The 114,390-nt window shown below is 46.4% G+C and carries 115 protein-coding genes and 3 pseudogenes (2 of these 118 cut by a window edge); 53 read left to right on the top strand and 65 right to left on the bottom strand.

All coding sequences use genetic code 11. The features are described from left to right. Positions 1-163: the 5' end (the start) of a hypothetical protein gene (locus tag AWQ21_RS10430; protein ID WP_065714482.1), read on the bottom strand. It extends 245 nt beyond the left edge of the window; the window shows 163 of its 408 coding nt (coding positions 1-163); the start codon lies at positions 161-163; the stop codon falls past the left edge of the window. Here AWQ21_RS10430 and AWQ21_RS16650 point away from each other — a divergent pair. Continuing rightward, positions 162-284 carry a hypothetical protein gene (locus AWQ21_RS16650; protein ID WP_257784279.1) on the top strand — a complete coding sequence of 41 codons (123 nt, stop codon included), beginning with the start codon at positions 162-164 and terminating at the stop codon, positions 282-284. The genes AWQ21_RS10430 and AWQ21_RS16650 overlap by 2 nt on opposite strands. A gap of 184 nt (positions 285-468) precedes the next feature. Further along, positions 469-1,299 (top strand): HAD family hydrolase, encoded by an 831-nt coding sequence (locus AWQ21_RS10425; protein ID WP_232314953.1) that lies wholly within the window; start codon positions 469-471, stop codon positions 1,297-1,299. Here the strand turns inward: AWQ21_RS10425 and mreD are convergent. From mreD to AWQ21_RS10390, 6 genes are all read right to left on the bottom strand, one after another. Next, positions 1,272-1,814 (bottom strand): rod shape-determining protein MreD, encoded by a 543-nt coding sequence (mreD, locus tag AWQ21_RS10420; protein ID WP_065714480.1) that lies wholly within the window; start codon positions 1,812-1,814, stop codon positions 1,272-1,274. The two genes, AWQ21_RS10425 and mreD, sit on opposite strands and share 28 nt — an antisense overlap. Continuing rightward, positions 1,795-2,595, bottom strand: a complete 801-nt coding sequence (gene mreC, locus AWQ21_RS10415) for a rod shape-determining protein MreC (RefSeq protein ID WP_065714479.1) — start codon at positions 2,593-2,595, stop codon at positions 1,795-1,797. The genes mreD and mreC overlap by 20 nt, the downstream gene beginning before the upstream one ends. A gap of 32 nt (positions 2,596-2,627) precedes the next feature. Next, positions 2,628-3,677 (bottom strand): rod shape-determining protein, encoded by a 1,050-nt coding sequence (locus AWQ21_RS10410; protein ID WP_012307139.1) that lies wholly within the window; start codon positions 3,675-3,677, stop codon positions 2,628-2,630. 227 nt (positions 3,678-3,904) lie between these two features. Then, positions 3,905-4,174, bottom strand: a complete 270-nt coding sequence (locus AWQ21_RS10400; RefSeq protein ID WP_065714477.1) for a TIGR02450 family Trp-rich protein — start codon at positions 4,172-4,174, stop codon at positions 3,905-3,907. A gap of 51 nt (positions 4,175-4,225) precedes the next feature. Then, a complete protein-coding gene (locus AWQ21_RS10395; RefSeq protein WP_065714476.1) occupies positions 4,226-5,101 on the bottom strand; it encodes an ABC transporter permease in 876 nt (291 codons plus the stop codon). Next, a complete protein-coding gene (locus tag AWQ21_RS10390) occupies positions 5,091-5,549 on the bottom strand; it encodes a hypothetical protein (protein ID WP_065714475.1) in 459 nt (152 codons plus the stop codon). The genes AWQ21_RS10395 and AWQ21_RS10390 overlap by 11 nt, the downstream gene beginning before the upstream one ends. Positions 5,550-5,702: 153 nt before the next feature. On the opposite strand from AWQ21_RS10390, the gene obgE reads away from it, so the two are divergent. Continuing rightward, positions 5,703-6,743 carry a GTPase ObgE gene (gene obgE / locus AWQ21_RS10385; protein WP_065714474.1) on the top strand — a complete coding sequence of 347 codons (1,041 nt, stop codon included), beginning with the start codon at positions 5,703-5,705 and terminating at the stop codon, positions 6,741-6,743. Here obgE and AWQ21_RS10380 read toward each other — a convergent pair. The 39 genes from AWQ21_RS10380 to AWQ21_RS10195 all read right to left on the bottom strand — a co-directional run bounded on the left by AWQ21_RS10380 (position 6,731) and on the right by AWQ21_RS10195 (position 39,297). Beyond that, positions 6,731-7,384, bottom strand: a complete 654-nt coding sequence (locus AWQ21_RS10380; protein WP_315862182.1) for a putative colanic acid biosynthesis acetyltransferase — start codon at positions 7,382-7,384, stop codon at positions 6,731-6,733. The genes obgE and AWQ21_RS10380 overlap by 13 nt on opposite strands. Then, positions 7,374-7,826 (bottom strand): hypothetical protein, encoded by a 453-nt coding sequence (locus tag AWQ21_RS10375; protein WP_065714473.1) that lies wholly within the window; start codon positions 7,824-7,826, stop codon positions 7,374-7,376. The genes AWQ21_RS10380 and AWQ21_RS10375 overlap by 11 nt, the downstream gene beginning before the upstream one ends. A gap of 32 nt (positions 7,827-7,858) precedes the next feature. Then, positions 7,859-8,290 (bottom strand): hypothetical protein, encoded by a 432-nt coding sequence (locus tag AWQ21_RS10370; protein ID WP_065714472.1) that lies wholly within the window; start codon positions 8,288-8,290, stop codon positions 7,859-7,861. Further along, on the bottom strand, positions 8,284-8,913 hold the full coding sequence (locus tag AWQ21_RS10365; RefSeq protein ID WP_065714471.1) for a YdcF family protein: 630 nt from the start codon (positions 8,911-8,913) through the stop codon (positions 8,284-8,286). Before AWQ21_RS10365 ends, AWQ21_RS10370 begins: the two co-directional genes overlap by 7 nt. Before the next feature lie 36 nt (positions 8,914-8,949). Continuing rightward, a complete protein-coding gene (locus AWQ21_RS10360; RefSeq protein ID WP_065714470.1) occupies positions 8,950-9,750 on the bottom strand; it encodes a glycosyltransferase family 2 protein in 801 nt (266 codons plus the stop codon). Next, positions 9,743-10,939: a glycosyltransferase gene (locus AWQ21_RS10355; protein ID WP_065714469.1), complete on the bottom strand. Its 1,197-nt coding sequence runs from the start codon at positions 10,937-10,939 to the stop codon at positions 9,743-9,745. Before AWQ21_RS10355 ends, AWQ21_RS10360 begins: the two co-directional genes overlap by 8 nt. Before the next feature lie 54 nt (positions 10,940-10,993). Then, positions 10,994-11,521 carry a hypothetical protein gene (locus AWQ21_RS15920; RefSeq protein WP_071932285.1) on the bottom strand — a complete coding sequence of 176 codons (528 nt, stop codon included), beginning with the start codon at positions 11,519-11,521 and terminating at the stop codon, positions 10,994-10,996. Between the two features lie 70 nt (positions 11,522-11,591). Next, positions 11,592-11,834: a hypothetical protein gene (locus AWQ21_RS16555; RefSeq protein ID WP_232314952.1), complete on the bottom strand. Its 243-nt coding sequence runs from the start codon at positions 11,832-11,834 to the stop codon at positions 11,592-11,594. A 58-nt stretch (positions 11,835-11,892) separates the two neighbouring features. Beyond that, positions 11,893-12,018, bottom strand: coding sequence for a hypothetical protein (locus tag AWQ21_RS16645; RefSeq protein WP_257784277.1), 126 nt, complete (start codon positions 12,016-12,018; stop codon positions 11,893-11,895). Between the two features lie 67 nt (positions 12,019-12,085). Then, positions 12,086-12,484 carry a glycosyltransferase gene (locus tag AWQ21_RS10340; RefSeq protein WP_315862267.1) on the bottom strand — a complete coding sequence of 133 codons (399 nt, stop codon included), beginning with the start codon at positions 12,482-12,484 and terminating at the stop codon, positions 12,086-12,088. Between the two features lie 125 nt (positions 12,485-12,609). Continuing rightward, positions 12,610-13,935: a hypothetical protein gene (locus AWQ21_RS10335; RefSeq protein WP_065714467.1), complete on the bottom strand. Its 1,326-nt coding sequence runs from the start codon at positions 13,933-13,935 to the stop codon at positions 12,610-12,612. Between the two features lie 17 nt (positions 13,936-13,952). After that, on the bottom strand, positions 13,953-15,056 hold the full coding sequence (locus tag AWQ21_RS10330) for a glycosyltransferase family 4 protein (protein WP_065714466.1): 1,104 nt from the start codon (positions 15,054-15,056) through the stop codon (positions 13,953-13,955). 19 nt (positions 15,057-15,075) lie between these two features. Further along, positions 15,076-16,506 (bottom strand): O-antigen polymerase, encoded by a 1,431-nt coding sequence (locus AWQ21_RS10325; protein WP_065714465.1) that lies wholly within the window; start codon positions 16,504-16,506, stop codon positions 15,076-15,078. A 26-nt stretch (positions 16,507-16,532) separates the two neighbouring features. Beyond that, complete coding sequence (locus AWQ21_RS10320) at positions 16,533-17,771, bottom strand: glycosyltransferase family 4 protein (protein WP_065714464.1); 1,239 nt, start codon at positions 17,769-17,771, stop codon at positions 16,533-16,535. 4 nt (positions 17,772-17,775) lie between these two features. Then, positions 17,776-18,654, bottom strand: a complete 879-nt coding sequence (locus AWQ21_RS10315; RefSeq protein WP_065714463.1) for a glycosyltransferase family 2 protein — start codon at positions 18,652-18,654, stop codon at positions 17,776-17,778. Between the two features lie 66 nt (positions 18,655-18,720). Next, the gene (locus AWQ21_RS10310) at positions 18,721-19,557 is read right to left on the bottom strand and encodes an FkbM family methyltransferase (protein WP_065714462.1); all 837 of its coding nucleotides are present in this window, start codon (positions 19,555-19,557) and stop codon (positions 18,721-18,723) included. An 8-nt stretch (positions 19,558-19,565) separates the two neighbouring features. Further along, positions 19,566-20,507 (bottom strand): glycosyltransferase family 2 protein, encoded by a 942-nt coding sequence (locus AWQ21_RS10305; protein WP_065714461.1) that lies wholly within the window; start codon positions 20,505-20,507, stop codon positions 19,566-19,568. Positions 20,508-20,560: 53 nt separating this feature from the next. Next, positions 20,561-21,511, bottom strand: a complete 951-nt coding sequence (locus AWQ21_RS10300; RefSeq protein WP_157094740.1) for a class I SAM-dependent methyltransferase — start codon at positions 21,509-21,511, stop codon at positions 20,561-20,563. A 26-nt stretch (positions 21,512-21,537) separates the two neighbouring features. After that, a complete protein-coding gene (locus AWQ21_RS10295) occupies positions 21,538-22,737 on the bottom strand; it encodes a glycosyltransferase (RefSeq protein WP_065714459.1) in 1,200 nt (399 codons plus the stop codon). After that, on the bottom strand, positions 22,724-23,686 hold the full coding sequence (locus tag AWQ21_RS10290; RefSeq protein WP_071932284.1) for an NAD(P)-dependent oxidoreductase: 963 nt from the start codon (positions 23,684-23,686) through the stop codon (positions 22,724-22,726). The genes AWQ21_RS10295 and AWQ21_RS10290 overlap by 14 nt, the downstream gene beginning before the upstream one ends. Positions 23,687-23,719: 33 nt before the next feature. Then, the gene (locus tag AWQ21_RS10285) at positions 23,720-24,925 is read right to left on the bottom strand and encodes a nucleotide sugar dehydrogenase (RefSeq protein WP_065714458.1); all 1,206 of its coding nucleotides are present in this window, start codon (positions 24,923-24,925) and stop codon (positions 23,720-23,722) included. Further along, entirely contained in the window at positions 24,922-26,139 is a 1,218-nt protein-coding gene (locus tag AWQ21_RS10280) for a glycosyltransferase family 4 protein (protein WP_065714457.1), read from the bottom strand. The genes AWQ21_RS10285 and AWQ21_RS10280 overlap by 4 nt, the downstream gene beginning before the upstream one ends. 4 nt (positions 26,140-26,143) lie before the next feature. Next, positions 26,144-28,429, bottom strand: coding sequence for a polysaccharide pyruvyl transferase family protein (locus tag AWQ21_RS10275; RefSeq protein WP_065714456.1), 2,286 nt, complete (start codon positions 28,427-28,429; stop codon positions 26,144-26,146). A gap of 28 nt (positions 28,430-28,457) precedes the next feature. Then, positions 28,458-29,297 (bottom strand): class I SAM-dependent methyltransferase, encoded by an 840-nt coding sequence (locus AWQ21_RS10270; RefSeq protein ID WP_083998007.1) that lies wholly within the window; start codon positions 29,295-29,297, stop codon positions 28,458-28,460. A gap of 295 nt (positions 29,298-29,592) precedes the next feature. Continuing rightward, a complete protein-coding gene (locus AWQ21_RS10265; RefSeq protein WP_065714455.1) occupies positions 29,593-30,372 on the bottom strand; it encodes a sulfotransferase domain-containing protein in 780 nt (259 codons plus the stop codon). A gap of 23 nt (positions 30,373-30,395) precedes the next feature. Continuing rightward, positions 30,396-31,643 (bottom strand): ABC transporter ATP-binding protein, encoded by a 1,248-nt coding sequence (locus AWQ21_RS16550; protein ID WP_065714454.1) that lies wholly within the window; start codon positions 31,641-31,643, stop codon positions 30,396-30,398. Between the two features lie 83 nt (positions 31,644-31,726). After that, on the bottom strand, positions 31,727-32,248 hold the full coding sequence (locus tag AWQ21_RS10255; protein WP_065714453.1) for a hypothetical protein: 522 nt from the start codon (positions 32,246-32,248) through the stop codon (positions 31,727-31,729). Then, the gene (locus AWQ21_RS10250) at positions 32,205-32,609 is read right to left on the bottom strand and encodes a nucleotidyltransferase family protein (RefSeq protein ID WP_083998006.1); all 405 of its coding nucleotides are present in this window, start codon (positions 32,607-32,609) and stop codon (positions 32,205-32,207) included. The genes AWQ21_RS10255 and AWQ21_RS10250 overlap by 44 nt, the downstream gene beginning before the upstream one ends. 78 nt (positions 32,610-32,687) lie before the next feature. Then, the gene (locus AWQ21_RS10245; RefSeq protein ID WP_065714452.1) at positions 32,688-33,521 is read right to left on the bottom strand and encodes an ABC transporter permease; all 834 of its coding nucleotides are present in this window, start codon (positions 33,519-33,521) and stop codon (positions 32,688-32,690) included. A 107-nt stretch (positions 33,522-33,628) separates the two neighbouring features. Further along, positions 33,629-33,841: a DUF3368 domain-containing protein gene (locus AWQ21_RS16045; protein WP_198159635.1), complete on the bottom strand. Its 213-nt coding sequence runs from the start codon at positions 33,839-33,841 to the stop codon at positions 33,629-33,631. Between the two features lie 244 nt (positions 33,842-34,085). Further along, a complete protein-coding gene (locus tag AWQ21_RS10235; RefSeq protein ID WP_065715307.1) occupies positions 34,086-34,319 on the bottom strand; it encodes a UPF0175 family protein in 234 nt (77 codons plus the stop codon). A 208-nt stretch (positions 34,320-34,527) separates the two neighbouring features. Further along, the gene (locus AWQ21_RS10230; protein WP_065714451.1) at positions 34,528-34,968 is read right to left on the bottom strand and encodes a DUF29 domain-containing protein; all 441 of its coding nucleotides are present in this window, start codon (positions 34,966-34,968) and stop codon (positions 34,528-34,530) included. 36 nt (positions 34,969-35,004) lie between these two features. Further along, positions 35,005-35,379 carry a hypothetical protein gene (locus tag AWQ21_RS10225; RefSeq protein ID WP_065714450.1) on the bottom strand — a complete coding sequence of 125 codons (375 nt, stop codon included), beginning with the start codon at positions 35,377-35,379 and terminating at the stop codon, positions 35,005-35,007. A gap of 56 nt (positions 35,380-35,435) precedes the next feature. Then, entirely contained in the window at positions 35,436-35,909 is a 474-nt protein-coding gene (locus AWQ21_RS10220; RefSeq protein ID WP_065714449.1) for a hypothetical protein, read from the bottom strand. 123 nt (positions 35,910-36,032) lie between these two features. After that, complete coding sequence (locus AWQ21_RS16235) at positions 36,033-36,347, bottom strand: hypothetical protein (protein ID WP_065714448.1); 315 nt, start codon at positions 36,345-36,347, stop codon at positions 36,033-36,035. 72 nt (positions 36,348-36,419) lie between these two features. Next, complete coding sequence (locus tag AWQ21_RS10210; RefSeq protein ID WP_232314950.1) at positions 36,420-36,611, bottom strand: hypothetical protein; 192 nt, start codon at positions 36,609-36,611, stop codon at positions 36,420-36,422. Positions 36,612-36,714: 103 nt separating this feature from the next. After that, positions 36,715-37,020, bottom strand: coding sequence for a hypothetical protein (locus tag AWQ21_RS10205; RefSeq protein WP_065714447.1), 306 nt, complete (start codon positions 37,018-37,020; stop codon positions 36,715-36,717). Positions 37,021-37,200: 180 nt separating this feature from the next. Next, a complete protein-coding gene (locus AWQ21_RS10200; protein ID WP_232314949.1) occupies positions 37,201-38,406 on the bottom strand; it encodes a glycosyltransferase family 4 protein in 1,206 nt (401 codons plus the stop codon). 525 nt (positions 38,407-38,931) lie between these two features. Then, positions 38,932-39,297: a hypothetical protein gene (locus tag AWQ21_RS10195; RefSeq protein ID WP_232314948.1), complete on the bottom strand. Its 366-nt coding sequence runs from the start codon at positions 39,295-39,297 to the stop codon at positions 38,932-38,934. 569 nt (positions 39,298-39,866) lie between these two features. On the opposite strand from AWQ21_RS10195, the gene AWQ21_RS10190 reads away from it, so the two are divergent. The 4 genes from AWQ21_RS10190 (at position 39,867) to rplI (ending at position 46,011) form a co-directional block, all read left to right on the top strand. After that, the gene (locus tag AWQ21_RS10190; protein ID WP_232314947.1) at positions 39,867-41,270 is read left to right on the top strand and encodes an SLBB domain-containing protein; all 1,404 of its coding nucleotides are present in this window, start codon (positions 39,867-39,869) and stop codon (positions 41,268-41,270) included. Positions 41,271-41,330: 60 nt separating this feature from the next. Then, entirely contained in the window at positions 41,331-43,601 is a 2,271-nt protein-coding gene (locus AWQ21_RS10185; RefSeq protein ID WP_065714444.1) for a polysaccharide biosynthesis tyrosine autokinase, read from the top strand. Between the two features lie 334 nt (positions 43,602-43,935). Next, the gene (locus AWQ21_RS10180; protein WP_065714443.1) at positions 43,936-45,495 is read left to right on the top strand and encodes a diguanylate cyclase; all 1,560 of its coding nucleotides are present in this window, start codon (positions 43,936-43,938) and stop codon (positions 45,493-45,495) included. A gap of 57 nt (positions 45,496-45,552) precedes the next feature. Continuing rightward, entirely contained in the window at positions 45,553-46,011 is a 459-nt protein-coding gene (rplI, locus tag AWQ21_RS10175; protein ID WP_065714442.1) for a 50S ribosomal protein L9, read from the top strand. 94 nt (positions 46,012-46,105) lie between these two features. Here rplI and cysH read toward each other — a convergent pair whose 3' ends face one another. Beyond that, positions 46,106-46,855, bottom strand: coding sequence for a phosphoadenosine phosphosulfate reductase (cysH, locus tag AWQ21_RS10170; protein ID WP_198159722.1), 750 nt, complete (start codon positions 46,853-46,855; stop codon positions 46,106-46,108). Between the two features lie 273 nt (positions 46,856-47,128). After that, entirely contained in the window at positions 47,129-48,025 is an 897-nt protein-coding gene (locus tag AWQ21_RS10165) for a rhodanese-related sulfurtransferase (protein WP_065714441.1), read from the bottom strand. A gap of 131 nt (positions 48,026-48,156) precedes the next feature. Here AWQ21_RS10165 and AWQ21_RS10160 point away from each other — a divergent pair, with 131 nt between their 5' ends. After that, positions 48,157-49,389, top strand: coding sequence for a CCA tRNA nucleotidyltransferase (locus AWQ21_RS10160; RefSeq protein ID WP_065714440.1), 1,233 nt, complete (start codon positions 48,157-48,159; stop codon positions 49,387-49,389). An 87-nt stretch (positions 49,390-49,476) separates the two neighbouring features. Here the strand turns inward: AWQ21_RS10160 and cysC are convergent, their stop codons facing one another. After that, positions 49,477-50,010, bottom strand: coding sequence for an adenylyl-sulfate kinase (gene cysC, locus AWQ21_RS10155; protein ID WP_065714439.1), 534 nt, complete (start codon positions 50,008-50,010; stop codon positions 49,477-49,479). 345 nt (positions 50,011-50,355) lie between these two features. On the opposite strand from cysC, the gene AWQ21_RS10150 reads away from it, so the two are divergent. From AWQ21_RS10150 to AWQ21_RS10135, 4 genes are all read left to right on the top strand, one after another. Further along, the gene (locus AWQ21_RS10150; RefSeq protein WP_065714438.1) at positions 50,356-51,345 is read left to right on the top strand and encodes a hypothetical protein; all 990 of its coding nucleotides are present in this window, start codon (positions 50,356-50,358) and stop codon (positions 51,343-51,345) included. 42 nt (positions 51,346-51,387) lie between these two features. Then, the gene (locus tag AWQ21_RS10145; RefSeq protein ID WP_065715304.1) at positions 51,388-52,845 is read left to right on the top strand and encodes a phosphoglucomutase/phosphomannomutase family protein; all 1,458 of its coding nucleotides are present in this window, start codon (positions 51,388-51,390) and stop codon (positions 52,843-52,845) included. A gap of 98 nt (positions 52,846-52,943) precedes the next feature. Beyond that, the gene (locus AWQ21_RS10140) at positions 52,944-53,471 is read left to right on the top strand and encodes a hypothetical protein (protein WP_083998004.1); all 528 of its coding nucleotides are present in this window, start codon (positions 52,944-52,946) and stop codon (positions 53,469-53,471) included. A 350-nt stretch (positions 53,472-53,821) separates the two neighbouring features. Beyond that, on the top strand, positions 53,822-54,739 hold the full coding sequence (locus AWQ21_RS10135; RefSeq protein ID WP_157094738.1) for a hypothetical protein: 918 nt from the start codon (positions 53,822-53,824) through the stop codon (positions 54,737-54,739). Positions 54,740-54,908: 169 nt separating this feature from the next. Here the strand turns inward: AWQ21_RS10135 and AWQ21_RS10130 are convergent, their stop codons facing one another. Continuing rightward, the gene (locus AWQ21_RS10130) at positions 54,909-57,812 is read right to left on the bottom strand and encodes a hypothetical protein (protein ID WP_065714436.1); all 2,904 of its coding nucleotides are present in this window, start codon (positions 57,810-57,812) and stop codon (positions 54,909-54,911) included. A 53-nt stretch (positions 57,813-57,865) separates the two neighbouring features. Here AWQ21_RS10130 and AWQ21_RS10125 point away from each other — a divergent pair, with 53 nt between their 5' ends. Continuing rightward, positions 57,866-58,126: a hypothetical protein gene (locus tag AWQ21_RS10125; RefSeq protein ID WP_065714435.1), complete on the top strand. Its 261-nt coding sequence runs from the start codon at positions 57,866-57,868 to the stop codon at positions 58,124-58,126. Positions 58,127-58,143: 17 nt separating this feature from the next. Here the strand turns inward: AWQ21_RS10125 and AWQ21_RS10120 are convergent, their stop codons facing one another. Further along, complete coding sequence (locus AWQ21_RS10120; protein ID WP_157094737.1) at positions 58,144-58,488, bottom strand: hypothetical protein; 345 nt, start codon at positions 58,486-58,488, stop codon at positions 58,144-58,146. Positions 58,489-58,977: 489 nt separating this feature from the next. Here AWQ21_RS10120 and AWQ21_RS10115 point away from each other — a divergent pair, with 489 nt between their 5' ends. Continuing rightward, positions 58,978-60,150, top strand: a complete 1,173-nt coding sequence (locus tag AWQ21_RS10115) for a hypothetical protein (RefSeq protein ID WP_065714433.1) — start codon at positions 58,978-58,980, stop codon at positions 60,148-60,150. After that, a complete protein-coding gene (locus AWQ21_RS10110) occupies positions 60,140-61,057 on the top strand; it encodes an oxidoreductase (protein WP_065714432.1) in 918 nt (305 codons plus the stop codon). Before AWQ21_RS10115 ends, AWQ21_RS10110 begins: the two co-directional genes overlap by 11 nt. 56 nt (positions 61,058-61,113) lie before the next feature. On the opposite strand, the pseudogene AWQ21_RS10105 reads toward AWQ21_RS10110, so the two are convergent. After that, positions 61,114-62,252, bottom strand: a pseudogene (locus AWQ21_RS10105) (RNA-guided endonuclease InsQ/TnpB family protein). Positions 62,253-62,464: 212 nt separating this feature from the next. Between AWQ21_RS10105 and grxC the strand changes: the two are divergent. The 12 genes from grxC (at position 62,465) to AWQ21_RS10040 (ending at position 71,969) form a co-directional block, all read left to right on the top strand. Then, the gene (grxC, locus tag AWQ21_RS10095) at positions 62,465-62,770 is read left to right on the top strand and encodes a glutaredoxin 3 (RefSeq protein WP_065714431.1); all 306 of its coding nucleotides are present in this window, start codon (positions 62,465-62,467) and stop codon (positions 62,768-62,770) included. After that, positions 62,767-63,243 carry a tRNA adenosine(34) deaminase TadA gene (tadA, locus tag AWQ21_RS10090; protein WP_232314945.1) on the top strand — a complete coding sequence of 159 codons (477 nt, stop codon included), beginning with the start codon at positions 62,767-62,769 and terminating at the stop codon, positions 63,241-63,243. Before grxC ends, tadA begins: the two co-directional genes overlap by 4 nt. 52 nt (positions 63,244-63,295) lie before the next feature. Then, positions 63,296-63,691: a phosphomannose isomerase type II C-terminal cupin domain gene (locus AWQ21_RS10085; protein ID WP_065714430.1), complete on the top strand. Its 396-nt coding sequence runs from the start codon at positions 63,296-63,298 to the stop codon at positions 63,689-63,691. A gap of 33 nt (positions 63,692-63,724) precedes the next feature. Next, positions 63,725-64,054, top strand: a complete 330-nt coding sequence (locus tag AWQ21_RS10080; protein ID WP_065715300.1) for an iron-sulfur cluster assembly accessory protein — start codon at positions 63,725-63,727, stop codon at positions 64,052-64,054. Positions 64,055-64,136: 82 nt separating this feature from the next. Continuing rightward, positions 64,137-64,511 carry a 30S ribosomal protein S12 gene (gene rpsL, locus AWQ21_RS10075; protein WP_012307672.1) on the top strand — a complete coding sequence of 125 codons (375 nt, stop codon included), beginning with the start codon at positions 64,137-64,139 and terminating at the stop codon, positions 64,509-64,511. 220 nt (positions 64,512-64,731) lie between these two features. Further along, positions 64,732-65,202, top strand: coding sequence for a 30S ribosomal protein S7 (rpsG, locus tag AWQ21_RS10070; RefSeq protein WP_012307671.1), 471 nt, complete (start codon positions 64,732-64,734; stop codon positions 65,200-65,202). A gap of 214 nt (positions 65,203-65,416) precedes the next feature. Beyond that, positions 65,417-67,498 carry an elongation factor G gene (gene fusA / locus AWQ21_RS10065; RefSeq protein ID WP_065715299.1) on the top strand — a complete coding sequence of 694 codons (2,082 nt, stop codon included), beginning with the start codon at positions 65,417-65,419 and terminating at the stop codon, positions 67,496-67,498. A gap of 22 nt (positions 67,499-67,520) precedes the next feature. Then, positions 67,521-68,750: an elongation factor Tu gene (gene tuf, locus AWQ21_RS10060; RefSeq protein WP_012307669.1), complete on the top strand. Its 1,230-nt coding sequence runs from the start codon at positions 67,521-67,523 to the stop codon at positions 68,748-68,750. A 156-nt stretch (positions 68,751-68,906) separates the two neighbouring features. Beyond that, on the top strand, positions 68,907-69,215 hold the full coding sequence (rpsJ, locus tag AWQ21_RS10055; RefSeq protein WP_198016669.1) for a 30S ribosomal protein S10: 309 nt from the start codon (positions 68,907-68,909) through the stop codon (positions 69,213-69,215). A gap of 153 nt (positions 69,216-69,368) precedes the next feature. After that, complete coding sequence (locus tag AWQ21_RS10050) at positions 69,369-70,007, top strand: LON peptidase substrate-binding domain-containing protein (RefSeq protein ID WP_012307668.1); 639 nt, start codon at positions 69,369-69,371, stop codon at positions 70,005-70,007. Positions 70,008-70,050: 43 nt separating this feature from the next. Then, positions 70,051-71,466: a GTP-binding protein gene (locus AWQ21_RS10045; RefSeq protein ID WP_065714429.1), complete on the top strand. Its 1,416-nt coding sequence runs from the start codon at positions 70,051-70,053 to the stop codon at positions 71,464-71,466. Positions 71,467-71,528: 62 nt separating this feature from the next. After that, a complete protein-coding gene (locus AWQ21_RS10040; protein ID WP_065714428.1) occupies positions 71,529-71,969 on the top strand; it encodes an OsmC family protein in 441 nt (146 codons plus the stop codon). Here the strand turns inward: AWQ21_RS10040 and AWQ21_RS10035 are convergent. Then, positions 71,966-72,904, bottom strand: coding sequence for a serine hydrolase (locus AWQ21_RS10035; RefSeq protein WP_065714427.1), 939 nt, complete (start codon positions 72,902-72,904; stop codon positions 71,966-71,968). The two genes, AWQ21_RS10040 and AWQ21_RS10035, sit on opposite strands and share 4 nt — an antisense overlap. A gap of 67 nt (positions 72,905-72,971) precedes the next feature. Between AWQ21_RS10035 and AWQ21_RS10030 the strand changes: the two genes are divergently transcribed. Together AWQ21_RS10030 and AWQ21_RS10025 are read left to right on the top strand one after the other, a co-directional pair. Next, on the top strand, positions 72,972-73,553 hold the full coding sequence (locus AWQ21_RS10030; RefSeq protein WP_065714426.1) for a DUF924 family protein: 582 nt from the start codon (positions 72,972-72,974) through the stop codon (positions 73,551-73,553). 58 nt (positions 73,554-73,611) lie between these two features. Continuing rightward, positions 73,612-74,235 carry a ribonuclease H-like domain-containing protein gene (locus tag AWQ21_RS10025; protein ID WP_065714425.1) on the top strand — a complete coding sequence of 208 codons (624 nt, stop codon included), beginning with the start codon at positions 73,612-73,614 and terminating at the stop codon, positions 74,233-74,235. A gap of 6 nt (positions 74,236-74,241) precedes the next feature. Here AWQ21_RS10025 and AWQ21_RS10020 read toward each other — a convergent pair whose 3' ends face one another. Then, complete coding sequence (locus tag AWQ21_RS10020) at positions 74,242-74,793, bottom strand: phycobiliprotein lyase (protein ID WP_065714424.1); 552 nt, start codon at positions 74,791-74,793, stop codon at positions 74,242-74,244. A gap of 89 nt (positions 74,794-74,882) precedes the next feature. Further along, complete coding sequence (locus tag AWQ21_RS10015) at positions 74,883-75,635, bottom strand: hypothetical protein (RefSeq protein WP_065714423.1); 753 nt, start codon at positions 75,633-75,635, stop codon at positions 74,883-74,885. 153 nt (positions 75,636-75,788) lie between these two features. Here AWQ21_RS10015 and AWQ21_RS10010 point away from each other — a divergent pair, with 153 nt between their 5' ends. Together AWQ21_RS10010 and AWQ21_RS10005 are read left to right on the top strand one after the other, a co-directional pair. Further along, the gene (locus AWQ21_RS10010) at positions 75,789-76,178 is read left to right on the top strand and encodes a hypothetical protein (RefSeq protein ID WP_065714422.1); all 390 of its coding nucleotides are present in this window, start codon (positions 75,789-75,791) and stop codon (positions 76,176-76,178) included. A 24-nt stretch (positions 76,179-76,202) separates the two neighbouring features. After that, on the top strand, positions 76,203-76,628 hold the full coding sequence (locus tag AWQ21_RS10005) for a hypothetical protein (RefSeq protein WP_065714421.1): 426 nt from the start codon (positions 76,203-76,205) through the stop codon (positions 76,626-76,628). Here AWQ21_RS10005 and hisD read toward each other — a convergent pair. Then, positions 76,617-77,930 carry a histidinol dehydrogenase gene (gene hisD / locus AWQ21_RS10000; protein ID WP_065714420.1) on the bottom strand — a complete coding sequence of 438 codons (1,314 nt, stop codon included), beginning with the start codon at positions 77,928-77,930 and terminating at the stop codon, positions 76,617-76,619. The genes AWQ21_RS10005 and hisD overlap by 12 nt on opposite strands. 239 nt (positions 77,931-78,169) lie before the next feature. Here hisD and rpsT point away from each other — a divergent pair, with 239 nt between their 5' ends. The 6 genes and pseudogenes from rpsT to AWQ21_RS09970 all read left to right on the top strand — a co-directional run. Further along, positions 78,170-78,469 carry a 30S ribosomal protein S20 gene (gene rpsT / locus AWQ21_RS09995; protein WP_065714419.1) on the top strand — a complete coding sequence of 100 codons (300 nt, stop codon included), beginning with the start codon at positions 78,170-78,172 and terminating at the stop codon, positions 78,467-78,469. A 75-nt stretch (positions 78,470-78,544) separates the two neighbouring features. Beyond that, entirely contained in the window at positions 78,545-79,324 is a 780-nt protein-coding gene (locus tag AWQ21_RS09990; RefSeq protein ID WP_065714418.1) for a TatD family hydrolase, read from the top strand. A gap of 209 nt (positions 79,325-79,533) precedes the next feature. Further along, the gene (rpoB, locus tag AWQ21_RS09985; RefSeq protein WP_065714417.1) at positions 79,534-82,845 is read left to right on the top strand and encodes a DNA-directed RNA polymerase subunit beta; all 3,312 of its coding nucleotides are present in this window, start codon (positions 79,534-79,536) and stop codon (positions 82,843-82,845) included. A 113-nt stretch (positions 82,846-82,958) separates the two neighbouring features. Beyond that, the gene (locus tag AWQ21_RS09980) at positions 82,959-84,869 is read left to right on the top strand and encodes a DNA-directed RNA polymerase subunit gamma (protein ID WP_065714416.1); all 1,911 of its coding nucleotides are present in this window, start codon (positions 82,959-82,961) and stop codon (positions 84,867-84,869) included. A gap of 91 nt (positions 84,870-84,960) precedes the next feature. After that, a complete protein-coding gene (locus AWQ21_RS09975) occupies positions 84,961-88,956 on the top strand; it encodes a DNA-directed RNA polymerase subunit beta' (protein ID WP_065714415.1) in 3,996 nt (1,331 codons plus the stop codon). A gap of 188 nt (positions 88,957-89,144) precedes the next feature. Further along, positions 89,145-89,451, top strand: a pseudogene (locus AWQ21_RS09970) (transposase); the annotation flags it as partial. A gap of 135 nt (positions 89,452-89,586) precedes the next feature. Here the strand turns inward: AWQ21_RS09970 and AWQ21_RS09965 are convergent. Further along, positions 89,587-91,170 carry an NAD(P)H-quinone oxidoreductase subunit 4 gene (locus AWQ21_RS09965; RefSeq protein WP_065714413.1) on the bottom strand — a complete coding sequence of 528 codons (1,584 nt, stop codon included), beginning with the start codon at positions 91,168-91,170 and terminating at the stop codon, positions 89,587-89,589. 317 nt (positions 91,171-91,487) lie between these two features. Here AWQ21_RS09965 and AWQ21_RS09960 point away from each other — a divergent pair, with 317 nt between their 5' ends. From AWQ21_RS09960 to AWQ21_RS09945, 4 genes are all read left to right on the top strand, one after another. Continuing rightward, positions 91,488-91,844, top strand: a complete 357-nt coding sequence (locus tag AWQ21_RS09960; protein WP_065714412.1) for a rhodanese-like domain-containing protein — start codon at positions 91,488-91,490, stop codon at positions 91,842-91,844. A 113-nt stretch (positions 91,845-91,957) separates the two neighbouring features. Next, positions 91,958-93,004, top strand: a complete 1,047-nt coding sequence (hrcA, locus tag AWQ21_RS09955; RefSeq protein WP_065714411.1) for a heat-inducible transcriptional repressor HrcA — start codon at positions 91,958-91,960, stop codon at positions 93,002-93,004. Between the two features lie 99 nt (positions 93,005-93,103). Then, positions 93,104-93,661, top strand: a complete 558-nt coding sequence (locus AWQ21_RS09950) for a manganese efflux pump (RefSeq protein WP_065714410.1) — start codon at positions 93,104-93,106, stop codon at positions 93,659-93,661. Between the two features lie 311 nt (positions 93,662-93,972). Beyond that, positions 93,973-94,536 carry a manganese efflux pump gene (locus AWQ21_RS09945; protein WP_065714409.1) on the top strand — a complete coding sequence of 188 codons (564 nt, stop codon included), beginning with the start codon at positions 93,973-93,975 and terminating at the stop codon, positions 94,534-94,536. Between the two features lie 26 nt (positions 94,537-94,562). Here the strand turns inward: AWQ21_RS09945 and AWQ21_RS09940 are convergent, their stop codons facing one another. Beyond that, positions 94,563-94,955 carry a DUF3110 domain-containing protein gene (locus tag AWQ21_RS09940; RefSeq protein ID WP_065714408.1) on the bottom strand — a complete coding sequence of 131 codons (393 nt, stop codon included), beginning with the start codon at positions 94,953-94,955 and terminating at the stop codon, positions 94,563-94,565. Between the two features lie 339 nt (positions 94,956-95,294). On the opposite strand from AWQ21_RS09940, the gene AWQ21_RS09930 reads away from it, so the two are divergent. Further along, complete coding sequence (locus AWQ21_RS09930) at positions 95,295-95,789, top strand: hypothetical protein (RefSeq protein ID WP_065714406.1); 495 nt, start codon at positions 95,295-95,297, stop codon at positions 95,787-95,789. 116 nt (positions 95,790-95,905) lie between these two features. On the opposite strand, the gene AWQ21_RS09925 is transcribed toward AWQ21_RS09930, so the two are convergent. Then, complete coding sequence (locus tag AWQ21_RS09925) at positions 95,906-98,566, bottom strand: phycobilisome rod-core linker polypeptide (protein WP_065714405.1); 2,661 nt, start codon at positions 98,564-98,566, stop codon at positions 95,906-95,908. A 279-nt stretch (positions 98,567-98,845) separates the two neighbouring features. On the opposite strand from AWQ21_RS09925, the gene AWQ21_RS09920 reads away from it, so the two are divergent. From AWQ21_RS09920 to AWQ21_RS09910, 3 genes are read left to right on the top strand one after another with little or no spacing between them, the layout of a single operon-like run. Further along, positions 98,846-100,045 (top strand): class I SAM-dependent methyltransferase, encoded by a 1,200-nt coding sequence (locus tag AWQ21_RS09920; protein WP_065714404.1) that lies wholly within the window; start codon positions 98,846-98,848, stop codon positions 100,043-100,045. A 10-nt stretch (positions 100,046-100,055) separates the two neighbouring features. Further along, positions 100,056-100,268, top strand: coding sequence for a type II toxin-antitoxin system HicA family toxin (locus AWQ21_RS09915; protein WP_065714403.1), 213 nt, complete (start codon positions 100,056-100,058; stop codon positions 100,266-100,268). Then, complete coding sequence (locus AWQ21_RS09910) at positions 100,261-100,482, top strand: type II toxin-antitoxin system HicB family antitoxin (RefSeq protein ID WP_065714402.1); 222 nt, start codon at positions 100,261-100,263, stop codon at positions 100,480-100,482. The genes AWQ21_RS09915 and AWQ21_RS09910 overlap by 8 nt, the downstream gene beginning before the upstream one ends. Here AWQ21_RS09910 and AWQ21_RS09905 read toward each other — a convergent pair. Next, positions 100,479-101,291, bottom strand: a complete 813-nt coding sequence (locus AWQ21_RS09905) for a carbon-nitrogen hydrolase family protein (protein ID WP_065714401.1) — start codon at positions 101,289-101,291, stop codon at positions 100,479-100,481. The genes AWQ21_RS09910 and AWQ21_RS09905 overlap by 4 nt on opposite strands. Before the next feature lie 770 nt (positions 101,292-102,061). Between AWQ21_RS09905 and rpoD the strand changes: the two genes are divergently transcribed. The 4 genes and pseudogenes from rpoD (at position 102,062) to AWQ21_RS09885 (ending at position 107,260) form a co-directional block, all read left to right on the top strand. Further along, positions 102,062-103,189: an RNA polymerase sigma factor RpoD gene (gene rpoD, locus AWQ21_RS09900; protein WP_012307623.1), complete on the top strand. Its 1,128-nt coding sequence runs from the start codon at positions 102,062-102,064 to the stop codon at positions 103,187-103,189. Between the two features lie 175 nt (positions 103,190-103,364). Continuing rightward, positions 103,365-106,118 carry a bifunctional acetate--CoA ligase family protein/GNAT family N-acetyltransferase gene (locus AWQ21_RS09895; RefSeq protein WP_065714400.1) on the top strand — a complete coding sequence of 918 codons (2,754 nt, stop codon included), beginning with the start codon at positions 103,365-103,367 and terminating at the stop codon, positions 106,116-106,118. Between the two features lie 2 nt (positions 106,119-106,120). Beyond that, positions 106,121-106,380: pseudogene (locus AWQ21_RS09890) on the top strand (DUF423 domain-containing protein); the annotation flags it as partial. Positions 106,381-106,627: 247 nt separating this feature from the next. Continuing rightward, entirely contained in the window at positions 106,628-107,260 is a 633-nt protein-coding gene (locus tag AWQ21_RS09885; protein ID WP_071932283.1) for a Vat family streptogramin A O-acetyltransferase, read from the top strand. Between the two features lie 14 nt (positions 107,261-107,274). Here the strand turns inward: AWQ21_RS09885 and AWQ21_RS09880 are convergent, their stop codons facing one another. The 4 genes from AWQ21_RS09880 to AWQ21_RS09865 are packed head-to-tail and all read right to left on the bottom strand — an operon-like array spanning position 107,275 to position 109,863. After that, a complete protein-coding gene (locus AWQ21_RS09880; RefSeq protein WP_083998003.1) occupies positions 107,275-107,976 on the bottom strand; it encodes a lipoate--protein ligase family protein in 702 nt (233 codons plus the stop codon). Next, a complete protein-coding gene (locus tag AWQ21_RS09875) occupies positions 107,976-109,004 on the bottom strand; it encodes a mannose-1-phosphate guanylyltransferase (protein ID WP_065714398.1) in 1,029 nt (342 codons plus the stop codon). Before AWQ21_RS09875 ends, AWQ21_RS09880 begins: the two co-directional genes overlap by 1 nt. Positions 109,005-109,017: 13 nt before the next feature. Next, positions 109,018-109,224, bottom strand: coding sequence for a hypothetical protein (locus AWQ21_RS09870; RefSeq protein ID WP_065714397.1), 207 nt, complete (start codon positions 109,222-109,224; stop codon positions 109,018-109,020). Positions 109,225-109,263: 39 nt separating this feature from the next. Further along, positions 109,264-109,863: a tRNA-(ms[2]io[6]A)-hydroxylase gene (locus tag AWQ21_RS09865; RefSeq protein WP_065714396.1), complete on the bottom strand. Its 600-nt coding sequence runs from the start codon at positions 109,861-109,863 to the stop codon at positions 109,264-109,266. A 151-nt stretch (positions 109,864-110,014) separates the two neighbouring features. On the opposite strand from AWQ21_RS09865, the gene AWQ21_RS09860 reads away from it, so the two are divergent. Next, the gene (locus AWQ21_RS09860; RefSeq protein ID WP_065714395.1) at positions 110,015-110,254 is read left to right on the top strand and encodes a hypothetical protein; all 240 of its coding nucleotides are present in this window, start codon (positions 110,015-110,017) and stop codon (positions 110,252-110,254) included. A gap of 16 nt (positions 110,255-110,270) precedes the next feature. Beyond that, complete coding sequence (locus tag AWQ21_RS09855) at positions 110,271-111,116, top strand: alpha/beta fold hydrolase (protein WP_065714394.1); 846 nt, start codon at positions 110,271-110,273, stop codon at positions 111,114-111,116. A 4-nt stretch (positions 111,117-111,120) separates the two neighbouring features. On the opposite strand, the gene AWQ21_RS09850 is transcribed toward AWQ21_RS09855, so the two are convergent. Next, positions 111,121-111,948 (bottom strand): Rpn family recombination-promoting nuclease/putative transposase, encoded by an 828-nt coding sequence (locus AWQ21_RS09850; RefSeq protein WP_065715297.1) that lies wholly within the window; start codon positions 111,946-111,948, stop codon positions 111,121-111,123. An 87-nt stretch (positions 111,949-112,035) separates the two neighbouring features. Between AWQ21_RS09850 and AWQ21_RS09845 the strand changes: the two genes are divergently transcribed. Both AWQ21_RS09845 and ychF read left to right on the top strand, forming a co-directional pair. Next, positions 112,036-113,892, top strand: a complete 1,857-nt coding sequence (locus AWQ21_RS09845; protein WP_232314942.1) for a WD40 repeat domain-containing serine/threonine-protein kinase — start codon at positions 112,036-112,038, stop codon at positions 113,890-113,892. Between the two features lie 38 nt (positions 113,893-113,930). Next, a protein-coding gene (gene ychF / locus AWQ21_RS09840) for a redox-regulated ATPase YchF (protein WP_065714392.1) crosses the window boundary here: on the top strand, positions 113,931-114,390 show its start. 635 nt of this gene lie beyond the right edge of the window; only the first 460 of its 1,095 coding nucleotides appear in the window; it begins with the start codon at positions 113,931-113,933; its stop codon lies off the right edge, out of view.

The raw sequence follows: 114,390 nt of genomic DNA, 5'->3' as shown, positions 1-114,390 counted from the left end.
CCTGGGGCATCTGGGCTAAAAGTTCGTCCTTGATCTGCTGCTGTTGTCGGGGATTCAACATAAACGCAAATTTACGGCGCAACTTTTCAATCTTGCGGGCGTCGGTACTGTATTCTGTTAGTTCATTTTCCGCCATCTGAATCAGTTTCTCTAGCTGAGCCATGGTGCTTTGGGCCTCTATCCTTAAAAATCTCTGTTTATTGTGGCATTCCCTGGGATTTTTCCTCCGGCCCCAAAAAGGCGATCGCCATCACTATTCAGTATCCTTTATGATCAACCCTTAATCTTTTCATCATTCCGACGGTTTTTTCTACCGCTGTTTCGATAAAAATTTGCTATTGTAAAGAAAGTTTAAGTAAGTTATCCAAATTTATAACAAGTCTACAAATCACCAATAAATGTGTGACGCAGACAACAAAACCGCAAAAGTAAATCATGCTAAAGATAGAGCATTGACACAGAAGCACCATGAGTATCCCAGGCTTGTTCCAGAGAACCGCTGCCCGCTTGCAAACTATGAAATCTCCCACCGCAAGACGTCTCCGTTTGACGCTATTTTGTGACTTCGATGGGCCACTGGTCGATGTTTCGGAGCGATACTATGGTACCTACCAAGCGGCTCTCCAGTATACTCAGCAGATTTACGCCCAACAGGGCATCCCTATTCCCCTCAAATACCTCGGCAAAGACCAATTTTGGCAAATGAAGCGCCAACGGGTCAGTGATATTGAAATTGCCATGCAGTCCGGGCTCCAGGAAGAGCAAATCGCCTTTTTCCTTGACCATGTCCGCACAATCGTCAACGACGAATCATTACTCCACCTCGACAAGATGCAGGGGGGCGTGAACTGGTCTTTGGCCTTGCTTCATTCCTATGGAGTAAAACTAGTACTAGTGACGCTTCGGGAAGAACAGCAGGTGCGCAAAATGCTCGACCAATATGGCCTGAAGCGCTTATTTAGTGGCATCTACGGCAGCGACGATCGCCACACGGCCTATGTAAATAATGTAGATGTGAAAACAGCCCTCCTTAAGGAAGCGATCGCCGAACAGGGAGAACTAAGCGACCAATGGCTAATGGTCGGGGATACCGAAGCTGACATCATTGCTGCAAAAAATATGAACATTCCGGCGATCGCCGTGACCTGCGGCATTCGTGATACGGCCTACCTCGAAACCTATCAGCCCGATCATTATTGCAGCGATCTGCTGTCTGTCGCCCATTTCCTGGCGGAACGCTATGGTCATTCCCCCAAGCCCCAGGGCCATCACTACTGCCTGTCGAGCATTCTCACATAATCCCACCAACGCACTAGGGGCGTACAAAGCAGCGGTGCCCATAGGCTGCTCAAAATCGCCGTCGCTAGGCCGATCCGTTGCAGTTCACCCCAGATCATCCCCGGAGAACCCAATCCCCAAAGCAGATATTGAAACGCCATAATCACTTCTGCAGCTAGGGTCATCACAAAAACCAGCAGCGCCAGGATAATAAAGTCTTCTTGGAGATAGCGTTGTTGTCGCCAGCGGGACACAAAATAGGCGACTACCACGAAGCCTGGGAGATGGGAGGGCAAGGCAGTGACCATTAAACTGTCATGGATCCAAGCAGCGGCGATCGCCCCCAAGAGGGCATAAATCATCTCCCGCTTCACACTCCAAGCAATCACCCACATCAAGAGCCACTGGGGACTAAAACCCAGAATCGTCATCCCAGGGATGCGGAGTAACAAGAGCTGGGTACACAGCAGCAGTGAGCCAAGGGTCACCAAAGCATTTATCCAGGGCAAGGCCCCTCTAGGGAGTTTGCGAAACATCTTGCTCCGGTTGCAGCTCAAAATTCAAAGGCTTCGGCTCAAAAGGGGCAACCAAGACCCACTCCAATGACCCAAGCGGAACCGTTAGCTCCACCGTCGCGATGGGGGCTGGCCCCGCATTGAAATCAATTGCCGCAATGCGACCAATGGGGAGACCCGGCGCGTAGAGGGTACTGAGATTTGAAGTGGTGACCATATCCCCTACCTTGACATCCGGTACTTTCTCATAGAAAACCATCTGGGCCTGTTGGGGATCGTTCTGGCCCCGGAGATAGCCTTGGAAACGGCTCCGGGACAACATCACACCGACTTGTTGGTTGAGATCACTGACTAGCGCGACGCGACTACTATGGGGGGTAACTTGCACCACTCTGCCCACCAACCCACCGATGCCGGTCACGGTGTCCCCAATTTTGATCCCGGCTTGACTTCCCTGACCGATGATAATCTGCTGCCACCAAGCATCGGCACTGCGACCAATCACTGGGGCGGCGATCGCCTCTGTTTGGAGCGTCTGGCGATAATCCAATAAATCTTGTAGCTGTTGGTTCTGGGCTTCGAGTTCCTCGACCCGATTTTGCAGTTCCCGCAGCTTACTATTCTGGAGCAAAATTTCCGTTTCAGCGGCAGTGAGATTGCCTTGACGCCGGAAGAAAAGCCCATAAAATTCTTGAATTGCGCTCCCCTGGGTCTGGCGCAAAAATAAAGCAGCCGAAAGGCCAACCCCGATAAAAACCAAGGTCATCCCATAGCGTTGCCACCAACGGCGGAACATTAACATTCACTCAAAAAAACGATGTGATCCATCCTAGGCTATTCGTAACGAGTATGGCTCTTAAATACCCGCTCCATATCCTTATCTTTGAAGTTTTCCAACACACGGCCTGTGCCTAAAGCAACACAGCTTTCGGCATTTGCCGCCACATGGGTAACAATGCCCGTTTCGTGACTGATTAGGGTATCGAGTCCCTTTAGTAGGGCACCACCACCGGCGAGCATAATCCCCCGGTCAATAATATCAGCGGCTAATTCCGGCGGAATCCGCTCAAGGGTGCGCTTCACGGCTTCAACAATGATCGAGAGCGGTTCGGACATGCTCTCACGGATTTCAGGGGCCTTGATGGTGACGGTGCGGGGTAAGCCGGAAAGTAAATGTAAGCCGCGCACTTCCATGATCGGCTCTTCTTCATCGGTGGGATAAGCAGACCCCAGTTGAATTTTGATATCTTCGGCGGTGCGTTCCCCAATGACCAAATTGTGGACTTTCTTCATATAGAGCATAATCGAGTCGCTGAGTTCATCCCCTGCAACCCGTACTGATTCGCTCAAAACAGTGCCCTGTAAGCTCAAAACAGCCACTTCTGTGGTACCACCACCGATATCAATGATCATGTTGCCGGTGGGTTCAGAAACAGGTAATCCCGCACCAATGGCGGCGGCAACGGGTTCATCAATGAGATAGACATCACTGGCTCCAGCTTCTTTGGCCGCTTCTTCGACGGCCCGCCGCTCTACCCCCGTAACGCCACTGGGGATCCCGATTACCATCCGGGGACGAATCAGGGGGTTACGGTTATCGTGGACGCGTTTAATAAAGTGCTTCAGCATTGCCTCAGCGGTGTCAAAGTCCGCAATCACGCCATCCCGAAGAGGGCGAATGGCAATGACATTGTCGGGGGTACGCCCTAACATTCGCTTTGCTTCTAGGCCAACGGCCAGGACTTCTTGGTTATTTTTGTTGATGGCCACAACAGACGGCTCTTGGAGAACAATCCCTTTACCAGAGACGTATACAAGGGTATTGGCGGTACCGAGATCGATACCCATGTCCCGTGAAAATGAAAAGCGACTAAATAAACCCACTTGTACGCTGACCCCTTATCTGCTGTGTGTTGAGCTGGTTTCGAACCTTGAACACATTTACATGATGATGAACATCGATGTCTTGTGTCGGCGGATCTTTAGCGAAAATTATAACTTTTGGATTTTATTATGTTTGTTCACCGGCGTCTAGCGTCCATGGACAGCTCCTGTGGGGATCAAGATTCCAAGGCGATCGCCCATTTCCCAGCGAATTTCATGGGCCATGATTAATCTTGCCAAAATGGGACTTCGGGGGGCTGATTCATCTCTTCGAGGGTTTTCCAGCCCGCTTCCCAGAGTTTTTGATCTTTTAGTTGTTTGGCATTGATCCAAAATCGGGTGTCAGGGTCACAGGAGGAAACCAATTCGGCAAACACCCATTTCCCCTCATTGCGACGGTTCATCACCTGAAAGTGACGCCAACCAAACGTCTTTTGGGTTGCAGTCCATTTAGACCCAAGGAGATGGGGAAAGCGTTGTTTTTGTTTCTTCGCCATGGCTGAATTTATGGTCTCTCACGCCTTGAAATCGGGGTCGTTTATTCTAGCTTAGTGGGAGGAGCTTTTCGGATCAAAGGCATCCCGGAGGCCATCACCAAGGTAATTTAAACTGAGCACCGTCAGAAAAATCGCTAACCCAGGAAATAGCGCCATGTGGGGGGCTGTGGTGACGAAATTTTGGGCATCGTAAAGCATCCGTCCCCAAGTTGGAATGTCCGGTGGAAACCCTAAACCGAGGAAACTGAGGGTCGATTCGGTGATGATTGCATTGCTCACGGACAGGGTGGCGGCGACGGCAATAAGGCTGACCAAATTCGGCAGAAGATGTGTCCTGAGGGTGCGGAGGGGATTGGCCCCCATGGCCTGGGCGGCGGTCACAAATTCTCGGTTTTTGAGGGTTAAGCATTGGGCACGGACTAACCGGGCGATCGCCATCCAATTCAGACTCCCAATCACCAGCACCACAAGGAGAAAGGTGCCCCATTCTGCTCCGGCGATCGCCCGCAGGGATTCCCGAAACAGATAGACCACCAGGAGTAACACCGGGAGTTGGGGGAGGGACAAAAACAGATCCGTCAAGCGCATCAACAGTTGATCGAGCCAGCCACCATAAAAGCCGGCGATCGCCCCGATGACAGAGCCTAAACTAATCGCTACGGCCATCGCTGCCAGCCCGACCGTTAGGGAAACCTTTCCTCCGAATAACACCCTCGCCAATTGATCCTGGCCGAGATCATCGGTGCCAAAGGGATGCTCCCAACTCGGCGCAAGGGCACTTCTAGCAAAGTCAATGCCATCGATGGGGGTCTGATAAATCAGCGGTAGACCAAAAATGAGTAAGGCGATCGCCCCCAGAACGATCCCCCCAAGCACTGCCAAACGATTGCGGCGAAACCGTTGCCAACTGCGCGTCTTATTCCACATCCTCGTTATCGTAATAGAAAGGACGAACGCGGGACGTGAACCCAGACGCCTTGAATTTTTTCAGTTGGAGGGGTTCCGGTTGGTTGGCGGCGACCGATACCGGAATTTGAAACTCACTAATCCCCGGTGGCACTTCTAAAATCGTGCCGACACGACCGCGATTCTCAAAGGTCGGTGAACCATTCGCATCATAAATACGACCAAATACATCCGCATCAACAATATATTTACCCGATGTGTTTGTCGCTTTGCCTTTAATCATGAAACAGTTTGCATCCTCATTGGAGCCACTGGTCACAATCCCCTGCATTTCCGCTGGACAGCGCTCATAACTTAAATCGGACAACTGAATCGGGGTGAGGGCCAAGGCTTGGCTAAAGGGGAATAGTCCCAAACAAAGCCATAAACATCCCGTGAGAAAGCTTACGATGATGCTGCGTCGTTCCATGGATTTCCTTCAATGTCGAAAATTTCCTCTAGCATAACAATTCTATTTTTTTCCCAAGACTTTCACCAGATGACAGTTCCAATCCAGCGCATCAGATAGCGAAAAAGCAGAGTATAATAACTGATTGCCCAAAATCACCAGATTCTGTTTCCCATGCAATTTATTGACCACGCTGAAATTGAAGTTATCGCCGGAAAAGGGGGAGATGGAATTGTTGCCTTTCGTCGCGAGAAATATGTGCCTGCCGGTGGGCCGGCGGGAGGTAATGGCGGCTGGGGTGGCTCGGTGATCTTCCGGGCAGAAGAAAACCTCCAAACCCTCCTCGATTTTCGCTATGCCCGTACCTTTAAAGCCCAGGACGGCGAACGGGGCGGCCCCAACAACTGCACTGGCGCTTCTGGGGAAGATCTGATTGTGGATGTGCCCTGTGGCACGGTGATTTACGACCGAGAAACCGACGAAGAAATTGGTGATTTAGTCTTCCATGGGCAAACCTTCTGCGTCGCCAAGGGCGGTAAGGGAGGACTAGGCAACAAACATTTTCTCAGTAATAAAAACCGCGCGCCAGAATATGCCCTCCCCGGCCTGGAAGGAGAAATCAAGCAACTACGTCTAGAACTAAAATTACTGGCGGAAGTGGGCATTATTGGCCTCCCCAATGCCGGGAAATCGACCTTGATCTCTGCGCTGTCAGCGGCCCGGCCTAAAATCGGTGCCTATCCGTTTACGACTCTAATCCCCAATTTAGGGGTGGTGAAACGACCGACGGGGGACGGTACGGTCTTTGCGGACATTCCGGGGTTAATTGAGGGGGCGCACCAAGGAGTGGGCTTGGGTCACGAGTTTTTGCGCCACATCGAGCGTACAAAGGTTTTGGTGCATCTCGTTGATCTCAATGCAGAAGATCCGATCAAAAATTACGAAACGATCCAGGGGGAATTAGAAGCCTATGGTCGCGGTTTGCCAGAACTTCCCCAGATCATTGCCCTCAATAAACTCGATGCCGGCGATCGCGAATTTGCTGATTTCATCACAGAAGAATTGCGGCAGCTGACCGACGACAAAATTCTGACCATTTCGGCGGTATCCCGAACAGGCTTGGAACAGTTACTACAGGAAATTTGGGACATTTTAGATCATCTCAAAGAGCTAGGCCGGAATGAAGTAGCGGAAAACCTCAGTCATGGATCTTGAACGTCTTCGCCTTTCATCTGAATGATGCGGGGTTTGAGGGCGATCGCCGGATTGCCACCATAGATAGTCATCGGGTCGAGCGATCGCACCGCAACGCTTCCTAGACAAAGCACAGCCCCTTCACCGATGGTGACACCGGGAGCAATGCTGCTCCGAGCCCCCAACCAACTACCCTGTTCAATGTGGATAGAGTGGGTGATTAGTTTAAAGGTGGGGTCGCTCCAATCGTGGTTGCCGGTGCAGAGATAGACCTCTTGAGAAATACAAACGTGGTCAGCAAGGGTGATTGGCGCCAGATTATCAAACCAAGTGTTTTCGCCGATCCAGCAATGGTCACCGATGGTCAGTCGCCAGGGAAATTTAACGCGCACGCCGGGTTTAATGCGCACCCCTTGACCGATGGTGGCACCAAAGCGGCGCAATACCCAAACTTTAAAGGAGGATAGGGGCATTAACCGAGTTCGCACCAAAACGTCACCGATGAAAAACCATAAGAGTTGCCGCAGAAATGAGGCGCCGGGAGTGTAGCCTCCGGTGGTGTAGCGGTCGAGGTGGATAAAACTCACAGCAGAAATTAAGGGTGGGGGTGGTGCCGGGACTATTGATGAAAACAAAAAGGCGATCGCCTTTTTAATCACCATATTCCTGGAGGAAACTGAGGAAATCGGCTAGGGCTGCTCTGGTGTCTGGGCTAGGGGCAAGTTGATGCCGTGTTTGGAGAAGGAAGAATCGATTTTGGATTCGAGCACGGCCAGCCGCTCGTTCTCTTTCTTGAGCTGCTCGGTCTCGTTCTCGATCTGCTTTCGCTCGTTCTTCGTCCGCAAGATCATCGCGTCGAGTTTCGCGTTCTCTTGCTTCAATCTCTCGGTTTCGGCTTTGATTTCCAGCGTGCCACTCAAGGCCGAGATTAGCCAGGAGAGCCGCTGTCCCCAATGCGAACGCCAGGAAGCTCCACTGAAGGATGGTGAGGGGGAGGAGTTGGATTGGGATGGTGTCGGTGTCGGCATAAAACCTCAGGAGGGCGGCAACGGCATAGAGAAAGGTGGTGAGGCCACGGGGCAATAGGGCCAGAAAACTCGTCATGTTTTCATTTTACTCAGGGGGCGATCGCCTTTTTAATCTCCATATTCCTGAAGGAAACTGAGGAAATCGGCTAGGGCTGCTTCGGTTTCTCGGCTAGGGGCAAGTTGATGCCGTGTCTGGAGAAGGAAGAATCGATTTTGGATTCGAGCACGGCGAGCCGCTCGTTCTCTTTCTTCAGCTGCTCGGTTTCTTTCTTGGTTTGCAAGATCATCGCGTCGAGTTTCGCGTTCTCTTGCTTCAATCTCTCGGTTTCGGCTTTGATTTCCAGCGTGCCACTCAAGGCCGAGATTAGCCAGGAGAGCCGCTGTCCCCAATGCGAACGCCAGGAAGCTCCATTGGAGGATAGTGAGGGGGATGAGTTGGATTGGGGTGGTGTCGGTGTCGGCATAAAACCTCAGGAGGGCAGCAACGGCATAGAGAAAGGTGGTGAGGCCACGGGGCAATAGGGCCAGAAGGCTTACCATTGTTCCATTGTAACTTTTGCTGATTTAGTTATTTGTTCGAGGTTGTGAGAATTCAACTGGGAATGCAGGCTGGCCCCGGTGCGGCCGGTGATGATCCAGAGGATTGAGCGCCCAATGTCCCGGGACACATGCCACAGGGTTTCGTTGGGCTGATTGGAGGGAATGGGGACAGGTGTCGTGATGATGCCGCGACTGCCGAAAACAAAGAAGGCGATCGCCTGGGCGCGACGCATGTGAAAGTCCGAGGTGATCAGGTAAACGTGCTGGATCTGGCGATCGCCAAAGTCTTTAACGAGGGTGGTGAAGTTGGTGACGGTATCCACAGCGCGATAATCGAGGTGAATGCGATTTTCAGGAATAGCGGCATGTTGGAAGATAGCTTTGGCTTGGGGCGCGGGAATGCCTGATGAGATCCAGACGTCTAAGGCTGGGTGCTGTTGGGCAAAGTTAGCGGCAAATTCTTCCCGACCTAAACCGCCGCCAAGGGTCAGGATGGCTTGGGGTGTTGGAGATTGAATCTGTGCCAAAATTAAGCGGACAGGAATGAACCCAATGAGCAAAATTAGGGTCATGAGGGCAAAGACCACCAACAGTTTGCGGTAGATTTTTGGGTGGAGAGGCATCAAATTTTAGCTGATAAAGATGGTCAGCAGGCCGCTCTAGTCTAGCTTTTGCGGGGCTTGAGTCGTCGTAGATGGGTCAAACAGTTCGGCTTCGATGAGGCGTAGGCTGAGCAGGGTTTCGGCAAAGACGCGCTGAAAGGCATAGTACCAACCGTGCCAACCGTCGAAAATGCCGCCTTTAAGGATAAGGCAATAGAAGAAGATGATGATAGGCGCGAGGATTTTTCGCTTACGAATGCGATCGCCCCAACTCAATTCTGATAGAGGAGTTTCCTGAAGCTTTTTAACTTCGAGCACCATATAGCGCTCCTGAGCCCAGAGCCAACGGCTGAGCGGTTTGCGATCATCGTGATGAATGGGGTTTGATAAGGACTTAGATTGCCCTTTGACCACTAAAAGCTGGGTATGTCCATCGTCAATGTAATGTGACCGTGTTTTACGAAAGAGGGCTTGACGAGGGGGAAGAATGGTTCCGCGCAATGGTTTTCCAAACACGCAATATTTGAAGGGAACAAAATAACCGTCAATCTCTGGGGAGGGAGACAGGGTTTTTAGTTCAGTAATGAGGGCATCGGTTAGGACATAATCGGCATCAAGGGAAAGTACCCATTCAGATTGGACCTGTTCAAGGCCAAAATTCCATTGGTTAGCGTGGGTGTCAAACTTTCGCTGAATGGTTTCGACTGGCGGATAAGTGTTCAGAATGTCGAGGGTTGTATCGGTGCTAAAGCTATCAATGACGACGATGCGACTGGCCCACTGGAGCTGTTGCAGGGTGCGCTCGATATTTGGGGCTTCGTTATAGGTGAGGATCAGTGGTGTGATTGACTCAAGCATGGAAATGGGGCAAGGGTTGGTTCTGGATAATGGCGTTGTATATCTCGACTAAATTAGTGGCAATGTTGTCCCAAGTGTAGTTTTCAAAAATAAACTGGCGCGCGCGATCGCCTATTTTCTTCGTCATATCCGGTTGATTTAAACAGGTACAAATCGCAGTGGCGATCGCCGCCTCGTCCATCTCTGGAACAATCCCAAGATCCTGTTGTTTAACAACTACTGAGAGGGCAACGCCAGGTGTAACGACACAGGGAAGTCCTGCGGCAAGGGCTTCTAGCACGGCAACGCCAAAGTTTTCAGAGTAAGACGTGAGGGCAAATAGATCAGCGCCTTGCAAGAGTAGATCTTTTTTTTCTCCTTCGATGAAACCCAGCATTCGAGTGCGATCGCCGATTCCCGACTGTTGAAGACAAGCATGAATTTCATTTTCATGATTGGGATCACCACTGCCAGCAATGACAAAGGTAAATCGTTGATCTACCAGTCGTGCTAGAGCCTGGATCAGAATTTCTAGGCCCTTCTTTGGATGAATCCGAGACAAAAATAGAACAATAGGTTCATCATCAGGTAAATGCAGCCATTGGCGAAGCTGAAGGGAAGCAGAGGCAACCTTTGGGGCAATTGTTAAACCGTGGGGAATAATAACCTCCGGTGCTTTTAGCCCTAACTCTTGCGCTTCATCATATTCAGCCTTAGTCGTAAAGTGAATCGCCTTAGCTTGATTCAGATTTGCTTGTTCGATGATCCTTAAATAAAACTGTTTTTTGCGCTGGCTCTGTTGGAGTGACCATTGGCAAAGTTGCCCAAGAGGACGAACGATGTAAGGCACGTTTTTCAAGCGGGCGATCGCCATGGTAGCGGTCGATGTGTAGGAAAAAATGGCATGGACATGAAGCAGGTCATAGTAATCAATGTTTTGCCAAAGCCAACGGGTAAAGGAGGCAGAAAAGGCGAATTCCCGAATCGCACTAATCTTAGGAGAAAATCTCGTAAAAAATCTGACGGGAACTCCTTGATATTCTTGTAATTCTGTTAACGGCACATCTAGCAATGTTTCTCCGTTATCGTTGGTGGTCGCAATTGTGACTTCACAATTTGCATTCTGGAGGCTTTTGACCATTTCAATCACTGCTTTACTTGGCCCACCTCTCACAGCGGCGATCGAGGGAATAATGTGTAAAACCTTCATGTTTTAAGGTCGGAGAACTTGACGGATTTGTAATGTTTTTGGTGAAAGCGAGACTTATTCCCCATATTCCTGGAGGAAGCTGAGGAAATCTACTAGGGCTGCTCTGGTGTCTGGGCTAGGGGCAAGTTGATGCCGTGTTTGGAGAAGGAAGAATCGATTTTGGATTCGAGCACGGCCAGCCGCTCGTTCTCTTTCTTGGTTTGCAAGATCATCGCGTCGAGTTTCGCGATCGCTTGCTCGTCTTCTATCTTTCTCTGCTCGTATTCTCTCTTCCTCTGCTCGTATTCTCTCTTCCTCTGCTCGTCTTCTATCTTTCTCTGCTCGTAGTCTTTCCTCTTCTGTTCGTCTTCTTGCTTCATCTGCCTGAGCTCGGCTTCGATTTCCAGTGTGCCACTCAAGGCCGAGATTAGCCAGGAGAGCCGCTGTCCCCAACGTGAACGCCAGGAAGCTCCACTGAAGGATGGTGAGGGGGAGGAATTGGATTGGGGTGGTGTCGGTGTCGGCATAGAACCTCAGGAGAGCAGCAACGGCATAGAGAAAGGTGGTGAGGGTACGGGGCAGTAGGGCCAGAAAACTCGTCATGTTTTCATTTTACTCAAGGGGCGATCGCCTACCTATTCCCCATATTCCTGGAGGAAGCTGAGGAAATCGGCTAAGGCTGCTCGGGTGTCTGGGCTAGGGGTAAGTTGATGCCGTGTTTGGAGAAGGAAGAATCGATTTTGGATTCGAGCACGGCCAGCCGCTCGTTCTCTTTCTTCAGCTGCTCGGTTTCTTTCTTGGTTTGCAAGATCATCGCGTCGAGTTTCGCGATCGCTTGTTCGTCTTCTTTCTTCCTCTGCTCGTAGTCTTTCATCTTCTGCTTGTGCGCGGCTTCGATTTCCAGTGTGCCACTCAAGGCCGAGATTAGCCAGGAGAGCCGCTGTCCCCAACGCGAACGCCAGGAAGCTCCACGGTCAGATGGTGAGGGGGAGGAATTGGATTGGGGTGGTGTCGGTGTCGGCATAGAACCTCAGGAGGGCAGCAACGGCATAGAGAAAGGTGGTGAGGGTACGGGGCAGCAGCGCCAGGAAGCTTACCATAGTTTTATTGTAACCTGCGCCAATCTAGCCATTTGTTTGAAATGACTCAGCAAAATCTTCATGTTAATTATGAAAATTGAGTGGACAAAAGTTGCGCTAAATTTTGCTTGAATTGCTCAAAGCCGTAGATTTCAATGACTGTTTGCCGGAGAGTCTCTGGTTGATAGAGAATTGGCAAAGGATAGGTTTTTTGCAGAATTTCTGTAATTACAGTGCTAATTTCTGTGAGATCGTCAGGGTCCACTAAAACTCCCAGTTCGCCATTGCATAGGGCGTCGATCGCCCCGTCTTGATTGCCACCAATAGTCGGTTTTCCGCAGGCCAGGGCTTCTAGGTAAACGATGCCAAAGCCTTCCCCTTTACTGGGCACGGCGAAAACATCACAGAGATTATAGTGATCAGCCAGTTCTTCATCGGGGATAAAGCCAGCTAGAGTAACGTAATTTTCCGAGTTTAAATCCTTAATCGTTATTTTTGACGCAGGATAGTCAAAATAATGGGATGATCAGGACTTAAGTCATGAAGCCATATTTTCTAGTAGATGTTAGGGCTTTGTGAAAATTCAAAATTATCAAAGGTATTTTTGAAATCTTATTTTTCTCTAATGAGTCGCTTATTTTTTCCTGCAACTGTCATTTCAAGAGCTTCAACATTCTCTATTAAGGTTTTTTCTAGTCGAGGATTAATTTCCTGTAAACGTCTTCTGATTTCTTTTATTTCTTCTGGGATTAACGGAGAACTTGAAACATAATTCAACTTTATTGTACAGTCTTTTGATTGAATAATTTGATAGTCTGTAATTCGTTTTATTCCTTTGATTGCTTGCATAAAAGCTGAAGTAGCAATCGAGATGGAACTACCATCATCCAAGATGATGAAATCATTGGTGCGCCCAATTATCTTGTCAAACGTATGAACAAATGGAGAACGAAGTTCATTCGTAATGAGCATATCTCCAATTTCATATCTAATCAAAGGAAAGCATTTTGGATATAGTGTAGTTAAAAGGATTTCATGTTGATCAGGCTGATACTTGTTTTTCTTTACCTCTATTAAGTAATCTCTCCAAAAAACGTGAAATATATTTTGGGGAGTTTGATGAGCAATATTTCCTGTTTCAACAGCCCCATATTCCATTGCTACAGGACATCCAAAAGTATCAGAAATAACTTGTATACTATCAGTTCTAGGAAAACATTCAGATGTACCAATTGCAACCTTTAATTTTAATTGATGAAATTCTGATTTTCGGTGTGCATTCACACGAGCAAATCGATCAAGTACTCCAGAATATGCAAGGATATAGTTTGCCTTAAAATCAATTAGTTTCTGACCAGCTTCTTCTAAAGCTTCCGTAGTTAAATTATATGCAGATATACGGTAATATCCCAACAATCTATCTTTTATCATTCTTTTTCTGGAATTAACCCAGCCTTGAACGCCATTCCCCAATAAATGACTATGGCCCCAGATTAAAAACAATTTATCGGCTGGGGTGACATTATACCAACTTCTTGCATACCAACGATTCGCTTCATCATACTTGACTTCTGAATTCCATGATGGCAAACTAATTGGCTCAGAAGTTGATCCTCCGGTTGTTAAAAATAAGTCTGTTTTTTTTGACTGATCTATTAATTGATCATAATGATTTTGTATTACTTTTCTTGTCATTATGGGCATTAATTCTTGAAATTCTTGCCATGAAGAAAAAGATCTAGGTAATTTTTGATTTTCGATAAGATTAAAAAAATAGGAAACGTTTTGCTGAATATTTTGCCAATTATAATTAAACTGATCTAATTGCCAATTAAGAATATCATTGGAGGTTAAATCAACATTATATAATTCTTGATTTTTTTTTACCATAGGTATTAAATCAATATTTCTTAAATAGCGAATGTAATTCAAAATCATTTTTCTTCTCCATTTAATTAAAAATTAGTAAAATATTTAATGGTTTTCACAACATATTCTTGGAATTTATCTAGACCATCATTAAGAGAATGCTCACTGATACTTTGTTTAGCTGAGTCACTATAATTGTCTAATTTCTCTGTTGAAAGCTCGATCGCACTCCTCATAGCTTGATATAAACAATCTTCATTTCCTGCTTCTATTAACCAACCATTATATCCATTCTGAATAAACTGTAAAGCCGAACCTGTTTTATCTGTACCAATGACAGGAAGCCCACTAGCTAAAGCCTCTGGTACAACTAATCCCCAACCATCATACCGAGAGGGAAAACAAAAAATGTCTGCTTGTTGATAAAATTCTGGTAACTTTTCCCATGGTTGAAACCCTAAAAATTTAACTTGATTACTATATGGGGATAATTGTTGTTCCAATTTTTGTCTTAAATCTCCTTCCCCCAATAAAATCAGCTCTATATGGTCAAATTCTTTGGCTAATCGGGCAAAAGCTGAAGCTAACAAATCGACTCCTTTACGATGAATTAATGAACCAGAAAAAAGAAACTTGAGAGTGTCTCTTTGCTTAAATTTGCCTTCATTTAATGCCACAAATCGATCGAGATTAGAAAAATAAGGAAAATTAAAATATAATCTTTGATTCCCAAACTCTTTTTTATACCTTTCCACAGCCCAATTACCAATTCCCCAAATTGGTGCATTTGACCTGTGCAATATATTTAATTTCCAGTAACGATAGATTTTTCCCAACCAACTAAAGCGACGATAATTATACCCCGGTGGTTCGCCCCAAAAACACCAAGGCTTTTTACTTTTATGTCGATCTCTCATGATTTTTAAGACCTCTGGATGTTGATAGTATCCAAAAATAATTAGATCAAAATCACTGGCTGAATTTCTTAATTGTTGATATTTATCGAAATTATTATCTAAAATGATATGATTATGATTTAAAGATTCATTTTTCCATTTTCTATTAGGACTTTGACCTTGAATATAGGCGATCGTCAAATCCAAATCTATTTGCTCGACAATAAAGTTAAATAATTCTACTTGATAAGGTGAAGGTATATCTGTAAAAATCAACACTTTGATTGAGTTCATGAATCTAGTTTTAGTTATTTTAGTCAGTGATTTCCATGTTTTTCTGCTGTCTTAATACAACAACATTGGCAATTAAAACCCAGGCTATCAAGGCATAACTCATTAAAACCAAATCTAGCATGGAGCGTATTCCAGCAAATAAAGTCATAGAAGATAGAGAATAAACTAATCTTGCAGAATTCTGTTCTTTTAAAAGCAAAGGACTGGTCATTTTTGCTAATATGCCATACAAGCAACCTCCAATGAAAACAAATATATATCCCCAAGTTAGGTATAATTCTCCTATTACAGAAGAAGATAAAGACACTCCACTTTTACCGACAGCACTCGTTAAATCAAAGCCAGCATCGATAGGTTTACTAGGCCAAAAAACTCGAGGAATAGGGCGAACTATCACATATACTATCTGTTTATGATAGACAAAAGAATATTTCGCAGGAACAAGATCAATAATTTGTGAAAGACGGAGAAAATTATCGTCGACATGCAGCTTATCTCTTCTTAATTCAATTTTTCCCGTGTTATATATTTGTTGAAACCCAACACCTCTATATTCCACCATAAGTTGCATAAAAAATAATAGCAATCCTGTCATTGATAGGGCAAGAAAAAAGTGCCATATTTTTACCTTTTTTAATTGAATAAATCCGTAAATTAAAGCTGAACCGATTACTACTCCGATAATTCTTCTTCCTCCTCCGTGACTAAGAAAAGCCACCATAATCACGGATAAGATAATAGAAAAAATTACTTGAAAATTTAGTTTTTTATATTGCAAAAAGAGTATTAAATTTAGCGTTGGCAATAAATAACCGAAATAACTTAAATGATCTAAAAAAGCGTCCCATCCTCCCAACATTCCTCTACTCCAAGGGGCATTCCAGCGACTTTGTCCCACATAAAATAACATTGTCATGGGATTAAATCCACAGGCATAAGCATATTTGAAAATTCCCAAAGAGAAAAAAATCAGAATTAGTTTAAAAGTAATTTTTTCATCTAAGGAATAATTAGTAGATTTCAATAATGGTTGGGGTAATTGCCATGATTTAGAATTAGAAGCCAACCAAACACCACTCACAAAAAGTGCGATCGCAATAAAAGCGCCTTCAATGCCTTCTCGACTCACAGGAACTAAGTCATAACTGCCCTGTAATAAATCTAGTAGTAACCAATAAATGGGAGATAAAACTAAAATATTTTCAATTCTTAAAATCGTTTGAGGATTACGAAAAAAACCCAAAATCGGTGGAAAGGCAATACCAATAGTCAAAGCCACCGCCGAATCAAATAACGCCCCGGCTGGAAAGGGATCTATGGGCATTAAGGATAAAGCGGAGATTGCACCAATCCAAACACTTACTATTCCCAAAGTAGGATAAATAGGGTATTTTTCTCGTAAAAGACTATCACTTGGATTTTTAGGATGTGGAGAAGATAAGATCGTCATTAACTAACTAATTAAGTTTGATGTTTTTATTCTAAAGTTATTTTTGATAATTCTTTTTGTAAATTCACCAGACTGAAGTTTTCAAAATAATTTTGTGCATTGTTAGCAAAGTTTTGTAATTCTTGTGGATTATCAAGGCAAAACTTTAAGGCTTGAGCAATAGTTTCCCCTGTAACCTCAGACAAAACTAAACCATTAACGCCATGGTTAACCACCTCTCCGCAATATTGAGAGGCAATAATCGGTAATTGCCATGATTGGGCTTCCAGTTGTGTTAACCCAAAACCATCGGATAAGGTAGGAAAAATAAAAACATCCGCCTCTTGATAATACTGGGCGGTGATACTACGAGGCACTGAACCAATCCATTTTACATTAGGATACTCTTCTCGGCTCGGTTTCTTAATTCCTAAAGAACCAACGATAATAAATTTGATCGGTTGATCTTTCAATAATTGAACTGCTTGAAGTAAATAAAAAATACCTTTATTTAATACAACATTTCCTAAGAAAAGAACTTTCAAAGGACGATGATGAGAAAAGCTAATAGGATATTGTCTTTGAGATGATATGTTTTTTTGTGATCTTTCATAAGCCAGAGGAATTATCTTAACTTTATTTTGATCAATTCCCGCTTCGTGTAAAGCTGTACTTGACCATTTAGAATTAACGATGATCTGATCTGCTAAGGTACATTCTTGATACCATTTTTCCCAATAACAAGATGGTGCTTTCTTTGTATAAGATTCATATTCAGAATATTTATTGTATTCTTGTAAAACGATTTTCTCATGAGTAATACCCGGATCTATTTGTCCTAAAATAGTTTTCCATCCTTGAGATTTAGCATAACGAAAAATATCTAAGGCGGCGTAACTATAAGCGAAAAGATAAGGTTGATGATCAAGATGAGATAAGACTTTATGTTGTTGTTTCAATAAGTTAACTGTTTTTTCTTGAAACCATTGATTTCTAGCGATGATTTTTTCCCAACCTTCTTTTTTTTCTAATTTTTGCCTGATTTCAAAAGCGATTAATGAATTGGTAAAACTCCAGACTCTAACTTCAGATAAATCAGGGTGAAATCTTTCGGTGAGGTTTTGTAAACGTTTAATGGGTAATTTATTCCATATAGAAGTCGGCGTAACCCAGCTATCAGTAATTAGAGATATTAATTGATTGGACTTGGCTAAGGTTCTAGGTATCGCATAATGTTCTCTAGCTCCTATTTGACAACAAATCCAAGAGGATAAATTTTCTGTCATTAATTTAGATTATAGATTCAATCAGGAGAGGTTTTCGCTTTAATGAAAGATATGATAATAATACGGAGGCAGAAACAGTTTGCCGAAATTGACGATGAGTCCATAAATGTTGAGGAATCATTATGATACCTGTTGCGATACCCTGATACCTTTGATTTTTAATAAGCCATATAATACGACTTATGAGTTGAAGCAAACCTATAAACCAACACAAAATTGGATAACGTAGAAAAGCCAACAGAGCTATATTGGCAAGACTTGAGGAAGTAACACGATGATTGCTATGGCGCTTGCGATCGGTGTTATGAAAGACTCGAATAAAATCAGTTTGTAAAATTCTATATCCTTGAGCGTGCAATCTTAACGCTAAATCCACTTCTTCCATTCCGTATGCTATAGGCAGGGGGATATAACCCGTAGTATTAAAAAAAATACTCTTGCGATAAGCACAAGCACATCCAGCAAAATCAGCTACCCAATATGATTGCTCGGTTGCATCTTCAATTAATTCATTTTGATGATACAACTTAGCGGTAATAATGGAAGCATCAGGGAAACCAGTAAATAATTTTAAAAGACGATCAAAATAATCTATGTCAAGGGGATAAGAGTCATCATCAAAACTCGCAATTAAATCATACTGAGCCATTTTTATCAGTTTATTACGTCCTCCACCAGGTCCTATATTTTCTTGACTGAGAATAATTTTTATATCAGGAAACTCTTTTTGAAGGAGTGACTGTAATTCCACCTTACCTCCATCAACATGAACTATAATTTCACTCGGAGAAGGGTTACACTGTTTAAATTTATTTAGAGTCTCAATGGTTTTATCAGGTTGATTATATGCCGTAACTATAGCTGTTATATTAATACTATCCATTAGCCATTTTTAATAAAAAATAATGATTTCCAAAAAGATATATTGACTATTAATATTAATTAATTTCTATGAGTCAATAATTTCCCATGCAGTTCGTATAACAAAATCTTCTAGTTCTCGTAAAGCTATCAAGTTTTCTACTCTATCTGTTTTATACATAGAATTTATAGGAGATAATTGCTTGAAATCAACAATCTTGAATAGTCTGAATTCGTGTTTTTCCAGTAAATCTAATAAATCTTTAATCGAATAATTATACATGGAAAAATGTTGCTCTCCTACCTCAAAATAAATACACTTGACATTTTTAAGAATTTTATTAGCTCCATCAATTACAAATTTCTCGTATCCCTCTACATCAATTTTTAGTAATGCAACCTCATCTTCATTAGTAATTAAGTTATTTAGTGTATTTACTGATACTTTCAAAGAACCCTTGCCAACTCTATTCATATCATCTCGCCAATTATCCGAAAATTCTAATTCCCCAACCATGTCACCAATGGCACTATTGAATGTTATAACATTGCCAATATTATTTAATTTCAGATTGTCTATCAAAAAAGAAAAAGTTCGAGGATGTGCTTCAATTGCTATTACCGTAGCATTTTTTCCTACCAGATTAGATGCAGTTAAAACTGTATCTCCTATGTTAGCACCCACATCTATTACATAATCTCCTGATTTTAAGTAAGCGTTAAAGAAAGCTAAATCATTTTTTCTTTGTTCTGGGTTAATCCAAAGTTGACAAGCAAGGTTAGATGGATGAAACCTCAACTTATATCCGTCCTGATTAATTACAAGTAAACGACAAATTTTTGTATGATATAGCAGTTTGGCAACTATGAATTTAATCGGTTTTGGATGTTTTTTAATTACAGATAAATAATGCTTGATTTTCATATGTCAAATTAAGTTAAATAATTAATAATCAGCTTAATGCCATTTAATCTACCAATGAGTAAGTTTGAAAAGCTCTTGAAATCAAATCTTTTCGCCCCCCCAACAAAATTACTTATTGATTCAATAACAAAAAAAGTTAAAACTTGCCATAATGCAGTTAGTCCCGAATATTTAACAGTGTTATTAAGAATCATGAATCTGTTATATAAATCATCTTCGGCGGCAACCATTGGAGAGACTCGACCACTCGGTGCATGAAAGTGAGCTAAACGAGCAGAAGGACAAAAAATAATCTTTCCTGTTTTTGAAAGTTTGATACCTAAATCTACATCCTCATTCATGGTACAACGATGGAGAAAAAAATCGGAAAATCCTCCTGATTTGTCATAGGCTGAACGTCTGATCATACTATTTCCAGCCCCAAGCCATTCTATCGGCATTGGACTATTTGGAGAGGGATTATATCCAAACCGCAAGAGTGGACCAACCACTTTACCTTGCCATTGATCTTCTTTTAGTTTGCAAACATATTTTAGGTATAGTTTCCATGCAGTTGTAGGCATTGACCAGTTTTGATTATTAAAATCAGCCATCACTCCTACCACTTCTTGATCATCTGTAACTATTTTAAGCATTTCCGCAACACAGTTTTGCTCTAAAACAACATCATCATCAAGCAAAAGTAAAAATTCCCCTTGGGATTGTGCGATCGCAGCTTGACGTTGACGAACTGCATTAGGTGGTTGAACCTTAATATGTTTTATTGTCAAGGATTTAGCCGACCACATAGTATCTTCGATTATGTTTTTTATCTCATCTGTGTTACTGCCATCGGCAACAATAATTTCATCGGGTTTTTGGGTTTGAATAGCTAATGATCCTAATAGCTGAGATAAAGATTTGGGACGACCAATGGTTGGTATGATCGCACTAATTTTTTGAGGATACATAACGCATTAGTTATCAATAAAATTTAATATTAATTGATTGCACTGCTAAGTTGTTAATTTCTTAACATCCAAAAACTACTGCCTCCTAAATAACCTTGCCTTATTACTTCTTGAGGACAAAGAGAGAGTACAATATCTTGATGTTTTAACTGAAGCCAATAGTTAGCAAATTTTACTGAAAAACAGTCATTGAAAATCAAGAATGCTTCTAAAAAATATTGTTCATTAAATGCAATCCTCTTTTCAGTTAGCCACTCAGCAGGATAGTCATGGGGAAAGAAAATATCATGGATATGAATCCATACTCCTGATTTGATGTTTGGGAGAATTTCAAAAAATTCATAAAATACATCATTATTAAAAGAAACAGTATGGCTGGAATCGATAAAAAGAATGTCATTAGCTTCAAGACTTGTAAACAAATCAAGATTGACATCCTCAACACATTTTTCAATTAAATTGATTTCAATTTTAGCATCTGTGAGCCGAGGCTGAGGATAAGGCTCAATACAGGATAAATCATAGGAGTAGCCTTCCATTTTATTTTGGGTGAGTGCTTTTGCCGCAATTTGAGTCGAATATCCTGAACCAATTTCAATTATTTTATTGGGTTTTAAATTTCTGATTAACGCATAGTATAAACAAGCATCTAAACTAGAAAAATAATTATTCTGAAAATCAAACTTAATCGGTTCTTTGGTTATTGCTAACACATCTAATTCAGGTTTATATTTAGCACCTAGTTGAGTAATGTTTTTTAGCTGAGATTCTATATTGAAATTAATGTGAGATAGGTTTCTCTTTCTCTTGATTTGTTCTGAAGTAATCTTTTGAAAATTCGGTAATGGTTCGTAGTAATGAATTGGTCTAATATGATAACCGAGTTTATCTGTCAAATTAGGATGTTGTTTGATAAGAAAAAGACAATGTTTAATGAATTTACTAGGTGCTATGTCTAGTATCTTAATCAAGATGGTTTCAAAAAAATTTTGGAGTATTTTCATCGCTTGGAAGTTTATATGTAAAAAAATCAAGAAATTAGAGATTTCCAGAGTAGTTCATTAGCAACAGAATAATCAAAATAATTATTTCCTGTAATTATAGACTTTTGAGCTAGACTTTTCCGATATTCCCCACGTTGTAACTTTTTCAGACTATTTAAAAGTAATTGACTATCTTCTATTTCTACCACTTCAGCAACCCCCGGATTTTCCTTTGCCCAGCGAACCGCCGAACAGTAGAAAGGTCCATATATTAGTATTGGTAAACCTGTTGCTGTATAGTCAGTTAATTTACTAGGGAAACTAACCTGCATATTTACTTTATCTTTTTGTTCAAAAGACATGGGCAAAAATAAAACTTCGGCTTCTTGGCGTATTCGTTCGATAAACTGATCAGAAGGTATTAAACCTCCTATAAGGATATTTGGACGATCGAGCCCCTGTGACTTAGCTTGTTCTTTGGTTAAAGTACCATAAATAATTAATTGCCCATTAACTTTTTCTAGGGCTTCTGCCATGTCTTGCAAAGCACGAACATAACCATTACTATTAATACTTCCCCCATAAGCAACAGTGAATGGTTTATTTTTATCGTTAATTTTGATTACTGGTTCTGTGGCTGAGACAACATTTTTAGCACGGGAAGGATAAAGAACTTTACCAGATATACCATAACGTTTTTCATATTCTTCTACCATAAATGGAGAAACACAAAAACGGGATTGGGCTTGATGATAGATATTTTTAAACTGGCGATCGAGCCATTTTCTCACTGGTTCTAGGATCGGGGCTATAGGAATCCAATCATCATGGAGGATTAGGTGTAATGGCAAATTATTTTCTTTTGCCCATTGTGCCGCTATCCGCCAAGAATAACCGTGAGTGACGGTTAACACTGCTTCAGGTTGAAAATCGCCCAGTAATTTGGGGATTTGAGAAATATTATTCTTGGCAGTTAAAGATAGCCACGAACTGACATAAGAATGAAATCTGGTATTAAGCCAGCGTTGGTTTCCGATGGATAATTGTTTGTAATTAACATCCTGCAATCTTCTTTTTGGTTCAGAGATTGATAAATCAGTTTCAACGATCAGAAGTTTATGGGCTGGATACTCTTCTAAAAGTCTATAAACTAAAGCCGAACCATGATAGGAGCATTCCACTGGAACATCAGCAATATAGAGTAAGCGTGGCAAGTCTTTGTTTTCTATCATTTTAAGAGATTCCATAAACTTCCTTCATCCAAGCTAAAGTATTGGCGATACCTTCTTCTAATGACACTGTTGTTTTATGATCTAGATCTTCTTTAGCTTTAGTGAAATCAACCAATTTCTGCTTAGTCGTCATTGGTTCACTTTCCTTAAAAGTGACTAATTCAGCCTCTCGATCTTTTTTGCCAAGTTGACGTAAAATAATATCTGAAGCATCTTCTATAGAATGATAATCTTCCCCTGCGATGTTATATACTTCCCCCTGTTTAAAATTATCAGTTATATTAGCCAAAGTTCTCGCCATATCGGTTATATAGGTGCTAGTTCTTTTATGCCCTTGATAAACGGTATAGGGAATATTATGTAAAGCTCGATAACAGAAAAGACAAATCACAGAACGATAGAGACTATAGTATTCTCCCGGTCCGTAGGTATTGAATAAACGTACCCTCACTGATTCTGTACCAAATTGAGTAGCAGAATTAAGTACCTGCATTTCGTTAACCCATTTAGAGAGGGCATAATCGTTCATTTGTTTAATCTCTATCTTATCCATTACATCTTCTTTCATTACTCCCTCATAGTCTCCATAGACTTCAGAAGAGGAAAAGTAAATTGCTTGAAAACCCTCTTTCTCTTGCATTCTTAGGATATTTTTTGTTCCAACGGCATTAGTTTGCCATAAGTTTTCATAGTAATCTTCCCCATTCCAACGACCAAATTCAGCAGCAAGGTGATAAACCACATCAAATTTTTTTCCTTCGGGGCAATAACCATTTTGCCATCCTCCTCCGGTCCATAATCGCTCTACTTGGTGAAATTGACCAACATCACATCTTGCATAGTAAGGATCATGATGATGCCTAAGATCACAGACGAAAACATTATGACCTCTATTTCTTAATTCCTTAGTCAAATAAGATCCGACTGCACCTAAACCGCCAGTAACAAGAATATTTTTGCTCATTGTTTTACTCCTTGAAAACTAATTTGAATTTAATTATTGATCGAAAATGAGTATATTATAGTTACGCATCAGATTTTTAATTTGCTCTTGGTTATTTTCCAATTCTTGGAATAAGATAGTATGAGCAACAAGAATAACCAATAAATCAGCATTTTTTAAAGCACTCATTAGATTATCGTATTGCATTGTTGGAACTAACGGATCAAAATGTTTAATAGAATACCCATCTTGTTTTAATATCTTAACCACTTCTAGGGCGGGACTTTCTCTTATATCTTCACAGTTTTTCTTATAAGTCGCACCAAGGGCAATAATCTTTGGATTATCTATATTACTAACCCCATGACGAATTTTACTAGCAATACGACTGGGCATTTCATCATTAATTAACCTAGCTGTAGTAATTAAACGAGAATTATAAGGGGCAATTTCTTTCAAAAACCAAGGATCAACAGGAATACAGTGACCACCGACACCAATACCGGGATTTAGAATATTTACTCTAGGGTGCTTGTTTGCATAATTAATAACATTTTTGGCATCTACCCCTAAATCCTCACAAATCATTGAAAATTCGTTAGCTAGAGCAATATTTACATCCCGATAAGTATTTTCCATTAATTTAGATAACTCTGCTGTTAAATCATCGGTAAGGTAAAGATTACCTTTAACAAACATAGAGTAAATTTGTGATGCTAATTGACTAGATTCTTCGTTCATGCCCCCGATCAAACGATCATTGAAAATGATTTCTTGAAAAATATTTCCGGGTAGTATTCTTTCTGGACAGTGCGCGACTAAAATATCATTTGGGACTGATAAACCAGTTATTTCTTCGATGATCGGTTTTACGGTGTTACGACAAGTCATTGGTGGAATTGTGCTTTCGACAATAACCAAATTGCCTTTTTTTAGATAAGGACAGATTGATTTAATTGCTGATTCAACATAGGTAATATCAGCAACTTTTTTGAGAGGATGAACAGGTGTGGGAACTGCGATCACAAAAACGTCTCCTGATGCTGGATGAGTTTGAGCAACTAGATTTGATCTAACTTGAGGTTCTTCCATTAATTGTTGCAATTCTATTTCATTGATCAACATAGTTCTTTCGTTGATAGCTCGAACTACGTTTTCGTTAATGTCAACTCCCACCACTGTGGCTCCAGACTTTGCCCACATTAACGCTGCTGGTAATCCGACATATCCAGTGCCGATAACAACTATTTTTTTGTTCATAGATTTAGTGTTTGTTGATAGAGTTCAATGTATCTCTGGGCTTGTAATTCCAATGAATATTCTTCGGTAGCTATCTTACGACTGTTCTGACCCATTTTTTCTCGAAGATTCATATCCTCTAATAGTTGAATAATACCATTACGGAAATCATTTGGATCTTCGGCTTTAGCCAAATATCCAGTAATATTGGGACGAACTAAGTCTGGAACGCCTCCAATATCAAAACTAACCATAGGTGTTCCACAAGCCATACTTTCTTGCAATACCATCGGTAGGTTATCCGCACGAGTTGGACAAAGAAATAAATCAGAAGCGGAATAAGCAATAGATTTCATGCGATCGCCCGTTACATAACCCAAATTGATCGATGGAATCCCTACTAACTGAGAAATTTCTTCTCCACCATTTCCTAAGATCAATAACACACAGTCTGATTTGAGAGATTCAGGTAATTTAACCAAAATCTGATATAGCAAATCACCTCCTTTACGACTATCCTGTAAATTCTGAGCAGCAAACATTAAAACTTTTTTATTTTTAGGAATATCTAGTATTTGTTTACATAATTCTGATTCAATGGGCTGATAGGCTTGTGAATCAATACCATTAGGAATGTGATGAATAGGAAAACGATTCAAGATACTTTGTTTCGCCTCCTCCGTTAACCATTTGGTTAAAGTGACAATCACTAAATTAGAACGACTATAAACCCAATTTTTTAATCTCCATTCTAAATATGTGTTATCCATCTGGACTCCCGGATAGGTATCTGGATAAGGACATTTACCACAGCCTATTTTCCATCGATCGCAATCATAACTATAAACACAATGTCCCGTAAAACTCCACATATCATGAAGAGTCCAAACAGTGGGTTTATATTCTGTTAGCTTGGGGATAGCTAAATAGTTGAAGTATCCACCATGTAAGTTATGAAAATTAATAATTTCCGCCTCTTGGAAAAAAGGATGTTGAGGAATGTTAAAACTGGTAATAGTATCAACATAGTTTAATCCCAATCTCCAAGTCATAGAGCAGATTAGTTTATCTAAACGATTCCTTGACGGTGTGTTTTTAATGCGATCGCTCTGAATTTTGGAACTACCTACAAGTAAACGAGAATCAATACCCTTGTTTAGTAAACCTTGATGTAATCTGTTTACCGCATTCGCACCGCCGCCACTATCTAAAACGTTAATTTGCAGGGTTTTCATATTGTTACAGTAATTTTTCTAAATAATTTCTCCATTTTCCATCTGCAAAATCAGAGAGAGAAATTAATCGATCTAATTTGCCCTTTTCCTCTAAAAATGCCTTGATTTTCCCCCCTCCAGTATAGTCTATAGCCAGATAAGGAATTCCCAATGTCTCCGCAAACAAAACAGAATGAAAACGCATACAAATATTAAAATTTGCATGATGCATACTGTGAACTATTTCTAATGGAGAAACAGGAAGACGAGCAAAACGGACTCTTGATTCAGGTTCTTTTTCTTGAATAGCAACGGATACTTTTTTCGCTAAATAACGGTTAAAAACTCGATCGTCTCCCCCCTCATAAAAAGTGTGCATTGGTAATAGATGTATGTCTAAGTTTTTTGTTTCAGCAATAAAGGTTAACATCCCAACTAATTGATCTTCAAATTTTTCCTTAATCGATCGATAGGATGATTCATCTCTATCCTCTGAATAATTTGTTAACCATTCCCTCAAAAAGCAAGAAACATTATTTTTGTTTCCCAAAACTGGTTTAGTCTGTTGTAAAAGTTCAGGCTTTGATTTTAAATAATCAATGTATTCGGTTGCAGGATCAGCGACAGTAATAGCTGAACTTTCAAATTCATTCAAACACCGATTCGTTGATGTCTGATCTCTGAGAGTTATATGATCTGATAAACGACAAATTTCATTGACTACTTTAACATATAAAGGGTTAACTAGCGGACCAATACCACAACCTTCAATTCTATTAATTGCCCCCGATTTTGCCCCTTGAATAAAGGCGTAAAGAATGTGATTTAATCCTTCTAAATCCATTAGAGGACCTCCACCAACAATAATTTCTTCTACTTCGTCACATGCCTTTTCAAATTCTTGTGTCCAAGTTTCGACAATGATGATATTTTCTAATCCCATTTCCTTTACTGTGTATTCACAAATAAAAGGGTGCATACTAGATAGATAGATAGTGATTGGTGGTTGAGAACGAGAACGCAATCTTTTAATAATTGTCCATAAAATCGCCTTATCACCTACTGTCTCTGTACCATACCACCCTACAATCAATACCTTTTGAGTCGTTATAGTTGATGTATCTGAAATGTTTTTTACTTGCTTCAAGACTTGTGCCGATTTTTTAACTAAGTCTGAACAGTTATATTTTTTGTGTATGCTATTACACTTTAAAAAGAAAGATATTTTTTCCCGAAATGTTACTGGAACATGATAATCATGAATACAATCATCACAATGGTTTTTGATAATTTCTTGACGTTTATTCAAATTCTGGTAGTAAAGTTGGGCGGCTGACTCCTTCAATGTATTACCAATAATAGGAGATTTTGGAGAGCAATATAGTAAATCACCACGAGATGTTAATATCACCGTTCTAGTGTGATAAGGGCATCCTGTCGTTCTGGGTTTTCCCTCTGTTAACATTCTTCTAATACTACGATAGGTTTTTTGTATCGCTGTATTGGTTTGAAAATCATGTTCAGCCCGAAAGAAAAATAAGCCCAGATGATAAGCCGTTTTTTTATCAAAATTCCGAATAAAATTCGTTTGATTACTGTTGTATAGACGATCTATGTATTCTGCAACTCTAAAAGTTCCTGTAATTTCTTCTTGTTTTGCATAGTCTAAGAGTTCATCTATATAGGGAGCATTAGAGTGAGTAATTGTACAACCGAAAGTAACTTTTATTCCTTGATCTCGTAAATACTGAATTACATTAATTGCTGAATCAAAATTATTTTTCCTTCCCCTTACTGTATCATGAACTTCTCCTATGCCATCAAGGGAAACGGAAACACTGAAACCTTTACCATAATGATTACAAATATCTGCACATTCTAAAACTCTCTGTTTAACGATATCTTCGATAATCGCATTGGTGATCATTGATGCTGAAGATAGTTGAGGTAAGGTCGTACAAGCAACCTTAAACAGTTCAGGTAAATCGGTGCGTAAAGTAGGCTCTCCCCCAGTAATTCCGATATTTTGAACGTGAGTGAATAGAGGATCTGAAAAAATTTGAGCTAAATCTTCAGGACTAACTTCAAAATCTTTTTTTTGTTGCCAAATTAAACACATTTGACAGCGTGAATTACAAACATCATTAGCCATCATACTAATAGCAGTGGGTTTCATCGGAAAAACCTGACCTAGTATGTTAACTCTAATATCCTCGTAAGCAAGTTGACTTAAAGAAATTATTTTTCTGATCAAATCAATTTGTTTTTCACTCAAGTTAGATTTTAGTTTTTGTTTGATAGGAATATACATAATTTAAAATGTTTATATTAGTTAGAATTTAGATATTATTGGGTTTAGTTGCAATCCAACATAAATTAGCTGGAGTTCTTCCTTTGTTTCCTAAAATTTTATCGAGAATAATACCCATAATATTCATTAATCCAACTAAAGGAGATAATAATAATGCTCTTGATGCTGAAAAACCTTGAGCTTGTCCTTCTTTTCTGGTTGTTAACATCCAATCCATCGCAACTATTAAAGCTACTGTGGAGTAAACACCACCATTACCCTCAACTTCTATATTTATAAATCCTGCTTCTTCTAATAATTTTTTTACTCCTAGGTCTGTATATCTACGAAAATCATAAGGTTCTAAATGGACTGGACTCACATGAGGCACTGAACCAATAAACCTTCCCCCAGGTTTTAAAATTCTGTATATTTCACTAACAGCTTTTGAAGGATTCTGAATATGTTCTAGTGCTTGATTGCACAAAACTAAATCACATATTGATTCTTCTAAGGGAATACTTTCTGCAAAACTAGGTATTTGTTCTATGGGTCTTTGTTCATTTTTTGGTAAACTATCTGGGACATCAACCGCAATATATCTTGATACTTTTTCCTCAAAAATGTAATAGTAAGGACTAGCACCAGCCCCTATATCTATTAATGTATTTTTTTTTCTTTCGAGGTTTTTTTTTGACCTAATAAGAAAATTATTAATATGAGAAACATTATGATAATTAAAAGAAAATATACTGTTGTTAGGGTGTACGCCTAGAACAAAATTAAAAATTTTTTGAAAAGTACTGTTTTTAAGCAAATAAAGTCTTTTTATTTCTGATAAGGTATTTTGATTGAGATTCTCTTTCAGGTAATTTTTGAGATTCAGCATAGATTAAAATAAGTTTTTTCGTTAAAGCATTAAAGCATTTATGTAAATGTGTAGCTGTTTTCGATTAAAAAACACACTAGTGCAAGAGGGTGAAAGTAATTGACCACTTAAACATCAGTTTTATATACTAGAATTTAATTTATTTTGATTAATAAACTGGTAAGTTATTTACGACTATCTGCACTAGACTTCTCAAAAAAAAATATTTTAACACGATTGAAAGAACAATAAAGTATCCTAATTCAACGATTTTTGTATCAAAATTGATTTAATTTTTGATTTATGGAGATGTCTACTATATATAATCAAAACGTTTTAAGGTACTTGATGCTTCTGAAAGCAAGTACTCCTCATCAGATTTTGAGAAATAATTTTTCCAATCGCCTTCTATTCCTTTTCTGACAAAAGTTGTAGATTTTTTAGCAGCATCTTCCGTTAAAAATGGACGACCTCTTTCTTTTTCCAAAAGTTGCATATTTTCAAAAGAAGAGTCTTCAATTGCTTTTCTGATTTTCTCTTCATTAAATCTTCCTTTTCCGAAAACATCAGCTACCTTACAAACTTCTTCATATGTATTTTTTAAAAGATTTTCGTATTTTATAATTAAAACTACATTTGGTTGTTCAATCCAAGATTCCACATGAGTATGCCATCTGCTAGGGTAAATATCTTCTTTTCTCAAAAATTCAGAAAAAGTCATGTCTGAGGATAAATGCTTTCTTAAATAATGATAATAAGACACATAAACATCTCTGGCATCTCTTACTAAATATATAATTTTTCTATATTTTTTGTGGTGTTTTGATAGAAATACATCATGACTTTTGATAATCCTCTCCCCAGGATTCTTAGATAAAAGGCGATCACGAGTTTTTGTAGCGTAAACATATTTCAGAACGGTATTGAAGTCAATAATTTCCTTATCATCTTTCTTTAGTAAATTAGCGATGATGAATTGTAACCATGTAGTACCTGATTTTGGATAAGATACGAAAAATATATCTTCATAATGAAGATCATTGTTGTTGTTAAATGACTTGTATAAACCTAAAGTTGACTTTAATTTATCTAACATTGCTCATCCTTTAAAAATACGTGTTAGTCCCATTTTATAATGCCAGGAGCTAAATAACCTTTCCATTGGCTACCTGTTGTTTTGTCCGACATTCTACCAGAAAATTCAACGTTAAATTTAACGATGTCTTCCAATTTTTGATGCAAACCATCTTTTCTACTACCTAAAGCAAATATCATATAGTAAGTACCTTCCGTTAAAAGATAACTAGGTATAGTTGCTTTCCTTGTGCAAATTTTGTCATAGGGATATTCTGAAAACTCATCAGTACTATGTATTAACCAATCACCTTGACTATTCCGAACAACGACAGTAACCACAAAATCTGTAAATTCTCTGGGTTCAAATTCACAATAGATATAAATCGGTAAGTGCATTTTAAAATGTTCATCATTGTTCTCGTTTTGAAAAACCTTGATTTCTTTAAAATATGGTTTTGTTGCTTTTATATGAGATTCCTTTCGTTTATAGTAATTAGAAATCGTGCTATCCCTAACAGAGTTATATTGATTAATTCCTTCCGAAATATTGCCACTGTAAATTATTTTCCCATTTCGTAGTACAATACTTCGATCACAAAGTGATTTGATTGCCCCCATATTATGACTAACAAATAAAACAGTCCTACCCTCCTTGCCCACATTCTCCATCTTCCCTAAACACTTCTTTTGAAACTGAGCATCCCCCACCGCCAAAACCTCATCCACAATCAAAATCTCTGGCTCCAAATGAGCCGCCACCGCAAACGCCAAGCGCACATACATCCCCGACGAATACCGCTTTACCGGTGTATCCAAAAACCGCTCAATTTCCGCAAACGCCACAATCTCATCAAACTTCCGGCGAATCTCCCGCTTACTCATCCCCAGGATTGCGCCATTTAGATAAATATTCTCCCGCCCCGTCAACTCCGGATGAAATCCCGTCCCCACCTCCAGCAAACTGGCGACCCGACCCTTAATCGAAACCCGGCCCTCCGTCGGCTCCGTGATCCGGCTCAGAATCTTTAATAACGTCGATTTCCCCGCCCCATTGCGGCCAATGATCCCAATCCGGTCTCCTCGCTTCACCTCAAAAGAGACATCCTTCAGCGCCCAAAACTCCTCAAAATTGGGATTTACCACCCGAGCACGAGGATTAAAGCGCTTCGCCAACCCCTTCGCACTATTCGTCAACACATCCCGCAGCGCCGTGTACCGTTCCCGCTGTTGCTGGTGACCGATGATGTATTTTTTCCCGAGGTTTTCAACCCGAATGACCGTATCAGACATGTTAGATTTGCTAGCGTGCGGAAATATTTTAGAAGAAACAACAATCCGTTAGAGGATTTTACCCAGATTAACAACTTCCAACTTCATCCGGGCGGTTCTGATTCTTCCCTCAATGTTCGTTTAAATTCTTGTAGCCACTGAATGAACTGACGGATATCGCTAACAAAGTCTTGGTGAACCTGAAAGTACTTTTCTACTAACTCTTCAATGCGCCCGAAGTCCAGTTCAAACCCATAGATATTGCGAACAATATGCCGAAATCCCAAATACTCTCGCAGCTGAGTGGCAGTTTGTGCAGTAACGACAGGCGGGCGATAGTCTTGCGGTAAGCTCATGCGCTCTAGTAAGCGGCGATGCCAATCATAACTAGAGGGTTTACCACCATTGAGTTCCGAGGCGATAATTTGGAAAATACGCTCGCAACCCGTATAAAAATTATGTAATTTCAAAGCTAAACTTTCTGCCAACATCTCCTGTAGATGGGGAGAACTTGCGATTTCTGTTTTCACGGCGTGCATCTGGGTCTCTAAGCGTTCTAGGCGATAGAGTTCGTTTTCTAAGTCAATGATAATCTCGGCGATCGCCGCTGGTGTGATTGCTCTCATATAGGCATTCTCCCATCCGCTCTACTTTAGCGCGAAACGAATCGTCCACAGCCTCTAAAGGTTTTAAATCCACCGGAAAAGGACTGTGGTCATTAACCATTGCATAGGCCCGAAAAAAGTCTTGGGGAGCTAAACCCGCCACCGCCAAATCCAAATCAGACTGCTCGTCAAAATTGCCCCTAACGAGGGAACCGAACAAAATAATTCTTGTGACCTGAAATTGCGTGACTAAAATACTGACCAACTCAGGCAACATTGCCCGGGCTTGTTGCTGCAGTTGTTGGGCGATCGCCGCCCGCCGTTGCTTCTCCCGTTGCCAATAGGCAAAATAATCAGTATCGGCTTGTGAACTACCCATCATTAAAAAATATCGATCAATAAACCAAATTTGTCCATGGTAAGAAATTAACGATCGGCTATCCAGTTCTCTATTCCTACCCTAGATCATATCCGCAAACGTTCGTTCCATCTTCCGGAAATACCAAATTCCACTCACAAATACCAGCAACACAATCAGCAACGACAGCAAAAACCCAGGAATGTAGATCTGGATATCACCACCAATAATCGCCCAGCGAAACCCGTCAATCACCCCCACCATCGGATTGAGCGAATAGAGAAATCGCCATTTCTCCGGCACAATTGCACTACTGAAACCCACTGGCGACACATACAGGCCGAACTGAACCATAAATGGCACGATATAGCGAAAATCGCGGTACTGCACGTTCAACGAGGCCAACCATAACCCCGTCCCCATTGCCGCCGCAAAGGCGATCGCCACAAAAAAGGGTAAAGTCACAATCCGCCAACTCGGTACAAAATCATACCAAGCCATTAAAGCCAGCAAAATACTGCCCGAAATCATAAAATCCACAAAGCTGACTACCACCGCACTGGTCGGGATCACCAACCGCGGAAAATAGATCTTCGATAAAAGATTCGCATTGGAAATCAAACTATTACTACATTCCGATAACGAATTCGCAAAGAATTGCCAGGGTAACATCGCCGAAAAGACCAAAATCGGATAGGGCGCTCCCCCCTCAGACGGCAGTTTAGCTAAGTTCCCAAACACCACCGTAAACACCACCATCGTTAAAAACGGTCGAATCAGTGCCCAGGCCACCCCAATCGCCGTTTGTTTGTAACGGACTAGGATATCGCGCCACGCTAGGAAGTAAAACAATTCTCGATAGCGCCAAATGTCCTGCCAATACTGCTTTTCCGTTCGTCCCGCTTCGATGACTAGATTAAACTCTGAAGCTTTCATTCGCTCACCCATACTGACTTGGATTACTTTTTCAACAGTTTTTTTAACAGTACAATTATTCCATTGCTAAGGCGATCGCCGATAAAACCGAAAGCCCTTGCCTTAGTCTAATCAAGAAGCTCGCCGTGATAGCTCAGTAAAGCGTCAATAATATTCTGGGAAATACGGAAATTTGTCTGCATAATCTTTTGGAGAATGGGTTTGATCGCCTGGTAGTAGCCTTTTTCCGTGGCCCGACTAATCACGCCCAGAGTACCTGTATAGATGAGGCCTTGTTCTTGAGCAACTTTTCGGCCTTTGAGATCATCCAAAATGATCAATGCATTTTCTTTCTCTTGGGCTAAGGCGATCGCCTTAGCCTCACCACGATCAAGTTTGGTGGCAAGGATTGCCTAAAAATGTTTATTTTGAGCAGCTTTTACACAAATCCAAGGGGGGAAAGCTTCACCAAACTCCACCGCAATTTCTAGTGTGATGTAGATAGTTTAGTATAGCCACTGAAGAACCGCTAACTCCTCGATTTTACTGAGAATGATCAAGCAACTGGAGTCGGCAATGACAACTTTAGGCATTTTTGCGGTCGTTATCTAAGTCTGCCACTGAGTGACTAAAGACAGAAACATGGAATTGTCCCATTGTTTCAAGGAAAGCTTTTTTGCTTAAACCAGCTAACTCTGTCCCTTGAGCAGCGGTGAGAGTCCCATTTTCATACAATTTAGCGGCGATTAAGACCTTTAGTTCTTGGTCGCTTTGTTCAACGGCATCGGGAAAATTAAGCTGTAGGGTACGTTGACTCATTATCTGTATGTCCCCTTTTCTGAGAGCATTTTTGATATGTTCTCTAATTATAGTCAAGGTGTTTAGGCCCTTCAGACCGCACTGAAGGCGATCGCCATCAATAATACCATTAAAGCAACTGATGACAAGAAGGTCAGACAATTTAAACAAGCAATAACTTATTTCATTGCGTCTACCTAACTGAGTCAGAGTTAGACTGTCAAAATTCTTAGGCGAGATCCGGCCAAAACTCAGGCAATAAGACTTCGACGAGGGTAAACGGACAAATTTCTGGAAATTGCTCATCCGGTAAATCCGTTTCGGCGATCGCCAGATCCCGCGCTTCCGACCAACTTTCTGCCATTGCTTCATCCAAACGAGACTTGAGACCAGGATTACGCCGTAATAGTTTTTCGATGGAGGTGCGTTGCACACGAATGTTGGCGCGCCAACTATTAGAACGTCGCCAATGTTGAATTTGCCATTTGAGGAGATGGGCAATCAGTTGGACTAACCTTGATTCCAGTTGATCATAGTGTCGCTTCCCCAAATCATCCAACTCTTCAATCAAGTGACCTAAATCTAATTCGTGAAATTTTTTGTGACGCAGTAACTCGCATTGCTGTGCTGTCCATGTATAAAAATCAGTGTCATATAGTGAAGCATTCATGGTACTAATCCCCAACTTCCTAGTCACAGTATTGTTCTAAAACAAATCCCCATATTCGGCGAGGAGAGCCAACGCTTCCCTTAATGCCCGTCGGTTTCGCTCGGAGGGGTCAAGCTGGAACTGTATTTCGGCAATACGGCATCGAGTTTCGATTCGAGTTCGGCGAGTTTCGCGTTCTCTTGCCTCAGCCAAGCGGTTTGTTTCTCGATTTCGACGGTTCCACTCAACGCCGAAATTAGCCAATGTAGCCAAGAGGGCTGCCACAGTGAATCCGTTGCTCCACTGTCGGGGGTTGGCAATGAGTCCGATGAATTCAAAGTCGGTTTGGTCATAGAACCTCAAGAAGGCGATCGCAATCAATAAAACCGTTAAGACGGTTGATGGCAATAGGGCCAGAAAGTTTAGCCACATCTCAAGCAAGATAGAGGTAATTTCATTTTAACGGGTAGCTCACTAGGCGATTGCCCTTACGGAAATAGCTCCCCATATTCCGCCAACACCGCCAGAGCCGCCTTTAATGCCCGTCGGTTTCGCTCGGAGGGGTCAAGCTGGAATTGTATTTCGGCAATACGGCATCGAGTTTCGATTCGAGTTCGCGCAATTTGGCGTTCTCTCTCCTCAGTTCTTCGAGACTCATCTGCTCTTTCCTGAGCCACTCTGCGTTGCTCTTCTCGAATTCTGCGTTGCTCTTCCTTAGCTCTTCGTTGTGCTTCTTCAACCAAGCGGTTTGTTTCTCGATTTCGACGGTTCCACTCAACGCCGAAATTAGCCAATGTAGCCAAGAGGGCTGCCACAGTGAATCCGTTGCTCCACTGTCGGGGGTTGGCAATGTATCCGAGGAATTCAAAGTCGGTTTGGTCATAGAACCTCAAGAAGGCGATCGCAATCAGTAATACCGTTAAGGTCGTCGATGGCAGTAACGCCAGAAAGTTTAGCCACATTTCAGACTAGGGAAAGATAATTTCATTTTAACGGGTCACTCACGGGGCGATCGCCTCAGGATTACTTACATATTAAGGACATATTAAGGGATGAAATATACGACCTGTTAACATTCTGTTAAATCAAGCCGCTGTTTGCAGACTGGAAAGCGGGAGATGATCGAGAACATCGATGTACCACCACCACTTTTCTGGTGTAATTTGATTCTCCTTACGGTAAGTTTCTAAGTTAATAAAACGAGAAATTTCTGGATAAATTACTGAAGCATTTAAAAGCAATTTCAAATCTGCCTTAAGCAGTAGGGTTTGATCTAAGGCATTGAAGCGATCAATAAGTTGGGCAAGCTGATCCCGAATGGTTAAAAGTTCGAGCAGTTCCGCGCCGCTTACTTCGGGATAGTCTAAACTATCCGCATAAAACTTTAACAAAGGATTCATTGCAACACATCTCCGAGGATTCCTAGATAGCGAAAGGCAACATTTCCTAAATAGTTTTTTGGTTCGAGGGTTTCACTCAACGCCGAAATTAGCCAATGTAGCCAAGAGGGCTGCCACCGTAAATCCGTTGCTCCACTGTCGGGGGTTGGCAATGAGTCCGATGAATTCAAAGTCGGTTTGGTCATAGAATCTCAAGAAGGCGATCGCAATCAGTAATACCGTTAAAACGGTTGATGGCAATAGGGCCAGAAAGTTTAGCCACATCTAAAGCAAGGGAAAGATAATTTCATTTTAATGGGTGGCTCACGGGGCGATCGCCCTTACGAAAATAGCTCCCCATATTCGGCGAGGAGAGCCAAAGCTTCCCTTAATGCCCGTCGGTTTCGCTCGGAGGGGTCAAGCTGGAACTGTATTTCGGCAATACGGCATCGAGTTTCGATTCGAGTTCGGCGAGTCTCGCGTTCTCTGCTTTCAGCTTTTTCAGTCTCTGCTCGTGCGCGATCCTCGCTTCGGCATTGCTTTTCTTCAGCCAAGCGGTTTGTTTCTCGATTTCGACGGTTCCACTCAACGCCGAAATTAGCCAATGTAGCCAGGAGGGCTGCCACAGTGCATCCGTTGCTCCAGCTTCTCGGCTGGGTGATGTATCCGAGGAATTCAAAGTCGGTTTGGTCATAGAACCTCAAGAAGGCGATCGCAATCAATAACACCGTTAAGACGGTTGATGGCAATAGGGCCAGAAAGTTTAGCCACATCTCAGGCAAGGTAGAGGTAATTTCATTTTAACGGGTGACTCACGGGGCGATCGCCGCTGTTTTTTGAGATCATCATCCCGGACTGTTCTGAACTGACACATTTACTGCTCCACAGCATTTTGCAGCACCTCTAAATATTGCGCCGCAATCCGCCGGGGGGTGAAGTGTTCCTCTAAATATCGGCGTCCCGCCTGGCCCATGCCCTCTGCCAAAGCGCGATCGCCCGCCAATTGACGAATGAAATCCGCTAGCCCTTGACCATCCCCGTTGGCGATCGCCCGGCCACAATTTGCCTCCTGGACTAGATCTTTTAAATAGCTCTTGGGCGGACAAACTACGGCGATCGGCCGACCAGCTGCCAATGCCGAATAGAGCTTACTCGGTGCTAACAAGCGTTCCATACCTGGGCTCAAACTCACCAACGACAAATCACAGGCCGTTAAAGAGTAGGGCAGCACCTCTTTATCCTGGTAAGGCAGCAAGAGGAGGTTTGATAATCCCAACTGCTCACTTTTTTGCATTAATAGTTGTCGCTTGGCACCATTGCCAATACAAACAAACTTAATCGGTTCATCCTCCAGTAAAATAGCTGCTTCGAGGAATGTTTCAACATCATGGCAACGCCCCATATTGCCAGAATAAAGCACCGTAAATGGCTGAATCAGTTTGTACCGCAGGGCAAACCAATTTTCTTGCTTGGGGATCGGCACGATCAAGTCCGGATTCGCCCAACTGTGAATGACGCTGACCTTTGCCTCGATCTCCGGGCAGAGTTGGGTAATGTGTTGCTTTTTGGCTGGACTTAACACCACAATGGCCTTGGCTCGCCGCCACACCCGGATATTCATGTTTTGCCAAAATCGCGCCAACCAATGCTGTTCCGAGATCACCCCAAGCTCAACGGCAATCTCAGGATAGAGATCGTACAGCAAGCAGACATAGGGCACGCGGAAAATTAGGTTCGCAAAGTAACCCACGACGGGTAAAAAGGGAGGGGCCGTCGTAATCAACAGTAGTTCGGTTTTGCGCCAACATCCCGCGAGATGGAGCACTGACCGCAATAAAAACAAAATTCCGTTGATCGCCTTGCCCCGAATCCGCTGGGGCCAGAGCTGGGCCGTCCGCGATCGCTTTATCCTCAGGCCCGCCTTTTGTTCAATCGGTGGTGCCTCCGTAGACTGAAAGGCGTACCCTGGTTGTCCGGTAAAGATATCAACCTCTAGTCCTTGTTGGCTCAGGTGCCGCGTTAATTCCTCGATGAGTTGTCCTGTTGGGGCAAAATCAGGGGGAAAAAAGTGCGTGAACACCGTTAAGCGGAGTTGGGGTTCATGCTTGGGCTCAGAAAGCCCCTTAACAGTTGGCCGAGAATGTTTAAAAACCAAGCGCTTTAGGTAATGGACGAATAACATCGATAAACTTTTAAAGGAAGGGGAGATAAAGCTAAGTACTGGATAGGCAAAGCAATGAACCCGTAAAATTTTGCTCAATCTTCACCCTAGGGCGATCGCTCACCACTAGCCAGAAAGGCGATCGCCTTACACGCAAATATTTTTATGCAACTTATGCAACGTTTTAAATAATTTCCCTAACAGCTGGTAAATTATTACGTTTCAAGGCAGCAAGCTTGGGTTGTAAAAAAATAGACAGACGAATCCTGTGACTGTTCTACCCTAGACGCCGAACCGATGGCGGTGTCAGTAGCAGAAGCAGGGTAGAGAAACTGAGATCAAATAGACCATCGAAGCTCACTCTACAATCAGAAGTCTTCATGACTTCTTCATACTCTTTTTGATTTCTACATACCTTAGCTTGTCTGTGACAATTAGTCGAGGTCAATTGACAAAGCGGAAATCTTTGACGGCAGTGTGCCCCTGGCATTGCGATTGGCGACGGGTAAATTCACTCACAGAAGGATTGCCCTGGACGGAAATTACCCCCGTTGCCTGTTGCCACAGTTCAGGGGAAGCCAATGATAACTGATACTCGCGATCGCATTTGCGGACATGGTACCATTTCGTTTCTTGGCAACACTTACACCAAAAAGCTTCTAGCCATTCTCCATCCAAAGGCACAGTTCCTTTTGTTGCGACAACGAGAAGCGCCTTGCGTCGACTAAGGCCCCGGCTTTGGAGAAGATCCGGCCGATCGGCGTAGATTCGGTGTTTCTGGCTCGCACTGTCTAGGTAGCACTGATGCATGGGACAAAAAATAGCGCGGCGCTTGGAACGCCTGCGGGGGCGATCGCGACGCTTGATCGATGATGGCTTGCCTGAACTTCTATGGTTCAGGGAGGCAGGATGAAAATTCCGGTTTATCGGTTTCATGGCACAGATTTGAATAGACTCAACTGCCGAGACAGCTCGATGGCAAACGCAGCGCTCACTAGATAGTGATTGTTTGTCGTTTACCCATATTACCCACCGACACTATTCCTAAGTGTCTGGTTTAAGGATTAATATGGGTCTCAAGCATTGACATCAACTTTGCTCATTCAATGGTTATATGGTTATACTGACAATCCCAAAATAAGCACCTATAATGTCTGGCGTCTAGATTTGGATTCACTTTCCTCTGTCATGGGTTGCTTACTTTTAAATCTGTGCCCTATGGTAATGACACTTTACAGCAACTTTACAATAGGCTTTAGATAATTTTTTATTTCTTCAGATAGACACCATCCCACTCCTATGCTGGGATCATCTGTAGGTAGCTGTGTTAGTAGATTCTGAATCCTTGGATCAGATATAAATTCCAGGAGCCTTGCTCAATGCAATTTTTCATCCTGTTTTGTACGTCAGTCCTCATCCTCATTCCTGGTAGTTTAAGCACTGCCGCTGCTGTCACGCCCTCTGGCAAGCCTGATTCAAAGGATGGGGTGGTACAAACGCAAAACCCACAACGGATAAACCTATCGTCTAACGCTTTGCCAGCAATGGGTGCTGATCGGACTTACATCCTTGGTGTAGGCGACCAGTTAGAGATTGAGGTCTTCAATGTGCCTGAATACAGCGGTAGTCAACGGGTGTTGGCCGATGGTTCCCTTAACCTCCCGGCCATTGGTAAAGTGCCGGTTGCAGGCCTAACCATTGAAGCAGCAGAAGCGGCGATCGCCACCCGCTACCGGTCAGAATTACGCTATCCCAAAATCACCCTTGTCCTGCTGCAGCCTCGTTCCTTCCAAGTAACCCTCTCCGGAGAAGTCAATAGTCCTGGTGCCTATACTCTAGATGGAGGTGAGTTTCCCACCCTTGTACAAGCCATTCAAGCCTCAGGGGGCCTCACCTATGCCGCCGATTTACGACAAGTGCAAATTCGCCGCCTCAACCCATCTGGAGCAAGACAAACCGTCGCCGTTGACCTCTGGGAACTGTTACAAAATGGCGATGCGAGCCAAAACATTGCCCTGCGGGATGGAGATGCCGTTTTTGTGCCCGCAATAGAAACGGTAAACTTAACGGAGTCGGCTCAACTAGCGGCGTCTAACCTGATTGGTACCCCTGCGACCCTAGATATTGGTGTTGTTGGCGAAGTGTTTCGTCCGGGTATCTATCGATTAACCGGCAGCGAATCCCAGACTAATCCCACCGTCTCCCAAGCCATTCGGGAAGCCGGTGGGATCAAACCCTCCGCCGATATTCGCAAGATTCAAGTGCGACGTCTCACCCGCAGCGGTACCCCCCAAACCATCGACATTGATTTCTGGGAACTGTTTCAAGCGGGGGATTTAACCCAAGACCTAGCTCTACAACAAGGAGATACCATTTCTATCGCCACGGCTGACGCTCTATCCGATGCCGAAGCCGCCCAAATCGTTTCCACTAACCTATCACCCGATAGAATTTTGGTTAACGTGGTAGGCGAAGTCGAGAATCCTGGTAGTGTCCAAGTTCCTGCCAATACGACGTTAAACCAAGCTGTGCTCGCCGCTGGAGGATTTACAGACCGCTCCCGTGAAAATGTGGAATTAATTCGTTTGAATCCCAATGGCACCATTGTCCAGCAGCAGTTCGAAATTGATTTTTCTCAAAGCGTCAATGCCGAATCCAACCCAATCTTGTGGAACAACGATGTCATTATTGTGGATCGGAATGCGACAGCTAGCTTTACAGATGGACTCTCACGCATTTTAAGTCCACTACGAAATCTTTTACCTTTCGGTTTCTTATTTTAAAAAGATGAATTTTTAAAGATGAATTTTTAAATTAAGTTATAAATTAAGCGCGAAACTAACATGGATAAGCAAGACACCAATAACGCTGTTCTCGAGTATCAAAATAACGGCCATAAAAAAAATGGGGCGATCGCCCCAATACCGTATCCCGTTTCTCCCCTCTTACAACCAGCAGACTATGGTGACGACTTCGATTTGCGTCAGTTCTTATCTGTTATTCGGCGTCGGGCATGGTTAATTCTAGGAGTGATAACCGTTAGCATGGGGGCGGTTACTTTTAATACGTTTTCCCAAGAAAAAATATACTTATCGAAGTTTCGTTTATTGGTCGAACCTGTTAATTCCAACAATAGTGTGTCTGACCTAGCCCGGAGCTTGCCCGGAAACTTTGGTAGCGGATCAGGTGAATTAGACTACGCGACGCAAATTCAGGTTTTACGCAGTCCCGAATTGCTGCAAAAAGTGATTCAACCACTGCAGCAACAATATCCGGATCTCAACTACAATACTCTCCTCAGTAATCTCAGTATTAGCCGACCGGGAGAGACAAAAATTCTCGAAGTCAGCTATCAAAATTCCGATCCCGATCAAATTGAAGCGGTGCTAGAACAACTTGCTTCGGTCTATCTGGAGTACAGCTTGGCTGATCGCCAAACCAACGTTAGACAAGGCCTTCAGTTTATCGATGAGCAATTGCCCAACCTCCAACAGGAAGTGGATACCCTGCAGGCAGAGCTTCAGCAATTTCGCCAAGACTATAATTTCACCGAGCCAGAGATTCATTTCAATCAGCTAGCCCAAAAAGCAGCAACACTAGAGGAGCAGCGCTTCCAACTCCAGCAAGAAATGGCCCAAGCCCAAACTCGCCTTCAATCCCTCCAAGGAGACAGTGGGGCCTTAGCTGCCCTCGAAAATTCAGAAACCTATCAGCAAGTCCTTGGTCAACTGCGATCAGTTGAGGCTAACATTGCCAAAGAATCGACACGTTTCCAAGCTGACAGCTTAAATATTCAAGTGTTGAGGGAAGAACGTCAGAATTTACTACCCATTCTGCAACAGGAGGCCGAACGGGTAGGGGCAACCCAAGTGACAGATGCAGCCAATCAGCTCCGCATTTTGCAAGCTCGGATTCCATCTCTCAATCAAGCCCAAGCTGAAGTCGAGCAATCTTTTCAGAATCTCGCTGTCTTGAATCGGCTATATACCGATCTCCAGCGACGGCTAGGGATTTCAACCGAAGCCTTAACGGAGCTCCTGGCAAGACGCCAAGCTCTACAAGTACAAGCCGCCCAAACGGAGATTCCGTGGGAGATCATTGAAGGTTCCACCCGTCCTAATTTACCAATCTCCCCTAATATTCAACGGAGCTTGATGTTGGGCTTCATTGCCAGTTCTGTTTTGGGCGTCGGCGCAGCTTTACTGCTTGACAAACTCACTGACGTTTACTACTCTTCAGACGACCTCAAGAATCGTACAAAGCTACCATTGTTAGCCAATATTCCCTACGAGGAACAACATGGGATTACTGGGACAGCAGAGTCATCATTGCCACCGCTGCTGCGTTTCCAACGTTGGCTAGGCTCTTTCCTGCCGGCTTCAACGGCTCGGACATGGCGGAAAATGACCAGTGGGGATCAGTCCTATGGCTCTTACGGATATTATGGTGCGTCTGCGTTTTCTGAATCCCTACGGGTGCTCCATACCAATCTAAAATTATTGAGTGCCGATTGCCCTTTACGTTCTGTGATTATTGCTTCAGCTTTGCCGGGGGATGGGAAGTCAACAATTGCCCTAAACTTAGCGCCAACGGCAGCGATTCTCGGCCAGAAAGTATTGCTGGTTGATTCTGATATGCGGCGTCCCCAGGTCGCTCAACGTCTCAATTTAAACCAAAAACAGGGTCTCAGTACTGTGATTACAAACAATAGCAGCGAGACTGAAATCGCAGACTATTTGCAGAAACCGATGCCCTTGGTGGATTTTTCGGTGTTGCCAGCGGGTGATCTGCCCCCTGACCCGGCAAAATTACTCGCGTCTCAAAAGATGAAACATTTGGTTGAGGACTTTGAGCGCACGTTTGACCTCGTTGTCTATGATACGCCGCCGGTACTTGGACTTGCGGACACCAGTCTTCTGGCTTCCCATGCCGATGGTGTGATTTTAGTGGTCACTCTAAATAAAACTACGCGTTCAGCCGTTTCCCAGGCGATCGCCACCTTTAAACAAGCCAATATTCCGATTTTAGGACTCGTTGCTAACAGTCAAACAAAAGGTACATCTAGCAGTTCTTATGCCTATTCCTACTACGGCTCCCAGTCCAAAAACGGCTAATCCTCATTTGCGTCCCTAGGCGATCGCCCGTTGATCGTTGATTTCTACACTGACCCTCTCCCACCAGGAGAGGAAATTCGTTTTTGCAGCTTTTTCTGGGAAAAAGTTTAGGCTGAAGAAATTTCATCTTTGAATGAGTCAACACCCCAGCAGACAAATCCATAAGACACTGCATTGGCCGGTCACGCTCAAGATTCGTTGCTGACAAGTCCCAACCGATCTAAGACCCTTCTATGATAAGGAAGAGAGCCATCATTTTTTTTAGACACTTAATCTTAATTTTGAGTCTCTTCGGTCATTTCCTCTTAGATCAAACCCTCGTCGCGTTTTGCTTATGCTTGATCTCACTTCCTACAAATCCGTTGAAAAATGCCTTATTAAAGACCCAATTGTGCTCGCAGCGGAGACCACCTTGCTGGAAGCCGCAAACACCATGGCGGATTTAAAGCGCACCTGTGAGTTACAAGACAAAATAAGCGACGCCCTGGAGATCAATAGTAGCCGGGCCAGTTGTATTCTCGTGATGGCGGGTCGGCAATTAAAAGGGATTGTGACCGAGCGAGACCTCTTGAAATGGGTCATCCTGGATCAAAATTGGCAGCGGATCACCCTAAAGCAAATTATGACGACCCCCGTCATCTCCCTGACTTGGGATCAGTCTTTAACGCCCCTGCATATTTCCCAACTGCTGCAAAAACATCGGATTCGTCACCTACCGGTGTTGGATACCGAAGGTCAGCTATTTGGCTTAATCACCCACCGTTTACTGCGCGGTGTTATTGAACCGGTGCATTTACTGCGCTTGCGATTTGTCACAGAAGTAATGGTGAGTCGCGTGGTCTACGGTGCGCCTCAACAATCCATGTGGCATTTGGCCAAGCTGATGATGGAACATCGCGTGGGTTCCATTGTGATTGTTAAACCCCATCCGACCCTCGAACAGGCTTGGTTTCCCCTGGGGATCGTCACAGAGCAGGATATTTTACATTTGCGCTCCCTGGATGTGGATTTAGAAAAGATCACAGCGGAACAGACCATGACCCGGCCGACCAAAATTGCGGTGCACCGTTCTTTGATTGAGGCCAAACAACTAATGGAACAGCACCAAACCCACCGTTTGATCGTCGTTGGGGAGCACCATGAGCTCCTGGGGTTGGTGACTCAATCGAATCTACTAGAGGCGATGAACCAAAATGAGATGTACGGGCTTGTGAGCTTTTTAGAGCAGCAAATCCAAGAGCGCACCCGGGAACTGGATCGCCTCAATCAAAAACTGCGTCAGGAAGTCCAAGAGCGAAAAAAAGCCGAACATCGCATTCGTCAACTGTCTCTCACGGATGAGTTGACGGGCGTTTACAATCGTCGGGGTTTCTTTATGCTCGTCGAACAGGAATTATCCTTGCTAGAGCGCCAAAAGTTGCCTTTTTCGCTCTTCTTCTTTGATGTGGATAATCTGAAGGTGATCAATGATCGCCTGGGCCATGCGACGGGCGATCGCGTCATTGTCGATGCCGCCCAAATCCTGCGGGACTGTTTCCGAAAGGCGGATATTCTGGCACGTCTGGGGGGTGATGAATTTACCTGTTTTGCGCCGGTGAATCAAACAGAGGCACAGCTGATTTACCAACGACTACAAACGGCGATCGCCACCTTCAACCAACAACAACAGCGCCCCTACCAACTTTCAATCAGCACTGGCTACACGAGTTACGCAGAATTTCCAGCCGATGCGTCCCTCCGCACCCTGTTGAGACAGGCCGACGAAAAAATGTATCGAGATAAGCAGCGTCGGAAACAAGGGCGACAATCTGCCTGTGACGACAGCCCTCTTTCCAATACCACAAAACAGAACAGAGATCCGGACTATTTGCCTAAACAATCCCTTAACTTGTAGAATTTAAAGTTCTGGAAGCTAACAGATTTCTATAGAAAAAATTATTCTGTCAATATTATGAGTAAGCGTTTACAGGTAGTCCTTAATCAGGACGTGCGCAAGCTAGGCAACAATGGTGACCTCGTTGAAGTTGCCCCCGGCTATGCCCGTAACTACCTCCTCCCCCAAGGCATTGCCTCCCTCGCCACCCCCGGCATTCTTCGCCAAGTTGAACAGCGCCGCGAAAAAGAACGTCAACGTCTGCTTGCAGAACTCCAGGACGCCGAAGCGCGTAAAGTTGCTCTCAAAACTGTGGGTAAACTAATTATCCGCAAGCAAGTTGGTGAAGAAAATCAAATTTTCGGTACCGTAACAACCCAGGATGTGGCAGACGCCATCAAAGAAAGAGCAGGCCAAGATGTGGATCGTCGTGGCATTACGCTCCCTGAAATTGGCAAAACTGGTAGCTACGAAGCCCAGGTTAAACTGCACCCCGAAGTGATCGCAACGGTTCAGTTCGACGTGATTGCCCTCTAGAATTGCTCTTCAATCAAAAATTTAGCAAGCGGATCATCATTGATCCGCTTTTTTATTGTCCTAGGACGCTACAACAAAGACCCGGCAAATGTTCCTAGAGGCCGCTGGAGTCTAGACTCTGGGCTTCTTCGGAGGTGCTGGGAAGATGCAGGCCACATTCTTGTTTCAGGCCCCGGAAACGGGTATCTCGCTCGCTTTCATCACCAGCCATCAAGGGCCGACTAGAATGCCAATCGCCTACGGTGACATAGCCTTTATCGAAATAGGGATGGTAGGGGAGATCGTGGGCCATTAGATACTCATAAACGTCCTTGGATGTCCAAGTCAAAATCGGGTGGATTTTATACTGTTTGCCCTGTTTTGCTACGTAACCGAGGGTCTTGCGGTGGTCGGTTTGGCCTTTGCGGAGTCCAGCAAGCCAGGCTTTGGCGTTTAACTCCTTGAGGGCCCGTTGCATGGGTTCGACTTTGCGGATGTAATCGTAGCGGTTAAAGGCTTCAATATTGTCTTGTTCCCAGAGTTTGCCGTAGAGGGCTTCCATCCGCGCAGGACTGAGGGGCGATTGGTAAACTTTTAAATTCAGGTTGAGGCGATCGCCTAATTCTTCGGCAAAGCGATAGGTGGCGTTTGGTAGATAGCCAGTGTCAATCCAAACGACGGGAATATCCGGGATAACCTGGGTGACGAGGTGGAGCATCACCGCCGACTGAATCCCGAAACTGGTACTCATGATCAGCCCTTCGGGAAAGGTTTGGGAGGCCCACTGAACAACTTCGACGGCATTGGCCTCGCTGAGTTTTTCGTTAACGGCAGCTAAATCAAGATCTGGCATCATCCCACCCATTTGAACGTCTCCCATTGGCATCGATTGTGCTTGGGGATTGGCGGTTTGCGCGCGGGGGTCGAGGTGGGAAAGATGCAGTTGTGGCATACTTTTACGGGTAAGTAAGGGTGATTTAGTAAATGGTGCGGTTGACTGGGGGCGATCGCCAAAGCATTAAGCCCTTGGGGTCGCTAAAAATCAACGCTTTTAGTCGTTACGTCATGAATGCTGGCAAAGAATTAGCCCCATTGTAGTCGAGAAGTTCCCCAATTCTGCTGTAGATTCCCTGACGATTTAACTGGCCTGGCAGGCTTTCATCTGTTGCCGTTGTTGCCATTTTGCTTCAAAGCGCGATCGCCGTTCCGGGGTCAAGGCCTCAATACAGTAAGGACAAGACACGCCAATCTCATAGTCCGCCGATGTTTTATCCTCCGCATCAATGGGATGGCCACAGGCGTAGCACAGTTCATAGTGACCCGTTTCTAGGCCATGCTTGACCGTGACCCGCTCGTCAAATACAAAGCATTCCCCTTCCCAGAGGCTTTCTTCAACGGGGATTTCTTCGAGATATTTTAAAATGCCACCCTTGAGATGGTAAACCTCCTGAAACCCCTGGTTTAGAAGGTAGGAGGTCGCCTTTTCACAGCGAATGCCCCCCGTGCAAAACATCGCCACCTTCGCATTTTTCTGGGGATCTAAATTTTCGGCGACATAATCGGGAAATTCGCGGAAGGATTGGGTGTTGGGGTTAATGGCCCCCTTAAAAGTACCAATGCCCACTTCATAATCATTGCGGGTATCCACGAGGGTCACATCCGGGTTTTGGATCAAATCATTCCAATCCTGGGGATCAATGTAGGTGCCGACGGTATTATTCGGATCAACGTTCGGTTGACCCAGGGTGACAATTTCTTTTTTGAGTTTGACCTTGAGGCGTTTAAAGGGCTGTTTAGGGGCCGTAGAAACTTTGTAAGTGAGATCCGCGAGACGAGGGTCTTGGCGCAGAAAGTTCACCATGGCATCAAGGGCCGTTTGGGTGCCCGCAATGGTGGCGTTAATCCCTTCGTGGGCCAATAGAATGGTGCCAATGATATTTTGTTCGTCGGCGAAGTTGAAAATGGGTTGTTGCCGTTCTTTGTAGTCAGGAAAGTCGAAAAATTGATAAAAGGTGATGACAACAAAATCCTTCATTTGGTCGGTGCCCTCAAACAGCAGACCCTATTTTAGCCTGTGTTTTTGCGCTTTTGAATTTCCCTGCCCATAATCGGAGGGGGAATGATATTCTCATTAATCGTGCTTATTCTAATCGGGTTTCGTCATTGATGGTTTTGGACTCTCCCAAGGAGCGTTTAGCTGAATTTTTACGCCTTTTGCCATTTTCTGTGGCGGAATTACCAGCGGAGGCTTGCTTGGTGGGAGGTGCCGTGCGAGATGCCCTCTTGCAGCGCCAGAGTGATTATATTGATTTTGATTTTGTCGTCCCCAAAAAGGCAGTGGAAACAGCCCGTGCCATTGCGAAAAAATATCAAGCGGGTTTTGTGGTACTCGATGAGATGCGTCAAATTGCCCGGGTGGTCTTCCGGCAGGGGACGTTGGATTTTGCTCAACAGGAAGGGGAAAGCCTCGAGCGGGATTTGCGGCGGCGGGATTATTGTGTGAATGCGATCGCCTATCATATTCGTTCTGATTGTTTAGTTGATCCCCTCAATGGCCTCGCCGACCTAGAAAATAAAGTGTTGCGGATGGTGACGCCGGAAAATTTAGCCGATGACCCCCTGCGGTTGTTGCGGGCCTATCGCCAGGCGGCGCAGTTGGGATTTTCTTTAGATGCTGACACCAGGGCACAGATCCGGGAACTAGCCCCTTTGATCAAAAATATTGCGGCAGAACGGATTCAGCATGAGTTGAATTATTTGTTGCACCACCCGAGGGGCGATCGCTGGCTAGAGCTGGCCTTTCAGGATGGCTTGCTGGCGTATTGGTTGCCCGCAGCAGATCAAAAAAGCTTAGATCGTGTGCAACGGTTAACGGCCATTGGTCAGGAATTGGCCGAAATTCACCCTGAATTTGCCACGGAGACAGGATGGCTCGCCCTGGGGAAATTGGCCTGTTTGGTGGGCACCGATCCAGAACAGGCCCAACAGGCGATCGCCCGCTTAAAATATCCCCGGTACGAACTGCGCACCGTCAGCACTGTCATCGAAATGCTCCCCCAACTGTTGGCCAGCCAAGCGCAACCCTTGAGCCTGCGGGAACAATATTTCTTCTTCCAAACGGTTAAAGGGGCCTTTCCCATCCTTGCCCTGGTGGCCCGGAGTTTTGGCCTCAGCGCTGCCACGTTAGCGCCATTATTGCAACGATACTTCACCGCCAGCGATCCCGTCGCCCATCCGGTTTCTCTCCTATCGGGGAAGGATCTCATCCGTGAGTTGCATCTTTCTCCCAGTCCCCAAATTGGCCATTTACTCACCGAAATTCAAGTGGCCCACCTCGAAGGAAAAATCCACACCAAAGCCGAAGCCATCGAGTGGGGGCGATCGCAGTTGCACACATAGCCCAACATAAACCCAACATAAAAAAATGCAGCCAAGCATAATTCTGGACTGCATTTCAGAGTATGAAATTGAGACTTCAACAAAAATTTAGGGGGTGATGTAGCCTAGTTCAGTGAGCTTCGCCATCACTTTTTCGATACTTTCTTCAAGTTCTTCGAGGTCGGTGCGGCATTCCACTTCAGGATTGGTGGGCGCTTCATAGGGATCATCAATCCCGGTAAAGCCTTTAATTTCACCCGCTCTTGCCCGTTGATAAAGACCTTTGACATCCCGTCGTTCACATTCTTCGAGGGGAGCATTAACGAAAATTTCAACGAAATCGCCAATCCGTTGCCGCACTTCTTCGCGGATTTCCCGGTAAGGGGAAATGGCAGAAACAAAGACAATCACACCATTGCGGGTGAGCAGGTTGGAAACAAAGCCAATCCGACGAATATTTTCATCACGGTCTTCTTTGCTAAAGCCCAGGCCCTTGGTGAGATTTGTCCGGACAATGTCGCCATCCAGGATTTCTAACTTACACCCAGCCGCTTTTAAACGTTCCGCTAGGGCATGGCTAATGGTGGTTTTCCCTGCACCACTCAGACCGGTGAACCAAACTGTGACGCCACGATGCTCCATGTGACTTTTTTCCCTCAGAAACAAAACATAAACAGTTTAATGGGAGAAGGGTTTTTTTGAAATTTATCTCCCTGCATTGGTTCTTTTCTGAAAAACATCAGCAGCATTTTCAGAGATTTTTTTCTATTGCTGCTAAATCTCCTCAAAACTGCCAATTGTGAAAAAAAGCAAGCTTGGGGTTGCGTCCTGGCCAAAGGGCATTAGGATTGTAGAGATATTCCCACGTCTTGAGTATGTGGCGCCAATCTCGACGCTTTACCCTGGACTGATCGCTAATTTCGGCACGGTTAGGTGGCGAGATCCTGATTACAATAAAAGCAATTTTTCTGCCCCCCTCTTGGTGATATGAACGAACTGCGCACAACTTCCTTGGATTCCCTAGAATCTGATTCTTGGTCTGCTGAAGCAGAGGCTAACCGTCTCATGGATGATGTGTTTGCGGATATTGATCAGCTCTTAGGCGATCGCCAACCGCCCCAATCCTTTAGGCGATCGCCAGAACCGGAAGTCAGACCGATGCAATCGGTATTAGTCACCCAGGGAGATCTCATGGGGCCTCCGCCAGAGGAACCCCCCTTTCCGCCAGAGGAAATCGACGCAGAATTGGTGGTAAAACGGGGCTGGGGCTATTACACAGAGCGACTCCTATTTATCTGCTCCTGTGCCTCTTTGGTGGGAGGTGTTTTGTGGTTAGCGGCGAATGATCAGTTAAAAATGCCGCAATTCCTCGGTCGTTCTACGCCCCCTGCGACGGAGACAGTCCCCCCAGAAAACCCAGAGCCGGGAACAGAATTTGCGAACTATATTCAACGGGCCCTCGACAATATCGATCGCCAAGGGGATGCAGAAACACCAGAATCAGAGACAAATTCGGGGCCACAGGTCATTGAACGCATTTATATTCCGGTCTATCCGCCCAATGCGGGCACCAATGGCAGTGCGAATTTATCTCAAGGTCTAGCCTTATTACCGCCGCCCCCCAGCGTGGAACCACCAATGGCGATCGCCCCTCCCCCGCCACCACAACCAACAAAGCCAGCCCCCTTAGCCATCGTGCCTCCCCCCGCACCCAGTGCAGCAACCCCAAGCATTAGTAATGTGCCTGCGCCTCCTGCTGCGCCGAAGACGATGTATAGCCTGGTGGGAGTTTTGGAAGCGGGCGATCGCTCTGAAGCCTTGTTCAAAATTAATGGCACCACCCAACGGTTTCGCCTTGGGGAAGAGTTGGGCAGTGGCAGTTGGAAGCTGATTGGTGCCCAGAGTAACCAAGTCATCCTGGAGCGAGCTGGTCAGACGCGCACCATTTATGTTGGTCAGGACTTCCCCAGCAACTAAACTGCTAAAGGACGTTTTTAAGTTGTTGAGGCAGAGATTGTGTTGGCGTTTGGAAATCAACAGCCGATTCGGTTCGGCACAGACGGTTGGCGTGGCATTATTGCAGCGGATTTTACCTTTGAACGGGTGCAACGGGTGGCGATCGCCACGGCCCATGTTTTAAAAGAAAATTTCGCGGATCAGGCTGACGATAATACAGTGATTGTCGGCTATGACCGGCGGTTTCTTGCAGATGAGTTTGCCCTCGCCGCCGCAGAGGCGATCCAGGGGGCAGGGTTTCGCGTTCGCGTGCTCCTGGCCAATAGCTATGCACCCACCCCGGCCCTCAGTTATGCAGCCCATCACCAAAAGGCTCTGGGGGCGATCGCCCTAACGGCTAGCCATAATCCGGCGGGTTATCTGGGTTTGAAGGTGAAAGGGGCTTTCGGCGGTTCGGTTTCCGAGGAAATTACCGCTCAAATTGAGGCGTGCCTAGAGGCGGACAGTGAACCTCAAGCTTTAACGATGGGCAGCCTAGACTATTTCGACCCGTGGCAGGACTATTGCAGCGGGTTACAGCAACTGGTGGATCTCGAAAAAATTCGTCAGGCGATCGCCAGTGGCCGTTTACAGGTTTTTGCCGATGTAATGTATGGGGCGGCGGCGGGCGGCCTCACTCAACTGCTCAATACTGCGATCCAAGAAATCCACAGCGAGCCAGATCCTTTGTTTGGGGGGCGGCCACCGGAACCTTTAGAAAAGCATTTGTCCCAGCTCCAACGCACAATCCGCACCGCCCATGATCAAAATTCAAACGCAATTCAGGTGGGGTTTGTCTTTGATGGCGATGGCGATCGCATTGCCGCTGTGGCCGGAGATGGTTCGTTTCTCAGTTCCCAAAAGTTAATCCCAATTTTATTGGCCCATTTGTCTCAAAACCGCAAATATCAGGGAGAGGTTGTTAAAACTGTCAGCGGCTCTGATTTAATCCCACGTTTGAGCAAATACTACGATTTGCCAGTCTTTGAAACGCCCATTGGCTACAAATACATCGCCGAACGGATGCAACAGACTCAGGTTCTCCTCGGTGGAGAAGAGTCCGGCGGCATTGGCTACGGCCATCACATTCCCGAACGGGATGCTCTCCTTGCAGCTTTATATTTACTGGAGGCGATCGCCACCTTCGATCAAGACCTCGGCGAGATTTACCATTCTCTGCAAACCAAAGCTGATTTCCATGGAGCTTACGACCGCATTGATCTACATTTGCGGGACTTCTCCAGCCGCGATCGCCTTTTAAAGCTGCTTGCGACTAATCCCCCCAAGGCGATTGCCAACCGTGAGGTGCTTCACTGCGACACCAAAGATGGCTATAAATTCCGCCTCGCTGATCAAAGTTGGTTGTTGATTCGCTTTAGCGGCACTGAACCTGTACTGCGGTTATATAGTGAAGCGGCCAACCCTGAAGCTGTCCAGGAGATCCTCGCCTGGGCGAAAACCTGGGCTGAGGCTGCCGACTAAGCCGAGAGTTAAACTAAACAGACAGGGGAGAATAATTTTTCTCCCTGTTTTGCCCGGGGTAATTGCATGGGTCATCTATTCACATCTCCAAAAACACGATGATTAACCGCTCCTTCGCCATTTATTTCACATTAATTTGCGGCAGTTTCGGAATCTGCTCAACGCAGGCGATCGCCCAATCCAAGTGCAACGCACCATTAACAGAAATCGTGCCCCAACTCCTAGAAGATCTACCCAGCTACGGCAATCGGGTGATCCAACGGGCGCGCAATTTAGACCGCACCGAAGATAGTTTTAATTATATTGTCATCGCTAGCCCAGGCAATTTTAATCCTCTGCCCCTCAAAAATCGTCAATATACGCCTACGGTGCCTGATACTACGGAGCAAGTTTTTTTCACTACCCTAGAAACCCAATACAGCGACACCCAAAAAATTAGCTTTGAAAACTACTATTGGTTGTTTCTAACGCCCACAAAAAACGGTTGGGCGATCGCCAATGTAGTTTCTAGCCTTGCCAACCCCGATCCTAGTCAACCAGCCAACCCACCCCGTGATGCTTCCCAAGGTTCCGTTGGCCAAGCCATTAGGCTTTGGTTGCGTGATTTCAATTCAAAATGCCAATAGGTCGAGCCAATTAAAACACAATAAAGTTTAAATATCACTCCAAAAGTACAAAACAATATACCAATACAAAATTTGTTTTTGAGCTGATTTTATGAGCCAGAGCCATTAACTTATAACTTTTGAGAAAATGAGTATGCATATTGAATATTTCAATGAAACTTCACATTTTTCTTTGTTCACATTTCTAAAAAGTTTGTTAATATTCTGAAAACTCTAACTCTTCGTCAATATATCTAGCTCTAATAGCTTAGAATTCTTGGTTTTCAGCTTAGAGTTTGCCTAATTATCATGGATAAAAGATTATTCCGATGAAAAACCTTTCTGTAAAGCTTTTAAGTGGAACAGCCACTATGGCTACTGTTTCCTTGATGGCGATTAATCCTGCTGCTGCAGATACCGTTTCTGGTTCTGTCACTTTTACCTCTGCGGGCGAAGCAATTTCTGCCTATGCAGTTGAGGTAGACAGTCCCGGTAGCCGCTTCAATTCTGCAGAGATCAGCTTGGGCTATAGACCCTTAAATACACCTCAACTTTTTAATACTGGTCAGACTTTATTCCCGCCTGGTATTTTGCCTAGTACTCTTCCTGGGCTTGCTCTTCCTGGAAATACTGGTGTTGGGACTCTGGGATCTTTCCTCGCTCTGAATAACTTAACCCTAGTGGGTGGTGCTCCCAAAATTCAAGAAGTCCTCGCAGAACTCAATGATGTCAATGGTACTGGGGTAAACCTTGATACTATCCAATGGACATTGGCTACAGCAAATAGCATTTGTGCCGGTGACCTAGCAAGTCTAGAACCAGCAGAAGATCCTATCTGTTTTGAAGTAGAGGCAGTTGCTCCACTGACAGTTACTGATGAAGGGTTTGTTGCGGCCAATGTTGAGTTAACTGGTTCTTTCGATCCCACTGTCATTCTCTCTGACTTCCTCAAATACGCTGAGTTTATTTTCCAAGATGTTAATAACTCCCCTGTCTATCAACTGTCATTGAATGCAGCAGATGTTGCCCCCTATATCGACGGCATCCTTCAGTATGCAATTCAGCAAACAATTCAAGGTGGTGGATCTCTAGAACAGGTAATCGCCACTGTCTATAACAATCCTAGCCTTACCACTGACACCAAAAACGCTATCTTCCAGGCCCTTGCTGAAGGAGGATATCTTGATAATCTATCTAGCGTTGCCGGCGATGTTGATGATATTCAAACCTTACTGGGCTTTGACATAAGTGATGTTGAGGTAGCAGCAGGCATTCTAGCGGTACCTTAAATGAGCTTAATTCTTGAATAATTTTTGCTATTAGAAGCTATTTGTTTATGAAATTAAATTGGAGGGGTAATGAACCTTTATTACCTCTCTTTTTTTATGCTATGTATAGCTATTTTTTGAAGTTTTACTCACTCTAGTTAAATATTTTTTTTGACTGCATCTATTCAGATCAGAAAACAAAGCGACTGCGAAATTCGAAATCTAAACCTGCATCACTTGTCCCAATCCGGCCTTCATAGAAAGACGTACGACTTCTAGTCGAATCATAGCGCAAGATTAATCCTGTTGAATTCCCCTCTATCCGCTGACCTAAACCAGAAATCTCATTATCAAAATTTTGCGTGTAAATGCCAATTGAAATATTAGGATTGAGCCGCTGTCGTGCTGTTAAACTTGCAAAAAGCTGTTCTCCAACCTCTAAACGATTAATGATGCTTAAACCCGATTGCCAACCAATTTGTCCATCTAGTAGTCCTACCCAGTTTTGCAGACTTTCCTCTTCATCAACACTAGTACCCTGAGAATAAAATAGCGTTGGTCGCAGAGTCCAACCCAGCCCAGGACGCCGTTCACCATATTCATAACCTAAAGTTAAATTAAAGCGACTTTGAGTATCTGCATTAAAACGAAATGTGGGGCCATAGGCTTTGACTCCCATGGCCATCGAGTTGCCACTAAGAATAGGAGTTTCTTGAATCGCGTTTGCAAAACCCTTTAAATAAGCACCAATTGTTGGCTCGTTATTATCAATAACTTTTTCTGTGACACCAGGAGCTACTTGACTATTAAAGGTAGCCCAAACACCCGCATTAAGATTGTAATACCAAAGATCGGAAGAACCTGCATAGGCCAATTCAATAGCTGGAACATAAGCGATACCTTCATAAATTGAAGTAAGAGATTGAATCTGATCAATTTGAGCGATATTAACCCGATCAAAAGCAATGTCAAAACTTTTAATTGCATTCGGTAAACTACTAAATTGGGTAGAATCCGTCGAAAAGCGTTGTAGAAAACGCTGTCCATTGGGTGTTGTTAAAAGAACTTCAGTGCCAAAAGTTGTTCGTGGCGTTCCAAGAGAGAGAAAAGAAGATGCAGGCGTACTATTTGTTTCTTCTGGTGTTTCAAATAAGCGATCTTCTGAAGTAGGAACACCAATAAAAGTCAGTTGCCCAAATTGTGAGATATCAACTTTGGAGAAAAAAGGTTGTCCTGCGGTTGAGCTTAACTGTTGTTCTTCGATCACTTGAACACGACGCGGAAATAATCCAGTACGGAGTTGCCATAGTTCTGAAGTTTTGGGTGTAACATAGCTATCAGACGTTAGGCGTCCTGATGTTTGTGCAATATTAGTATTAAAATCAGCATATAAGAGACTTTTATCTAAACGTAAACCAAGCTCTCGTAATTCCTGGGGAGTTGCTTTTGTATTTAATCCGGAAGTAAGTTTTCCCTGCTCAAAGAGCTCTTTTGCTGTATTTAATGAGTCCTGAACACCATCCTCATCAACTGCTTCGAAAATTCCTCCTAAAAGCAAACCCGTTGTAATATTAAGAGACTGAATCCCGTCAAATTTATCTCCCCAACTGCCGACTGTGAAGCCAAGGCCAGGGTTAGCAAAAATTTCTGTAAAAGTGGCTGAAGGCTCTTCAGCATGGTAGGTGATGGCTGCGCGCTTATGAGGACGACTTAGATATCCTTGATACCAACTAGTCGTTTCTGTAGTGACTCTAGCATTATCAATTCTTGGGCTACGACGAATCCCATTCCAGAGTAATGAATTTAAGTACCGTCGGTCATATTCTTTTCCTGTTAAATCTGGATTAACCAAAACATTCAAAAGATCGAGATTTTTGAAGTCATCAAAGGGACGAGCAAACTTAACACCCGGTACTGAAGTGAAATCAAGGTCAATCTCAATTCTGTCGCCCTTGATTACATCTCCAAAAACAATGCCTGTATTTGTCAAATTTTCTCTAGGGATAAACTCACCTTCACGGAGATCGACGTTGTTTTCCAATAATTTACTTAAGTCACTGGTTGGAAATGCCTGTAGAATAATTGGTGTCCGTTCATCTTCTAGTCCTTCGAAAAGATTTTTGCCCCCCTGGGTAGAATTAGTTGATGTTTCTCCTAAGCCTGGTGGAGAATTTAAAAGTTCACTAATATCAATAATGTTGGGATCATTGAGATCAATACCGCTATTAATAATCACTTGACCAGGAAAGCCATCATTTGAAGTGACTTGTCCAGCAAATGTTGTGATGTCTGCCTGGCGTAATTCTTCAATGGGCAAAATATCCACAACGTCAGAACCGTTAGTACGTATTCTTGGGATATTCCAAACTGCTTGTAATCCCCAAAATGAGACTTCCTGGCGAGCATCTCGTATTTCTCGGATATCTGTAGTCTGTCCCTGATATCGAAGACCACCAACCCAGCCTTGGGTTTCAAATACAATTCTATTATTAGGGAGAACCCAGTAGAACTGATTTTCTTTAGGAAAGAGGCCATAGGTAATTTTATCAATTACAAAATCACTGTTGTTAATTTGCAGATCAAATTGACCATAGTTTTCTAGCTCGAAAGGATTAAATTGGAGCGGTTCGAACGTTACATTGTCAGTTGGATCGATTAGAAATGGATATCTTTGTGAGCTAATCGCAAGAGAACGCAACATAAACCGTCTTATTAATTCTTTCCTTCTATCAAGATTTTCGGACTCACTTGCTGCCTCTTTGAAATCTTGTTCTAGCTCTTCTGTATCTTGATCTTCTAAATCTTGGCGAATCGGTAGTTCTGGGAAAATCCCTTCTTCGAGATCTATTTGTTCTGGACTGATTTGACTATCATTAAATAATTCCGAACTCAAAGGGGATTGCGCAATGAATTCTATTGCTTCATAGCCAGATAGCTTTTTTTGAGTCTTGCCTTGGTCACTTCGCCCATTTCCGTAAGATGGTCTGTCTGTCTCTAAAGGATAATTTGCGGCGATACTTAAGGTTTGGTTGGTGCCTAAATACCCTAAGCAAAAAGTGACTAAAAGTGGCGCAATTGACTGTTTAATTGTCATTTTTAATTTAGAGCAGACCACCAGCAATCATCAAGAGCTGTGGATACGTAATTATGGATTTCTTTACGTTTTTTACCACTTCTTTCCCATTTAGACCATATATATTAACGATTGTTGCAAGTCACAGTAAGTTTCCTATAGAAAAAATCATTCTGGCCTTTTTAGCGCAGCTTATTGATTATTCAAAAAGAGGCATACAACCTCTAGAAATAAGTTTTATTGATGAAATCACTCAAAGTAAAAGTAGAAAATACAAAGAATTTTTCCAAGTGAGATCAAGTAGTGTCAGTCTAGATTCCTTGTTCTTGTTTTAGACTGACACTATTCACGTTTAGAAATGCCAATTTTCAAAGGTTTGGGGTCGGGAATTGGGAGTGGTCGGTTCTGGTTTTGGAGCGCCCAAGGATGAATCGACTTCGTGAACCGTTGCAGGGACTGGTTTCAGGTCACCATCAGGATTGGCAATGCCACCATGATCTTCACAAAGGGCTGGCCCCACAGTACCAAGGCCACCGGAGCTGCCTGCGTAGCTGTGGAGTGTGCCGTCTGCACATTCAATGGCCCAGATGTCTGTCCCATCTTTGTTGTAGAGATGGTAAGCATTCCAGGCCAGAACAGACTGTGGAATTAAGGACAATGCCATTGCCGGAATCATTAGGAAAGTAAGCGTTTTCATCGAATGCTACCTCTTTTTATTCAGTTGTAAAACAGTAGATACTAAGGACTAGTTGCAGCGTATTGATACTTATGCAATGTGACCCAGTGATAAATGGCTTCAAGCAGCGTGGGGCGCAAAACTGAAAAGAGCTACAGGGTAATGCCTGGCATGGATCTGTTTTTAACCGACAGAGAAAGCAGGGATCGAGTGCCTTTTTCTGGAGATTTTGCAACTAAACTTTAAATTGTTGTTTCGGTTTTCTACCGGGAAAAGTTTCTTCTTTTATCCTTTGGCCATAGTCCTAATGCTTATGGAAAAAATTCTATGGCGATTAGGCGATCATTCGAGGAAAAGTGTACGCAGGTTTTATCTTGGCGATCGCCAGTGTGATCACCCAGCAACTCTTAGTCGAAGCCCATCCCCCTAAACATTTTTCTCACCCCCATCCATTCCTGGTAGAAAATAAAGAATAAGTCCTGCATCCTGGGGAAAAAATAGCTTGAGATCATGAAATTATTGAATCGAGTCCTTTGGGGTCTGGTGGTGGTCTGGCTGGCCAAGGGAACCAAAGTTGAAGCCTTTATGACTCACCTAATTCCTGGCCATGAATACCTCACCCTTTTTGCCCTTGAACAACTGCAAGCAAGCCCGGATCCCCTGACACGTCATTTCTACGGCACGCCCGTCGGCTCCATGGATCGTCAGGCCCATCCTTTATTTAATGGCAATACCCTAGTAGATTTTCCCGGGTTGGATCGTCCCTTTGCGGAGCAGTTGATGCAAATTTTAGTGGGGCCAGAAGATTGGGATGCTTTATCTCAGGCGGAACGGGATGAATTATTAGCGGGCATGATTCGTCATGATGACAATCGCTCCCAAATTACACAATTTACCCGCAACTATCTGGGGGATTCCCAGGAAGAATCCATCAGTGCCCATGAATCCTGTGGGTTATCCCATAATTTCATCAAAGATACGATTATCCATGGTGTTGCCTCCATGGCCGGGCCATTATCCCCACAACGCGACTCCGAAATTGGCGAGCAGCGACACCGAAAAATGACGGGTCTAAAATTCATTGGGGCTGCCCTCCATACCTTGCAAGATTCTTTTTCCAAAGCCCATACCCAAAGACACCCGGATACATGGCTCATCGAAGATATTTGTAGTTATCGCTTTGCTTACTTCGGTCGCAATAGGCCTTCTGGCTATTCGGTGGGTTGTGTCCACACTCATTTTCCTTTCGAGGAAGATTTTGGCGGTGGGTCGTTGTTCATCGACGATCAGGTGTGGGATCGGGGTCAGACTGGCTGTGAAATAGGGGCGGATGGTCAATTGCTCAAAAGTTTTGCCTGCTTGAAAGATGAAACCCAGATGGCTGTGATTGTCACGCGGGATTTGCTGGCCCTATTAGTGCCTTTTTTGAACCATGCCCTCTGGCACCAAGAGGTTTTGCAAGCTGAGCTGGAAACGACATTAACGGATTTTTTGCAGACTTATCACCCAGACCCGGCATTAAGGGCAGCAGGCCAAGGAATTATGAGCTGCGATCGCCTGGCGGATTTTTCACCCCATACCCGGTTCGATACCCACCCCCCAGAAATTCAACCCGTTACAATCGACTTTGAACCAGTGCCGTTTCAGCAAAACTTAATGGAGATATTTTTGAATGACCTTTAAGCTCGATAGTCTACCTTCACAACAGGGCAAAAAAGCCATTGTTACCGGCGCAAATACAGGCCTTGGCTTTGAAACAGCCCTCGGTTTAGCAAAAACAGAGTGTCATGTGATTTTGGCCTGTCGGGATATGGAAAAAGCAACAGCGGCCGCAACCGAAATCCGACAGCAGCTTCCCGATGCCAATGTGGAGACAATGGAGCTAGACCTAAGTCGATTAGCCTCTGTCAAAGAATTTGCGACGACCTACCGCCAACAACAGCAAGCCTTAAATCTCCTCATCAACAATGCGGGCATTATGTTTCCCCCCTATGGCCAAACAGTAGAGGGTTTTGAAAGCCAGTTTTGCGTCAATTATTTGGGCCATTTTCTTTTAACGGCGCTCTTAATTGACTTGATGCCCGACACAACAGAATCACGGGTTGTTTCTCTCAGTAGCAACGCCCACAAATTTGGCAAAATTAATTTTCAAGATTTACAGTCCGAGCAAAACTATTCGGCGACGGCGGCCTATGGCCAAAGTAAACTGGCTTGTTTACTGTTTGCGGTGGAGTTACAACGGCGGTTAGCGGCAAAGAACAAGAAAATTCTCTCGGTCGCGGCTCACCCAGGCATCGCCCCCACAGAGCTTGGACGCTACATCCCGGCATTTTTAGCGGGTCTCATCCGCTTGATTTTTGTGCCTTTCTTCGCGAATTCCGTCGCACAAGGAGCCTTGCCAACATTAATGGCGGCCCTCGAACCCACGGCAACCGGAGGCGATTATTTTGGCCCCCAGGGCTTCGGGGAGATGTCCGGCAAACCAGGGCTAGTCGAAAAATCAGACCAAGCCAAGGACGAGGCGATCGCCAAACAATTATGGGAGACTTCCGAGGCGCTGATCAACTATCCTTTGACCATCCCGGACTAACGACTCTGTTGACATACTCCCCGGCCTGAAGGCGCGGGGATTCTTGACACATCATTTCAACTTGCTACCGCAGTAGTCTTACGGTCGAGCCGTGCCCGTTTAAAGTCGTGGCAATGCCCTATCCCGACTTTGTTTATATTGCTGGCTGCATTTACATCTCTGTCGTGTTCCGCGCCGCAATTGAGGCAAAGCACAGAGCGAACCGAGAGCTCCAGTTGTAGCCACAGTCTGAGCAGACTTGAGAGGTCGGCTCCCAATGACTGATCACATTGAATTGCCGCCCAAATTTATCAGACTTAGCCTCACATAACACCCGAAATTCACGCCATCCCTGCACACTGATCGCACGGCCTAGCTTGCGGTTTTTGACCATGCCTGACACATTCAAATCTTCTAGCGTGATCACTTGGTTCTCATAGACCACGCGAGTCGATAGCTTGTGCAGAAAATCTTTACGGGTATCAGTGATTTTGTTGTGCAGCTTGGCAATCTGTAACCGAGTCTTCTCTCGACGATTAGAGCCTTTCACTTGACGAGCAAACTGCTTTTGCTTGCGTCTCAGGCGCTTATCCAGCTTCGAATAACTTGGACTTTTGATCATTTCCCCGTTACTCATTGCCGCAAAGGTCTTGATACCCAAATCAATGCCGATACTGTGGTTTTTAGCATCAACTTGAACAGGCTCAATCTCCACTACAAAGCTCAGGAAGTAGCGGTTAGCGGCGTCCTTGATCACCGTGACTGAACTCGGATTGGATGGTAATTCTCTTGACCAAATCGGCTTCACATTACCAATTTTCGCAAGATATACCTCAGCACCCTTGATGGAAAAGCCACCAATCCTGAACCGTGCCGATTGCTTCCCAGTTTTCTTTTTAAACCTGGGAGTACCGACTCTTTTTCCTTTTCGCTTGCCCTTGAGCGAGGCGAAAAAGTTTTTGTAGGCAACACCCAAATCAGCAACCGATTGCTGCAACGGAATATTAGAAACGGTCGATAACCATTTTCGTTCTTCCGTTTTCTTGGCCTGAGTAATCACCAATTTTTGCAAGTCGTTGTTACTGGGCAGCTTTTCAGACTGCCGACAAATCGCCAAGGCATCATTCCAAACTACCCGCACACAACCAAACACCTGGGCTAAACTCTAGCGTTGCTGGTCTGTTGGATAGAATCGGTACTGATATTTTGCTTTCATGCTAATATTGTACAGCATAAAACCGGGTATTGGCATGAAGAAACGATTAGATTTTAGAATCGAGCAATACGAGTTTGAGCTCCTAGAAGAGTATTGCAATGCTGTTGGCAGAACCAAGACGGATGTATTAAGGGAGCTGATCAGGAGTCTAAAATCTAAGAAAAAGCCGTCCTAGAAGGACGGGGCTTGTATCCCATTATTTTTGGTCAAAAATGTTTGATTGCCTAAAGTCGCTATTTGGAAAAAAGGCCACGGGGATTAATGCCAAGGTTGAAATTTATACTTGGCGGACTTGTCCCTACTGCATCGCGGCGAAAATGTTGCTCTTTTTTAAAGGGGTGCATTTCACGGAATACAAAATTGATGGGGATGGGATTGCCCGTAAAAAAATGGCAGAACGAGCCAACGGCAAACGCACGGTCCCCCAGATTTTCATCAACAACGCCCACATCGGCGGCTGCACAGATTTATTTGCCCTTGACCGAAAAGGCGAGCTAAACGTATTACTGCGCCAGTGATTACCCAAGCGGCATATCAACGCCATTACCACTGGATGCAAAAGGCGATCGCCCTCGCAAAAATTGCCGGACAGTCTGGGGAAATTCCTGTTGGTGCCATCCTCGTCGATGGCAAAAATCAATGCCTTGCCCAGAGCGGTAATCGCAAAGAAAAAACCCAAGATCCTACCGCCCACGCTGAAATTCTGGTGCTCCGTGCGGCTGGCCATATTCGTCAAGATTGGCACCTCCAGGACTGCACCCTCTATGTCACCCTAGAACCTTGTCCGATGTGTGCCGGGGCCATTATCCAAGCCCGGCTAAAACAAGTCATTTACGGAGCCGACGATCCCAAGACCGGTGCTCTGCGTAGTGTGGCTAATTTTCCCGATGCGTCCTTTTCAAATCACCCTGTCCCGGTCATTGGTGGGATTGCGGCAAAAGAATGCCGCTGCTTGCTCCAGGATTGGTTTCAACACAATTGCCGTCCCTGACCCATAATGGAAGACAATTATTCTTGTTGTCATCTACGGTTTTTGAACGCCCATGATCTTGACGGGACAATCCACCAGCCCCCTAACCACGGCCCCAACACAGCCATGCCCCACCGATTCTCGACCCTGGGGCACTTTTACAATTCTTGACGAAGGGCCAGGCTACAAAATCAAACGCATCGAAGTGAACCCAGGTCATCGCCTCAGTCTCCAGATGCATCACCATCGCAGTGAACATTGGATCGTTGTGTCGGGCACGGCCCACGTTGAATGTGGCGACAAAACCGAACTCCTGACCCCAAACCAGTCCACCTATGTGCCGGCCTGTACGAAGCATCGCCTCCAGAATCCTGGCGTTGTGCCCCTGATTCTGATCGAAGTGCAAAATGGTGAGTACCTAGGCGAAGATGATATTATTCGCTTCCAGGATGACTATGCTCGCCAGTAGAGCTTGGTTCCCATTGGCTTTTTCTTTTTTGAAATGATTCAAATCACCCCCAGCGCCGCCCAAGAAATTAAACGCATCCAGCGCAGTCGCCAAGCGACCGATAGTTATCTCCGGATCACCGTGCAGTCCGGTGGCTGTTTAGATTACATTTATCAATTTTCCCTAGATTCTCAACCCCAGAGCGGCGATCGCCAAGAAACAATCCGCAATATCAATATCTTGATCCCTCCTGGTGATGCCGAGCAGCTCAAGGATCTCAGCATTGACTACTCCGAAGATTTAATGGGCGGAAGCTTTCGCTTTAAAAACCCCCACACGACTAAAACCTGTAATTGCGGTCAGTCCTTTCAGAAAGAACCTTGACAGTAGCCGATCTTTGTCACTAAGATTGTAATTTGTCAATGTTAATGACCTACGTTAAACCATCCGCGTAGGGCAATTGTCCATGCCAACTATCCAACAGCTTATTCGTTCAGAGCGCTACAAGCTCAAGAAAAAGACTAAGTCCCCTGCCCTCAAGCAATGCCCCCAGCGTCGTGGCGTTTGCACTCGTGTGTACACCACCACCCCTAAGAAGCCGAACTCTGCGCTTCGGAAGGTAGCTCGTGTGCGTTTGACTTCTGGTTTTGAAGTGACTGCTTACATTCCTGGCATCGGCCATAACCTCCAAGAACACTCCGTTGTTCTCATCCGGGGCGGTCGTGTTAAGGATTTACCTGGTGTCCGTTATCACATTGTTCGTGGTACCCTCGACGCGACTGGCGTTAAGGATCGGAAGCAAGGTCGCTCCAAATATGGTGCTAAACGTCCTAAAGAGTAATCTATCTGGTTGAATGATTGGCAAGAGTTGCGATCGCCAATTTTCCCTAAGATTCTCCATTGAATTTATTTAAGCTTGTTGCGAACCTCCCAAAGCTCACGACTAACAGTGGAGTGTTCCAGTTATATAAAATTGCTGCCCCTATTTTAAAAAACAGCGTCTAGGCCACCTAGCGCAACCACCCTAAGAAAACCCTCTATCTGTAAAAGCATAGAAAAATATGTCTCGTCGCTCAGTTACTAAAAAGCGTGTTGTACCGCCTGATGCCGTGTACAACAACCGCCTTCTCAGCATGACTATCCGCCGTGTGATGAAAAGCGGTAAAAAATCCTTGGCAGCACGGATTGTTTATGATGCCCTCGACATCATCAAAGAAAGAACTGGCAGCGATCCCATCGAAGTCTTTGAAACCGCGATCCGTAACCTGACTCCCCTCGTGGAAGTTAAGGCCCGTCGTGTTGGTGGTGCAACCTACCAGGTACCCATGGAAGTACGCCAAGGCCGGGGTACTGCTTTGGCTCTCCGTTGGTTGATCGGCTATGCCCGGCAACGCTCCGGTAAAAGCATGGCCATCAAGCTTGCCAACGAATTGATGGATGCCGCTAACGAAACAGGTGGCGCAATCAAGAAGCGGGAAGATACCCACCGGATGGCAGAAGCAAACAAGGCTTTCGCCCACTACCGCTACTAAAGTTCAAAAATCGATGCCGGGGAATTTTTCGTTTGTTTTTCACGACAAAAAATTTCCCGGTGCTAGACGAAACGAAACAGCAAGACTATAATAATGAGTCGCCATTGCTAAGAAGTATTAAGCAACTGTTTTCATTATCTGTTTCGGCGCGTGCACTTCAAAGAAATTTTAATTGTGCGATCGCCCCAAGAAAACCAGTTTGCAGGAGGTCATCGTGCCACGCAGCATCGCCCTAGAACAAGTCCGTAACATTGGCATTGCCGCGCATATTGATGCGGGTAAAACCACGACAACTGAAAGAATTTTGTTCTACTCCGGGATTGTCCACAAAATCGGAGAGGTTCACGATGGCAACGCAGTGACCGACTGGATGGAACAAGAACGGGAGCGGGGCATTACCATTACCGCCGCCGCGATCAGCACAAGCTGGCGCAACCACAAAGTTAATATTATCGATACCCCTGGACACGTTGATTTCACCATTGAAGTAGAGCGCTCGATGCGGGTGCTCGATGGTGTAATCGCAGTTTTCTGTTCTGTGGGCGGTGTGCAGCCCCAATCAGAAACCGTTTGGCGTCAGGCCGATCGGTACCGAGTCCCCCGGATCGCCTTCGTCAACAAAATGGACCGCACTGGGGCAAATTTCTTCAAGGTTTACGAACAAATTCGCGATCGCCTCAAAGCTAATGCCATTGCGATTCAGATTCCCATTGGCACCGAAAATGAATTTCAAGGCATCATCGACCTCGTGAAAATGCGAGCCCACATCTACAAAGATGATATTGGGCAGGATATTGAGATAGCAGAGATTCCTGCGGCGCTGCAAGATAAAGCCGATGAATACCGCACGATTATGATCGAGGCGATCGCCGAGAGTGACGAAAGCCTCCTGGAAAAATATCTAGAAGGAGAAGCCTTTACCGAAGCAGAAATCATGGCTGCGCTCCGGAAAGGAACCATTGCCGGCATGATTGTGCCCCTGCTCTGTGGCTCTGCCTTCAAAAACAAAGGCGTGCAGCTCCTCCTCGATGCCGTTGTTGATTATCTGCCTTCCCCCCTAGATGTCCCCGCGATTCAGGGGGAACTTCCCGATGGAACCCTAGGCGATCGCCCAGCCGATGACGAAGCCCCCTTTGCCGCTTTGGCCTTTAAGATCGCCTCTGATCCCTACGGTAGGCTTAGCTTTATTCGCGTCTACTCCGGTGTCATCGAAAAAGGAAGCTATATCTACAACTCCACAAAAGACAAAAAAGAACGAATTTCCCGTTTGATCGTCCTCAAATCCAATGAACGGATTGAAGTTGACGAACTTCGAGCTGGCGATTTAGGTGCGGTCATTGGTATGCGTGACACGATGACCGGCGACACCCTCTGCGAGGCAAATGACCCGATTATCCTCGAATCCCTCTACATTCCAGAGCCTGTCATTTCCGTCGCTGTCGAGCCGAAGACTAAACAAGATATGGAGAAGCTCTCTAAAGCGCTCCAAGCCCTATCCGATGAAGACCCGACCTTTCGTGTCAGTGTCGATCCGGAGACCAACCAAACAGTAATCGCAGGGATGGGAGAACTTCACCTCGAAATCCTTGTGGACCGTATGCTGCGAGAATTCAAAGTTGAAGCAGATGTCGGTCAACCCCAAGTCGCCTACCGGGAGACAGTTCGCCAGAAAGCAAATGCCGAAGGTAAATTTATCCGTCAGAGTGGCGGCAAAGGCCAATACGGCCATGTTGTCATCCAGATTGAACCTGGAGATGAAGGCAGTGGCTTTGCGTTTGAATCAAAGATTGTCGGTGGTACCATTCCACGCGAATATATCCCTTCCGTAGAGCAGGGGATGAAAGAAGCATGCGAATCTGGTATCATCGCAGGCTACCCCATGATCGATCTCAAAGCCACCCTAATTGATGGTTCCTACCACGATGTAGATTCCTCAGAAATGGCATTTAAGATTGCCGGTTCTATCGCAATTCGCAATGCCGTTGATCAAGCATCTCCTGTCGTGCTAGAACCGATCATGCAGGTTGAGGTTGAAGTGCCCGAAGATTTTCTTGGGGACATCATGGGTGACCTCAATGCCCGTCGGGGCAACATCCAAGGTATGAGTTCCGAAGAAGGCCTTGCCAAAGTTTCTGCAAAGGTTCCACTGGCAGAAATGTTTGGCTACGCCACCGATATCCGTTCAAAAACCCAAGGACGTGGTATCTTTTCGATGGAATTCAGCAACTACGATGAGGTGCCTCGCCATGTGGCTGAAGCTATCATCGCAAAAAACAAAGGGAACGCAAACTTTTAACGATTAAGGAATAACGAAACTCATGGCACGCGCTAAGTTTGAAAGAAACAAAGACCACGCCAATATTGGTACTGTTGGCCACGTTGACCACGGTAAAACAACGCTAACCGCAGCGATCACTATGGCTTTAGCGGCTCAAGGTGGCGGTAAAGCGAAGAGCTATGAAGATATCGACGCGGCTCCTGAAGAAAAAGCGCGTGGTATCACCATCAACACTGCCCACGTGGAGTACGAGACAGAAAATCGTCACTATGCTCACGTTGACTGCCCTGGCCACGCTGACTATGTAAAGAACATGATCACCGGTGCAGCCCAAATGGATGGCGGTATCCTCGTGGTTTCTGCTGCTGACGGTCCGATGCCCCAGACCCGGGAGCACATCCTCTTGGCGAAGCAGGTTGGTGTACCTAGCCTTGTTGTTTTCTTGAACAAAGAAGACCAAGTTGACGACGAAGAACTCCTTGAGTTGGTTGAACTTGAAGTTCGTGAATTGCTAAGTGAATATGACTTCCCTGGCGATGATATTCCGATCACCACTGGTTCTGCGCTCAAGGCTGTAGAAGCTCTTGTTGCTAACCCCAACATCAAACGTGGCGAAGATAAGTGGGTTGACAAAATTTTGGCCCTGATGGACAGCGTTGACGAATACATGCCCCTGCCTGAGCGGGATGTTGACAAGCCTTTCTTGATGGCTGTTGAAGATGTCTTCTCCATTACTGGTCGTGGCACTGTTGCCACCGGTCGGATCGAGCGCGGTCGTGTTAAAGTTGGCGAAACCATCGAAATCGTTGGGATCAGAGACACCCGCAGCACCACCGTTACTGGTGTTGAAATGTTCCAGAAGACCCTTGATGAAGGGATGGCTGGGGACAACGTTGGTGTACTTCTCCGTGGTGTACAAAAGGATGATATCGAGCGCGGCATGGTACTTGCTAAGCCCGGTTCTATCACCCCCCACACCAACTTCGAAGCTGAGGTTTACGTTTTGACTAAGGAAGAAGGTGGTCGTCACACGCCTTTCTTCCCCAACTACCGTCCTCAGTTCTACGTTCGGACAACTGACGTAACTGGTACGATTTCTGCGTTTACCGCCGATGATGGCTCCAGCGCTGAAATGGTTATGCCCGGCGATCGCATCAAGATGACTGTAGAACTCATCAACCCCATTGCGATTGAGCAAGGAATGCGTTTTGCGATCCGTGAAGGTGGCCGCACCATCGGTGCTGGTACCGTCTCTAAGATCCTGAAGTAAGCCTAGCGGCTGAATTCATTAATGGGGAGCGGGTTTAAGCCAATACGCCTACTCCCCATTTAGCCTCAAAATCTGACTTGGTAAAATCACATAGCGATTTTTAGCGTGTGATTTGTAATCTATCCTGCACCTTGACAAATAAAAACAATGGCAACTCTGCAACAGCAAAAAATCCGGATTCGTTTGAAAGCATTTGACCGTCGCTTACTCGACACATCTTGCGAAAAAATCGTTGATACTGCGAACCGTACTAATGCAACGGCGATCGGCCCGATTCCTCTCCCCACTAAGCGTAAGATTTATTGTGTGCTCCGCTCTCCCCACGTTGATAAGGACTCTCGGGAGCACTTTGAAACCCGGACTCATCGTCGCATTATTGATATTTACCAGCCTTCTTCTAAAACCATCGACGCTTTGATGAAGCTTGATCTGCCTGCTGGGGTAGATATCGAAGTGAAACTCTAGGCTCAAGCTAGTATTTTCAACCTTTAAAAAATTCATTTTTTAATGATCTTCAATCTGGGTCTTTTCTGAATTTGTTTCGGAGAAGACCCTTTCTGTTTCCCTTAGATTTTGTATATCCGCTACAGTATAAATAGATAGTATTTATCATCGCCCATGACCTCTTTTTCCGTTGCTGTCCGAGAACTCCCCCTTTTCCCTTTGCCGGAATTGGTACTGTTTCCATCGCGGCCTTTACCGCTCCATGTATTTGAGTTTCGGTACCGCATTATGATGAACACGATTTTGGAGCATGATCGGCGTTTTGGGGTATTAATGGTCAATCCTGTGGATGGCACGATCGCCAATGTGGGCTGTTGTGCAGAAATTGTCCACTGCGAAAAATTACCCGATGGCCGGATGAAAATGTTGACGATTGGCCAACAGCGGTTTCGGGTTTTAGATTATGTTCGTGAAAAACCCTACCGAGTCGGCTTAGTGGAATGGATTGAAGATGATCCCACGACGGGCAATCTGTCTTCTTTGGCGGTAGATGCGAAACAAGTACTGATGGATGTGGTTGGGTTATCGGCAAAGCTAGCAGGGCAAGACTTAGAGTTACCAGAGGAATTGCCTGATCTGCCACGGGAATTGTCTTTTTGGATTGCGGGTAGTTTATATGGGGTCGCTGAGGAGCAACAGGCTCTCTTGGAATTACAAGACACCCAAGAAAGACTCCGGCGGGAGGTGGAAATTTTGACTTCGACTAGAAATCATTTGGCGGCCAGAACGGCGTTGAAAGACGTGTTTGAATAATTGAGATTGTCCCTCGATAGGGCATGGAAATTGTATTAAAGCGATGGTGGACTGGTCACAGACAGATTTAGAAGGGGCGATCGCCAACTTTTCAGAAATTCAAACGGAAATCAATTATCAACATGCCCAGGATGTCCTCCGCCACGCGTTGCAACATTTGGATCTCACCCAGACGGAACAACGGGGCCTAGAGGGAGAAATTGCCCAGCTTTCACAGATGCTGGATAAACTTGAGCAAACCCGTCTGCAGATCGCGGCCTTTGGTTTGGTGGGGCGCGGCAAGTCCTCGGTTTTAAATGCCCTACTAGGGAAAGAAATTTTTCAGACCGGAGCCCTCCATGGTGTCACAACGGATATTCAGCAGGTACCTTGGACGTTGCAAACGGAGGCGATCGCCAATAGCGAAATTCAGCGGGCCACTTTTTTTCGGGAAGGCCAGGGACGTTTAGAACTAATCGATACCCCAGGTATTGACGAAGTGAACGGCGAAACCCGCGAACAGCTCGCTAAACTGATTGCCAAGCAAATGGATTTATTGCTGTTTGTCATCGCTGGGGACATGTCACGGGTCGAATTTGAAGCGTTGTCCCAACTCCGGGATGTGGGCAAGCCGATGCTCTTGGTCTTTAACAAAGTAGACCAATATCCCAGCACTGACCGAGATTTAATTTATCAAACCATTTGCGATCGCCGGGTGAAAGAATTACTCTCCCCCGCAGAAATTGTCATGGTTTCAGCGGCTCCCCTCGTGACTAAAATCACCACCGATGCCACAGGACAACGCCATGTCATTCGGGAACGGGGGCCAGCGAATGTGATTGATCTCAAGTTAAAAATCCTCGAAATCCTCGACCGAGAAGGGAAAGCTCTCCTCGCCCTCAACTCCATGCTCTTTGTGGATCGGCTCCATGGCCAACTGACCCAACGCAAACTGCTGCTGCGCACCCAGGCCGCCGATCGCCTCATTGAACGGGCGATGCTCACCAAGGCGGTTGCTGTGGCTTTAAATCCCGTGACGGTCATGGATGTGTTTAGTGGGGCGGTGGTGGATGTGGCCCTGATTATCCGTTTAGCCCAGTGGTATGGTCTGCCTTTAAATCAGCGGGAGGCGATCGCCCTGCTCCAAAAAATTGTGTTGAGTATGGGTGGCATTAGCCTTGGGGAAGTGCTGGCGAATTTTGGCCTAAGCTCCCTGAAAACAGCTTTAGGCGTCAGCGCGCCCTTTACGGGAGGCTTATCGGTAATGCCTTACCTTTCCGTGGCAGTGACCCAAGGGGCGATCGCCGGACTGACGACCAACATCATCGGCAAAAGTACCCAAATCTATTTAGCCAATGGTGGTTCCTGGGGAGACGCTGATCCAAAAGTTGTCGTTAAAAACATCATTGAATCTTTGGATCGAGACTCGATTTTGCACCGGTTGCGCCAAGAACTCACGGCTAAATTACAGCCTCAATAGAGCGCCCCCAAAAGGTACCGCTAAGATAGTGATTATATCGGTATATAATTCCCTAGTAAAAAATGACAAGCCAACCTCTTCCCCATCACTACACTGTCCAAGCTAGGGCCACCAGCGCTAGCAATGTCACCCTCGAAAGTGCTGGCCTGAACACCATTGAGTCTGCTCCCCCCGTAGACTTTGGCGGGCCGGAAGGATACTGGTCACCGGAAACTCTTTTGGTAGCCGCGATCGCCGATTGTTTTATCCTCAGTTTCCGGGGAACGGCCCGGGCCTCTAATTTTGCCTGGGAATCTTTGCATTGTTCGGTGGCGGGCACCCTAGAAAAAGCGGATCGTTTGACCCAATTTACCCATTATCAAATTACAGCAACCCTCACGATCCCTCCGGAGAGTGATCCCACCAAGGGCGATCGCCTCCTCCATAAAGCAGAAGCCAATTGTTTGATTACAAATTCCCTTTCGGGCACTGTCTCCCTTGAGACTGCCATTCAGGTACGTTAAATCTTGGCGATCGCCCCCAGGATTTGCTCGGAAATAAAGGGGAGAATGGCGCGATTTTGTGCGTTGGCTTCCCCTTCCGTAAACACAACTAATAAATAGGGTTGCTGCCCCGGCACTTCGATATAAGCCGCATCATGGCGGGCACGACTTGTCCAACCCGCCTTTGACCATAGTTGACTATCTTCCGGGAGCACTTCCCCCAAGAAGCCTGTCACTTGGTTTTCCTCGTCAAATTCTTGCAGATCCGCCGGCTCAAGGGAGCGATTCAATAAACGGATCATGCTTTGACAACGCTCCCGGGAGACGGCGACGCCGCCCATAATGCTATGAAATAACCGGGCGATCGCATTGGTGGTGAGCATATTGCGATTTTCGTAGTTTGCCCCCAAAAACTGCCGTTCCCGACCATAGGGGCCATCACTCCAAGGCTTTTGGTTAACGTTGATCGAGGTAAGTTCCTCCCAACCGAGAGAGTGATAATAACGGTTGATAATGTTGCGCTGGTGGCTCCAGGTTTGCAGGGGTTCCGGGGGGAGTTCTGGGCCGCTGGTGGTTCCTGTAAGGCTATCGATAATGTAACTGGTGGCATCATTACTCGACTCAACAATCATGTCCTGGATCGCCCGTTCTAGCTCGGTGCTGTCCTGGAGCATGCGTCCTTCTAACCATTCATGGATCGCCACTAAATAAAAAAGTTTCACCACACTTGCTGGATAAAGGCGCACATCACCCCGGTATTGAAACCCCCGGATCGGATGTTCCCAAAAGGCTTCTGGGGAAAGGGCACCGTCGGTATTGACCACCACTGGATTGTCGTAAACCAACCACGTTAAAGCGATTTGTTCGGGACTCAGGCTGGGAAATTTTCGCCAGGTCGTCTGTAAAATTTGCTGTCCTAGTTCCGTAAGGCGATCGCAACTTTGATAGAACGGCACACCCTCTCTCCTTGCTTACATTAATGGTAAGATTCTGGCATATTTTCAGTGGGAGAAACGGCTCTTAATGGCTGAACGATGGGAAACAGTCTTGAATTTTTGGTTCGGTCGCCCCGGTGAGCCGCATTATGGTCAGCCCCGCAAAGAATGGTTCACTAAAAGTCAGGCCTTTGACACTGTCGTTGCTGAAACCCTAGGGCCTCTACACCAACGGGCGATCGCCGCAGAATTTAGTACCTGGTGTGAGGCCCCTCAATCTTGCTTGGCCTTAATTTTGCTGCTGGATCAAGTGCCCCGTAATCTTTTTCGCGGTGATCCCCAAGCCTTTGCCACCGATCCCCAGGCCTTAGCCCTAGCGAAACAGGCGATCGCCGAAAAGTTTGATCAAGATCTTTTGCCAGTCCAACGGGTCTTTCTTTATCTCCCTTTTGAGCACAGTGAAAATCTCGCTGATCAACATCAATCTCTAGCGTTGTTTCGTCAACTGGAAAAAAATACTGAGCTGGGCGGTGATTTTTTGGCCTATGCCCAGCGCCATTTTGGCGTTATTCAGCAGTTTGGGCGTTTTCCCCACCGCAATCAAATTTTAGGCCGCGACAGCACCGAGGCAGAATTAGCATTTTTGACTCGACCAGGCTCCTCCTTTTAACAGGCTATCCTGATGATAATAATTACGCCATTTTTTATTTAAAACTTAGACTAAAACCATGGATAAATTTGCACTCTTCGACCAAGACCTCAGCCCCGAAATTTTAGAGCGTTACCTAAAGTCTGGGGCGATCGCCATCGACACCGAAACCATGGGCCTCAATCCCTACCGCGATCGCCTTTGTCTGGTGCAACTCTGTGATGACGATGGTGACGTCAGTGCCATTCGTATTGCCCAGGGTCAAACTGCCGCCCCCAACTTAAAAACCTTGATGGAAGCCCCTGAAATCACAAAAGTTTTTCACTTTGCGCGATTTGATATTGCCCAACTGCGCCATGTCTTTGGCATCGAAACCCAGCCTTTTTTCTGCACCAAAATCGCCAGCAAATTAGCCCGCACCTACACCTCTAGCCACGGCCTAAAAGCATTGGTCAAAGAATTAATGGGCGTTGAACTAGACAAATCAGCCCAAAGTTCCGACTGGGGAAATGTGGCAGCCCTCAGCACAGAACAACTCAAATACGCCTCAAACGATGTGCGTTATCTCATTCCGATGATGCATAAATTAACGGCCATGCTCCAGCGCGAAAACCGTTGGCCTCTGATGGAAGAATGTCTCCGTTGTCTCCCCACTTTTATCAGCTTAGATTTGGCCTTTTACGACAATGTTTTTGAGCACTAACACACCTTAACCACTAGCCTCAGTTGTTACTTCTGAGGTTCTTGTGGGTTCAATAATCCGGCGAATTTCAGAATAAAAAGCGGTCTGTAAAACACCCGTTTTGCCTGTGACGATATTGGTTCTGAGGCGGAGATTTTCATTGCCAAACCATTGCCGCTCGATGATTTTTACTTCCCCCGCTTGCAAGGTAACGATCAAAATTTGATCTTCCCCAAGACGATACTGACCTTGGGCAAAGGTCCGCTCATCTAGGCTAAAGGCTTGCCCTTGGGTCGGCTGGTCAGGGTTAATCACAAAGGCAAAGAGAGAACTCCCAACGGCTTTTGGTTTACCCCAATCCACGGAGGTGTCCCAACTGCTCTGGAAGACACGCCAATGTTCATTGGGAGCCTGGGCGATCGCCGTGGCAAAACGACTGACTTCTGGATGATCTAGGGGCAGCAGCTCAAAGGCTAAATTGGCTTTGCCATTATCAGGCTCCGGGTTGTGGGCTTGATAAAATGTGCGCTGGGCGAACCAATTGCCCGCACTCTGATGGATAAAGGCGTTGATATCCATAAAAACAGTTACAACAGGATAAAAGTCAGAATTCGATCCATCATACCGGACTGCCCCAGGGCTGACAAAAATCAGTTATTCCTAGTCAGTTACTCCCAGTAATAGTTATCGTTACGCACGGTTTGGGGGGTGCGGTAGTTATAAGGCTCAATGCTCAGGGCACTACTGAGGATTAAATCCAGGTCACGGTCAGCATCAAAGGCGATTACTTCACCGCTACTGTTGCCGCCAAGCAACCAACCACCCAGGGCACCGAGGCCACCACCCAGGAGAATTTCCCCGAAATCAATGCTGCGATCGCCTGTGATCAACGCAATAATCGTCGCCGCCCCAGCCCCGATCGCCGCTCCTTCCAGGAGATCACCGCCATCGGCACCTTCATTGATATTTTCAACCCGATTGTTGACCCGGGATTCAGCATAAATGCGCTGGCTGTCATTATTATCAAAAACCAACCGTTCGGCAATGAATTGGGAACCGCCCCGTACAGGCCGAATTTGCCCCTCAATTTCTGTGCCGTAGGGAATTAAAATTTGGCCATTGCGATCCCGCAGGTTGGCGGCCACTTCCACGGTCACATCAAGGGTTTCTTCAGAGGACACCAAAATGCGCTCTGCATCAGGGTACATCACCGGAATACTCGTGCCCCGCGCAATGGTGATCGTTTGGCCATAGTATTGGCCCTGACGCTGAATGGTCGTGTTGCGGTTTGACTGACGTGGGAAAAGTTGGGCCTGGGCTGGATTTAGTGCAGCAAAGGGGGCGATCGCCGTACTCAAGAGCAAGGCACTCAAACAAGTAATGGTGCCGGTTTTCCCAGGAGAGATTGAAGTAGTAGACATGGCAAATATCCCTTTACTGAATAATTAAACTGAAAACTAATTTACAGAGGTCAGTCTTTAAAGACGCGAGCTTGGGGTCGTTTGTTTCCAATGGCCCAGGCATCCCTCGTTATAATCTATAGACATTCCCTTGAGAAGGCCCAGAATTTTTGCATGTTTGGACAGTTTCAGCAGAGTAATATTCGCCTCGAAATCAACGCGTCTAGCCAGACCATCCGCGAAAGCCTGACCCAGCCCCAGCAACTCAAACAATGGCTCTGGTTGCAACGCTGGCCGGAGATGCCTGCCCAATTGACTGCGGGAACGACCTTTACGACCCAGATTGGGATTGTGCCCATTCACCACACCGTTGAGACGCTCCATGACCACGGTATCCGGTTTCTGTTGCGTCAGGGGATTGACGGTTTCCATGGGTGGTCTTGGGATGATGGCTGGCTCCAGTCCCATTTAGAAGGCGTTTCTCTGTTACCGTTAAATTTGGGTCAGACAGTAACGCTGCTCAGTTTACGTCGTTTTATCGAAACCAAAGCAGCACAACCGTAAACAAAATTTCTGTGTGAATCATTTATGGAAAGGGGATTATTGTGGCTGCCGCTCTTGGCGCTGTTCATTGGCTTAGCCTGGGCTGGTTGGGCCGAATATCAAAAAATCGAAGCCTATCAACGGTGGGCGGAGGGTTTTGATCAAGCGAAATATGATCTGTATTCAATCCTGGGCTATCGCAATGGTCAGATCACCTACGGCAAGGCGACCCGACGGGGGATGGTGGATCTGCAAACGGTGGCGATCGCCTCAATCCAAAAGATTGCCCTACGTGTTGATCAGCAAATCATTGATCGCTTAGACGAACCAGAAGATCTTCCCCGGCAAGGAAAAGCATTTTTATTACTCGAAACTCAGAATCAAGAAACGATCGAAATTCCCTTTACCCAAATTGAATTGGCCGCCCAATGGGGCCTGTACCTCCGTAAATTTTTGGGGTTAGGAATCTAGGGTTTGACCTTTCTGGGTACGCAACCGCACTGATTCCCCGTGGGAGGGGAGGCCTTCAGCTTCGGCGAGGGTTTGTACGGCACTGGCAACGTTTTGGAGTGCTTTCGCCGAATATTGAATAATACTGGAGTGCTTCATAAAGGTTTCCACGCCGAGGGCTGAGGCATAGCGAGCCGCACCAGCCGTCGGCAGGGTATGGTTTGGCCCCGCGAGATAATCCCCCACCGCTTCTGGGGTCGAGTGACCCAGGAAAATAGCCCCAGCATGGCGAATGAAGGGCAAGAGTTCCCAGGGTTCCGCCACTTCCAATTCCAAGTGTTCTGGGGCAAAGAGATTAGACAGTTCGGCGGCTTTTTCGAGGGAGTCAACCACCACCACTAAGCCGTAGTGGGCGATCGCTTTTTCAGTAAGTTCCTGGCGGGGATGATTTTCTAACTGTTGGGCCACCGCTGCCTGTACCTGTTCGGCAAATTCTTGATCAGGGGTGAGTAAGATCGCTGCGGCCAAGGGGTCATGTTCTGCCTGGGCAAGGAGATCCGCCGCCACGTGGGTCGGGTTCGCACTATTGTCCGCAATGACCAGCACTTCCGAAGGCCCCGCCAAAGAATCAATCCCCACGCGGCCATAGACCATTTTTTTGGCGAGGGTAACGAAAATATTCCCTGGCCCGGTGATTACATCCACCGCTGGAATTGTCTCCGTACCGTAAGCGAGGGCGGCGATCGCCTGGGCACCACCAACACGATAAATTTCCTCAATCCCTGCTTCTTGAGCCGCAACCAAAACCGCTGGATTAATTTTGAGATCTGGCCCTGGGGGCGTCACCATCACAATTTTGGGCACGCCAGCGACCTTCGCCGGAATGGCATTCATGAGTACCGTGCTCGGATAGGCAGCGCGGCCCCCTGGCACATACAGACCCGCCCGATCCACAGCAGTATAACGTTTCCCTAAAACAACATCATGCTGGCCAAACTGCACCCAGGACTTGGGTACCCGTTGACGGTGAAAGGCTTCAATCTGCCGACTCGCCAGTTGGATCGCCTCTAGCAGGGGACGGTCAATTTGTTGGTAGGCCGCATCTAGCTCGGCGGCGGAAACCCTTAATTTTTCGGGGGTGAGGGTTTGGCGATCAAATTTTGCTGTGAAATCAACCAACGCGCGATCACCACTATTTTTCACCGCTGTGACAATCTCTTTCACCGCCGCCTCTTGGGTTAGAGCTACATCATGGGAGGTGCGGTTCGCAATACGTTGTAACTCAGAAGGGGCATCAGTCTGCTGATAGAGAATGCGCAGCATAGAAAATATCAATCACTCATTGCTTAAAATCTTGCTTCATTCTACTGAATTTTCCTAACCAATGGCAGCCATTCCGCGTTTAGCCTCGGTTTTCGTGGTAAAATTTCACCTCTGAAATTAGAGACATCCAACTCCTAACCTAAATTCTGCGGTGATTGATCTCAGTGGGGCAACTTTTGCTACAATGAGATTTTTGATCATCTATATTTATCTGTCCACCTAAATTAACCTAGACCACTGTGGCTAATATTAAATCTGCGATTAAGCGTATCCAAATTGCTGAACGTAATCGTCTCCGCAACAAATCCTATAAGTCTGCGGTCAAGACCCTCACCAAAAAATGCCTCCAAGCGATTGAACAATATGCAGCGGCTCCCTCTGCAGATGCCCAGGCAGAAGCACAAAAATATCTCTCTGCAACCTACAGCAAAATTGACAAAGCTGTGAAACGGGGAGTTTACCATCACAATACGGCTGCCCGGAAAAAGGCACAACTCGCGAAGGAATTTAAGCAGGCGACTGGACAAGTGGCAGCCTAGGACTAGGGAGCGGTCGTGTTCTCTAGGGTTTTCCCTGTTTGCTAACTATTTAAAGGAGCCGCTGTCACTTTTACCATGCAACTTGTTGACACCCATGTGCACATCAACTTCGATGTTTTCCAAGAGGATATCGAGGCGATCGCCAGCCGTTGGCGTGCCGCTGGTGTTGCCCATTTGGTCCATTCCTGCGTCGAACCGCGAGAGTTCACTGAAATCCAAGCCTTAGTTGATCGGTTTCCGGAGCTAAAGTTCTCTGTTGGCCTGCATCCCCTCGATGCAGATAAATGGACAGAGACCATGGCCTCAGAAATCAAGACCCTGGCCCAGAGTGATCCGCGAATCGTTGCCCTTGGGGAAATGGGCCTAGACTTTTTTAAGGCGGATAACCATCACCACCAAAAAAAGGTGCTTAGGGCGCAACTTGAGCTGGCAACAGAACTCGATTTGCCCGTGATCATCCACTGTCGTGATGCGGCAGCGGAGTTGTTGGCAATCTTTAAGGAGTTTCAAGCTGGCAACCGGCCCGTGCGTGGTGTAATGCATTGCTGGAGTGGCACTCCCGAAGAAACTCAATGGTTTCTTGACCTCGGTTTTTTCGTGAGCTTTAGTGGTGTGGTGACCTTCAAAAATGCTGAACAGGTCAGGGATTCCGCTCGTCTAGTGCCTGATGATCGTCTTTTGATCGAAACAGATTGTCCTTTTCTCGCCCCTGTACCCAAACGGGGAAAGCGAAATGAACCAGCCTTTGTCCGCCATGTGGCAGAATACCTTGCCCAATTACGGGAAACTTCTTTGGAAACCCTTGCCCAACAAACGACAGCTAATGCCCGTCAGCTGTTTCGACTGCACTTCTAAATATCTTTTTTATTTTGTCGGCATTCTCGTTACCTCAGGGTTAAACCTAGGGCTCAGAGAAGGTCGCATTCTGCTGTAGGAGCTTTTGTCCCGGACTACCATTGAAGGGCCTTTGACTTCTACGCCAACTCTCTACCTAACCCAAGGCGATCGCCTGCCATCTGCTGCGCCACATTGCCTCCCAGTTATCCCGACCCAAGATAATACCTATGACTCATATCACCCAAAGCCTGCTTCCTGATCTAATTGATATTCAACGGTCAAGCTTTCGTTGGTTCCTTGAAAAAGGGTTAATTGAGGAGCTCAACAGTTTCTCGCCCATCACCGACTATACCGGCAAATTAGAGCTGCACTTCATTGGGGAAAAATATCGTCTCAAAGAACCCAAGTACAGCATGAGTGAGGCAAAGAGTCGGGATAGCACCTATGGTGTCCAGATGTATGTGCCCACCCGGCTTATTAACAAAGAAACCGGCGAAATCAAAGAACAGGAAGTCTTCATTGGAGACCTGCCGCTGATGACAGACCGTGGCACCTTCATTATCAATGGTGCAGAGCGAGTCATCGTCAACCAAATTGTGCGATCGCCTGGGGTTTATTACAAATCCGAAGTCGACAAACATGGCCGTCGCACCTACTCCGCGTCCCTTATTCCGAACCGAGGCGCATGGCTGAAATTTGAAACCGACAAAAATAACATTGTCTGGGTACGGATCGACAAAACCCGTAAGCTTTCGGCCCAGGTACTCCTCAAGGCCATGGGGCTGTCCGACAGCGAAATCCTTGATGCCCTCCGCCATGCCGACTTCTACCAAAAAACCCTTGAAAAAGAAGGCAATCCCAGCGAAGAAGAAGCGCTCCTCGAACTCTATCGCAAGCTCCGCCCCGGTGAACCCCCCACGGTTAGCGGTGGTCAGCAGCTCTTAGAATCCCGCTTCTTTGATAACAAGCGCTATGACTTAGGTAAAGTGGGTCGGTACAAAATTAATAAAAAGTTGCGGCTCAATATCCCCGACACCGTACGGGTACTCACCCCCACCGACATTCTCTCGGCGATCGACTACCTCATTAACCTAGAGTTCGATACCGGAAATATTGACGACATCGATCACCTGGGCAACCGTCGTGTGCGCTCCGTCGGTGAACTATTGCAAAACCAAGTGCGTGTTGGTCTAAACCGTCTAGAGCGCATCATTCGTGAACGTATGACCGTCAGCGAAGCCGACACCTTAACACCAGCCTCCTTGGTTAACCCGAAGCCCTTGGTCGCTGCAATTAAGGAATTCTTCGGTTCCTCCCAGCTTTCTCAGTTTATGGATCAAACCAATCCACTGGCAGAATTGACCCACAAGCGGCGTCTATCTGCCCTCGGCCCTGGTGGTCTAACCCGTGAACGAGCCGGCTTTGCCGTCCGAGATATCCACCCCACCCAGTACGGTCGTATCTGCCCCGTCGAAACTCCAGAAGGTCCCAACGCAGGTCTCATTGGTTCCCTCGCAACCTATGCCCGCGTCAACGAATATGGCTTTATTGAAACGCCCTATTACAAAGTCGAGAACGGTAAAATCCTTTTTGACCAAGGCTCTGTTTACCTCACTGCAGGCGAAGAAGACGATCTACGGGTTGCCCCCGGGGATGTACCGCGGGATGAAGACGGTAACATTCTCGGTGAAACGGTTCCTGTCCGCTATCGTCGGGAATTCTCGACCACAACCCCCGAACAGGTGGACTACGTGGCAGTTTCCCCCCTACAGATTGTCTCTGTTGCAACCTCACTGATTCCCTTCCTTGAGCATGATGATGCAAACCGTGCTCTGATGGGCTCTAACATGCAACGACAGGCAGTTCCCCTATTACGCCCTGAGCGTCCCCTTGTCGGTACTGGCTTGGAAGCCCAAGCAGCCCGCGACTCCGGGATGGTAATTGTGTCCCGGTGCGACGGTGTTGTCACCTTTGTTGACGCCACTGTAATCCGCGTGCAGCCGACGGGTGAAGGCACGGAAGATGCAGCCGAAATTGTTTATCCCCTGCAAAAATACCAGCGTTCTAACCAAGACACTTGCCTTAATCAACGTCCCCTCGTGGACATTGGCGAAGATGTCGTCGCTGGCCAAGTCCTCGCAGATGGTTCTGCCACCGAAGGGGGGGAAATCGCCCTCGGCCAAAACGTGACGATCGCCTATATGCCCTGGGAAGGCTACAACTATGAGGACGCAATCTTAATCAGTGAGCGTCTTGTGTATGACGATGTGTACACCAGTATTCACATCGAAAAATTCGAAATTGAAGCCCGTCAAACAAAACTAGGGCCTGAAGAAATCACCCGGGAAATTCCCAACGTCGGGGAAGAGGCACTACGCCACCTCGATGAACAAGGGATTATCCGCATTGGTGCTTGGGTAGAATCGGGTGATATTTTGGTGGGTAAAGTGACTCCTAAAGGGGAATCTGATCAGCCACCGGAAGAAAAACTCCTACGGGCAATCTTCGGAGAAAAAGCCCGGGATGTACGGGATAACTCTCTCCGGGTTCCCAACGGTGAAAAGGGGCGTGTTGTTGATGTCCGCGTCTTTACCCGTGAGCAGGGCGATGAATTGCCCCCTGGCGCCAATATGGTGGTTCGAGTCTATGTAGCTCAAAAACGAAAAATCCAGGTCGGGGACAAAATGGCAGGCCGCCACGGGAATAAGGGGATTATTTCTCGCATTCTCCCGATTGAAGATATGCCCTATTTACCCGACGGTTCCCCTGTCGATATTGTGCTCAATCCTCTTGGGGTACCGTCCCGGATGAACGTGGGTCAAGTTTTTGAATGTCTTCTAGGCTGGGCCGGTGAACATCTCAATGCCCGCTTTAAGATGATGCCTTTCGACGAAATGCATGGGGCTGAAGCGTCGCGGGAAACGGTACATGGCAAAATTCGCGAAGCGGCAAAAAAACCAAACAAAGACTGGGTTTTCAATGAAGATGAACCCGGTAAAATCCAAGTTTACGATGGCCGGACTGGAGAATCCTTTGATCGCGCCGTGACCGTCGGTAAAGCGTACATGCTTAAGCTCGTTCACCTGGTTGACGATAAAATCCACGCCCGTTCTACGGGGCCGTACTCTCTGGTTACCCAGCAGCCCCTTGGTGGTAAAGCCCAGCAGGGTGGTCAACGATTCGGAGAAATGGAGGTTTGGGCGCTCGAAGCCTACGGAGCCGCCTATACTCTCCAAGAGTTGCTCACGGTGAAATCCGACGATATGCAAGGACGTAACGAAGCGTTAAATGCAATCGTCAAAGGGAAGCCAATTCCTCGTCCAGGCACTCCCGAATCATTCAAAGTTCTAATGCGGGAACTACAGTCCTTGGGTCTAGATATTGCTGTTCATAAAGTGGAAGCAGCCGATGACGGTACCAGTCGTGATGTGGAAGTAGATTTGATGATGGATAACCAACGTCGTGCTCCTAACCGGCCGACCTATGAGTCAGTTAACAATGAAGACCAAGAGGATTTAGTAGAAGAGGCAGCAGAGTAAGCATGCTTAAAAGTGTAGTGGGGCCAGAATTTTCAAAATGTGCCCCACGCGTTTTCAAGCTTGCACAGGCCAAATTGTATTCGTCGAGTCGTTTTTAAAGAGCAGTTACGGGCATGAAAAGTCAACAAGAGCAACATTTCGATTACGTCAAAATTGGTATTGCCTCCCCTGAACGGGTCCGCCAGTGGGGAGAGCGGACTTTACCAAATGGTCAAACCGTCGGTGAAGTCACGAAACCAGAAACCATTAACTACCGGACATTAAAGCCGGAAATGGATGGTTTATTTTGTGAGCGAATTTTTGGCCCAGCTAAGGACTGGGAATGTCACTGTGGTAAATACAAGCGGGTCAGACACCGGGGTATTGTCTGTGAACGTTGTGGCGTAGAGGTGACTGAATCCCGGGTACGTCGTCATCGCATGGGGTACATTAAACTCGCGGCGGCAGTTACCCACGTTTGGTATCTCAAGGGAATTCCCAGCTACCTCAGCATTTTGCTGGACATGGCACTACGGGATGTGGAACAAATTGTTTATTTCAACGCCTATGTCGTCCTTGATCCGGGTAATGCGACTAACCTCAGCTACAAGCAACTGTTGACGGAAGATCAGTGGTTAGAAATTGAAGAGCAACTCTACAGTGAAGATTCTCAGTTAGAGGATGTGGAAGTTGGCATTGGAGCCGAGGCCATTGAACGTTTGTTACAAGAGCTCGAGTTAGAGGCGATCGCCGAGGAACTACGGGAAGGGATTGCCAATTCTAAGGGGCAAAAACGGGCGAAGTTAATTAAACGTTTACGCGTTATTGATAACTTTATTGCGACTGGGGCACGTCCTGAATGGATGGTTTTAAACAGCATTCCTGTCATTCCACCGGATCTGCGTCCCATGGTGCAGCTTGATGGGGGACGTTTTGCCACCTCTGATTTGAATGATCTCTATCGCCGCGTTATTAACCGAAATAACCGTTTGGCTCGATTACAGGAAATTCTTGCGCCAGAAATTATCGTCCGCAACGAAAAACGGATGTTACAAGAGGCGGTGGATGCGTTAATTGATAATGGCCGTCGTGGTCGGACAGTCGTCGGTGCCAATAACCGTCCCCTTAAGTCTTTGTCGGACATTATTGAAGGGAAGCAAGGTCGTTTCCGTCAAAACCTTCTTGGGAAACGGGTTGACTATTCCGGTCGTTCTGTCATCGTGGTTGGGCCAAAGCTAAAAATTTATCAGTGTGGTCTACCCCGTGAAATGGCCATTGAGCTATTCCAGCCTTTTGTCATTCAGCGATTGATTAAGAGCACCATCGTCAGCAATATCAAGGCGGCGAAGAAGCTAATTCAACGGGGTGATGAAAGTGTTTGGGATGTGCTCGCCGAAGTGATTACGGGTCACCCTGTGCTACTTAACCGGGCACCAACGCTACACCGATTAGGGATTCAGGCCTTTGAACCCATTCTCGTAGAGGGCCGGGCGATTCAATTGCACCCGCTGGTTTGTCCTGCGTTTAACGCTGACTTTGACGGTGACCAGATGGCAGTGCACGTGCCTTTATCTTTGGAGGCCCAGGCGGAAGCGCGTCTGTTGATGTTGGCTTGTCATAATATTCTTTCGCCAGCTACGGGTAAGCCCATTGTGGCTCCGTCCCAGGATATGGTTTTAGGTTGTTATTATTTGACGGCGGAAAATCCAGGGGCGCAGCGGGGTGCGGGACGCTACTTTAGCAGTATGGATGATGCGTTGCGGGCCTATGAGCAAGGAGATGTGGATTTACATGCCTATGTATGGTTACGCTACCTCGGTGATGTTGAGACCAATGAGGCAGATGATCGGGTGTTGGAATCTGAAACGTTAGAGGACGGTTCTATTTTGAAAATTTACCGTGAGCGGAAAGTTCGGGAAACGGCAGAGGGTGAAATGATTAGTCAGTTTATCCGCACGACACCGGGACGAATTATCTACAACAAGACAATCCAGGATGCCCTTGATTTGACAGGACGAACGCTCCCAGAGGGCCTGCCTGTGTAAGGCGACTGTAAATGGAAAGAAAAGGGCGATCGCCTTTTTCTTTCTTTAGTTTTTCTTCTTAAGTTATTAACACCAGAGACCACAAAAAACCATGACAAAGGAAAAACCCGCCGTTTTTTATAACCGCATCATCGATAAAGGACGCCTGAAAAAACTGATGTCCTGGGCCTACACCAGTTTTGGTTCTGCCCACTGTGCCACCATGGCCGACGAATTGAAGACCCTTGGTTTTCGTTACGCAACCCAGGCTGGTGTGTCGATTAGTGTCGATGACCTCCAGGTGCCTCCCATCAAGCGGCAGATGCTAGACAGTGCCGAACAAGAAATTAAAACCACAGAAGCTCGCTATTCCCGTGGTGAAATCACTGAGGTTGAACGTTTCCAAAAAGTAATTGACACCTGGAACAGTACTTCCGAATCCCTCAAAGATGAAGTGGTCAAAAACTTCCGGGAAACCAACCCCCTCAACTCCGTCTACATGATGGCATTCAGTGGTGCCCGGGGTAATCTTTCCCAGGTGCGTCAGTTGGTTGGGATGCGTGGTTTGATGGCGGATCCCCAAGGGGAAATCATTGACTTGCCGATTAAAACCAACTTCCGGGAAGGTCTCACAGTCACGGAATACATTATTTCTTCCTATGGTGCCCGTAAAGGTCTGGTAGATACCGCCCTTCGTACAGCAGACTCTGGTTATTTGACCCGACGTTTGGTGGATGTTTCCCAGGATGTGATTGTTCGCGAAGAAGACTGCGGCACCGCCCGGGGCCTCAAACTCCGCGCCATGACCGATGGTGAACGCGAACAGATTTCCCTCGAAGACCGCCTCTTTGGTCGGGTGCTCAATGCCGATGTGGTCGATCCCAAAACAGGAGAAGTCATTGCCCAGCGGAATCAAGATATTGACGCGGATCTGGCAAAGAAAATTGCAACAACGGTAAAGGAAGTAGAAGTGCGATCGCCTTTGACCTGTGAAGCAGCCCGTTCCGTCTGTCGCAAGTGCTATGGTTGGAGTCTCGCCCATGGTCACATGGTTGATATGGGAGAAGCCGTCGGGATTATTGCGGCCCAATCCATTGGGGAACCCGGCACCCAGTTAACCATGCGGACTTTCCACACAGGGGGGGTATTTACCAAGGAAGCAGCCCGGACGATCAAGGCTTCCAAAGCTGGTACGATTCAGTTTAAAGATGGCCTCAGCACTCGACGGATGCGGACGCCCCACGGGGATGAAGTAGAACAGGTAGAAGTAGCCGGCACCCTGGTACTGAAGCCCAGTGATAACGGCAAAATGGTGAGCCATGCCCTCTCCCCTGGTTCCTTTGTCCTGGTAGCAGAAGGCGCTTCTGTCAAGAAAGGCGATCTGCTGGTTGAGGTTGGCGCGGGTCAGAAAACCCAAAAATCTACCGAGAGAGCGACCAAAGACGTTTCTTCCGATCTAGCTGGGGAAGTTCTGTTTGACAACCTCATCGCAGAAGAAAAAACTGACCGTCAAGGCAATACAACCCGCTCCGCCCAAAGAAGTGGTTTGATGTGGGTTCTAGCTGGGGATGTCTATAATCTGCCGGCTGGGGCTGAACCTGTCGTTGAAAACGGCACCCATGTCAATGTGGGCGATATTCTGGCTGAGACCAAATTAGTTTCCCTCTCCGGTGGTGTTGTACGACTCATTCCCAATAGCCGAGAGATTGAAATTGTCACGGCTTCGGTGCTCCTAGATGAGGCGAAGGTGCTCCATGAAACTGGCGGCGGCTCAGAGCAATACGTCATTGAAACCTCTAAAGGGGATCAGTTCCTCCTGAAAACAGCCCCTGGCACGAAGGTTCAAAACAATGCCAACATCGCCGAACTCATCGATGATCGCTACCGGACGACCACCGGGGGGATCATCAAATATGCTGGCGTAGAGGTGGCCAAAGGCACGAAAAAACAGGGTTATGAAGTCCTGAAAGGGGGCACACTCCTCTGGATCCCGGAAGAAACCCACGAGGTCAACAAAGATAGCTCGCTCCGTATCGTCGAAGATGGCCAGTATGTCGAAGCGGGAACGGAAGTCGTTAAGGACATTTTCTCCCAATCGGCTGGGGTGGCAGAGGTCATCGAAAAGAATGACATTCTCCGGGAAGTGATTATTAAGCCGGGTGAATTGCACCTCACCGAAGAGGCGATCGCCGACAAATATCACGAACAACTGATTCAGCCCGGTGAAGAAGTTATCCCTGGGGTGACCATCGACAAACTAAGCTACGGTGAAAAAGTGATCAGCACCGAAGGGGTGGCCCTTCTTGTCCGTCCCGTCGAGGAATTCCAAGTCGAGGATACTCCGGTTGAACCGTCCCAAGGTTCCATTAACGAACAGGGAGCCGGCCGGAATATCGAACTCCATTCCGTCCAGCGCCTATTTTTCAAAGATGGCGAACGGGTTAAATCCGTGGATGGCGTTTCTCTCCTGAGCACCCAATTGATTATCGAAATTGGCGCTATTGAAGGGGAAGATGAAGACGTCCTCGCAAACCTCTATGCGGACATTGAACTTCAAGATGATCCCACCGATGACGAAGTTAAACGTCTGCAGTTGGTGATTCTTGAATCCTTGATTCTCCGCCGTGATTCCGATAGTGATCCCTTTGGCGGCCAAGTTCAGACCCGACTCATGGTCGAAGACGGCCAAGAGATTTTACCCGGTGCAGTGGTGGCCCGCACGGAAATCCAATGTAAAGAACCCGGTGAAGTTCGGGGGATTCGCTCTGGTCAAGAAGCGATTCGTCGTTTATTGATTGTGCGCGATAGCGATCGCCAAACCCTAGCTATCGACGGCAAAGCCAAGGTCAAAGAAAATACCCTGGTGGTTGCTGGCACCGAAATTGCTGAAGGCGTTGTGATCGAAGATTCCGCCCAAGTCCTCAAAGTCAGCGACAAAGAAATTGTCCTCCGTCACGCTCGGCCTTACCGTGTGTCCGGTGGTGCAGTCCTGCACATCGACGAAGGTGATCTCGTCCAACGGGGTGACAATCTTGTTCTACTCGTCTTTGAGCGGGCAAAAACCGGGGACATCATCCAGGGTCTCCCCCGGATCGAAGAATTGCTCGAAGCCCGGAAACCCAAGGAAGCAGCAGTGCTCGCCCGTCGTCCTGGTACCTGCCAAGTCGAATACCTTGATGATGAAACCGTGGATGTCAAAGTCATCGAAGATGACGGTGTCATTAGCGAATATCCGGTCAGCCTAAACCAAAGTGTGATGGTGGTCGATGGTCAACGGGTTGGCCCCGCAGAAGCCCTCACCGATGGCTTGAATAATCCCCACGAAATCCTGGAAATTTTCTTCGATTACTACGCTGAGAGTAAGGGGATCTACGACGCGGCTTTGATTGGTCTCCGGGAATCCCAACGGTTCTTGGTAGAAGAAGTACAGCGGGTTTACCAGTCCCAGGGCATTGACATTTCTGATAAACACATCGAAGTGATCGTGCGCCAGATGACGGCAAAAGTCCGCATCGATGATGGTGGCGACACCACAATGTTGCCAGGGGAGTTAATCGAGCTACGTCAAGTAGAACAGGTTAACGAAGCAATGTCGATTACTGGTGGCGCGCCGGCTCGTTATACTCCGGTACTCCTGGGGATTACTAAAGCTTCCTTGAACACCGACAGCTTTATCTCTGCGGCTTCCTTCCAAGAGACCACACGGGTACTCACCGAAGCAGCTATTGAAGGGAAATCTGACTGGTTGCGGGGCCTCAAGGAAAACGTGATTATCGGTCGCTTGATTCCGGCGGGAACGGGGTTTGCAAGCCAAAATGATTTCGTAGACGAAGGGACTTCACGGTCTCCCAATGGCTACAGCAATGTTGTGACTAATGACAATGGTGCTGGGTTGTCGAGCCGCTCCTACGATGATCTTGATGGCAGCGAAATTCTTGATGATCAAACAGCGCGAGCCTTTACGGAAGGAAAATCGAATCGCAAGGACATTATCTCTGGCGATGAACTAATTTCTGATGATACGCCGATTCCGTCGGACGTTCAGGGGAAAGCGCCTGTAATTGATGATGATGCGATGATTGATGATAACTGGATGAAGGATCAATAATGGCGATCTGATCACCAAAAATCGTTAGATAATGTGGGTTAGTCTGTGGACTGGCCCACTTTTTTGTGTAGTTATAGTAAATTCGAATAAAGAATGGAGGGAAAAGATGTATGGCTTAGACCTCAGAACAAGAGTGGTGAACTTTGTCCGCTCTGGCGGCAGCAAAGCAGAAGCAGCAAGACGCTATGATGATTGCCCCGATGTTGGTTACAGGAAGCGTGAATGCCATCTGTTTTGAGACATGGTTATCCCATTGGTTGATGCCGCAGTTGAAGGAGAACTCAATATTAGTCACGGATAATGCTCCAATTCACCGCAAAAGCAGGATAAGGGAACTTGCCGACCAGAAGGGGCACATCGTCAAGTTTCTGCCAAAGTACTCCCCAGATTTCAACAAAATAGAACATGATTGCTGCTCTCAAGAAGAGAAGGGAATATTTGCCGGAGGGAACCAGTCTTGACCAGCTTATTAGAGATTATTGCGATGACCCTTAATCCTCTAGAACTTATTCGAATCAACTATAACTATAAATAAAATCGGTAGGCGATCGCCTTTGTTTAAGATTTGTTGAGGACAAAAAAAGACGGTGTCCAGTCACACCGCCTAAAGATCACTAGAGGTTATTACGCCTAGGGACGAATCTCTGGAGCATGCAGCACCGCTACATCTAAACTAGGTGCTTTTGCTGTTTGCTGGAGACTCGGCACCGATTGGCGTAGAATCGCCGTCAGATTTTCTGTAGTAGAAGCATAGATCTGGGTAACCGCCTTCGGATACAGACCAATCCCAATAATCGGAATCAACAGACAAGCAATCACAAAAACTTCGCGGGGTTCGGCGTCGATCAGTTTTTCATGCTCCACAAGCTCTTTGTTTTCGGGGCCATAGAGAATTTCCCGCAACATTGAAAGCAGGTAAATCGGCGTTAAAATAACACCCACTGCCGCGAGGAAAACGATGATCACCCGGAAGGTGGGGCTATAGGCGTCACTGGTGGCAAAACCAACAAACACCATTAATTCAGCGACGAAACCACTCATCCCCGGCAACGCCAAAGATGCCATCGAGCAGGTCGTCCACATGGCGAAGATTTTCTTCATCTTTTTGCCGACTCCACCCATTTCATCGAGCATTAGGGTGTGGGTACGGTCATAGGTGGCACCAACCATAAAGAAGAGGCTTGCGCCAATGAGTCCGTGGGAAATCATCTGCAACATTGCGCCGCTGGTGCCCAAATCGGTAAACGAAGCCATCCCAATCAGCACAAAGCCCATGTGGGAAATGGAGGAATAGGCGATTTTTCGTTTGAGATTCCGTTGGGCAAAGGAAGTTAGAGCCGCATAGACAATATTGACGACCCCTAAGATGACGAGAACCGGGCCAAAAAGGGCGTGGGCATCGGGGAGCATCCCGGCATTCATCCGCAGCAGGGCGTAACCACCCATTTTTAAGAGGATGCCTGCCAGGAGCATGTGGGCTGGGGCCGTGGCTTCACCGTGGGCATCGGGGAGCCAGGTATGCAGAGGGAAAATCGGTAACTTCACCCCGTAGGCGATCAGGAGGCCGCCATAGAGCAGCAGTTGGAGGTTAATGCCAAAGTCTTTCTGGGCGATCGCCGTCATATCAAAGGTGACCGTATCTCCATAGAAAGCCATGGTCAGGGCAGCGATCAGAATAAATAACGAGCCGCCAGCGGTATAAAGAATAAATTTCGTTGCGGCATAGAGTCGTTTTTTACCGCCCCAAATGGACAAAATCAGGTAAACCGGAACCAGTTCCAGTTCCCAGGTAAAGAAAAATAGCAACATATCCTGCACGGCAAAGACAGCGATTTGACCGCCATACATCAGCAGCATCAGGAAATAAAATAGCTTCGGCTTAAAGCTCACGGGCCAGGCCGCCAAGATCGCCAAAGTTGTAATAAACCCCGTCAGAAGGATCAAGGGCATGGAGAGGCCATCGGCCCCCACTGACCACCGCAGATCGATTGCTTCGACCCAGGTGTAGCTCTCTACCAGTTGCAGGTTCGGGCTGCCAAAATCGTAGCCCGTGTAAAAGGCTGTCACGATGAACACAAAGTCAATTAAGCCAATGGTCAAGGCATACCAGCGCACTGTTTTCCCATCTTTATCGGGGATGATGGGCAAAAATAATGCCGCAATGATGGGAAATAAAATAATCGTGGATAACCACGGAAAATTCGCAAAGTTCATACAAACTCAAAAAAATTAACGGCTGTTTCTTAAAAATGGAATATTTATATAAATCGTTAACGCAGAACAAAGGCGATCGCCAAGCAGAATGCGTTACCCTGTACCATCTTCAAAAAAGTGGGACAGAAGATCTAACGCCTCTACCGTTACTTGTACCATTCCCAAATTGCCTTGACCGACTCTCCGGGGGAACTGCAATACTCCTTAACCTTGAACCCCCCTAAGGTGAAGATCCCCTAGCAATTCAGCCTTAGCGTTCCCAAATAGAGTCAGAAAATGCTAAAAATGTTCATTTCTTTTACCCTGCCAGCTTAACCATGACAAACCCCAGTTCTAACCCACAACTCCAGGCCGTCAGTCCTACGGTTTTTGCCCAGCGGGTCGCCACGACCGAAGCTTTGCAACTCATTGATGTGCGTGAGCCCTATGAGCTGGATATCGTCGCGCTCCCAGGCTTTACTAATTTACCTCTGAGTCAATTTGAACAATGGGCTCCCCGCATTGCCGTGGACTTTGACCCCCAGGCAGAAACCTATGTGCTCTGTCACCACGGTGTGCGTTCAGCGCAAATGTGTTATTGGCTGCAACAACAAGGATTTACCCAAGTGATCAACATTGAAGGTGGGATTCACTTTTACACTCTCTCTATGGATCAAAGCCTACCGCGCTACTAGGAGAGAATGAGCTATACTAACCCAAACTTAGACCTTAAATCTTTCTTAAGTTGAGCCAAGTTTTTTTACTATTTTTTTATATTTCTTAGTATTGAAAGCGTTACTGTCTGCGTATGGTTGCTCAGAAAATTCTTAATCCCCGTCACCAAAATATTTTTCGAGCAACGGTCAACCATTACATTTCCACGGCGGAACCCGTGGGCTCCAAGACCCTTGTGGAGGAATACGACTTTCAGGTTAGCTCCGCAACCATTCGTAATGTGATGGGAAAATTAGAAAAGGCAGGTTTTTTGTATCAACCTCATGTTTCCGCAGGACGGGTGCCCTCGGATTCTGGGTACCGTTTTTATGTGGATGAACTGGTTACGCCCAATTTCCAGACCCGGAAACGAGCTAGCCAAACGCTACAGGAACAAACCGCCGCAAAATCTTGGGGACTCGAAGCGACCCTCCAACGGGCAACGCAAATTTTAGCGACGTTAAGTGGTTATATTGCTCTGATTACGGTGCCCCATCAAAACTATGCTCGCCTACGTTATCTACAGTTGCTCCCCCTAGGCGACCAAAAGGTGATGATGATTGTGGTGATGGATAGTTATCAACCCCAATCGTTGCCCTTGACCCTAGATTGTGACCCTGATGAGCTAGCCGTTTTGTCGAATTTTTTAAATCACCATCTCCAGGGGCGATCGCTCCAAGAAATTGCCAGTCTTGATCCCCAGGCTTTGGACGAGGACTTTCAGCATTGTCAGCTGCTATTGGAGACGATTTTAGGCAAGATTGCGCAGATTGTGCCCAATACAATTGCGACACCAATTCTGGTGCGAGGCATTTCAGAAGTGCTGCGACAACCTGAATTTTCTCAAATTGAACAGTTACAAACCCTATTGCACTTGCTCGAGGCGAAACAAGAACAACTGCTTCCGGTGGTCTTTAGTGGTTTGCCAGGCGATCGCCCAACGCTGATTCACATTGGCACCGAAAATCCCCTGGAACCGATGAAAACCTGCGCCCTCATTTCCACCTACTATTACCAGGAAAAAACGCCCGTTGGCAGTGTTGCGGTGCTTGGCCCGACGCGGATGTTTTATGAAAATGCGATCGCCTTAGTAGAAGCCACAGCAGACTATCTTTCTGAGAATTTAAAGGGCGATTTTTAGGCTGTAAGCATCGTCAAATACAAGACTCAAATTTATTTTCTTTTTTTTCATAAATGGTGATCTCCACAATTTTTGTAGGGGGAAACCACGAGGAATTTTATGGATTTTGACTTAGATATTCTTCTTTTTGCCTTAGTACTAAGTATTGACTGTTTTTCCGCGGCCTTAGCCCTTGGAGCACGTCATTTCTCCCGAAAGCGGGCCTTATTCTTTGCGCTCAGTTCTGGCTTTTCCGGGGGCGGTGCTATTTCCTTCGGGTTTCTCCTGGGTAATTTCGCCCAATACATCACTTTCTATGATCAAGGAATTGCCTTTGTACTCTTGATTCTCATTGGCGTTCATATGTGTTACAACGCCTACCGAGAAATGCAAAAGCTCCCAGATGATAACGAGGAACCCAGAAAGATCCACAGCCTTTGGAAAATTCTCTTGGTCTCTAGCATTACCAGTGTTGATTCTTTGGGCGTTGGCATTTCCCTCGGTTTAATGGGGAAACCCCTCATTCCCTATTCCCTGGGGATCGGGATTGCTGCTTTTTTCGCCACCTATGTGGGCCTCTTTTGCGCGAAATTAATTTCTAGTCAACTCGGAGAAAAAGTTGAGTTTTTTGGCGGCGGCATCTTGATTGCTGTGGGCCTTAAAATGCTCTCCGTTTAAGCGTCACTTGACCCCGGCTTGCTGAAGTTTAAAATTATTTTCAATCACCACCAATTGCCAAAAGTTTTCTTGAGTCATTCTAGATTGATATCTTTATTTTTGTCTAAATGCCGCCTGTAGAAAGCGCATTCCTGTTTGCATCAAACTAAAAAAGAGTTCAATTTATCTGTAGACGATCGCCTTTTTTAGAGAGATTTAAAACAATTGTGTGAATTTTGAGAATGATGAAAAAACTATGATAAATCGACTGGTGATTTTTCGTTTACAGTGATAGTTACAAGCTTTTTGGAGAGGCGATCGCCACGGCATTTATGGGTTTTGAAGTAGATATCATCATTTTTGCCCTCGTACTCAGTATTGATTCTTTTTCCGCCGCCTTAGCCCTTGGTACACGGCACTTTTCTGGACAACGGGCTTTGTTTTTTGCGGTCAGTTCAGGGATTTCTGAGGGGGCGGCGATCGCCTTTGGTTTCATCTTGGGAAACTTTGCCCAGACAATGATTATGGCCTATGACCATTGGGTTGCCTTTGGTTTACTGCTTTTGGTGGGCAGTCACATGTGCTACAACGCCTACCAAGAAATGCGAGCTAAACCAGATAATGACGATGACGAACCCGTCAAAATCCATAGTCTGTGGAAAATTTTATTTATTTCTAGTATCACCAGCATCGACTCCTTAGGGGTGGGCGTTTCCCTTGGCCTAATTGGTAAACCACTTGTGCCCTACTCCCTCAGCATTGGCCTGGCTGCTTTCTGCGCCACCTATGTGGGCCTATTTTTTGCCAAGCTCATTTCAGGACATTTAGGTGAAAAAGTAGAATTTTTTGGCGGTGGGGTTTTGATCGCCTTAGGCATTAAAATGCTGTCGATCTAAATCTTTTATTGCCTTGCCCAAACCCATTACAAAAGTCCTTCTAATTGACGTCGAATGCGATCTAATTCTGTAGCCGACAAATCGTCTTCTGATTCTTTTGCTTCGGGCGCTTGTTGTTGCTTTCCTTCTGGATCCCAAGCTAAATCTTTCACGTTTGCTTCGGGGGGCGTGGCCAATTCGCCAGCAGCAATGTGCTGCCAATCATAATCTGCATCCCGGCAAAACTCGATAATGTCCTCTTCATCCATGGCTTCGATGGAGACGGGCGGAAAATCTTGGGCCTCCAACATTAGCCCAAACCGGGTAGCGTCATCTTCATCTTCAAACATTAAAATCTTGTTGCGATCGCCAGTTTGGAGTGTGTGAATCCCTTCATTCTCTGTCCGGGCATTAAACAGCAAGACATACACGCGACTCATGGGCTTTCTCCTTAGGTGATTACTAATCGTCTCCTTCTGGGGGAGGGTGATCAAATTGTTATGATGAGGGGGCGGGAAATTCCGCTCAAACCCTTTAAAATGGTACCGCTCGATTGGCAAATTGCGAATCTTCCCATGCTTAACCATGGTTTATTTTTGCTTGGTATCGATTTTAAAGGTGGCGATCGCCATCGCTGTACCAGGGCCTTTTTGCTTAACAAGCCTTCACAAAACAGGAGTAGTGGAACTTTCCTAGCCTTTTTTCTTTCATAGAGCCTAGACGCTCACTTGATCGAGGGAGCATCTGACGGTACAACCCAACTGGGGAGGGGGACAACCATGACAAAATTTTATGCACCGACCATTATTGGGGCAACAACGCTCCTGACCATTGCCGCTGGTCTTGGCGGAATCCAAGGGGCGATCGCCGGCCCGGAAACCTTCGCGATCGCCGCTAACGGATCCATTACCTCCAATGAAGTCTTTAACGGCACGATCACCGGCCAAGCCGGGGGATCAACCAATAGCAATTTTTGTGGCTGGATTGCCAATCGCCCCAACCACACCTTTCGCATCAATGGCAACGGTCTGATGTCTCTCAACCTCAGCGTCGTCGATCCTAACGGTGGCGTTTCCAGACCCTTTACACTGCTCATAAAAAATGCTGATGATCCCAACGCTGATCCTTTCTGTGCGATCGCCGATCCATTGAGTGGGATTCCTGCTGAAATTGGTGGCGTTTGGAATCCAGGTCGCTACCAAGTCTTTATCGGCAACTTTGAACAGGCTGGTAACGCTGGCAGCGCCCCCTACGTTTTACAAATTTCCCAGTAGCATTAACGACCGTCGGCTCCCTCAAATAATCCTCTGAAAACCGATAAAAAAACTGCCCTCCTCTCTTAATTTTGAAAGGGGGGCAATATTTATGGTCTTAATCGAATTTTCGTGTTTTAGCGCTTCACCGCAGGCTCAAAACTCGGCACCACAAGATCACGATTTTGCTTCGTAAGCTGGTTGTAGAGTCGTTCCGTATTGGGGAAGTTTGCCGCCGGCAGGGTCGGGAAACGACGGAAGGGTACCGTATCTTCACCGAAGTTTTCGAGGTACTCCATGCTGTTCACCATCGCACCGATAAAGGCTTTCAGACCCTGGGAAGCAAGGATTTGGTTGTACTTGCGAATTTCCTGCTGATCTAAAGGCGCCCGACCGAGGAAATGCTTCGTGCCCATTTCAATCACTTTCGTGTTGGGGTAGGGAGTATAAAATTCCTTCTGGTACAGCTCAGAACAACCCAGACCTTCGATGAATTCCTTCATGTTAATCTCACGGTTGCCCAGCTTACTTTCGAGGGCGGTGAATTGTGCATCGACGATATAGGGTTCGATGTCCCGCTCAAATACTTGACGGTAAGCAGCGGCGATTGTTGTTTTCAGTTCTACCTTATTGAAGGTATCCGTGAGTTTAAAGGCCTTAGTCTGCTGACGCTGAACGTTAACCCCTTGCTTGAGGCGAGCATCCACATCGGTAACCGGTAGATTCTTCGTGCTAGAAGTACCCAACTCAATGAACCGCTCAGTCTTTTCAACCTGAACTCTTGCACCAATATCCTCACGAATCGCACCGGGACGGGTCTGACGCAGAGAATAACCACCGGGGGTTAGATAGCGTTCGTAGGGAACTGTATCTTCTCCGAAAGCTTCTTCGTATTCTTTGCTGTCAATGATTGCATCCACCAGAGCATAGAAGCCTTTTTTCGCACAGGTATCAAAGTAGCTGTTGATTTCTTGGCGACCATAGGTGGGACGACCCAACAAGCGACGGTGGATATACTCTACCGCTTTGGTAACGTACAAAGAAGACCAGTAAGTATTGCGGAAAACATCAGATTTTGCTAAAGCCCGGATGAATTCCCGCAGGGTAATTTCACCATTTTCGAGCTTGATTTCTGCAACCTTCTGGCGCTGACCAGCATAGACCATCCGACCAAATACTTGACGGTAAGCTGCTTCAATAACCTTTTGGGTCGAACTTTCTGAGAAGTTGACGTTGGTGGTTTTACCAGAAGGCAGTTCGTTATTGAGACGGAATACCTTGGCCCCAAGGCTGCCGGGTTGCGTAGCGCGAGCACGGGGATTACCCAGTTGGTTGTTAATGCCAGGGCCACGGTGAATCAAGATCCGTCGGGTATCTTTATTAAAGGGAGCAGGGCTGGCGCTGGGACTGCGGGTTGCTTTCGGGAAGATTGCCCCAAATTGAATTTCCAACGCATCGTTACCAGAGCCATATACGTGCTGATCCGGTAGGGGCTGATTGTAGCTGGCGAAGGTTGTAATAAATTGAGGAATTTTGCGGAAAGGCGCACTGTATTTAAACAGATCCTGTTGCATCCCCCAGTTGCGGCACTCCTGGGCTTCTTGGCCTAAACCACGGAGGTAAGGCACAGTTTCTTCCCCGAAGTAATCGGCATATTCTTGGGAGTCAACTAAGGCATCCACAAGGGCTCCAAGGCCACCACTGGAAACAATGGCAAAATATTCTTGGACTTCTTCCCGGGAAGAGGGGCCACGGCCGAGGATGTGACGGAAAGCGAGTTCTAAGGCCCGGCTGTTGATAAAGGGTTCAAAAAATTGCTTCCGGTAAAGAGGAGATTTCGCCAAGCGCCGGACAAATTCCTTCATGGAAATGTCGCCATTTTTAACCTGGGATTCGAGGTAAGAGATGGATTGGCTATAGGCCCGTGTAATGTCTCGTTCAAAGATTTGACGATAGGCTGCTTTGATGACTGCGTTTTTCTCTAGGGCAGATAAGCCAGGCTTCATTACGAACTTCTGACGCTTTTCGGCGGCGTTGAAGTAGCTCTGGGGCAATTGTAAGCCCTGGGCATCGATGGAAGGCCGTTGACGCAATTTGTCGTTGGGAACCTGGGTCTGCATTTCGGTGATCAGGATATCGAAATACTGAATCACGGTTTCTTGGGCTTCGCGATCGCCCCGGAACAGATCCAAAGAAGCGGCTTTCATTTCCTGGATCGCCACGATGGTCGCCGGAATGGAACAAGCCTTTTCGATGACTTCTTTCAGGCCACGGGTGTTGACCACGAGGATGCTCGGATCACCAGCCACAATGGCATAGGTGGTATAGCGGAGGAACCAAGCCATGTCCCGCAGGGACTTCGTCATGTTGCGGGGGCCGTAGCGGGAGACACTAATTGGCCGGAAACCAGCGGGAATCTTACCGCCACCAGAACCGAGGAACAAATTTTTGACACCACCAAATATCCCTGTTGCGCCGCTGGCATCGCCGACAGCCATGGAAATACCAAGATCGCTGTCATCGGTATCGGCTTCTGGTTGCTCGAGGTAAGCGAGGGGGGATCCACCGGCAAAAATCCGGTTTGCGGCACGGGAGACAATGAGCTGGGAACTCAGTTTAATCGCTTGGGCGATCGCCAAACGCTTGAGTCCAGAGTCATAAAACGTTTTCAGTGCCGTTAGTTCTCCAGATTCCAGGTAGCGATCCTGTTGCTCTGCCTGGGAAATGTTGGAGAGGGGAACGGTTTGATATAACTGGGGGCGAGCTAAAGAGCTTCCACCGCTGGCCTTAATCGTCATGGATTTTCAACTATCTCCAATCAAAAATGTTCAATTTATAGCGAAATTGGGGAGAAAGTCAGCAAGAGTTTTCGGGTTCCCTTTGGCGATCGCTTCTCCCAAATGCTTTATTAAATGAGATGTTTATCAGTTAGCTAGACTTTAGGGTAGAACGTTTCCGGCCCGGACACGAAATTTATTAAGAAGTATGTCAAAAATTCAGAAAAACTGGGGATCAAGGTTGCACAATGTGACCTGTACTGTTTTCAAGCCAGTTAATCGATTAGCGACCTTCCCCCTATGACTCACCCCAGCGATCGCCAACAAGCCGTCCGTAACCTCTACAATACCTATCCTTTTCCACCGGAACCGCTGTTGGATGAACCGCCCCCAGGGTACAACTGGCGTTGGCATTGGCAAGCAGCCTATAACTTTTGCACCGGACGCAAACCGAGCACCGATAACATTCGCATCCTCGATGCAGGTTGTGGCACAGGGGTCGGTACGGAATATTTAATTCATCTGAATCCAGCCGCTGAGATTGTCGGAATTGACCTCAGTGAAGGGGCCTTAGAAGTTGCGGAAAAACGTTGTCAGCAGTCTGGGGTACGCGATCGCCACACCGCACCAGTTACTTTTAAACGTTTACCCATTGAACAAGCAACGGAACTGGAAGGGGAATTTGATCTGATCAATTGTGTCGGGGTCTTGCACCACATGCCCGACCCAATTCAGGGGATTCAAGCCTTGGCGAAAAAACTAGCCCCCGGCGGCATTTTTCATATTTTTGTCTATGCGGAGTTGGGCCGTTGGGAGATTCAACTGATGCAGGAGGCGATCGCCATTTTGCAGGCCGACAAGCGTGGTGATTATATTGACGGAGTGAAGGTGGGCCGTCAGATTTTCGCGAACTTACCGGAAAATAATCGCCTTGTTCAATACGACAAAGAACGTTGGTCTTTAGAAAATCACCGGGATGCATCCTTCGCGGATATGTATGTCCATCCCCAGGAAGTGGATTACAACATCAAGACTTTATTTGAACTTATTGATGCCTCAGGTTTAGAATTCGTCGGCTTTTCTAATCCCCAGTTTTGGAATTTGGAGCGACTCGTGGGCCAAGAACCAGAATTGATTGAGCGGGCGAAAAACTTAGATGAGCGTTCCCGTTATCGCTTAATCGAATTGTTGGATACTACCATCAGTCACTACGAATTTTTCCTCTGCAAACCACCCCTAGAGAAAATGGATTGGTCTGACGATCAAACCCTTGCCCAAGCAACAGCAGAAGTGCATCCTTGTTTGAACGGTTGGCCCAGTCAGTCTCTCTTTGACTACGACTATCAACTCGTTAGCCTCAGTGATGCCGAATTTCAGTTTATGCAGGCTTGTGATGGAGCCAAGACCATTGGTGAGATTACTACAAGTTTAGGGATGGATCTAGAAATAGGGCGATCGCTCCAGGCCAGACAATTGATTATGCTGACACCTAAAATATAAGCAGTAAAGGATGCCGAAAAAGATTCGTGAGTTAAAAAAACTTTTGCGTCAGGCTGGGTTTACGATGCGGCCCGGCAAAGGAAGTCATACCAACTGGACACATCCAAAATATGCAGGCAGGATAACCTTAGCTGGAAAAGATGGGACAGATGCGAGGCCCTATCAGGAACGAACGATCCTGGATGCCATTCAACAGGTTAACGAGGCAAAGGACGATGGATAAACTCAAATATCAAATGGTAATTCAGTGGAGCGACCTTGATAATTGTTATCTGGTTGGCTTTCCAGATTTTATTGGTCAAACCTGGCGCACCCATGGCGAGAGTTATCAAGAGGCTGTTCAAAATGGTGTTGAGTGCCTAGAAAGCTTAATCGAAGACTACGAAGCGGCAGGAGAAACCTTACCGGAGCCCACCGCTGTTTTGGTCGCAGCCTAACCGAAAACCCGGTGTTCGAGAGATGGCATTTGACGGCGCACTTGGGCTAGGCGGTTGGGATTAATTTCGGCGATCGCCACCCCTGGGTGAACTCCTGCATCATTCAGCACGGTTCCCCAAGGATCAACGATCATCGCGTGACCGTGGGAATAGCGCATTCCATAATGATTACCTGTTTGCGCCGGCGCGATCACATAACAAGTATTTTCAATGGCTCTGGCTTGAATCAAAGTTTGCCAGTGGTCTTTGCCGGTATAGGCGGTAAATGCAGCGGGAATGCAAAGAATTTCGGCCCCTTGCTTCGATAACGACCGATATAACTCCGGAAAGCGCACATCATAGCAAACGGATAAACCAATTTTGCCCAACTCAGGCGAAGCAAAGATTTGGGGGAGTGTGTGGCCCGCCTGGACTGTACTGGATTCTTTGTAGGTATTCCCATCGGGCAGATTCACATCAAACAAATGCACCTTGTGATAGCGGGCTAATTCTTGGCCTTCGGGGGAAATCAACAGGGCTGTGTTAAAGACTTTATTTTCGCCGCCAGGCACCGGAAAACCACCACCGAGGAGGGTGATTTGAAATCTCTGGGCCATGGTCTTGAGAAATTTTTCGCTTTTTTGGGCAATGACACTGGCCTGGGCCAACTTAGCGGCTTCTTCACCGAGGAAGGAAAAGTTTTCCGGAAGCGTCACAAGTTTCGCGCCTTGGTTGACAGCCAATTGAATCAAGTCTTCTGCTTCGCCCAAGTTGTGGTCTAAGTCGGGCTTACTGGTCATTTGGATCGCTGCCGCGAGATAGGATTTCATATGGCCTGAGATGTTTTTGGAAGTAGAGATCTGGGAAAACCGTCAACCAGAGGTTTTGATGGTTAAACTGGTTTAATACCATAGCAGAATCTTTCCCCACCAACATAGGGCGATCTCTCCGAGATCTGTTTTGCAGTGCGCCTTGCTTGAGTGGATGATCAAAAACAGTAGGAGCCGTGAATCGTTGACTGGAGATCTTGCAGCGATCGCATTACCGAATCATAGATGTCTTGGTTTGAAAACCTTTGGCGCAGAAAATTTTGCCCATGGTGAACATTTTTAGAAAAGATCAGTTAACCTATTAGCATCAAGTTTCTGGATAGCCCTTGACAAGGGTTACATCCCACCTAGAGTTAAGAGTAGTTCTTGCGACTGGCAATACTAGAGGCGATCGCCATCTACAGTCACTTTACCTGGGCACTAGAATATTTGTACTTAACAAAAAACTATGGGTAGGCGAAGTTTATAGATTTTGTTATAACCATGTGGGCAATAAAAGACAAATTCACTAGAATAGCTAAGGATTTGCTCCAAGCTATCTCGACGGAGAAGCTCATTACAGATTTTGACTAGTTTTAGAGACGGAATAAAACCCCCAAAAGGTAGCAGGAAAATTCCCATCTACTAGTACAATCAAAACCCACAGTTTTTCTATCAAACATAGCCTTTGGTAGGGAGAACCTTGACTTCGACAGAATCATTCTGTTTGCGAGAAGTCCCCATTGAATGTCCATTTAGTTGCTTTTTTAAACGAACAAGAGGAAATAGGCATGACCCAAGCGACGAATCCCGTACTGGATCAGACTCGGAATGAGGGTGATATTGATTACAGTGCCCTTGCGGAAGCGCAAATTAAAGAAGGTACCGACTATGTAGAACTTACCCTCCCCACCAAAAAAAGTCGGAAAGCAAAAACCAGTCGTCGCAAGGAAACTGCTACCAAGAAAAAACCCTACACCGAAGATTCGATTCGGATTTATCTCCAAGAAATTGGTCGGATTCGTCTCTTGCGGGCTGAAGAAGAAATTGAGCTGGCCCGGAAAATTGCCGATTTGCTCGAACTGGAGCGGATGCGGGAACAACTCACCGAGCATGAATCCCGTGTTCCCACCGATAAGGAATGGGCTGAAGCCGCTGGCATGCCCCTAAAGGATTTTCGGCGCCGCTTGTTCCATGGTCGCCGAGCAAAGGACAAGATGGTGCAATCGAACCTCCGTCTGGTGGTCTCCATTGCAAAGAAGTATATGAACCGTGGTTTGTCGTTCCAAGATTTAATCCAAGAGGGTTCTTTGGGCTTGATCCGTGCTGCTGAAAAGTTTGACCATGAAAAGGGTTATAAGTTCTCCACCTATGCCACCTGGTGGATTCGTCAGGCCATTACGCGGGCGATCGCCGATCAATCCCGCACCATTCGCTTGCCCGTCCACCTCTACGAAACCATTTCCCGCATCAAAAAGACTACCAAGATTCTCTCCCAGGAGTTAGGCCGCAAACCCACCGAGGAAGAGATCGCTGAGCGCATGGAAATGACCATCGAAAAATTGCGCTTCATTGCTAAATCTGCCCAGTTGCCGATCTCCCTGGAAACTCCCATTGGGAAAGAAGAGGATTCTCGCTTGGGTGATTTCATCGAAGCCGACGGCGAAACCCCCGAAGATCAAGTATCCAAGAGTCTGCTGCGGGAAGACCTTGAAAATGTGCTCGATACCCTCAGTGCTCGGGAGCGCGATGTGCTGCGTCTCCGTTATGGCTTGGATGATGGGCGCATGAAAACCCTCGAAGAAATTGGCCAAATCTTTAACGTGACCCGGGAGCGGATTCGCCAGATCGAAGCGAAAGCCCTCCGTAAACTGCGCCACCCCAACCGCAACAGCATTTTGAAAGAATATATCCGCTAGATTACATTCAGCCGCAATCTTTAAAAGCTGAAAATTTGATCATGAATTTTTATACCCTGCCCATTGGTGGGGTTTTTTATTGCTCAATTTTCCCGGAGAAATATTCTGTAAAAAAGCCGTAAAAATTTGGGTAGTTCACAGTAGCATAGCGGCAGCAGCAGTTCAGCGAGTTCCTATGTCGACTTCTCCCCTCACTATCACCATTGATCCGGCCTATGATATTCTCCGGTCAGAAAAGCAGCCCCTCAGCTATTTTTTCAATCCCAAATCCGTCGCGATCATTGGTGCCACGGACAAAGAAGGTAGCGTGGGCCGGACATTGCTTTGGAATCTCATTAGTAATCCCTTTGGGGGGACGGTCTATCCGGTTAATCCTAAACGAAACAGCGTTTTAGGGGTCAAAGCCTACAAAAGCATTGCCGAGGTGCCGGAACCAGTGGAGTTAGCAGTGATTGCCATTCCTGCCCGTTTAGTTCCAACCGTGGTTCAGGAATGTGTTGATGTGGGGGTAAAGGCAGCGATTATCATCTCGGCGGGCTTTAAGGAAATTGGCGAAGAAGGAAAAGCCCTGGAAAAAGAAATTATGGCGATCGCCGCTGGGAAGTTACGGATTATCGGGCCGAACTGTTTAGGGTTAATGAATCCCCATAGTGGTTTAAATGCCACCTTTGCCCACGCGATGGCACAACCGGGTCATGTGGGGTTTATTAGTCAGAGTGGCGCCTTTTGTACAGCGGTGTTGGACTGGAGCTTTCCGGAGAATGTGGGCTTTAGTGCCTTTATTTCCCTGGGGTCGATGTTGGATGTGGACTGGGGCGATTTGATCACTTACCTTGGTGATGACCCGAACACCAAAAGCATTGTGATTTATATGGAGTCGGTGGGCAATGCTCGCTCTTTTCTCTCGGCGGCGCGGGAGGTGGCGATCGCCAAGCCGATTATCGTGATTAAGGCGGGACGGACGGAGGCGGCGGCCAAGGCTTCGGCTTCCCATACAGGTTCCTTGGCGGGGAGTGATGCGGTGTTGGATGCGGCTTTTCGACGCTGCGGGGTGCTCAGGGTAGATCGCATTTCGGAATTGTTTAATTTGGCGGAAATTCTGGCGAAACAACCCCGTTTGCCAAAAAAACCTAAACTGACGATTATCACCAATGCCGGGGGGCCTGGGGTTTTGGCGACGGATGCAATTATTCAGCGGGGCGGAGAATTGTCAGCACTGGCTCCGGAAACGATCGCCGCGTTGGATGAATTTTTACCGAGCCACTGGAGCCATAGTAATCCCATTGATATTTTGGGGGATGCGGAACCAGAACGCTATGCGAAAACCCTTGATGTGGCGATTAAAGATCCTAATAGTGCCGGATTTTTAGTAATTCTTACGCCCCAATCGATGACCGACCCCACCGCGACGGCGATCGCCTTACAGAAATGTGTGGAAAAAACCGATAAGCCGGTGATTGCCAGTTGGATGGGGGGGGATGAAGTGACCGAGGGGGAACTGTTTTTAAATCGTTCGCAAGTGCCCACCTACCGTTACCCTGATTCCGCTGCTTATCTTTTTCAACTGTTATGGCGGTACAAATACACCCTTGAGGGCATCTACGAAACACCAACCCTGGCCCCCGATACCGAAGGGGTGATCGATCGCCACAATGTCAACGTTATTCTGGAGTCGATCCGGGCAGAGGGGCGCACCTTACTGACGGAATCGGAATCGAAGAAAATTCTCGCGGCCTACGGGATCCCCATTGTCCTCACCGGTAATGCCAGCACCCCGGAAATGGCGATCGCCCTGGCAGAAGAATTGGGTTATCCGGTGGTTTTGAAGTTACTCTCCACCACGATCACCCATAAAACCGACGTGGGGGGCGTCGAATTAAATCTCAATAGCGCGGAGAATGTTGCAAAAGCCTTCGAGCGGATTCGTCAAAGTGTGACAGAAAAAGTCGGTGCCGAACATTTCCATGGGGTGACGGTGCAACCGATGCTCAACCTTAAGGATGGTTATGAACTCATCCTCGGCAGTAGTATTGATCGACAGTTTGGGCCGGTGATGGTCTTTGGTACCGGGGGGCAACTCGTTGAAGTGTTCCAAGACCGGGCGATCGCCTTACCACCGTTGAACAGTACCCTTGCCCGCCGGACTATCGAACAAACGAAAATTTACCAAGCCCTAAAAGGAGTGCGGGGTCGTAAGGCCGTTAATCTGGACGAATTGGAACAAATTCTGGTGCGTTTTAGCCGTTTGATCGTTGAGCAGCCTTGGATTAAAGAAATGGATATCAATCCCCTCTTTGCCTCCGGTGATCGCCTTGTGGCCCTTGATGCGCGGATTGTGTTGCACCCCCTTGATCTCGCGGAAAAAGATTTACCGAAACCCGCGATCCGTCCCTATCCCCTGCAATACGAAAAACCCTGGACGAGTAGCGATGAACGGGAGTTTATGATTCGTCCGATCCGCCCTGAGGATGAACCCATGCTTGTTCAATTCCACAAAACCCTCTCGGAGCAAAGCGTTTACTTCCGGTATTTTCACCTTGTCACGCTGCAAAGTCGCGTTGCCCATGAACGCTTAACCCGCCTCTGTTTCATTGACTACGACCGGGAGATGGCCCTCGTTGCGGAATACACCGACCCCGACACCCAAGTCACAGAAGTCTATGCGATCGCCCGTTTGAGTCAGCTCCATGGCACCAGCGAGGGAGAATTTGCGATGATTGTCAGCGACCCGATCCAACGCCAGGGACTTGGCACCGAACTGCTGCGACGCCTGGTGGAAATTGGCCGCAACGAAGGGTTAACGGCAATCACTGCAGATATTCTTTCAGAAAATAAAGGGATGCAGCGGGTTGCCGAGAAAGCTGGATTCACCCTCAAGCGTCAAAATTTTGAAGTGGTCAAAGCCACCCTCGACCTTACCGACGAATAACCATGACCCGTTTTTTCCTTGTGATTGCGCCAATCCTCGCTGGCCTTGCCGTTGCTGCTGGTGCCTTTGCCAGCCATGGCCTCAAAACTACCCTCGACCCCCAAGCCCTCGCCATCTGGGAGACGGCGGCCAAATATCAAATGTACCAGGCGATCGCCTTGCTGCTGGTAGGCCTATTTTCCGTCCAGGGACATTACCCCAGAGTTGGCTCAATGGGGCTGGAATTGCTTTTATCATCGGGATTGTGCTCTTTTCCGGGAGCCTTTATGCCTTGAGTTTAAGTGAAGTGAAAATTCTGGGGGCAATTACTCCCCTGGGTGGAGCCGCATTTTTAATCGGTTGGGGCTGTTTGGCGATCGCCGGTTGGCAGTTTAGCCGCTAAAGGATCTGGGCAAAGCGATCAAGTTTGGACATATTCTAAGGGTCTTTTGTAATTTAGTTGTCGTTTGGAATTCCTCGCTAAGATTCAAGGGGTAGAAATTATTTTGTAATGATAGGAGCGCGCGGTTGTGTACGGAGCAGACCCCAATGATCCGCATCCCATGGCAGGATTTCCGCAGATTTGTTTTATCCGAAATACGGTCACAAATCCAAATATCATCATCGGTGATTACACTTATTACGACGATCCAGAGGATTCAGAAAATTTTGAGCGCAATGTTTTGTATCACTTTCCTTTCATTGGCGATCGCCTAATTATTGGCAAATTCTGCGCCTTAGCCAGGGGAGTCAAGTTCATCATGAACGGGGGAAACCATAAAGTAGATGGTTTTTCGACCTATCCATTTCAGATTTTTGGTGATGGTTGGGATAAGCTCGCTCTGCAACCCAGTGACTTTCCCTATAAAGGCGATACAGTCGTCGGCAATGATGTCTGGATTGGCTATGAAGCCGTCATTATGCCCGGCGTTCATGTGGGAGATGGTGCGATTATTGCCGCCAAATCAGTTGTGGTCAATGATGTTCCTCCCTATACCATTGTGGGCGGTAACCCAGCCAAATGTATTCGTCAACGCTTTCCCGATGAAGTGATTAAAACCTTACTATCAGTAGCGTGGTGGGATTGGGAGATTGAGAAAATTACCCGCAATTTAGAAAAAATTGTCGCAGCGGATTTGGATGCTTTGCTCAAATGTGAATAACGGATTTTTACAAGCTATGGTAGATCCCTACCAGATCTCACAACTGTCTCTACAAAAACAAGATCAAAACAATTTTGCAGCGCTTGGGAAAGCGTAGAAATTATTTGGCTGGAAGAATGCTGTTCAAGGTTTGGCATGGGTTGTAGAGCCTCGCTAAAAACTTTCTCATACAAACCCAGATCAGGAGTAAGGCGGATGGATCCATGTTGCAAAATTGCCCCTTGGCGACGTAATTGTGCGGAACCAATCAGTTTATAACCCGTTTCTGTCACCAGATCCGCCTTGGTATGGGTACGAAAACAGCTATCAAAATGCCCATAATTGCGTTGCTGGTGGCCATAACTTAAAGGAATCCCCAGTTCCCCAAACCCAGCAATAAGAAATTGGCAGAGAGTTTCATAATTTTCCTGGCGACTCCCCTTCAACCCAGACGTAATAATTGCGTAGGTCAGATCTCCTTGGTGGAGTACCGCTCGCCCCCCGCTTGGACGCCGCACCAGATCCACTTTTTCGCCTTTGTAGGTCAAATTGTCCCAAAAATCAGGATATTTTCGCTGATGGTAGCCGAGGGAAATTGCGACGGGCTTCCAAGTGTAAAACCGTAGTACAGAAGGGATTTTACCCTGGAGATGCTGATCGAGAAGCCAAGCATCGATCGCCATTTGGGTTTTCCCAGACGCTTCGATGGGCGGAATATAGTGCCAAACTGCAGCCATTACAGAAGATTTTTCGGGAGATAGCCGAGAATTTTTTTAATATCTTGGGTGCGATGTTTATCCACAATCAAGGTCACATCCCCCTGGCGCACCACCACCACATCGGAAACACCGAGGGTCACCACCGTTTCACCGGGATTGTCACTGTACACAATCGCCCGTTCCGTCTCGAAGGCATGGTGCGTGCCGACACAAACATTGGTCACTGCATCGGGTGGGAGTAATCTTTCGAGCGATCGCCAATCTCCCAGATCATCCCAACCGAACTCGGCAGGCAACACATAGGCGTGTTCTGTTTTTTCCATGAGGGCGTAGTCAATGCTGATTTTTGGCAGCGTGTTGTAGGCGTCGATTCCCTGATTTTGCAAAGGTTCGAGGATTTCAGGGGCGTAGTTAGCGAGTTCTTGGAGCGCCGTGCGGATCGAAAAAAGGAAAATCCCACTGTTCCAGCTAAATTTACCCGTTTCGAGGAAAGATTTTGCCACCGCCGTACCAGGTTTTTCGTAGAATTGATTCACCTTAAAAATGCCCGTTTCGACTGCTTCCCCCTGTTCGATGTAGCCGTAGCCCGTGGCGGGATAGTCTGGTTTGATGCCGATGGTGGCGATCGCCAATTTATCTTTGACAAAATTCGCGGCATAGTCGAGGGTTGCCCGGAATTTGTCTGGGTCGCCAATCCAATGGTCTGCGGGGAAAAAAGCCACCACCGTATCTGCGGGGTAATATTTCGCCAGTTCTAAACAAGTCCAGGCGATCGCCGCTGCCGTATCCCGCCGTTCCGGTTCCACCAAAATATTGCGTTGGGGCAGTTGGGGCAGTTGTTCCCGCACCAGATCCGCAACTTGTGCCGCCGTGATGACCCAGAGGTCTGGCCAATTTTCCTGGGAAACTAAACGATTTGCCGTCGCCTGGAGCAAACTGATCCCAGACCCATCAAGGCTGAGGAACTGTTTTGGGCGGTCTTGACGACTGAGGGGCCAAAAGCGTTCGCCCTTACCACCAGCCAAAATTACGGGAATAAAAGTCATAGGTTGGGAGTGCTTAATTACGGTAGGCCTTCGCCGAAGCGCGGATCCAGGTTACAGCAGCAATGGTAAAGGGGATCAAGAAAAATAAAAAGCCGAACCAGAGGGAATTTGCCCGCACAAAGGGTTGAGTGACCATCAGAGCAATGATCAGACCGCAGTACAGCAGTCCCGTAATGGGTAAGCCTAAAACTAACAAAATAAACCTGGTATCCCGATCCATCCTGCACAATTCCCTTAGTAAATGCCGTTGCCGTTGATTCTAGCTATGGATCCGGGGTTCCGGGTGGAGAGTGGCAAGAATTTCACTTTCGGCGATCGCCAATTCTGCCAGTCGCTGATTCACCAAATCTTGATCGTAATAAGTCGTTGCCAATAGCCAGTAAGCCCCATAATGCCGTGCTTCTGAAGCCATCAACCCCCGATAAAATTTCGCCAAATCCGGTTCCGGGCAATGTTCCCCCAACAGTCCTAAGCGTTCGTGGGAGCGGGCTTCAATGAGCGCTGAAATTAACAAAGAATCCAACAGCCGTTCCGGTTCCTGGGGCCGGATCAATTTGCGCAACTGACCGCCATAGGGGGGCGCATTTAAGGGAGCCAGGGGAATATTTTTCCGTTCTAGCCACTGGTTCACCAGCTCGAAATGCTCTAATTCTTCCTTGGCGATCGCCGTTAGAGCTTTGACCAATTCCACCGCCGACGGATAGCGAAACATCATATTCAAGGCTACCCCCGCCGCTTTCCGTTCACAGTGGGAGTGATCCAGTAGGATAGTGTCCAGATTATCGAGGGCGAGTTCGATCCATTCCGGGCGGGTCGGTTCCTGGAGAAACTTAATCCGGGGTAACGTTGCAGCAGTCATAGGTTTGAGGGGATGGCAGACAAATCAACAGTATATAGTTTCCCAAAGCCTAGTGCAGAATGGCCGCTATCGGGAGCAAGTCCCCTGCGAGAACGGCCACAACTCTTTATAATTTTTGGAGCAAAATTTACCGTAGCAAAGGCGATCACCCATGAATCTCAGAAAAAACAAACTGACTTGGTACATTACCGCTCAAATCGGCGTTTTGATGTTTCCCTTTGGCCTCTGCCTCCTGGGGGAATCGATTACTCGGCGCATCAATGGTGAACCTTGGTTTTGGTGGGGTACTGTGAGCTTAATTGTCGTTAATGCTGGCCTGGGCCTGATGATCGAAAGTGGCCTAATTGGTGGCTTTCCCCGCAACAACAGCGACGACAAAACAGAATCTTAGATTTTTTCTCTCAACCATGACTTTTACTCCCCCAACACGACACACAATCGAGATTAACGGCCTCCCTCTGAGCTATTACGAATGGCATCCGGGCGGTGAACCGGTCGTGCTGCTCCATGGCCTCGCCGATCATGGGTTGGTGTGGGCCAGCCTGGGGGAAAGTCTGGGGAAAAAATACCATGTGGTTGCCTTGGATCTCCGGGGTCATGGGGACAGTGGCAAACCGGAAACGGGCTACACTTTCGCCGACTACAGTGCCGATCTGGACGGGATTTGTAACCATTTCGGCTGGTCAAAGGTTCATCTCCTCGGTCACAGTTGGGGGGCAAAAATCGCAGCTGTATGGGCGACCCAAAACCCTGACAAGGTAAAAAGTTTGATTCTTGCTGACCCTTTTTTTATGGGACAACTGCCCCTCTGGTGGCGCTACACCTTCCCCATTGGCTACCGGGTGCTGCCCTTTTTAAAACTCCTAGGTCAGTTCGAGAGTTATCACCAGGCCGAGGCGATCGCTAAAAAGCTCAAACAATATCGGGGTTGGAACGAGTGGCAACAGGCAATCTGTCGGGAAAGCTTTCTGGAAAATCCCGATGGCACCTGGACAAGCAAATTTGTGAAGCGCGCCTGTGATGAAATTTTGCTCGATATTCTGCGGGTCAACGGCCTGACAGAACCTCTAACCATGCCGAGCCTGTTTGTGCAACCGGAAGGGGGTTTAAATCGCCTTGAATTCCAGCTCAAGCCCTACCGCCACTATTTAACCAATCTCCAGTGGCAGAGAGTCCCCGGCAACCATTGGGCCCACATGGTCGAGCCGGAAGCCTTTAATCAGGCGATCGCCAATTTTCTCGACGCTTTGTAATCAATCACTCATCCAGGGATTTTAGCCAAGCCTTTAGATCTGCTGGAGAACGAAAATCCAGCAAAGCTTCTCCGAGGGCTTCGAGGGTAATCAATGGAAGATGTTGAATCACAGAGAGCTGTTCCGGGGGAATCCGACCGAGTTTACGGCTTAATTGTCGAATGATGAGTGTTTTTTCTCCCTGTGTTAATGCCTCTTGGTAAACTTTGGTTTGCTTTAAATCGCTGACGGTAAACATTGCTTCTATCTCACTTCGGCTCAATTGCGGAAATTTATAAACCATGATTGTGCTAACCATTTCTATTATTGCCTGGGTTTTTGGATCTGTCTTGCCCTGCAACTGCTGTATCAAACCATCTAAATAGGGCTGAGTATCTTTTTCTTTGGCAACGATTAACTGCATGAGTTGGATGCCAAGTCGTTCACTGGACTGTCCCAAAAAGTCCTCTAGGTAAACTGTCTGAAATTGCTCGGATTGCAAAAGGGTGCGGTGACGATATTTATTTTCCTGTTCAATGCTTCGTCGAGGATAAACGGCGATCGCCCGCCAATCTTCTGCTGTAGGGTTTTGGGCGAGATAAAGCATAATTTCGCTAAACAGTCTTTCGTAGAGAAATTCATCTTTTTGGAATTGAAATTCAACAAAAATCACCGTTTTTGCTGCGGTGTGGGGCTTAGGCGTAAATATACCGTCAATGCGATAGGCGGCTTGTTTGATTTCTACGGAGTGGAATTCATAGTTATCACCCCAGGCAGCAGGCTCCCCTAAAATCTCGAAAAATAACTGGGGCATTTTCTGGAATAACTGGAAGAATAGGGAATCGGTTTTCACTTTGACAATGACAGGCAACTATCCCCGCTAGTTTACCGGGAAATTTTCAACGAAAGGATAGCTTCCTGCCACAATGGAAAGGTTTCTGTGCGATCGCCATTGTTGATGATCCTTTGTCTAAATCCCACCTGTTCCCAACCCCGCAACCCTGACCAGGGAAGATTTTGCACGGCCTGTGGTCAACCGCTGATGTTAGGCGATCGCTACGTGGCGCAACAAGTGCTACACCAGGGAACAAAGGGGCGTACTCTCTTAGGTATTGACCGGGGCACTTTCCCTGAGAGTTATTGCATTCTGAAGCAGATTTTTCTCACCCAGAGTGTGAATGCCCAGCAGTTTATGGCGACGTTCCAGGACAATGCAGCACGTTTAAAAACCCTAGGCGATCGCCCGGAATTTCCGACGGTATTAGGGGTCTTCTTGCCGGAACATTGGCACCAAGTGACCATTCCGCCGACCCTTGTGTTTGAGAAGATCGCTGGGGAAAGTTTACGGCAACGGCTCGACCTTACGGGGCATTTTTCTGAGGCGAAATTACGGGAGTTTCTCCAAGCAGTTTTGCCTTTGGTACAAATAATCCATGACCACGGGCTAATTCATCGGGATCTAAATCCGGATAATTTGCTGTTCACCCCCGGAAACCATTGGGCGATTGTGGATTTTACGGCGGCAAAGGTGACTTCGAAAATGGCCAGCGCCGAACCCGGCACCCTGATCGGTTCAGGGATTTATACCGCCCCAGAGCAACTGCGGGGCCAAAGTTATTCGGCTAGCGATCTTTACAGCCTGGGGGTGATCTGCCTGGAACTGCTCACTGTGATGCATCCCTTTGATCTTTACAGTGTGCGCGAAAATCGGTGGGTCTGGCGGGATTATCTGACGATGCCCGTTAGCCAGGATTTAGGCCATTTACTCGATCAAATGCTCACTGAAGCCGTTGGCGATCGCCCCAAATCAGCCCAGGCGATCCTCGATCAACTTTTCCCAACCGCCAGATCAGTAACGCCACAACCGGTACCGTTAGTTGCGCCCGAACCGCCTCAAATTATTTCTCTGATTGAACCTCAGCCCACGCCCCAGTGGCATTGTTTTCGCACTTTTACGGGCCACCACGCCTATATCACCACCCTACAGTTTGCCCCGGATGGTCAGTTTCTTGCTAGTGCCGCCGCTGACCAAACCATTCGCCTCTGGGAGCTAGGGTGCCGTCGGGAAGCCCGCTGTCTGCGGGGCCACCAGGGGATTATTTCTGGATTAGCATTTTGGGGCGATCGCCTAATTTCTAGCAGTTGGGATTACAGCATTCGCCTCTGGGATTGGCACCAGGGTACCCAAACCGCTTGCCTCCAGGAAAAATCCACCTGGATTTTAGGATTGGTCTTCTGGGAAAAAACAGGGCAATTGGCAGCTTTAGGGGCTGATCAGGAAATCGTTGTCTGGGATTTAACGGAGCAAAATATTCTCTACACTTTCACCACACCGGACGCCCATCTCATCCGGGCATCCCAGGCAAAAACTCAACTGTGGCTTGCCCAAGGAAATCGTTTAAGTGCCTATGAAAAGGATCAACTTATGGAAACGCTTCCAGAACATCAGGGAGACATTCTCGATTTTCAGGTGAGCGCTGATGGTCAATTTTTAATCAGCACTGCCACGGATCAAGCCCTCAGAATTTGGCCCCTTTCTTCCGGTAATGCGCCTAAAATCCTCCGTCCTGTCATTCCGTTCACGACATTGGCGATCGCCCCAAACCAGCGTTTTTTTGCAGCAGGCGATCGCCAAGGAAACCTTTCCCTCTGGCAACTGGGTCAGGAGCAACCCTTTGTGCAACTGGCCGCCCATACTGCCGAAATTAAGGCGATCGCCATTGCCCCAGACAGTCAAGTTATTGCCACTGCCGCCGCCGATAAAACCATTAAACTCTGGCGATTCGGGATACAATGACCACCTAGCAAAATACAAAAATCTGTAGAAAAAGCCCCATGCTACGAGCCGGAATTGTCGGACTGCCCAACGTTGGAAAATCCACCCTTTTTAATGCCCTCTGCGAAAATGCCAAAGCAGACGCGGCAAACTTTCCTTTCTGTACCATCGAACCAAATGTGGGGGTGGTGGCGGTTCCTGATGCGCGCCTAGACGTCCTGGCCGACATTTCCAAATCCGCCAAAATTGTCCCCACCCGCATGGAATTTGTGGACATCGCCGGCCTGGTGAAAGGGGCAAGTCAAGGGGAAGGTTTAGGCAACCAGTTCCTCGCTAATATTCGTGAAGTAGATGCCATCGTCCATGTGGTGCGCTGTTTTGACGACGATGACATTATCCATGTGTCCGGTTCCGTTGACCCGACCCGCGATATTGATGTCATCAATCTAGAGCTAATTTTGGCAGATCTGGCCCAGGTAGAAAAACGCCTCGACCGCGCCCGTAAACAAGCCAAGGGTC

This window comes from Picosynechococcus sp. PCC 7003, assembly GCF_001693255.1.
Classification (GTDB): domain Bacteria; phylum Cyanobacteriota; class Cyanobacteriia; order Cyanobacteriales; family MRBY01; genus MRBY01.
This window is presented reverse-complemented; position numbering and strand designations above follow the sequence as displayed.

Bases quoted from the DNA above. Each gene is read 5' to 3' on its own strand.
- rpsL (WP_012307672.1), top strand. From the start codon at position 64,137: ATGCCAACTATCCAACAGCTTATTCGTTCAGAGCGCTACAAGCTCAAG.
- AWQ21_RS10150 (WP_065714438.1), top strand. From the start codon at position 50,356: ATGAACGAACTGCGCACAACTTCCTTGGATTCCCTAGAATCTGATTCT.
- AWQ21_RS09960 (WP_065714412.1), top strand. From the start codon at position 91,488: ATGACAAACCCCAGTTCTAACCCACAACTCCAGGCCGTCAGTCCTACG.
- AWQ21_RS10275 (WP_065714456.1), bottom strand. From the start codon at position 28,429: ATGTATATTCCTATCAAACAAAAACTAAAATCTAACTTGAGTGAAAAA.
- AWQ21_RS10135 (WP_157094738.1), top strand. From the start codon at position 53,822: ATGGCTACTGTTTCCTTGATGGCGATTAATCCTGCTGCTGCAGATACC.
- AWQ21_RS09865 (WP_065714396.1), bottom strand. From the start codon at position 109,863: ATGACTGCTGCAACGTTACCCCGGATTAAGTTTCTCCAGGAACCGACC.
- AWQ21_RS10025 (WP_065714425.1), top strand. From the start codon at position 73,612: ATGGATAAATTTGCACTCTTCGACCAAGACCTCAGCCCCGAAATTTTA.
- AWQ21_RS10335 (WP_065714467.1), bottom strand. From the start codon at position 13,935: ATGATTTTGAATTACATTCGCTATTTAAGAAATATTGATTTAATACCT.
- AWQ21_RS10375 (WP_065714473.1), bottom strand. From the start codon at position 7,826: ATGACGAGTTTTCTGGCCCTATTGCCCCGTGGCCTCACCACCTTTCTC.
- AWQ21_RS10040 (WP_065714428.1), top strand. From the start codon at position 71,529: ATGACAAGCCAACCTCTTCCCCATCACTACACTGTCCAAGCTAGGGCC.
- rplI (WP_065714442.1), top strand. From the start codon at position 45,553: ATGAGTAAGCGTTTACAGGTAGTCCTTAATCAGGACGTGCGCAAGCTA.
- AWQ21_RS09855 (WP_065714394.1), top strand. From the start codon at position 110,271: ATGACTTTTACTCCCCCAACACGACACACAATCGAGATTAACGGCCTC.
- AWQ21_RS10080 (WP_065715300.1), top strand. From the start codon at position 63,725: ATGATTCAAATCACCCCCAGCGCCGCCCAAGAAATTAAACGCATCCAG.
- AWQ21_RS10010 (WP_065714422.1), top strand. From the start codon at position 75,789: ATGTTTGGACAGTTTCAGCAGAGTAATATTCGCCTCGAAATCAACGCG.
- AWQ21_RS10120 (WP_157094737.1), bottom strand. From the start codon at position 58,488: ATGAAAACGCTTACTTTCCTAATGATTCCGGCAATGGCATTGTCCTTA.
- AWQ21_RS10195 (WP_232314948.1), bottom strand. From the start codon at position 39,297: ATGCATCAGTGCTACCTAGACAGTGCGAGCCAGAAACACCGAATCTAC.
- AWQ21_RS10255 (WP_065714453.1), bottom strand. From the start codon at position 32,248: ATGAGAGCAATCACACCAGCGGCGATCGCCGAGATTATCATTGACTTA.
- AWQ21_RS10245 (WP_065714452.1), bottom strand. From the start codon at position 33,521: ATGAAAGCTTCAGAGTTTAATCTAGTCATCGAAGCGGGACGAACGGAA.
- AWQ21_RS10185 (WP_065714444.1), top strand. From the start codon at position 41,331: ATGGATAAGCAAGACACCAATAACGCTGTTCTCGAGTATCAAAATAAC.
- AWQ21_RS10130 (WP_065714436.1), bottom strand. From the start codon at position 57,812: ATGACAATTAAACAGTCAATTGCGCCACTTTTAGTCACTTTTTGCTTA.
- AWQ21_RS09975 (WP_065714415.1), top strand. From the start codon at position 84,961: ATGACAAAGGAAAAACCCGCCGTTTTTTATAACCGCATCATCGATAAA.
- AWQ21_RS09940 (WP_065714408.1), bottom strand. From the start codon at position 94,955: ATGAGTCGCGTGTATGTCTTGCTGTTTAATGCCCGGACAGAGAATGAA.
- AWQ21_RS10160 (WP_065714440.1), top strand. From the start codon at position 48,157: ATGGTTTTGGACTCTCCCAAGGAGCGTTTAGCTGAATTTTTACGCCTT.
- cysC (WP_065714439.1), bottom strand. From the start codon at position 50,010: ATGGAGCATCGTGGCGTCACAGTTTGGTTCACCGGTCTGAGTGGTGCA.
- AWQ21_RS16650 (WP_257784279.1), top strand. From the start codon at position 162: ATGGTGCTTTGGGCCTCTATCCTTAAAAATCTCTGTTTATTGTGGCAT.
- AWQ21_RS10305 (WP_065714461.1), bottom strand. From the start codon at position 20,507: ATGTATCCTCAAAAAATTAGTGCGATCATACCAACCATTGGTCGTCCC.
- AWQ21_RS10140 (WP_083998004.1), top strand. From the start codon at position 52,944: ATGATTAACCGCTCCTTCGCCATTTATTTCACATTAATTTGCGGCAGT.
- AWQ21_RS10085 (WP_065714430.1), top strand. From the start codon at position 63,296: ATGATCTTGACGGGACAATCCACCAGCCCCCTAACCACGGCCCCAACA.
- mreC (WP_065714479.1), bottom strand. From the start codon at position 2,595: ATGTTAATGTTCCGCCGTTGGTGGCAACGCTATGGGATGACCTTGGTT.
- AWQ21_RS09905 (WP_065714401.1), bottom strand. From the start codon at position 101,291: ATGAAATCCTATCTCGCGGCAGCGATCCAAATGACCAGTAAGCCCGAC.
- AWQ21_RS10310 (WP_065714462.1), bottom strand. From the start codon at position 19,557: ATGAAAATCAAGCATTATTTATCTGTAATTAAAAAACATCCAAAACCG.
- AWQ21_RS10045 (WP_065714429.1), top strand. From the start codon at position 70,051: ATGGTGGACTGGTCACAGACAGATTTAGAAGGGGCGATCGCCAACTTT.
- AWQ21_RS10125 (WP_065714435.1), top strand. From the start codon at position 57,866: ATGGATTTCTTTACGTTTTTTACCACTTCTTTCCCATTTAGACCATAT.
- AWQ21_RS10390 (WP_065714475.1), bottom strand. From the start codon at position 5,549: ATGGAACGACGCAGCATCATCGTAAGCTTTCTCACGGGATGTTTATGG.
- obgE (WP_065714474.1), top strand. From the start codon at position 5,703: ATGCAATTTATTGACCACGCTGAAATTGAAGTTATCGCCGGAAAAGGG.
- AWQ21_RS10030 (WP_065714426.1), top strand. From the start codon at position 72,972: ATGGCTGAACGATGGGAAACAGTCTTGAATTTTTGGTTCGGTCGCCCC.
- AWQ21_RS10205 (WP_065714447.1), bottom strand. From the start codon at position 37,020: ATGACCAAACCGACTTTGAATTCCTCGGATACATCACCCAGCCGAGAA.
- AWQ21_RS09920 (WP_065714404.1), top strand. From the start codon at position 98,846: ATGACTCACCCCAGCGATCGCCAACAAGCCGTCCGTAACCTCTACAAT.
- rpoD (WP_012307623.1), top strand. From the start codon at position 102,062: ATGACCCAAGCGACGAATCCCGTACTGGATCAGACTCGGAATGAGGGT.
- AWQ21_RS09910 (WP_065714402.1), top strand. From the start codon at position 100,261: ATGGATAAACTCAAATATCAAATGGTAATTCAGTGGAGCGACCTTGAT.
- AWQ21_RS10230 (WP_065714451.1), bottom strand. From the start codon at position 34,968: ATGAATGCTTCACTATATGACACTGATTTTTATACATGGACAGCACAG.
- AWQ21_RS09915 (WP_065714403.1), top strand. From the start codon at position 100,056: ATGCCGAAAAAGATTCGTGAGTTAAAAAAACTTTTGCGTCAGGCTGGG.
- hrcA (WP_065714411.1), top strand. From the start codon at position 91,958: ATGGTTGCTCAGAAAATTCTTAATCCCCGTCACCAAAATATTTTTCGA.
- AWQ21_RS10235 (WP_065715307.1), bottom strand. From the start codon at position 34,319: ATGAGTCAACGTACCCTACAGCTTAATTTTCCCGATGCCGTTGAACAA.
- AWQ21_RS10165 (WP_065714441.1), bottom strand. From the start codon at position 48,025: ATGAAGGATTTTGTTGTCATCACCTTTTATCAATTTTTCGACTTTCCT.
- AWQ21_RS10300 (WP_157094740.1), bottom strand. From the start codon at position 21,511: ATGAAAATACTCCAAAATTTTTTTGAAACCATCTTGATTAAGATACTA.
- rpoB (WP_065714417.1), top strand. From the start codon at position 79,534: ATGACTCATATCACCCAAAGCCTGCTTCCTGATCTAATTGATATTCAA.
- AWQ21_RS10265 (WP_065714455.1), bottom strand. From the start codon at position 30,372: ATGTTAGATAAATTAAAGTCAACTTTAGGTTTATACAAGTCATTTAAC.
- AWQ21_RS09930 (WP_065714406.1), top strand. From the start codon at position 95,295: ATGACAAAATTTTATGCACCGACCATTATTGGGGCAACAACGCTCCTG.
- AWQ21_RS10395 (WP_065714476.1), bottom strand. From the start codon at position 5,101: ATGTGGAATAAGACGCGCAGTTGGCAACGGTTTCGCCGCAATCGTTTG.
- rpsG (WP_012307671.1), top strand. From the start codon at position 64,732: ATGTCTCGTCGCTCAGTTACTAAAAAGCGTGTTGTACCGCCTGATGCC.
- AWQ21_RS10270 (WP_083998007.1), bottom strand. From the start codon at position 29,297: ATGCTGAATCTCAAAAATTACCTGAAAGAGAATCTCAATCAAAATACC.
- mreD (WP_065714480.1), bottom strand. From the start codon at position 1,814: ATGTTTCGCAAACTCCCTAGAGGGGCCTTGCCCTGGATAAATGCTTTG.
- AWQ21_RS10220 (WP_065714449.1), bottom strand. From the start codon at position 35,909: ATGTGGCTAAACTTTCTGGCGTTACTGCCATCGACGACCTTAACGGTA.
- AWQ21_RS10250 (WP_083998006.1), bottom strand. From the start codon at position 32,609: ATGATGGGTAGTTCACAAGCCGATACTGATTATTTTGCCTATTGGCAA.
- AWQ21_RS10425 (WP_232314953.1), top strand. From the start codon at position 469: ATGAGTATCCCAGGCTTGTTCCAGAGAACCGCTGCCCGCTTGCAAACT.
- AWQ21_RS09895 (WP_065714400.1), top strand. From the start codon at position 103,365: ATGTCGACTTCTCCCCTCACTATCACCATTGATCCGGCCTATGATATT.
- AWQ21_RS10380 (WP_315862182.1), bottom strand. From the start codon at position 7,384: ATGGTGATTAAAAAGGCGATCGCCTTTTTGTTTTCATCAATAGTCCCG.
- AWQ21_RS10280 (WP_065714457.1), bottom strand. From the start codon at position 26,139: ATGAAAACCCTGCAAATTAACGTTTTAGATAGTGGCGGCGGTGCGAAT.
- AWQ21_RS09990 (WP_065714418.1), top strand. From the start codon at position 78,545: ATGCAACTTGTTGACACCCATGTGCACATCAACTTCGATGTTTTCCAA.
- AWQ21_RS10365 (WP_065714471.1), bottom strand. From the start codon at position 8,913: ATGCCTCTCCACCCAAAAATCTACCGCAAACTGTTGGTGGTCTTTGCC.
- AWQ21_RS10325 (WP_065714465.1), bottom strand. From the start codon at position 16,506: ATGACGATCTTATCTTCTCCACATCCTAAAAATCCAAGTGATAGTCTT.
- AWQ21_RS10015 (WP_065714423.1), bottom strand. From the start codon at position 75,635: ATGTCTACTACTTCAATCTCTCCTGGGAAAACCGGCACCATTACTTGT.
- AWQ21_RS10290 (WP_071932284.1), bottom strand. From the start codon at position 23,686: ATGAGCAAAAATATTCTTGTTACTGGCGGTTTAGGTGCAGTCGGATCT.
- tuf (WP_012307669.1), top strand. From the start codon at position 67,521: ATGGCACGCGCTAAGTTTGAAAGAAACAAAGACCACGCCAATATTGGT.
- grxC (WP_065714431.1), top strand. From the start codon at position 62,465: ATGTTTGATTGCCTAAAGTCGCTATTTGGAAAAAAGGCCACGGGGATT.
- AWQ21_RS10370 (WP_065714472.1), bottom strand. From the start codon at position 8,290: ATGGTAAGCCTTCTGGCCCTATTGCCCCGTGGCCTCACCACCTTTCTC.
- AWQ21_RS10225 (WP_065714450.1), bottom strand. From the start codon at position 35,379: ATGTGGCTAAACTTTCTGGCCCTATTGCCATCAACCGTCTTAACGGTT.
- AWQ21_RS16235 (WP_065714448.1), bottom strand. From the start codon at position 36,347: ATGAATCCTTTGTTAAAGTTTTATGCGGATAGTTTAGACTATCCCGAA.
- AWQ21_RS10050 (WP_012307668.1), top strand. From the start codon at position 69,369: ATGACCTCTTTTTCCGTTGCTGTCCGAGAACTCCCCCTTTTCCCTTTG.
- AWQ21_RS10330 (WP_065714466.1), bottom strand. From the start codon at position 15,056: ATGAACTCAATCAAAGTGTTGATTTTTACAGATATACCTTCACCTTAT.
- AWQ21_RS10110 (WP_065714432.1), top strand. From the start codon at position 60,140: ATGACCTTTAAGCTCGATAGTCTACCTTCACAACAGGGCAAAAAAGCC.
- AWQ21_RS09925 (WP_065714405.1), bottom strand. From the start codon at position 98,566: ATGACGATTAAGGCCAGCGGTGGAAGCTCTTTAGCTCGCCCCCAGTTA.
- AWQ21_RS09950 (WP_065714410.1), top strand. From the start codon at position 93,104: ATGGATTTTGACTTAGATATTCTTCTTTTTGCCTTAGTACTAAGTATT.
- AWQ21_RS10005 (WP_065714421.1), top strand. From the start codon at position 76,203: ATGGAAAGGGGATTATTGTGGCTGCCGCTCTTGGCGCTGTTCATTGGC.
- AWQ21_RS09965 (WP_065714413.1), bottom strand. From the start codon at position 91,170: ATGAACTTTGCGAATTTTCCGTGGTTATCCACGATTATTTTATTTCCC.
- AWQ21_RS10320 (WP_065714464.1), bottom strand. From the start codon at position 17,771: ATGACAGAAAATTTATCCTCTTGGATTTGTTGTCAAATAGGAGCTAGA.
- AWQ21_RS09880 (WP_083998003.1), bottom strand. From the start codon at position 107,976: ATGGCTGCAGTTTGGCACTATATTCCGCCCATCGAAGCGTCTGGGAAA.
- AWQ21_RS10315 (WP_065714463.1), bottom strand. From the start codon at position 18,654: ATGGATAGTATTAATATAACAGCTATAGTTACGGCATATAATCAACCT.
- AWQ21_RS10115 (WP_065714433.1), top strand. From the start codon at position 58,978: ATGAAATTATTGAATCGAGTCCTTTGGGGTCTGGTGGTGGTCTGGCTG.
- AWQ21_RS10210 (WP_232314950.1), bottom strand. From the start codon at position 36,611: ATGTGGCTAAACTTTCTGGCCCTATTGCCATCAACCGTTTTAACGGTA.
- AWQ21_RS10285 (WP_065714458.1), bottom strand. From the start codon at position 24,925: ATGAACAAAAAAATAGTTGTTATCGGCACTGGATATGTCGGATTACCA.
- AWQ21_RS09870 (WP_065714397.1), bottom strand. From the start codon at position 109,224: ATGGATCGGGATACCAGGTTTATTTTGTTAGTTTTAGGCTTACCCATT.
- AWQ21_RS10180 (WP_065714443.1), top strand. From the start codon at position 43,936: ATGCTTGATCTCACTTCCTACAAATCCGTTGAAAAATGCCTTATTAAA.
- AWQ21_RS10400 (WP_065714477.1), bottom strand. From the start codon at position 4,174: ATGGCGAAGAAACAAAAACAACGCTTTCCCCATCTCCTTGGGTCTAAA.
- AWQ21_RS09875 (WP_065714398.1), bottom strand. From the start codon at position 109,004: ATGACTTTTATTCCCGTAATTTTGGCTGGTGGTAAGGGCGAACGCTTT.
- cysH (WP_198159722.1), bottom strand. From the start codon at position 46,855: ATGGGTGGGATGATGCCAGATCTTGATTTAGCTGCCGTTAACGAAAAA.
- AWQ21_RS10020 (WP_065714424.1), bottom strand. From the start codon at position 74,793: ATGGATATCAACGCCTTTATCCATCAGAGTGCGGGCAATTGGTTCGCC.
- AWQ21_RS10295 (WP_065714459.1), bottom strand. From the start codon at position 22,737: ATGGAATCTCTTAAAATGATAGAAAACAAAGACTTGCCACGCTTACTC.
- AWQ21_RS10360 (WP_065714470.1), bottom strand. From the start codon at position 9,750: ATGCTTGAGTCAATCACACCACTGATCCTCACCTATAACGAAGCCCCA.
- AWQ21_RS10190 (WP_232314947.1), top strand. From the start codon at position 39,867: ATGCAATTTTTCATCCTGTTTTGTACGTCAGTCCTCATCCTCATTCCT.
- AWQ21_RS10355 (WP_065714469.1), bottom strand. From the start codon at position 10,939: ATGAAGGTTTTACACATTATTCCCTCGATCGCCGCTGTGAGAGGTGGG.
- AWQ21_RS16645 (WP_257784277.1), bottom strand. From the start codon at position 12,018: ATGGTAAGCTTCCTGGCGCTGCTGCCCCGTACCCTCACCACCTTTCTC.
- AWQ21_RS09945 (WP_065714409.1), top strand. From the start codon at position 93,973: ATGGGTTTTGAAGTAGATATCATCATTTTTGCCCTCGTACTCAGTATT.
- hisD (WP_065714420.1), bottom strand. From the start codon at position 77,930: ATGCTGCGCATTCTCTATCAGCAGACTGATGCCCCTTCTGAGTTACAA.
- AWQ21_RS09980 (WP_065714416.1), top strand. From the start codon at position 82,959: ATGAAAAGTCAACAAGAGCAACATTTCGATTACGTCAAAATTGGTATT.
- AWQ21_RS09860 (WP_065714395.1), top strand. From the start codon at position 110,015: ATGAATCTCAGAAAAAACAAACTGACTTGGTACATTACCGCTCAAATC.
- AWQ21_RS15920 (WP_071932285.1), bottom strand. From the start codon at position 11,521: ATGACGAGTTTTCTGGCCCTACTGCCCCGTACCCTCACCACCTTTCTC.
- AWQ21_RS16550 (WP_065714454.1), bottom strand. From the start codon at position 31,643: ATGTCTGATACGGTCATTCGGGTTGAAAACCTCGGGAAAAAATACATC.